Raw genomic sequence first — 115,343 nt, forward strand, 5'->3', positions numbered from 1 at the left:
CAGAAAAATGGCCGATGATACTTTGAACAAAGTCATCAGCTTAGGAAAAATTCCAAAAAAAGACTGTGTTACAGAGAACTTAGCTATTCATGGAGCCATTAAAACTGATGAAAGAGAAAACCACTTATATGTCTATGGAAGTGACCAACCACACCTACAAGAATTGATAAAAGATAACCCTAATCTGGGCGAAAAAATTCATCCAGACTTGAAATATCTAAATGTAGAAGTAGTTTGGGCTGCAAGGCATGAAATGGCCAGAACAGTAGAAGATGTGTTAGCAAGACGGGTAAGGGTTTTGTTTTTGGATGCTAAAAAATCTATTGACATGGCTCCAAAAGTTGCAGAGATAATGGCTAAGGAACTTGGTAAAGATAAAAAGTGGATTGACCAGCAGGTTGATGAATATAAGGCTTTAGCAAAAGGTTACATTGTATAAGTCGAATAATGTGAAATCTCATTAACCTCAATATTAATTTAAAACAGTATATCATGGAAAAATATGTTTTGGCTTTAGATCAAGGTACAACTAGTTGCCGTGCGATTGTCTTCAACAAAAAGGGAGAAATTCATTCGGTAGCTCAAAAAGAGTTTACTCAATACTTTCCCAAACCTGGCTGGGTAGAACACGACCCTTCGGAGATATGGTCCAAACAGGCAGGTGTTGCTGCAGAAGCAACTACCAAAAAAGGACTGAATGGGAAAAATATCGCCGCAATAGGAATCACCAATCAAAGAGAAACCGTGGTGGTGTGGGACAAAAAAACTGGCGAACCTGTTTATAATGCTATTGTCTGGCAGGATAAACGAACTTCAGAATATTGCGACCAGCTTAAAGCTGAGGGTAAAGAAAAAATGATTCAAGAAAAAACAGGTCTTATTATCGATGCTTATTTTTCTGGTACTAAGGTGAAATGGATTTTGGACAATGTAGAAGGTGCCCGAGAAAAAGCAGAAGCTGGTGATTTGATTCTTGGAACCATAGATTCCTGGATCATTTGGAATTTTACTAAAGGAGAATTGCATGTGACCGATGTGACTAATGCTTCCAGAACCATGCTTTTCAACATTAATACTATGGAGTGGGATGATGAATTACTGGAATTATTTAATATTCCAAAAACAATGCTACCAGAGGTAAAAGACTCTAGTGAAGTCTATGGTCATACCAAAACGACTGTATTTGCCTCCAAAATTCCAATTGCTGGAATTGCAGGAGATCAAATGGCTGCGCTGTTTGGACAGATGTGTACCGAGAAAGGAATGGTAAAAAGCACTTATGGGACGGGCTGTTTTATGTTGATGAATATTGGAGATAAGCCAATCATTTCAAAAAATAAATTATTGACTACCGTTGCCTGGAGAATAAATGGAAAAACAGAATACGCACTGGAGGGTAGTATTTTTATAGGTGGGGCTGTTGTGCAGTGGCTGAGAGACGGTCTAGGGATTATAAAAAGATCCAAAGATGTTGAAAACCTGGCCACTTCTGTAGATTCTTCCGATGGCGTATATTTTATACCTGCATTTGCAGGAATTGGTGCACCCTATTGGGATCAGGATGCAAAAGGGAGTATGTTTGGGATTACTCGAGGAACTACAGATGCACATATTGCACGAGCATCCCTGGAAGCTATTGCCTACCAAACTATGGATATCCTAAAAGCGATGCAAGCCGATTCCGAAATCGATATAGAAGAATTAAGAGTGGACGGGGGTGCAACAGTCAATAATATGTTGATGCAATTTCAGTCGGATGTCCTAAATACAACAACTATAAGACCAAAAATAACCGAAACTACTGCACTGGGTGCGGCATATCTTGCCGGACTTGCTGTCGGATTCTGGGAAAATATGGAAGAAATACAATCCATCTGGAGAGAGGATGTAAAATTTCAGCCTACCAAAAATCAAGAGGACATACAAAAAGGTATCAAGGGCTGGTACAGAGCCATCGACTCCTTGCAACATTGGAGTAAATCAAAATCTTCATAATGACTCCTTTCATAGCAGAAATATTAGGAACAGCACTCCTTATACTTTTGGGAGGTGGTGTTGTAGCCAGCAGCGTACTCAAAGATACTAAGAGTACAGGCTCTGGATGGATGGTTATTACTACAGGATGGGCCATGGGAGTTTTTATAGGTGTTTTTGTGTCTGCACCATACAGTGGAGCGCATATTAACCCTGCCGTAACTCTTGCTTTAGCCATAGAAGGAAGTTTCTCGTGGGCTGATGTGCCCATTTACATGCTTGCTCAACTTATTGGAGCTATGATTGGATCGGGAACTGTTTATATGCTTTTTAAAGATCATTTTGACAATACAGATAATCCGGCTGGTAAACGTGCTATATTTTGCACCGACCCTGCTATACCAAACACAATAAGAAATCTTATGAGTGAAATTGTCGGAACATTTGTACTTATTATAGCAGTCTTTTATATTACTGGGGCGGAGCTTCAAGGTGAAGAAGGTGTTCCCGTTGGACTAGGAGCTGTGGGCGCCATCCCTATCGCTTTCGTGGTGTGGAGCATCGGCTTATCATTAGGAGGACTTACAGGATATGCCATCAATCCTGCACGTGATTTAGGCCCAAGAATTATGCATTTTATACTACCTATACAAGGCAAGACAGACAGCAACTGGTCTTACAGTTGGATTCCAATTGTAGGCCCATTCATTGGGGCTGCTCTTGCAACAGGATTACACCTTATGCTTAATTAATTATTATGCTTATGAACTTAAAGATCAAAATTGTAGGTTGGATACTATGTGCTTTGGTTGGTGTCTCAAGCTATGCACAAAGGGATTATCAACCTATTCCAGATTTATTACCTAAAGACAGTCTGGAGAGCAAAGAAGATGCCTATAGGCCGTTCGAATTTAACCTCACAGTAAAAAACATGCACCTTTGGCGAGGATATCGCGTAACCGATGAGGCGATGACAGCCGCCAATGTGTATTATATTTCAAAAAACGGAAAATTTGAAGCTGGTCTTTGGGGTGGTGTTGGCTTTGCAGGAAATTATACAGAGTTTGACTATTACATGTCTTACTCCCATAAGAATTGGACGTTTGCTATTTGGGATATTAATAATTACACTGACTTTCCAGATGCTCAGATTTTTAATTACGACAGACGTGAAACTTCACATTTTATAGATGTTACCGTTACCTACGCGTTTGAGAATTTCCCCTTACAAACATCATGGAGCACCATCGTCCAAGGGCGGGATACTTATGTTACCTCTAGTGGTAATTTACGAAATGCATTTACAAACTATGTTGAGGCTTCTTATGTGGTTGCGAGTGGCAGCGACTGGGATCTCAGTTTATATGTTGGTGCAGCTTTTTCTTTTGAAAGCGAAACTAATTTCTATGGAGATAGACCTGGTTTTAATAATTATGGCGCTACTTACTCTAAAACAGTAAAGCTTTTTGACAGGTATACACTTCCTGTTTCTGCCACGGCTATGTGGAATAACCTTCAGGAATACGGAGCCCTTCAAGTTGCTGTAAAGCTTTTTTAAAAGCAAAAAACCCTTTTAAATAAAAGGGCTTTTTATGTCTATTGTTTTAGGATTATTTCAGTTTAACCACTAAATCATCAGCATAAACCATGATTCCTGGTTTTAATACAACTTCACTTACTTCACCTTCTGCATTAGCAGTAACAGTAGTTTCCATTTTCATAGCTTCAATGATAAATAAAGGTTGATTTTTCTTCACCTTATCGCCTTTTTTGACCAAAATATCTGTAAGAGAACCTTGTAATGGAGCTCCTATTTGCTTATCTTCAGATTTGTCTGCTTTTACATGAGAAACTTTATCCACTTTTACACTTTCATTTCTCACCTGTATATTTCGCGTTTGACCATTTACCTTAAAGAAAACTGTAGCCATACCACTATCATCTGTTCTTCCTACAGACACTAGTGTAATGAGCAATGTCTTTCCTCTATCAAGTTCTACAACAATTTCCTCTCCAGGATCCATTCCGTAGAAAAAATTCTTGGTTGGAATGTTAAAAACACTTCCATATTTAAGGTGATGGTTATAGGCCTCTGTAAATACCTTGGGATAAAGTTTGTAAGACAAGAAATCTGTGAATTCCAATTCTCTATCCATATCATCAGAAAACATTGTTTGAAATTCCTTGAATTCCTTTTCAAAATCAACCGGCTCCAAGTGAGCGTTTGGTCTATCTGTATAAGGTTTTTCTCCTTTTAAAATGATCTTTTGAATCTTCTCTGGAAAACCTCCAACTGGCTGACCCAGATCACCTTTGAAGAAGCTTACAACAGACTGTGGAAAAGATAAGTTTTCTCCATCTTCCAAAACATCTTCTATCGTTAGATTATTACTTACCAGATATTGGGCCATATCGCCAACCACTTTAGAACTTGGCGTTACCTTTATGATATCTCCAAAAAGTTGATTCACTTTGGCATACATGTCTGTGATTTCATGAAATCTATCGGCAAGACCCAAAGACTCCGCCTGTGGTTTCAGATTGGAATACTGTCCGCCAGGTATTTCATGAGTATACACTTCCCCCGTTCCAGATTTCAATCCAGATTCAAATGGGTAATAGTATGTTCTCACCTGCTCCCAATATATAGAGTATTCGTTTAATCTTTCATTATTAAGCTTGTTTTCCCTTGGATGGTATTTTAATACTTCTACCAGGGAATTGAAGTTGGGTTGAGAGGTCAATCCCGATAATCCCCCGAGGGCAACATCTACCACATCTACTCCAGCTTCAATAGAATTTAAGTAAGTCGAAGCCTGCATAGAAGAGGTATCGTGTGTGTGTAAATGAATAGGTAGCTTCACTTCAGATTTCAAGGCTGAAACCAGTTCTGTAGCTGCATTGGGTTTCAAAAGACCTGCCATGTCTTTAATAGCAATGATATGCGCTCCTGCGTTTTCAAGATCTTTGGCTAACTGAAGGTAGTACTTTAAAGTGTATTTGGTGCGATTGGGATCCATGATATCGCCAGTATAGCACATTGAAGCCTCCGCAAGACCTTCCGTATTTTTTCGGACATATTCTATACAAGGAGCAATGGACTCCATCCAGTTCTGGGAATCGAAAATTCTAAAGATATCGATACCATTTTCCCAGGATTCTGTCACAAAACGCTCTATTAAGTTATCTGGATAAGCTGTATATCCAACACCGTTGGAGCCTCTTAAGAGCATTTGCAGCAAAATATTTGGCATTGCTTTTCTCAAAAGTTTTAATCGTTCCCATGGATTCTCTTTCAAAAATCGCATACACACATCGAAAGTAGCTCCACCCCATACTTCCATACTAAAGATTTCAGGATGGCATTTGGCATAATTTTCTGCGACCTTCTGCATGTCGTAAGTTCGCATACGCGTGGCCAGCAAGCTTTGGTGTCCATCACGCATGGTGGTATCTGTAAAATGAATTTTCTTTTCATCGGACAACCACTTAGTAAAACCATCAGGCCCAAGTTCTGTGAGCAAGTCTTTAGTTCCCTTTTGATATGACATCGTAGGGGGACATTTTGGGACTTCAGGCTTGATGAATGTTGGATTTTTTATCGTGTTTTTTACATCAGGATTACCGTTTACTGTAACATCCCCGAGGAAATTGACCATTTTAGTAGCACGGTTTCTAGGCTCTTTGATATTGAAAAGCTCAGGTGTGTTTTTAATGTAATTCACGGTTACTTTGCCTTCTCGGAAAGTAGCGTCTTTCAAGATATTATCCAGAAAAGCCATATTGGTTTTCACGCCACGTACTCTAAATTCTGCCAGAGCTCGTCTCATTTTCTTACACGCATCATCCAGGGTTCTGCTGCTTGCAGATACTTTCACCAACATCGAATCAAAGAATGGTGAAATCTTTACTCCTTGATAAACACTCCCGGCATCAAGCCTGATGCCAAACCCAGAAGCACTTCTGTAGGTCGTGATGGTTCCATAATCTGGCTTGAAGTCGTTTTTTGGATCTTCCGTAGTAATTCTACATTGTACAGCATACCCATTGACTGAGACAGATTCTTGGCTAGATAAGTTGATTTCTTCGTCAGACAATTTAAAATTATCAGCTATATAAAGCTGAGTTTTGATGAGATCTACCCCTGTTACAACTTCAGTAACTGTATGTTCAACCTGCACTCTTGGGTTAACTTCAATAAAGTAAATACTACCATCATCATCCACAAGAAATTCTACTGTACCTATGTTATTATAATTAACAGCCTTACAAATTTTGACAGCATATGTATACAGATTGTTTTTGACCTTTTCGTCCAGGTCTTTGGAAGGCGCAAATTCAATTACTTTTTGGTAACGTCTTTGCACCGAACAATCTCTTTCAAAAAGATGAAGAATATTTCCATGATTATCGGCGACAATCTGAATTTCGATATGTTTTGGGTTTTCTATAAATTTTTCAAGAAAAACCGTTTCATCTCCAAAGGCATTTTTGGCCTCTCTTCTGGATTCGCCATAAGCATTTTCCAATTCATCCATGCTTCGTAACACTCGCATGCCGCGTCCACCTCCACCTGAAGCTGCTTTCAACATTAAAGGAAACCCTATACGTTCTGCTTCATCGGTTGCAATTTCCAGAGACGTTAAGTCTTTTTTGTTGCTTTCAATAATGGGTACATCATTGTCAATGGCTACTTTTTTGGCCGTCACTTTATCCCCCAAAGATTTCAGCACATCTACCTCTGGTCCAACAAAAACAATATTGTTGTCTTTACAGGCTTGTGCAAATTTTGCATTTTCAGAAAGAAAACCATAACCTGGATGAATAGCGTCTACGCCATTCTTTTTGGCTACACGAATAATTTCTTCGATATCCAAATAAGGTTTTAAAGGTTCTTTGTCGTCACCAACTTGGTAGGATTCATCAGCTTTGTATCTATGCAAAGAATAGCGATCTTCGTAAGTATAAATACCAACTGTTCTTATACCTATTTCTGTACAAGCACGAAAAATTCTGATAGCAATCTCTCCTCTATTGGCAACTAAAACTTTTTTGATGTTCATTCTGATTAGGTTTATTTTGGAATTAATAATGGTTGGCTTTAAAGTTATTAAATAAATTAATCAAGTTTGTAGATTTGGAGTTTTTTTAGAAAAAACCAGTACATTAAAGATCAACATATGCAAATTCAGCTTAAATCGTTAGAGGGAAAAGAATTGACGCTAACTCAGCTTTTGTCTAAAGGTAAAGTCAATCTTATCCTGTTTTACAATACTTACTGTTTGGGATGTACTGGAAGGGCGATTCCATTTGCCCACGAATTGACCAAGGATTTTCCAGAACTGAATCTGGTAGTGATTCATACCAATTTTGGAAACCAATCGTTTTCAAAAGCAGAAGTTCTTGATATCTTTAGGTCCAGGATGTCTCCTTTTGATATTTATATAGACCCCGATGCGGAAGCCTACAAACATTTTCAATGTGAAGGAACCCCACATTGGGTGATATTAGACAGGGAACTACAAACCTTTAGAAGTATATTTGGTTCTCAAAATCAATCACAAAACAGGCTTTTTTACGCCTTAGAATCATTAAACTAGTAATTCATGAAGTATTTTATTTTATCTCTATTCATTGCTTTCGCGGTATCTACACAAGCACAAAATCTAGCAGGAGCACAAGTTTCTTTTGACTCAGACAGAGACAATGCTGGTATTGGTTTCAAAGGTGTTTTTGACTTATCTAATTCACTTTCATTTTCTCCAGACATCAATTACTTTTTTGGAAGTGGTAGTTTTGCAACCGTTAACACCGACTTACACCTGGATTTAGCTCAAGGTAATAACCTAAAGTTTTATGGATTGGGAGGTTTGCACTTTGGAACATTCAGAAATATTATCAATAGAAGTGGCTTTTTGGGTTTCAACAGAAATGCAGACATTAACCTGGGAGTAAACCTGGGGCTTGGTACCCAACTGTTTACGAAAGATAATTTTAGACTGTTTGCAGAAGGTAAGTATATTGTTTCTGAACTAGATCGCTTTGTACTTTCTGTTGGTATGCTCTTTAATTTATAATTGAGAATTTCACAACTTATCAAAACCCTGTTTCAAAATTTTAAAACAGGGTTTTTGCTTTAAAAGGTTTTTTCTATTACCCTCTTTTTTGAAGATTCAGTAGTGTTTTGAACCTCAAAATTGACGATACCAATCACCAGTTCTTCTTCGGTAATGACTTCAACCTTCCACTCTCCTTCCATGACGTTTTCTTTATAGGTATACCCACGAAAACCACGATTGCGTCCTCCGGTAACTTCAAAGCCGATATCTTCGGTAACTTGCCAGGTTTCGGTTTTGGGATTGAACCATTGCCAACGGTGAAAAATGGATTTCTTTAAATCAGTTGGTGCAAAAATAGACGTGAACACATAAACAGGCTCCCCCTCCTGCCTGTAAAAATGGAGGTGGTGTGGACGCCAAAAGACATACCAGTCATCCCGCTGGTAAGTCACCTGATATGCATTATCATTTCTCTCGACATGATGAGCTACCAAACCTATTTCCATGGCAAGCGGTACAGGAGGGATGAGGTTAAAATAATAGAAGACATTGAAGCCTGCATAAATAGATAGGATAAGACCGGTCAACTTCTTTAAACTCACCTCCGCTTTGGTGCTTGGACTTGAAGAATAACAGATGAAGACAAGTAAAAGGACACTGGATAAACTCAAAAGACCCGATATAAAAAAGATAAAGGTGTTCATTTCTTTTATAAACATTGGAATCATAAAAGCAAAAAACGTGAAGCTGATAAAGAAATAGACGCCAAAGAGAAGGTATTTGTTAGATATCCGCTTTTTCAACAGCTCGTTGGCAAACAAAAGCAGAACCAGTAGAATAAAGAAGGAGATGGTTTTTGACATAGAAACGCTCCTGAAAAAGTATATGACAAAAGCACTCGATAAGCCTCCAAAGGAAAACTGAATCGCCAGAGGTATGTAGGCCGCATATTTTCCCAGGAATCTGCTCACCCGATTATCATCTTCTGCCATATTAAACAAATAAAGCATAAGAGACAAGGACGTCATGTGCAGACAAAGCACTACTGTATCGTAAGCACGGTCTATGCGCCCAAGCGTTAAAGTATCAAATATAAATCCACCGATAAAGAAAAGCACAGGAGCGTACTTTTGATGCCGAACTACAAATTGACCAAAGGCAGTCTGCCTGTATCTTGCTAAGGTTCTGTTCATGGTTTTTTCTGAAGGGCTAAAGATAGGATTTTGACAGGCTTAAAATAATTTAGTTTTAAAAGTCAAATTTTAGTAGATTAGAAGTCTATAGAATTATATTTCTATTCAATCTATATATTTAAATCAGAGAATTCTTGTTTAGTTCTTTAAAACATCAGCTTATGCTTGCAGTTCCTATAGTATTTATCCTACTTGGTATTTTGATAAAATACGGAAAAATGTATTCCTTAATTGCCGGCTACAATACGATGACCAAGCAAGAAAAAGAAAAGTACGATATAGAAGGCATTGCAACCTTGATGAAGAACGTGATGTTTGGGATGGCTTTTGTCATGATAATGGGTCTTCTGTTATCTCATTGGACAGAAAATTCTGATTACGAATTTTACGCTTTAGGTTTAGCTTTGATTCTAGGCATACCCTATTTGCTGATTAAATCAAATTCTGATCGGTATAAAATTGATTCACATTAAATAAAGGCCTCATAAAATAGCTTTAATTCATTTAAATTTGATTTGATAATGCTTCTAAAACAAAAATTGAATGATCACTACCCAACCCTGAAGACTAACAAAGAGATGTGCTATTCAGCTTTGATAATTTCATTGTTAGTCTATTTTTTCTTAGCAGTATTTCAGCCTTTTGGAACTTATACATTTCATCATAGTTATAAGTATTTGTTACTATTACCTTATACAGTCATCGCCTTTTTATTTTTCTTTAGCGCCGATTTTTTAACCCATAAACTATTCGTTAACTGGAATTTAAAAAAAGAAATTTATAAGAACCTCATAGTACTCTTGGCTTGTTCACTAGCAAATTACTTTTATCTTATTTCAATTGTTGACCCATTTCCATTTAGTACAATAAATTTGTTTTATATGGTTTTGTTTACATTCTTACTGGGAGTTCCCATTTGCACCTTAAATGTTTTTGCAACATATGTATTTATCAAGAGCAGCAATGTTCAAGGAATTGAAGATCAAGAAAAGTTAAAAACAGAAGACCATATTCCTTCTTCCCTTCATATTTATCCGGACTCAGGAGAACAAATAAGCATTCCAAAAAAGGGTTTTTACTATGCAAAATCTGAAGGAAATTATTCGCTTTTATATTATCTTAGAAATGGAAAAGTCCAACAAAAGCTTGTTAGACTTTCTTTAAAGCGTTTAGAAAAACAAATTGGTGATGAGACTATTTTTAGATGTCATCGATCTTACGTTCTAAACTCAACACATATTTTGAGTGGCGAAGGTAATTCACAAGGATATAAGATGTCCTTGGAAAATATTACCGATAAAATTCCAGTATCTAGAAGTTATGTCGAGAGGGTGAAACGGTGTTCTGTTTAGTTACTCATCACAAATCCTTGCCGTTAATCACAATTTGTGGTTGGAATAGATTCTCTTACCGATTTTTGAAACAAATTTGTTTTAAATGATGAATCATTCTTTTTTTGAAGTTCGGCAGCACCAGCCAAGATTTGTTTTAATTTGTCTGCAATTGAGTCTAATTGTATTAACTAATATCCATTGTTTCGCTCAAACCGATTCAGTTGAAAGTATGTTGGAAGGTAAATGGAATTTGAATCTCAATCATCCCGCTGTTGGGGATGTTCAATTTATCATGAATTTTGAAACCAATAAAAACCAATTTAAAGCCTATTCCAAAACAAATGCAGACCGCAACATAGTAGGTTTTTGGAATTCGTTTCTGGCTAGATCATTTACTCAAAATTTCAAGAAAGGCAGTCTAGTAAGAATTGAAAATGGAAATTTTAAGACTTCTAACGATACTCTTTATCTCAAAGGAAAAATGATTTCCACGCTTGGTGAATTTGTTTTGGAAGGATTTATTCTCAATGAGAATCTTCAGTCTACTCTGAAATACAGTAATAGAAAAATTGCCGGAAGTATCTCTGGAAACCGAATAATTCCAGATCTACCCTTAAGAGATTACAAAGCGCTTTTTGAAGATATAGAAGCGTTAACCAAAAATAAAATTTACAATAAAGACGTTCTGCAGAGTAAAGGGTGGAAAACGTTCTCTAATGAAATGACCTCTGCTACAAATAACTTTCAAGATGATTTAGATATCATCTTTGCTTTTTATTACTACTCAAAACGCCTGCCATTTTCACATTATACGCTTACAAGATCTTCAAAAGTTAGCACCAATAATCAGAATGAAAAGCATCTAACTCTAAAGCAAAAAAACACTGAGATTGCATACCTCAGGATTGCATCTTTTAAAGGTAGCTCTCAGGAGGTAGACAGTATATTCAACTTAATATATCAAAACAATTATAAATATTTGATAGTTGATTTACGAAATAACTCTGGGGGGAATGTAGAAGCTGGACTAGCATTTGCCTCTCATGTAATTAATTCTACATCCTATGGAGGCATATTTCTGACTCAAAATTGGTTTAATACGTATTCTCACGTGCCAAAAATTCAGGATTATGAAAACTTTCAGCACTTTACGAAAGCAAATAATGATTTATTACTACGAGGTATTCATCAATATGAAGGCCTTTGTTTAAAAATAATCCCTAAAGAAAAAAATTACAATGGCAAGCTTTTTATTCTAATCAATAAGAATACAGCAAGTACATGTGAACCCATAGTTTATGAATTAAAAAAACAAGAACGAGCAATTATAATTGGAGAAACAACTGCAGGATCAATGTTAAACAGTGAGACTTTTGTTTTAAATGAAAAGTTTGAGATCAAGATACCTACGGCAGATTATTATACTTCTGATGGCTACAGAATAGATCAGAACGGCGTAGAACCAAATATTAAAACCAATAGTAATGATGCATTAAAAACTGCGTTTGAAAAAATTACTACTTTAGAACACCAATAAACCACTCTTATGAAAAACATCACTCTTAAAAAAGTCATCACATTCGCCAAATATCTGGCTATTATTTTGCTATCCACAGACATGATAGCGCTAGCTATACCAAAACTGCTTCAGATGCAATTTAGAATGCCTCACTACAGAGCTTTTATTCCGCTAGCAGAATTACCAAAACCAGAACTTATGATGGCTTTTTTTGGAAGGTCTTATACTTACAATATTTTTATTGGATTGACAGAATTGGCCATAGGCATTCTCATCATATTTAAGAGAACCAGGTTGATTGGTTTGTTGATTTCTTTAGGGGTGTGTTTAAATATTTTTATCATAAATATTGAATTTGATCTCATGTTTGAGGTTGTTCGACACATTACTATGACCTTATCATTGACCCTACTCTTACTCATTGAATACCGCAAAGATTTATATAAGTTCTTTATAGAAATGGGAGGTAAACTAAACGGTAAAGTTATTAAGGCAAAAAGTGGACTTTGGAAAAAACTTCGCATTGCTTATGTGATATTTTTTCCTTTAGCTTATTTCATATTCTCTTACGTAGTGATCTCTATGTTTGATTATAATCTTATTGGAAGCTACGAGATAAAAAAAACAAAAGTCAAAGACAAAGCTGTTGAATTTAATAAAGGAAAAATCGGTTCAACGCCCATGCTCTTTTTTGAGAAAAATGATAAAGTAAAATTATCTGTCAACGATAGTTTACATCACGGAAGCTATAAGATTGAAGGAGAACATCTTCATATGAGTTTTTGGTCAACTACAAATCATCCCCTTAAATATATAGATGCTCAAATCAAAGACTACACTTTCATAACTGGAACTCTAAACGATAGTATTCCTATACAAATGGAAATCGAGAGGTTACCTGTTGAAAAGGATTATCTAAACGGCATGTATATTGATTAAATTTAGAACCTAGAAAAAATTACCCCTTATCAATTTTGGTTTAAAAAAGTAGAATAACGTCTCTAGGCTTTCCGATAAAGAGGTAACCTATTTCACTTTTCGAAAACAAAAAAACACTCCATAAAAAAGTAATTTAAAGTGAAGAATATCGTCCCGAGGCTTCGGGAGAATCAATGGTGCGCGCCTCTCAAAACAAAAAAACCACCTCTTTCGAAGTGGTTTTTGTGGAGAATATCGGATTCGAACCGATGGCCTCCACGCTGCCAGCGTGGCGCTCTAGCCAACTGAGCTAATCCCCCATGGTTACAAAAATAAACAAAATTGAGACGTGTAGAAATCATAGGTCTATTATTTTTGCGTTTAAGTTGTTCTTGAATGAATTCAGAGGCAATTTTTATTTAATTTTATCAACTAATCATAATTATAACGAATGGAAGATTTTTGGCTTTATCTCAAACTGGGTTTCGATCATGTTTTAGACTGGAACGCTTATGATCACGTGCTTTTCCTTACCGTTTTAGTAGCCTCGTATTCCTTTCAGCAGAGTAGGAAAGTCGTCTGGCTAGTGACACTCTTCACCATTGGTCATGTGTTGTCTTTAGCGCTTTCAGCCTATAATATTTTGAGAATAGAGAGTTCAATTATCGAGTTTTTGATTCCTGTGAGTATTATTTTCACAGCAGTTTATAACATATTTACCGCCGGAAAAGCAAAGGGAAACAGTAAAATTAACCTCTTATATTTTGTCACGTTCTTTTTTGGGCTGGTACACGGCTTTGGATTTTCAACCTACTTCAACATGCTCGCCAAAAGTGCTGACAATATTTTTCTTATGCTGGTAGAATTTGCTTTGGGTATTGAACTGGCTCAAATACTAGTAGTTTTTGTAGTGCTGCTTGTTGGTTTTATCGTTCAAAACATTTTTAGATTTTCAAAAAGAGACTGGGTGCTTGTAATTTCTTCCATTGTTTTGGGGATGACGATTCCAATTCTTGCAGAAAACTGGATCTTCTAGACATAATAAGCATCAGTATTTTACAGTTTAAGTAAATTTAAGCAGCTTCTTAACGCTTGTAAAGAGGCATAAGTTTTATATTCGAATTTATTTTCCGAATGACTAAAGAAAAACAGTTTAAATTTGATAAAGCTTACTTGCGTATGGCAAGAGAATGGGGTAAATTATCTCATTGTAAACGCAAGCAGGTCGGGGCGATCATCGTAAAAGACCGTATGATTATATCGGATGGCTTTAATGGCACCCCCAGCGGCTTTGACAACTCCTGTGAAGATAAGGAAGGCCTGACTAAATGGTATGTGTTGCATGCCGAAGCCAATGCTATTTTAAAAGTTGCTGCCTCTACGCAATCTTCCAAAAATGCTACGCTTTACATCACCTTATCCCCTTGCAAAGAGTGTAGTAAATTGATACATCAGGCAGGTATCATACGAGTAGTTTATCAAAATGCGTACAAAGATAATTCTGGTTTGGATTTTTTAAAAAAAGCAGGAGTCGAACTAGAACATATAGAAGATCTTGAAGAATGAATAGGGTAATGAAAATAGTTTTGCCACTGCTTATATCGGTGGTATTTGTAGCAGGGATTCTGCTTGGAGATCTTTTAAATTTCCAGGACAATTCATTTTCAAATTCTTCGAACAAACGCCAGAAACTCAACAGACTTATCAACTTTATCGACAAGGAATATGTAGATGATGTCAATACAGACAGCATTGTTGATATAACTGTAACCTCAATTTTAAAAAATCTAGATCCGCATTCTGCCTACATTTCCAATCAGGATTACGATTTTGTACAAGACAATATGCGAGGTGATTTTGTAGGCATAGGCATCAGCTTTTATACCATTAAAGATACCATTGCTGTCATAAGAACTTTAGAAAAAGGGCCAGGTGAAAAAGCAGGCTTGGAAGCAGGAGATCGGATTTTATATGCAGACGCGGTACCGCTTTTCGGGAATAACATGAGTAATGATTCACTCACCAAAATTCTAAAAGGCCCTGCCAATTCCAAAGTAAATCTCAAAGTAAAACGTCTGGGTGAAAATGATCTTTTAGATTTTGAAATCAACAGAGGGGTTGTGCCTTTAACTAGTGTAGATGCTGGATATATGGTCAATGATACATTAGGCTACATTAAAATAAATCGCTTTGCAGAATCCACCTACACTGAGTTTAAAACCAAAATGAAGCAATTTGCTACTCCAGAGATGAAGAGTGTCATTTTGGACCTTAGAGGTAACGGTGGAGGGTTTTTAAAGCAAGCAACCTTAATTCTCGATGAATTTATCCAAGATGATAGATTATTACTGTTTACAAAAAACAAAAACGGAGACTTGAAGGAAACTTTTTCTAGTGAACGCGGAGACTATGAGGATCAAAACCTTTATGTCTTTATAGACGAGAAGTCGGCTTCTGCCAGCGAAATTGTCGCCGGTGCTATACAGGATAACGACAGAGGAACCATAATTGGTCGTCGATCTTTTGGTAAAGGACTGGTACAAAGAGAAATGAACCTTGGTGATGGAAGTGCCGTACGATTGACTGTTGCCAGATATTACACACCAACCGGGAGGTCCATACAACGTCCCTATGAAAACGGTAATAGTGAGGCCTACTATTCCAAATATATGGAGAGATACTCCAATGGAGAACTTCTGAGTAAAGACAGCATCACTATTGATGATTCTTTAAGATATGAAACTCCAGAGGGCAAAGTAGTATATGGTGGCGGAGGAATCATTCCCGATATTTTTGTACCCAGAGATTCCGATCAGGCTATACAGGACATCAAGTTTATGTACGATGGTGGCGTAATGGATCGATTCATTTTTGACCTGCTTGACGAAAACAGAAAATTCTATAATTCACTTTCCCAGGAAGAGTTCCTTGAGAGAACGCTTATCACAGATAAAGTTTTGGATAGGTATACTCGCTATCTTGGAGATTATAACATGAACTACAACTTTGGAAGTACAAGCTATATTCTAGAAAAATATCTAAAAGCAACTATGGCGAGACAGCTGTTTGGCAGTGACCTCGCTGAAAAGATATCAAACGAAAATGACGTTTACATCAGCAGGCTTCTGAAATTAAATTCCGCAGAAAGCACTACAACAGACTAAAGGTGTATGAAGGATTTTGCTCAATTGGTCAAAACGATAGATAGCACCAACAAAACCAATAGAAAGGTGGAGGCTCTCAGTGAATACTTCCAAAAAGCATCAGATTCTGACAAAGTCTGGACCATCGCCATTTTATCCCACAGGAGACCTCCGCGACCAGTCAATAGCACCTTGATAAGAGGTTATGCTTCAGAATTGGCAGATATTCCGCTATGGCTTTTTGAAGAATCCTACCATATCGTTGGAGACCTTGCAGAAACCATTGCCCTGGTAGTGCCAGAAAAGTCTAAAACGACGGAAAAAAGCTTAAGCCAATATCTCCAAGAAATACTTCAACTGAAACCAAAATCAGAAGAAGAAAAGAAAGCGTATTTGGTCGAGAATTGGAGTCAGCTGAATTACTATGAGCGCTTTGTATTCACCAAATTGATTACTGGTGGTTTCAGAATTGGCGTGAGTCAGAAGTTGATGACGCGAGCACTTTCTCAGGCTACGGGAATCGATGAAGATATTCTGGCTTTTAAGCTGATGGGCAATTGGGATCCCAATAAAATCTCTTATTCTGAATTGATTCTGGAAGAAAATGAAGCTGATTATTTATCTAAACCCTATCCGTTTTATCTGGCTTATGCCATTGAGGATAATGCCTCTGAACTTGGAAACCCAAAGGAGTGGATCGCCGAACACAAATGGGATGGTATCCGCTCACAACTGATTGTGAGAAAAGGACAACTGTTTGTGTGGAGTCGGGGTGAGGAACTAGTCACCGATAAATATCCAGAGTTTGAAGCCTTTACGGAAGAACTTCCCGATGGGACGGTGTTGGACGGGGAGATTTTACCCTATCCCGGTGATAGCATCGGAGATTTTAAAGATTTACAAACAAGAATTGGCCGTAAAAATGTAAGCAAAGCGCTATTAAAGAAGCTGCCCGTTATCTTGAAAGCTTACGACATTTTAGAACATAAAGGAGAAGACATCCGGTCAACTCCTTTTGAAAAGCGACGAGTTATTCTCGATAAGCTTTTCGAAAAGTATTCTTCCAAAATAAAACCTTTCCACTTGTCTGAAACCATGCGCTTTTCTTCCTGGGAAGAGATGGCCGAAGAGCGAGAAAAAGCAAGAGACATCAAGTCTGAAGGCCTGATGATCAAGCGTGCAAGTTCCAGTTACGGTGTGGGCCGTAAAAAGGGAGACTGGTGGAAGTGGAAATCAGACCCCTTCAGTATTGATGCGGTGCTCACCTACGCCATGCGTGGACACGGCAGAAGAAGTAATTTATTTACAGATTACACCTTTGCCCTTTGGAACGATGATAAAACAGAACTCATCACCTTTGCTAAAGCTTATTCTGGCCTCACGGATAAAGAATTCAAAAAAGTAGATGCTTGGATTAAGAAAAATACCATCGAACGTTTTGGTCCTGTGCGTAGTGTGGAACACGAGCATGTATTTGAAATCGCCTTTGAAGGCATCGCCGAATCCAAACGTCACAAAAGTGGCATCGCTACAAGATTTCCCAGAATTTTACGCTGGCGACAGGATAAGAAAATTGAAGATGCCAATACGCTCGAAGACTTGAAGGCGATGATTCCTAAGTAAAATAAGGTCTCGACTGCGCTCGACCTGACATTTAATGCGTTCAACCTAAAAAAACTGTGCACGAGGTGAAATCTTATAGGAAACCTCAATTATCCCTCAATTTCTTTTTATAAATAAACTCGTTAAGGTACCAGGAGAAAGCTCCGTAAATTCCACCTCCTACAACAATTGAAATGGTCAATTGTACAAAAAAGTCTGTGTTGCTTAGCTGTCCCCATTTGTCCCAATAGTTGATCAATAGGTTGACGACAAAAATCAAAATTCCAAAACCAACACCATGTTTAATAATATATTTTGCTTTGCCTTGACTTCTAATTTTCTCCCAGTTATCAACAAATTTTTTATCAGCTTCTTTCATATATTTTATTTGGATAAGTAAATCTTATCAATTTCTAGTTGAAATTCTTCTTTCTTTTTATTTCCAATAAGTATGGCGACTTCCTCAATAGAATCTCCGCCGAAGTTGGGCAAATTTAAACTTCTCCCTCTATACCTCGGATAAAAAGAAGATAATTTTAATTGAATGGTTTGCCACTCAGAGGTTACTTCAAACTCCTGAACATAGGAATGCACTTCTTCAGCTTTGTTTTTCTTAATTCTAAATTGATAGGTTGACGGTTTGCCTTTCACTTTCAAAGTTACATAGGCATAAGATTGAACATCGTTAATCTCTGTAACATGTTTCACCTGCGCAAACCCGCCGTTATTTTCTAAAGAAACCTCACCAGAAAATACAGCATTACCGCTGTTATTCAATTGGATCTTGCTTTGAGATACGCCGCCCATTACTACATCATTTTCAATGACCCATTGTTTAAGGCCTGCATCATTATCAAAATCGAAAATCATTTTATTTTGTGCCATAGTTGTAGTTAAGATTAGACAGAACATTAAAGTTTTCATAGCAAGTCCGTTTTTGAATTTTAAATTTAGTTATTTTAAATCGAAATTTTAATCTATGCCTAAAACACTTTCTAAAGCTTATTTTGAACATCACAATGTTGTGTTATTGGCTAAGGATCTAATAGGAAAAGAACTAAACACCTACATCGAAGGCTTTAGAACCTCAGGTATCATTACGGAAACTGAAGCCTACGCAGGTAAGGGAGACAAAGCATGTCATGCGCATCTTGGAAGATTTACAGAGCGAACCAAAGTCATGTACGAGTCTGGAGGAATTGCTTATGTGTATTTGTGTTATGGCATTCACCATCTGTTCAATATTGTGACAAATACCCAAGGCAATGCCGATGCGATCTTAATAAGAGCCATTGAGCCTACTCAAGGTTTGGACATCATGCAGAAACGCCGGGGCAAATCTAAAATTGATAAAACTTTGACCTCTGGTCCTGGTAATTTGACCAAAGCTTTGGGCATCTCCAAATCTCATAATACCATAAGTCTTACAGGTGACGACATCTGGATAAACGATCTAGGTCATCAGACTTCAGATATTGTGGAAACCAAAAGAGTTGGTATAGATTATGCGGAAGAAGATGCAAGCTTACCCTGGAGGTTTTATGATAAAAATTCAAAGTATATTTCTGTAAAATAATCATCTATGAAGCTCAAACTTGTGTTGCTTTTTATAATTACATTTTCACTTTGTGATAGTTCTTATAGCCAGGACAAATTATTTTATAATCGAATACACTATTTTGAACATCAAGAATGTCAACATCCTATAGGTACGGTGATTTTGGACAAAGTCTACTATAGCTACAATGCAGATAACTCTTCATTTTTAAATTTCAATAATTCTGAGGGTGACATCGCTTTTGTAGACATGACCAACTACGGGAAATTCACAGCTTATAATCAATTTTTAAAAAACAATTTTTTAAGTGCTAGTGCTATAAAAATGGGATTTAAACAAAGTGTTCCTTCTATTTCTGAATCTGTGAAAGAAGCAAGAAGCCAATTTGAATTGGATAAAGTAAAGGATACTGTACTTGATGAGAAAACCCTAAAACATATTCGGATCAAGCCTAAAGATACGTTGGTCCACAGGTTCAAATCTTATAATATATTTATCAATACTGAAGTGGAAACTGAAACGCCACTTTTTACTTCGCCTTCAGTTTACTTCTTACTATTTGGAAGTCTAAAAGACTTAAAAGGGACCGTTGTAGAAACTTTTTTTATCGATTTGGAAGGCTATATGTTTTGCCGTGATGTGCTCGCCGGACTTCAAATTACCAACAAGAGGGTTATACTGAAATAAGTTAGCCCTGGATATACTTCTTGGGTGTGGTTCCAAATTTCTTTTTGAAGGCTGCAATAAAATGACTAGCTGTAGAATAGCCGATGCTTAGACCTACCTCATTCACATTATGTTGTCCTTTTTCCAGTAATTTTCTAGCATAATCCATTTTGTAATCAAAAAGAAAGGAGAATACAGTATCTCCATAGATTTCCTTAAACCCTTCCTTTAGTTTTTTCAAACTCAGTCCAACCTCATCTGCAAGTGCCTGTAGCGTTGGAGGTTCTGTCATACGTTGCAAAATAATGCTTTTTGCCAGTTTTATTTTCTTCACATTATCTTCATCATCTAGAAAAGGGCACTGTTCAATATCTGCCTCTGCAGGCCTGTTGAAATAAAGTCCTATCAACTCATAGGTTTTACCTTTTAAGTAAATTTTCCTAACAGAAGGATGCAGATTGAAATTCAAAATCTGACTCAATATCACAGCCATTGCTGGTGAAACTGACACCTCTTTGTAGAATTTTTTATCGCGATTATCTTCAGTCAAAAAGTCTATGTAGTTGGCTTCAGCAGAAAATAAAGTATGAAGTTTTTTGATAGAAATCAAAATGGAAACCGACCAGGATTCTGAAGAGGCTTCAAGATTGATTGGTAAATCCCGTTCAGGATTATAAAGCAAAAGAGAACGGTCTTCTTTAATATTTAAGGCATAGCGTCCCTCGTTAAAATTGAATTTGATCTCTCCCTTCACACAAAAGTGAAATTGAATAAAATCAGCACTTATATTATGAGTGATGCATTCTTCATGTTCAGAATCATTTTTGATAGATAATATGGATATCCCCTCTTCAATCTCAATAAATTGCTCCGAACCTCTAGCGATATTTTTCTCTGACATCAATGCCATCCTTCTGTGTTTATTATTTAGAACTGTTCTAATTAGACAAGCTCTAATGTGTTACTATGGTTACAAAAATACTTAAACGGGCTGATATTTATCAGATTTTGGGTAAAAATACGTCAAACGACAAAAAAGGAACTTATAGCGTTACTTTTAACTATGCTTATGCTCTAATTTTGTACTCCATTATTTTTGGAACATAAGAATGCAGAAATACAACGTCTCTAAACATAAAAACTTCTACGTCATTGGCATCAGCTATCAAAAAGCAGATGCAGAGACTAGAGGAAAATTCAACTTAAATATTGACCAAAGGAAAGCTTTATTGGATAAAGCAAAATCTATTGGTCTTACTTCTGTTGTGACTTCCTCTACTTGCAACAGGACTGAGGTTTATGCCTTTGCAGATCAGGCTGAAGTGCTTATTGATTTGCTATGTGAGTTTAGTATTGGAGACCAAACTACTTTTACTCAAAGTGGTTACGTTTTAGAAAATGAAGCAGCTATTAATCATATGTTTCGTGTAGGTGGTGGACTAGACAGCCAAATCCTTGGTGACTTTGAGATCATAAGTCAAATCAAATCTGCTTTCACCCTATCCAAGAAAAAGGGAATGATCAATCATTTTATGGAACGACTGGTCAATTCTGTAATTCAAGCCAGCCGTAGAATTAAAAATGAAACCAGAATTTCCTCTGGAGTTACATCGGTTTCATTTGCTTCGGTTCAATACATTTTAGACCATATCAATAATGTATCCGATAAAAAGATTTTATTGTTTGGAACTGGTAAAATTGGTCGCAATACGTGTGAAAATTTAGTCAAGCACACGAGCAATAAGAATATTACTTTAATTAACAGGACCAAAGATAAGGCTGAAGAAATCGCTGGTAAATTCAACTTGATCGTTAAGGATTTTTCAGAATTACAATCCGAAATTCGTTCTACAGATATTTTAATTGTGGCTACCGGAGCTCAGACGCCTACCATCACAAAGGAGTTGATTTATCCTAAAAAAGACCTTCTTATTTTAGACTTGTCTATTCCAAAAAATGTTGCTGAAGATGTGGAAGGTATGGCCAATGTGAAGTTGCTTCACCTGGATTATTTATCTCAACTTACAGATGAAACCTTGTCTAAAAGAAAGGCTTTTATCCCGGATGCTGAAGCGATTATTGAAGAGGTAAAAGTGGAGTTCAACGAATGGCTGGACACTAGAAAATTTGCTCCAACGATCAAAGCCTTAAAGGAAAAGTTCAAAATCTTCCAGGATGAAGAATTAGATTACCAAAGCAAGAAAAACAATCAGTTTGATAAAGAACAGGCTGAAATCATCAGCGATCGCGTGATTCATAAAATCACTCGTAGTTTTGCAAGCCACCTGAGAAGTGCCAATGGTTCCACTGAAGACAGCATTGCTTTGTTGAAAAAGGTATTCGAACTGGAAACTGAATCCGATTAGCCTTAACTTTACTTCCACTAATTTTATTCTCTTATGTCAAAAACTATACGGATAGGAACTCGTGATAGTGAGTTAGCTTTATGGCAGGCTCATAAAGTTAAATCACTTCTGGAACGTGAAGGTTACAACCCCATTCTCAAGCCCGTCAAATCTACGGGAGATCTCAATCTAGAGCAGCCACTCTACGAGATGGGAATCACCGGCATTTTCACTAAAACCCTTGATGTTGCCTTAATAAAAGGTGACATTGACATAGCGGTCCATTCCATGAAAGATGTACCTACAGCTCTTCCAAAGGGAGTTGTAGAAGGAGCGGTTTTACCGAGAGCTAATACTAGCGATATTCTTATTCACAAGGGCTTGAATGATTTTGATTCTGAAAAAACTATTGCTACAGGTAGTTTGAGGCGAAAGGCGCAGTGGCTTAGCAAATATCCTAATCACGAGGTTGTCAATTTACGAGGTAATGTAAATACGCGGTTACAAAAATTGGATGACAGTAATTGGGCTGGAGCCATTTTTGCGGCAGCAGGCCTTGAGCGTATAGACTTAAAACCAGACAATCATATTGAACTTGACTGGATGATTCCTGCCCCTGCACAAGGAGCGATGCTGGTAGTAACCATGGATTCCAATGCAAGATGTAAAACTGCTCTGGAACCTATCAATCATGCTGAAACTGCTTTGGCGGTAAAAGTTGAACGTGAGTTTCTGAAAACATTGGAAGGCGGATGTACTGCACCAATTGGAGCACTGGCAACTGTAGAAGCCAATGAATTGAGGCTCAAAGCTGGATTGTACAGTCTGGATGGAAAAGAAAGCTATACGCTTGAAGAAACAACGCCTTTGGAACAGGTTGAAGGTTTTGGAAAACGTTGCGCTGAACTCGTCTTGAAGCAAGGTGGCGACAGGTTGATGGCAGAGCTTCGAAAAGTTTTATAGTATGCATTCTGTTCTTTCTACAAAACTACTTTCTCAGTCTCAAACAAACTTACTCCTTAACGCTGGTCTTAGTGTAACTGAGTATAATTTTATACAAACCAAAGCATTAAGCTTATCAGGATCTATTTCCGAAGACACCTATCCGAATGCAATTGTAACTAGTCAAACAACAGTAGACTTAATCAAGGACTTTAAAATTGATGCCTGCTTTTGTGTGGGAAGAAAAACTGCCTCAAAGTTGAGATCGTTTGGGTTTCCTGTAGAATGTGTTGCAGAAAGTGGGAAAGCCTTAGCTGAACGTATTCTAGAAAAGTATTCAGAACTTTCTTTCACGTTTTTTGGAAGTGCCCAAAGAAGACCAGAACTGGCAAAAATCCTTGGGAAAGCTTATATTTCTCTCTCTGAAATCTTCGTTTACGAGACCATCAAAACAGCCAAAACCTTCAACAGAGACTTTGATGCAGTGTTGTGTTTTAGCCCGATGGGAGTGGATAGTTTTTTTGAAGCAAACCCTGCTTCAACGTCTAAAGTGATTTGTATAGGAAACACCACAGCTACCCAGGCAAAGCTTTATTCCAAATCTGTTTTTATTTCCAACACAAGCAGTGTGGAAAGTGTGATTGTGAAAGCAGTGAATCTTTTGAAGTAATTAATCTTCTAAATTTATTTCAATCCAAACCATTCTGTGGTCTGAACTTGCTTCCCTGTCTTCCATCAGTTCATACAATGGCTCTCCTTCAGTAGGCCAGAAAACACCATGATCCGTTACGTTTAAGCCAGTAGACGGCAGAACATAATCGGCTCTCAGCTTCCAAAAAGCAGTGTGGTATTTGGCGTGTTCATTATTTGGACTGTGCTTTTCACCTCCTTTGCTAGATGGGGTAAATGTATTGTTGACTCTCGGATGATTTAACAAACCACGAATCCCATCGTTGATCGCATTCCCTTCATCGGGTGATGCATTTAAATCTCCCATAATGACAAAAGGCGCTTTGCCTAAAGGCCCTTTTTTATCTGTATCGTCGTAAATATAGCTTCCTTCATTTTCATCAATATAATCTTTCCAAAACCTAATTTCATCATGATTTCTTTTGCCATTTCTATCTTCTTCACCATCAAAACCTGGAGGCGTAGGGTGACTGGCTAGAACATGTAAGGTCTTATCGCCTATGCTTATAGGCACATCCCAATGCGATTTTGACGACAGCCTAAAGGCTTCCCAGGCTTCGTCGCTATAGAAGTTTTCACCATCAGCAGATTTAGTTTCAAGATGGTTTGGCATGTCCTTCCATTTGAAAAATTGAAAGCTGCGAACATTTTCTTCATCAATCGGGAATTTAGATAGCAACACCATCCCGTAATGGCCTGGATACCTTCCATAACCAAAGGCATCGTTGGCTGTGCCTTCAAATTTCCCATCTCCATTGAGATCAAAAGGAGTTTCTAGACCTGTATTGGACGTTGAATAATAGTAATACGGGTAGTCGATAGCTTCTGTGCCATCTTGAGCATTATTCAAATAAGCTTTTATAAACTTTTCTATGCCCTGCTCAGGATTTTCGATATAATCAAATTCATTGAGCAGAATCACCTCAGGTCTTTTGGTTTGTATGATTTTAGCGATGTTTTTAATGTGCTGACTTTCTCCACTAGCAAGTTGGTCTATTAAAATTTGCGAAGAAACCCCATCCGCATATCTGCCCAAATAATTTTCGGATTCCATACTTACATTGAAAGTCGCGAAGGTTACTTTAGACTGTTGATCTGTTGAGTTTGGAGTCTTGCAATGTACCAAGAGCAAAACTATTGAAGACAGCAGTATATAGTTGTAATTCATGTCATGAGTTTTTGAACCTGCAAGTCTACAATAATAGGTGTATACATACTTTTCTAAATCATTAATTATTTGAGTTCAAGGTCCTAAATGACCTTTTTGAATTAGCAAAACTGAAAATCCAGGTATCCAATTGACGACTTTAAAAATTATATATTGGCAATTACTTAACCCCTTAATCAGCTCCTAATTAAAATTTTAATTTAGAATTCGCATAACAGAATAAACAAAAAATCCCGCTGAATAGCGGGATTTTGGTTTCAAAGAAAATTGAAATTTATTCGAAGTCTGCAGCAGTCACGCCTTCGTTAAATTTAACCTCTTCCATTTTGATGTCGATGGTTTGCGGACCTAAATTTTGACTTAAAGTCATAGGTAGCAACACCCCATTCTTTTCAGTATAGTCTTTGTAAGAAATGGTAATCGTCATTTTTTGACCCATTTGCTCCGCCACTGTTTCAGTTGCAAGTTTTAATCCTGAATCAACACTATAAAATTCTTTAGCATTTTCAGTCAGTTGCACTGTATAAGCATCTTCTCCATCAACAGATTCGATACCTGTTAACTTTGCACCTTCAGAAACTTTCATTTCCGGGAAGGTTCCAGAAGTTACTTTTAAGTCTTTCACTTGTTGCTCATTAAGATCAATTTTTTGACCCTGAGCAGAAGCGTAACCTTTTTCACCATCAAAAACTTGTTTGTTTAAGGTCATACCGTTCATTTCAACAAGCGTTAGCGACTTCCCTTCCTGGGTAGCCTTGCTCGTGAAAGAGATCGACATACCTTGTACAGACGCGCTTCCTTTCATCATCATAGTTTCGACTTTAGAAAGGGTTTCTTTGCCTCCAATAGCCTGCAGATAATCGTTGTAAACCGTTTCGACAGTGACTCCCTCTGGAAGTTCTTTTTTAAATTCAGGTTTGTCTACTTTTTCAGTTTCTTTATTGAAGTAAAGCACTGGGATTTTCTTGCCTTTGAATTCTACCGTCTCAAGATTTTCAATCACTTCGGATCCTTTTCCGGCAACTACGATTTGCATTTGATCTGTTTTCAGATATTTTTTGGCAACTCGCTGGATATCTTCCTGTGTCACCGCGTTGATTTTTTCAAGATACGTTTCGTAAAAATCTTTATCTAGTCCTTCAGTTTCAATATTGAGAGCATAATTAGCTATTGTAGAAGGTTGTTCTAACCTCATTACAAAAGACCCTGCAAATTTCTTTTTAGTATCCTCAAGTTTATCTGCATCAACTTCTTCGTTGCGAATTCTATCAATTTCTTTGATAAATTCAACCACAGCACTATCAGTCACTGCATTTCTTACGCTTGCTGAAGCTCTAAATCTTGAAGCATACCGACTATCACCTACACTTGATCTAGCTCCATAAGTATAGCCCTTATCTTCTCTCAAATTCATATTAAGATAGCTGCCAAAACTCCCTCCCAGGATTTGATTCATTACAATAACTGGAAAATAATCAGCATCCGCCATCTTCAAGTCAACTGTATTTTGCACAATAATTTCACTCTGCACAGCATTGGGCATATCAACAAAATTGATTTGAGTGTATTGAGCTGGCTTAACGGATGGAATCGATGTGTTTGGAGGTGTAGCTTTTTTCCACTTTCCAAATGTATTTTTTACAATTTTCTTGGCATCCTTTTTAGTAATGTCACCAACTAAAACTAAGTAAGAGTTTTCTGGGACAAAGTAGTTTTTGTAAGCATTTTGAACATCTTCCAGGGTAATGTCTTCTACAGTTTTAGTAGAAACGTATTGGCCATATGGATGATTAGATCCGTATGCCTGACTAGAACTTAATCTGTTTGCAATAGTACCAACATCATTTTGTTCAGATTTTAAACTTTCGATTAGTTTTGTTTTTTCACTTTCAAATTCTTCCTGTGTGAACTTTGGTTTTAAGGCACCTTCGGCCATCAATTCCATAACTCTTGGGAAAAATTTTGATAATGAACTCGCGAAAGCACTTTCTGCACCGTAGCTTAATCTTGCTCCTAAGAAATCGATTTCTTCATTAAATTCATCTTTGCTAGTTTCCTGAGTTCCTGTACCCAATAGACTAGATACCATAGTTTTGGTGCCAGGTTTCTTTTCTGTATAAGGTTTGTTGTCAATGATAAGTCGCGCAGAAACTCTTGGGAGTTTGTCATTTTCCACAACAAGGACTTTAAGTCCGTTGCTTAAGGTAAATGTTTCTGGCTCACCGATATTAATAGTCGGCGCTGGGCCTGGTTTAGGCATTTGGGATCTGTCTATCTGAGCAGACATACTAGTACCAACCAAGCATACTAAAAGTATTGCAATTATATTTTTCATTTTGATTTTTTTATTCGTTTGATTCGGGTAAATAATCTAGCTCTAGTCTTTGGTTCTCTTGTAGATATTTATTTGCTACCTCTTTGATCTCCTCTCTGGTAATGCTTCTGTAGATTTCAATTTCTTCGTTGATCAAATTTGTATTACCGTAAAGCATCTGGTAAGTAGCCAAAGATGCAGCAATACCTTGAATGCTAGCATTAGAATTTACAAATTGGTTTTCGAATTTATTTTGAAGTTTTTGATACTCTCTTTCCGAGATCAATTCTGTTTGAAGTTTTTCAATTTCTTCATCCATCACCTCTCTTAATTTTGAAAGTTCTACATCACCTAAAGGTAAAGCTCCAATCAAATACGTTCCATAATCTTCCTGACTTCTAGCAAAGGCTAATACTTGTAGAGCTATTTTTTCATCATCCACCATTCTTTTATACATTCTCGAACTTTTTCCATCCGTTAGAGTTGAGGAAATCATATTGAGAACGTAAGCATCCCTGTCCTTCATAGATGGAGTTCTATAAACTAGAGCCGTTAGGGGTAATTGTATGTTGCTGTCGTAATCTGTAGCTACTATTTTCTCCTGTATAGGGTCTTCTTCTATGTCAACTCTTTCTACTTCTGGTCCAGCAGAAATAGGACCAAAATAATCTTCAATCATTTTTTTGGTTTGAGCTACATCTATATCTCCAGCTACTACCAAAGTAGCATTATTTGGGATATAATACTTATCGAAAAAAGCTTTGAATTCCTCTAATTCTGCTGCATCTAGGTCTTCCATTGTCCCTATAACAGAGTTTTTATAAGGATGCTTATCAAACATGTAAGGATCCACTCCCGTTCCGTAGGCTATTTTACCATAAGGAGCATTATCAATTCTAGAACGTTTTTCTTCTTTTACTACCTCATTTTGTGTGTCCACACCAATTTGGTTGATAACCGGATGGTACATTCTTTCTGATTCCATCCAAAGTCCAAGTTCTAAGGCATTAGACGGGAAAGTTTCGTAATAGTAAGTACGGTCGTGAGTAGTGTTGGCATTGTTACTTCCGCCGTTGGCAGAAACAATATCAAACCATTTACCCCTTTCGATATTCTCTGTTCCCTCGAATAGAAGGTGTTCAAAGAAATGGGCAAAACCGGTTCTTCCAGGAGCTTCGTCTTTTGCACCTACATGGTACATAACGCCAACCGTAACAACAGGAGCCGTGTTATCTTGATGTAAGATCACTTGCAAACCATTGTCTAAGTTGTATTCTGTAAATTCCACTTTCTGAGCTTGAGCCAGAGTCATGAAAAATACAAAAACGGATAACATAATAGTCTTAGTCATTTTTATATTGTTTTGATTTATGATTAATGAGTCTAAAAATATGAAAATTGTTACATAATTTTTTGATTACTTTTTATTATTTTGGAATACTTAAGACTTTATTAATTCACTAATAAAATTCTTATCCAACCCGAAATTTAATATATTAGCAAATAAAACTAACTCATGAGTCGATTTGTACTTTCGGTAAGATTTGGAATAGCGTTAACATCGTCGTTGATAGCTTATTTTCTAGTATTGTCTTTATTTGGTTTACATACTAATCCTTTTTTCAGTTTATTTAATGGAGTCATAACAGGTTTTGCTATTTATGAAGCTATTAGGTATAAAAGAATTGAGTTAAAATCAGGCTATTCGTATACTGCAGGCTTCCAGGCTGGTATCGTTACCGGTTTTTTAGCAACGATAGTGTTTACAGCCTTTATGGCAGTCTATGTAACCGAAGTAGATCCAGATTTCATCAGCAAAATTGCAGAAACCTTTTCTAAGTCTTACAATATAGGTGTTGGAGTATTTAGCTTTACAGTATTATTATCGGGATTGGCTACCACAATTGTACTCACTCTTTCTTTTATGCAGCTCTTCAAGCATAAGTTAAAAGAGTAATTTTTTCAATAGAAGTTTTTTGTTGACAGTTATTTTTAAAATACTATATTTGCAAACTATTTAGTAAAAATTAAATAACTAAACACTATGTATGCAATTGTAGAGATAGCAGGGCAGCAATTCAAAGTTGCGAAAGACCAGAAAGTGTTTGTTCATCGTTTAAAAGAAGACGAAGGTGCTGATGTATCTTTTGATAAAGTTCTTTTACATGCAGACGGTGACAACATTACTCTAGGCGCCCCGGCTATAGATGGTGCTTCTGTTAGCGCAAAAGTCGTTAAGCACTTGAAAGGAGACAAAGTTATTGTCTTCAAAAAGAAAAGAAGAAAAGGATACCGTAAGAAAAATGGCCATCGCCAGTATCTTACTGAAATCCACATTGGAGACATATCAGTTTCTGGTGGTTCTAAAAAATCTACTTCAGCTTCTAAGAAAAAGGAAGAGCCTAAAAAAGAGGAAAAGAAAGTAGAGAGCAAAGAAACTACTACAGACTTAAGCAAGCACACTGTTGCTGAGCTTAAAGAAATGGCTAAAGATAGAGGCCTTGAAGGATATTCTGCTTTGAAAAAAGCTGAATTAATTGAATTATTAAGTAAGTAACATAATTACAAAAACTAAACATCATGGCACATAAGAAAGGTGTTGGAAGTTCAAAAAACGGAAGAGAATCAGAATCGAAACGTTTAGGCGTGAAGATTTTTGGAGGACAGCCTGCTGTTGCTGGTAATATTATTGTGAGACAAAGAGGAACTGCTCACAAACCTGGCGATAACGTGTATGCTGGAAAAGATCATACCTTGCATGCTAAAGTTGACGGTATTGTACATTTTAAAAAGACAAAAGACGATAAGTCGTTTGTTCACATACAACCATTTGAAGCTTAAGCAGAAAGAATTTATTACATATAAAAAGGCCCTTTGAATTAATCAAAGGGCCTTTTTTTGTGGATGTTGATGATAATATTAATAATACAATCATCTGTCTATCTTATTGCTTTAAGATTAAAACCACGCATTCCATGGAATTCTGGATAGCATAAGCAGTAGCGCTAAAGCATAAAAAATGGCTATAGTTCTAAATTTCTTGTTGGAAGCCAGTTTCTTTTTGTGTTTACTATAACCTACCGTAATGAGGACAATAGTAACAATCATTGTGAGTGGGTGTTCAACAAGGTATAGCCTTAATGTGCTATCTCCCATTACACCTTTCATCCCAACTTCAGAAAAAGCATTAAAATAAGGACTCACAAAGTAGAGAACAATTCCAATAAGCAATTGAAGATGTGAAACAATGAGTGTAAACAAAGAAATTCTAAAATCTTGAGGGCCAAATGGTTTTTTGCCAAGTGTTTTTATAATGGCATTAAAAGCAGCCAAGGTAAGGACCAAAACCACTAGATAGGCCCAATAGGAGTGAACAATCTGTATAACTTCGTACATAGTATTTTATTTATCGTTTTCAAATAAAGCTTTTAGCTCTGTTGCGTCTTTTGGTTTCATCTTACCTGCGAGTACCAGGCTTAATTGCTTACGTCTTAACGCCGCATCGTATCTCTCTTTTTCTAGTTTAGTCTGAGGTTCTAGCTTTGGAACAGGCACAGGGTTGCCAGTATCGTCTACAGCAACAAATGTGTATATGGCCTCATTGGCTTTCGACCTTCTTCCACTCTCTCTATCTTCAATCCATACGTCTAAAAAGATCTCCATAGAGGTTTTAAAATTTCTTGAAACTTTTGCCTCTACAGTAACTACACTTCCCAGTGGAACTGCTTTATTGAAGGCAACATGATTCACGGAGGCTGTAACCACAATTCGTCTAGAATGTCTTCGAGCTGCTATACTTGCTGCCCGATCCATTCTCGCCAGAAGCTCTCCTCCAAATAAATTATTAAGGGGATTGGTTTCACTTGGGAGAACTAAATCTGTAAGGACGGTTTTGGATTCTTCAGGATATTTTACTTCCATTTATTTTTTTTGCAAAGATAGGTTTTGTAGTGTTAACCCAAGCTTAAAGTTGCTTTACATACAACCAGGCTTCTGGATTTTCTATGACCTTTATTTTTCTCAGTTGTTGTAAAGCCTCCCCTTTTTGAACATAACTTGCAAAGACCACCTGATGGAGACCGTACGCATTCTTTCCAATCAAAGCAGCATCATAACCCTTTGCTTTTAAAAGTTCAACCTTTTTCTTGGCGTTATTTTCTATACGAAAAGCACCTGCCACAATGTGATATTTTGGCAAAATGGTTTCTGTTTTGGCAGTGTTGAGTGGTAACTCTGATAATGTATAACTGAACTCTGCACTTTGAATCCTTTCTTGTAAGAGGGATTCAGCTTTTTGAGATTCGGTGTCGTTAAACGAGACAACATAATTATTATACTGATATAAACCTGCAAAACTCGCGATACTTAAAGCTATTACACCCACAGCAGCGTATTTTAGATAAGGCCTGCTTTTCTTTTCTTCTGAATGATGGTCTAATGGATAAACCGGTGATATTAACTGATCTTCTGGTTTATTTTCCAGTACTAATGCTTCCTTTTCTTCATCAGTTTGAATTTCCTCTTTACTGCTGATTGTTTTGCTTACTTCATTAAGTTTTAACTCATCTAAACCAAAAGACTCTACAAAGTAATTGATGGTGTTGTATGGCTCAAAAGAGAGATTATCTTCCTTGTCCAGGTAAAACTTTCCTAGTTTAGGAATTTCTAAAACACGATCTACTTGTAAGGCCGTTTGAAAATCATTTACAAAAAGTTGAATCTTATGTTTCGCACTCTCAAAATCCATGGACTCGGCTTTGGCTATGGTTTCTGCCAAAAGTCCATCATGATTCTGGATGGCCTTGTTAAAAGTAATTTTCCTGGAAGGAGGTGTAAATTTATGGGTGTCTGGGTGGTAAACTGTTGTGTTCTTCTGAGTAACAAAAGCACCAAATCCAGGGACTATCACACACTCATATCTATATAGTAATTGCTGTATATATGCTTCAACTCTCATATAAACAAAGTTAATTTTTTTACTTACATAAGCAACAAGCTAACTCTATTTTGAGAGATATATTTCTAAAATTTGAATTTAATCCCTGAATAAATACCGAAAAAATAAGGTTGAAAGTTGGACGTGTTAGCTTCAAATGTATTGATTTGATACATAAACTTAGGTTCCAGATTGAAGGATACAGTTTTAGAAAAATTATAATCCATCCCTACACCTAAATTGGCACTAAAGCTGAAGGAATTGAGATTATCTGCCTCACCTATGCTAGAAGACCGTCCATTGTCTTCAAAGAAGATTTCATTATTATTCAATACATACGTACTTGCTCCACCCAATACATGCAACCCGATTTTTTTATCGAGAATCGCATACTCTATTTCCAAGGGCACCTCAACAAATCCAAGTTCATGATTAATTGCACCAACAGGACTTAAGTCTGATGGTGTGTTCGTAAAAGAGGAGCCACTCGCTTCACTCATGGGCGCATTCCTACTACTTACACCACTATTCACAGCAGAAACCAGCGCAACTTCTCCTATGAGGTTGTTTTTGATACTTAAATTACTAGAACCCTCTGCCCTGAATGATGAAGAGGTTGAAGATAAGATAACATCCTGAGTATTGTATCCCATAGCAACTTGGTTCACACCAGTTCTTATTTTCATCTTTTTATTTATAGCATAAGCTACATTTACACCAAAAGAGACATTTGCATTACTGGATGTTTTTCCTTGAAGACTAGGCTCAACAGGGTTACCACCGTTTAAAGAATTCATAAAAACTGGAGCCACGTTGGGTTTTACTTCCCAGGGTCTGTCAACTGTATTGTCATCTTCTAAAGCTAGGAGGTCATCATCTTCTATAGCATCAAATAAAGATTTCTTTTTGACCGTGTTTTCTTTTAATAATACATTGTCAGATTTAACATCTTCAATAAGAGATGAAACACGTAATGCATTTGTAAAAGAATTTACAGCAGATCTGTTTAAAAGATTAACTGATGGGGATGATCTTTCTGCGAGCTGATTTTTTTCATATATAGAGGAAGCATTGGTGTAGTTTTGTGAGCTGTTGTTAGAAGGACTTGTTGTCTCTGTTTCAGAAACCTGAAAAGCGAAACGCGTTTCCAAAGAATTTTCTATAGTTGATAAGTTTTGGTTGACTGACGAAAAACTATACTGACTAGGAATTACTTCTAAAGAATTTGAAGTCGATTTAATTTTTGAATTCGTCTCCGATGAAAGAGATGAATTCAAACCTAAAGAACTATAATAATACCCGCCTAATGCACTAAATATCATCAAAATCGCTGCTACTGAAGCAGCCTGCCACCAAAAAGGAAGTAGTAGTCGACGCTTCTTTTTTTCTGATAATTTCTCTTCGATTCCATCCCAAACTTTTGGAGAAGGCGAAGCCTGAAAGTCTTTTAGACCTTCTTGAAATAACCGCTCTATAGGTTTAGAAGATTTCATTTAGTTGTGATCTATTTTGTAGGGATACGTTTCCTCTGCATTTGCCTCTGTTATTTTTTTTCGCAATATCTCTTTGGCTCTGGAAAGATTAGACTTAGATGTCCCTTCTGTAATTTGAAGCGTTTCTGCAATTTCTCTATGTGAAAACCCGTCTAAAGTATAGAGGTTAAAAACCATTCTATAACGATCTGGTAGAGTTTGAATACAATTCAAAAGAAACTGTAAGGAGTAGCTTTCGTCTTCTACATAAACATCTTCAGCTTTAAGGGCTTCTTCGTTCACCAATTCAAACACCTTCTGTTTTCTATATCGCTGCAAACAAATATTGATAGTGATTCGTTTTAACCAGCCTTCAAAAGAACCTTTGTGCTGAAACTGATGAATTTTTTCAAAAATGGTAATAAAAGCATCTTGTAAATTGTCTTCAGCTTCAGAATAATTCCTGGAATATTTTAAAGAAATACTAAAAAGCACATCTGCAAACATTTCGTACAACAGCTTTTGTGACGCTATGTCATTTTGTTTACAACGCTTTATTAGGTTCTTTAATTCCATTTATTCTTCTATCACAACGACATCTTTTTCTAGATAAATAGATTCTCCAACACTATCTCGATCTTGAAGGAATTTGAATGTGAAATCAGATTCAAATTCATTTGTAAAATCTATTTCCCTAGGTTCGCCTATTGCTTGCTGATTACAGTTTGATGATTGAGTAAATAATGTAATTGCTCGCACAAAGTACAAACTATCTCCCTGATTTACAGCTTCAAAATTAGAAAATGTGTGACAATCTGAATCTTTTTCGTAAGTAATATCAAAAGTATAGGTTTCACCTACAACCATAGTATCAGGTACTTCGGCATCCAGAATTCTCGAAACTTGAGTAGATTGAAAAAAACCGTCATCATTTACTTCACAACTTACCAAAATAATTGACGCTAAGAAAAAGACAATAAAAAGTTTACTTAGAAATTTCATTAAAGTTTGTTTACTCTTTAGACGCTACAAGATGGATTTGGTTGCGTCTGCTTCAACAAATAAAATAAAAAACCGATGAATAATCATCGGTTTAAAACATTTGAGGAATAAGTAGTAGTCTTAATCTTCAGATTTAGCCAGTTTGATGGCCTCTACAATTTTCACTTCCAGTTCTTCCATCAATTCAGGGTTATCCAGCAATAGCGTTTTTACAGCATCACGGCCTTGTCCAAGTTTAGTGTCTTCGTAGCTAAACCAGGATCCTGCTTTTTTGATGATTTCGTAATCCACTCCAATATCGATAATTTCACCAATTTTTGAAATTCCAGTTCCATACATGATATCAAATTCTGCCATTTTGAACGGTGGTGCCACTTTATTCTTTACGACTTTCACCCGGGTTTTATTACCCATCACATCACTATTCGCATTTTTAATTTGGGTTGACCGTCTGATGTCCAGCCTTACGGATGCGTAGAACTTCAAAGCATTACCACCTGTAGTGGTTTCTGGATTTCCGAACATCACTCCAATTTTTTCTCTCAACTGGTTGATAAAAATTACCGTACAATTGGTTTTACTGATGGTTGAAGTCATTTTTCTCAAAGCCTGAGACATCAATCTAGCGTGAAGACCCATCTTGGAATCTCCCATCTCACCTTCAATCTCGCTTTTTGGCGTTAAGGCAGCTACGGAGTCAATCACAATTATATCAATTGCCCCAGAGCGAATCAAATTTTCAGTAATTTCCAGAGCCTGCTCCCCGTGGTCTGGTTGAGAAATGATAAGGTTATCTATGTCAATATTAAGATTTCTAGCATAGGTTCTGTCGAAAGCGTGTTCAGCATCAATAAAGGCTGCTATTCCACCAGCTTTCTGTGCCTCTGCAATCGCATGAAGCGTAAGCGTAGTTTTACCAGAAGATTCTGGTCCATAGATTTCGATGACTCTTCCTCTAGGATAGCCACCAACTCCCAATGCCAGGTCCAATCCTAAAGAACCAGAAGAAATTGCCTCCACATCTTGCACAGCTTGGTCGCTCATTTTCATGACCGTTCCCTTACCATACGTCTTATCTAGCTTATCCAAAGTCAATTGAAGCGCTTTTAACTTTGCATCTTTCTCGCTATTTTCTTTTGCCATATTTTTTATTGAATTCGTTTTTGTAAAAATAGTATTTCTTTTTAATATTGAACTTCAGTTACGCAACCATTCAACTTAAGCGTATCTTTACTATAAAGAACAGTATTTGAAATTTCTAATAAAAACATCTATAACCAATAAGCACGGCATCTCGGTTTCGTTTATGACCGTATGCAGCTGCAAAATCGACGGGGGCTGACGTTGTTGTATTTTTGATTAATTACAAAAAATTAAAAATGTATAACAACGAATTAGCCAAACCTTGTTGTTTTTTACAACATTTTTGAAAAAGCCCCAATACAAGGGGCTTTTTTCATTTTATAAAAATTAAAAGTTATCTATTAACAAACTTTAACAAAAAAGCTATTTTTGAGCAGCATAATTTTCAAATGCTGAATTATATTTGCATCATCATCTGCCACTTTCTGGTGTATGATTTATAAAGAAGAGGCGAGAGACAGGCTCCGCGACCCTCGGCAACCTCAACAAAATGTTGAAAGGTGCTAATTCCTGCCCAAAAAGGGAAATATAAATTATAAGAAAATGAACTTGTATTTTTTAAACACCGCGGTATCTATTCAATTCAATCTTGAATTAAATTCATCATTATCTTTTTGCACAACAACAATGCGAATGCACACGCCTATGTCGTGCTATTGTTGTATGTGCGCATAGGCTCATTTCCCGAATTTTCTAATTAACTCTAGCCTTCTGTCTTGAAGGCGTTACGAGTCGTTCAATTTTATAAACTCTTATTAATTCATTACATATGTCTACTACACTAAAATTTGAAAGTTTACAACTTCACGCTGGTCAAGAAGCAGACCCAACTACAGGCTCTATTGCAGTTCCAATTCATCAGACCTCTTCATATCAATTTCAAAATTCGAAACAAGCAGCAAGATTATTTGGACTGGAAGAATTTGGAAACATCTATACGAGAATCATGAATCCTACAACAGATGTTTTTGAAAAGAGGGTTGCTGCTCTCGAAGGTGGCGTTTCTGCTGTAGCAACCTCTTCTGGTATTGCTGCACAATTTCTTGCGCTAACTACAATTTTGCAAACCGGAGATAATTTTGTTTCTACTTCTTATGTTTACGGTGGAACCTTCAATCAATTCAATGTTACCTTCAAAAAACTTGGCATCGATGCTCGCTTTGCCAACGGTGACGAACCCAGCTCTTTTGAAGCTTTAATCGATGATAAAACCAAAGCTATCTACCTGGAAACTATAGGTAATCCAGAATTTAATATCCCAGATTTTGAAGCGATTGCTAAAATTGCTCAAAAGCATCACATCCCACTTATTGTAGATAATACATTTGGTGCTGGCGGAGCGATTGCTCAGCCTATAAAACACGGCGCCAATATTGTCACGAGTTCGGCAACCAAGTGGATTGGCGGCCATGGTAACAGCATTGGAGGAATTCTCGTAGATGCAGGAAACTTTAATTGGGGTAATGGCAAATTCCCTGGATTCACTGAGCCTTCTGAAGGTTATCATGGACTTAAATTCTGGGAGGTGTTTGGTGAAGGCAACGAACTAGGGCTGCCTAATGTCGCTTTTGCCATTAAAGCCAGAGTGGAAGGTCTAAGAGATTTTGGCCAAGCTTTGAGCCCATTTAACTCTTTCTTATTGCTTCAAGGTCTGGAAACTTTATCGCTACGAGTCGAACGCCATTCTGAAAACGCCTTAAAACTGGCCAAGTACCTGGAAAAACATCCGAAAGTAGAATATGTCAATTATCCCGGGCTGGAAAGCTCACCATATCATGAAAATGCTAAAAAGTATCTCCAGAGGGGATTTGGAGCAGTATTATCTTTTAAGCTAAAAGCGACTTTAGAAGAAGCAGACCAACTGGTGGATTCACTAAAGTTAATTATACACACGGCCAACGTGGGTGACGCTAAAACTTTGATAATTCATCCTTCTTCAACCACACACCAACAGCTCGATGAAGTCGAACAAAAAGCGGCTGGAGTATTTCCAGGATTGCTCAGAATTTCAGTAGGGATTGAGCATATAGACGACATCATCGCTGACTTGGATCAAGCCTTTTCACAACTTTAAAAACATTTAAAAATGAGTATTTCAAACTTTTCAATAAACGGAACTAGTATCAATTCTACCTTATATAAAGGGACTTCCAGACAATTTAATTTCTTGGTAGATGAGCCCAACGAACTTGGCGGCCAGGACCTGGCGGCTAATCCTGTGGAATATCTATTGGCCGGTTACGCAGGTTGCCTCAATGTGGTCATCAATCTGGTAGCTAAAGAATTGGGTATAAAACTTTACGATTTCAAAATTAACATCAATGGAAATATTGATGCAGCAAAATTTCTGGGTCACAGCGAAGATGGTAGAGCTGGTTTTCAATCTTTGGATGTGGACATTGACTTTGTTACCAATGCCACACAGGAAAGCGTGGATTTTCTTCTGAAAAACGTAAAACAAAGATGCCCTATCAATGATAACTTAAGCAATAAAACCCCCATTAATTATCACATCAACACCTCATCCTTAAAGGAAGAAATACATGCCTAAAATTTTTAAATACCAAGATCAGTTTCAACTTGAAAATGGCGAAAGCCTGCCTGAACTTGAGGTGGCCTACAACACTTTGGGTCACCTCAATGCTGAAGGCTCCAACGTCATCTGGATATGTCATGCCTTGACGGCAAATGCCCATCCCGAAGAATGGTGGCCAGGAATTTTTGATAAAGAAACAGGAATCGATCTGGATGAATACTTTGTCGTCTGTGCAAATATTCTGGGTTCTAGTTACGGAAGTACTAGCCCAAAAAGCATCAACCCAGAAACAAAGACTTCCTACGGATTGGATTTTCCAAAATTCAGCATTAGAGATATTACTAAAAGTCTGGATCTCTTAAGAGAAGATCTTGGAATTTCAAAAATTCAATACCTCATGGGTGGATCTATGGGTGGGATGCAAGCTATGGAGTGGGCTATACAAAAGCCCGATAAAATCAAAAATCTGATTTTGCTGGCCACAAGTGCTAAACATTCGTCTTGGGGTATTGCCTTTAATGAAACACAACGCATGGCCATTGAATCGGATGCTACTTTTTACGAAAACAAAGAAGAAGCAGGAAAGAAAGGACTTGAAGCCGCAAGAGCTATTGCTTTGCTGAGTTACAGAAATTACAATACATATAAAGTAACCCAAATTGACAAAGAAAACACGACAGACGATTTTAGAGCATCTTCCTATCAAAACTACCAGGGACAAAAGCTTTCGAAACGTTTTGATGCGAAATCCTATTGGTATTTATCCAAAGCCATGGACAGTCATGATGTGGGCAGAAACAGAGAAAGTCAGGAAAAGGCTTTAGCACAAGTCAAAGCCAAAACGCTGGTGATTGGGATTCAAAGCGATTTGCTATTTCCAGTAGAAGAACAGAAATTTTTAGCTAAGCACACAAGCAATAGCGCCTTAGAAATCATCGACTCTATTTATGGCCACGATGGCTTTTTGATAGAAGTGGAAAAGATAAAACAATTGATTAAAAAACATTTTAAACTATAACCAATGCCACAACAGCTTACTATTGGATTATTTGGATTTGGGAGCGTAGGTTCTGGGATATACCACCTGCTCAAAAAGAAGAGTATTCCTGAAATAAAACTTAAAACCATTGTCGTAAAAAACCCTGACAAACCCAGGTCTATACCTTCTGAACATTTTAGTTATCAACCTGAAGCTATTCTGGAAGACAGTGCCATCAACGTAGTTTTAGAATTAATCGACGATGCTGATGCAGCTTACTCTATTGTAAAGAAAGCCCTCCATGACAAAAAACATGTGATCACGGCGAACAAAAAAATGCTGGCAGAGCATTTTGAAGAGCTTGTTCATTTAGCACAGCAACAGGGTGTGAGTTTGCTTTACGAAGCTTCCGTTTGTGGTAGCATTCCTGTGATACGAACTTTGGAAGAGTCTTTTGGCTATGATCCTTTAACGTCACTTAAAGCCATAAGCAACGGAACTAGTAATTATGTGCTGACGCGTTTATTCCAAAATCCACAACCTTTTGAGGAGATCATCACCGATGCCCAAAAACATGGCTTCGCAGAATCTGATCCAACGCTGGACATTGATGGTTGGGACTCCAAATTCAAGCTTATCATAAGTAATTACCATGCCTTTGGGGCTTTGAACACGCCAAAAGACATTTTGAAGGTAGGTATTCGTCATGTCAAACCCGAAGACATTGAATTTGCCAAGGAAAAAAACTTCAGCATCAAATTGATTGGCCATTCTAAACTTGTAGACGGCAAACTCGAAGCTTACGTGGCTCCACAATTTATCCCTGCTTCTGAAGCGATTACCAACATAGCTTTTGAAAATAACGCCGTAGAAATCAATGCTGACTTTGCGCATCAGCAGGTGCTTCAGGGAAAAGGGGCCGGAAGCATTCCAACGGCTAGTGCTGTGCTTTCAGATTTGACATCATTGCTAAGAAACTATGCGTATCCGTATTCAAAAGCCAATCAAAAGCACGCCATCAAGTTTGATTCTGAAAGGCTTATCAAAGTTTACATTTCGTCTTACGACAGAGAAGACTTGCAGCCTTTTCAATTCAACACTGAAATCCTTTGTGGCACCCAAAAACACCTTCAGTATAAAATTGGAACCCTTTCCATTAAAAGCTTAAAGGAGCAGGTGAAAGACTTAAGATCTGAGGTGTTTATTGCTGTGTTTGCTGATTGAAACTGATTCTATTGAGCATTGGTAAACAAACTTTGGTAATTTAGAATTTCATATTATATAAGATGATTTTTCTATGTTTTAGCATCGAGCGGAGTCGAGATGAAGTTGGTTCCCGACTAAGCTTATGCTGAAGTATTCAAGTACTCGAACTTAAACGAAAAAGTCATTAAAAGCGCAATCGAGACCTTCTTTGAAGTTTGACTCTCGATTGCGCTCGAGGGGACATTCTTCTCGACTTTAGTTGACGCTAAGCTTGATCATGTACTCGAAATGGTTTGCCAACATCGAAATTTTACATTACAAATGAACACTTAATTGTACATCTCTTTGCCATAGATATGTGTGTTGAAAAAGCTCTGAATGACCAGGGCTTTTTTATCATCCCTTAAATACCCATCTCAATCTTCCCTCTACTTCAACTATGCTCAGTAAAGACTGGAAAGAAAAGCATATTTAAATTAATATGCCGGAAGTATAATTGTAGCTTTTTCTCTCCTTGCATTCGAGGATTCCTATTATTAACGGGAGAGCCTGCCAGCAAAAAACTTGAAGGCAGGCAATGCGCAATACCGATAGACATACGGAGTCTATCTATGTTCCAGACCTCCAAGTCTTCTTTTTACTCGTCACTTAACTCATAAAAACACCTACCTTAATTCTGTTTGAGCAAATATAAAAGGGTTATTTCGACAAAACGTTTGTTGATATAGAACATAATTCTATTTTTAGAGCAAATTTATAACTAACAAAAATCAATCTATTTTAATCAACTTAACTTATAACCTATTGAAATGAAAATTACGATCATCCTTCTATTATTATTTGTGAATACCTGTTTTGGTCAATATCCTTTCCTGGAAATTAATGCGAGTGATATCCAGTCCCGATGGAAAATTCAAGACGCTTATCTTATTGAAGATTCAAAAACCAATTCCTATTATGCCATACTTGAAGAAGATAAAGTAACCCACGGATTTAAATTTGATGGTACAGGAACACTTGTGAATCGAATTACTTCTGAAGGCTTAAAGAGGAAGTACAAAGAAATTATTGGACACATTATTAAGAACAATAAGTTGTTACTCATTCAAAAAAATGATAAAGGAAATAAGTTTGCTTATATACAATACGATTTCATAACAGGAAAAACAAAGGAAGCAGAATACGATATAGAAAAAAGAACAGACAGGTTTGTAGAGAGCTACTGTACTTCAGATCGTTGTATTATCTATACCATTGATATCAGTAATCATAATAGTTTAAAAAAATGGGAATATACTATTGATGGCACGTCTTCAGTAAAAGAAATCTTTTTAACCAAACAATTGAGAATGAATGGAATAAAAGACAATTATTTAAGCTCTTATATTATTGAATCTCAAGGATTCTCTTCGAATATAAATTTGGTAAAAGTAAATAACAAAATACCAAATAATATTGAAATCACAGCCAATCCAAATAAAATGTACGAATATGAAGATGGTTTTGTTTGGACATTAGACGCAGATTTGGAACATACGATACTAATCAATTTTGATTATCCAGAATTTGAGCCAGTTGTTAGACTCATCAAAAAATCTGAACTGGAAAAAAATCGAGGTACCTCCAATTCCTTTTTGTTTGAGGATAAAATCGCTCAGGTGATGTCCAATAATAGAGAATTGATCGTCGACTTTAAGTCAGTTGAAAATCCTGAACTTCTTTATAAAACATTAAGGGTAGATAAAAAAGAAGAGATTGAGTTCAAAAACACCCCTATCCTGCAAGAAGGAGCAACCTACAGTTTTGGGGGAACTAGAAAATTAGAAAAAACCTCCAAACTGCTTCGAAAAATGTCTAGTCAGGATAATGGAATTTCAGTGAATAAGAATGATGATCACTACCATATCACTATTGGCGGTAAAAGAAAACAAAACTCTGGTGGGGGCATGATGATGCCTGGGTTTGGTGCAGTACCTATGGGTGCTTTTGGTGCTATGACAACGAGTTTTAATCCTACATTTTTTGCCTACGGTGTGTATTCCAATACAGGTTCCACCAGAATTGAGTGCCTCTTTGATCAAGACCTGAACCATGTGGAAGGTGAGATTACAAAAAATGTTTTTGATAGGATTGATGACTATAAGGAAGTGAACGAAAGAAATATAAAGGTTGAAAGTATTACATATTTTAACAATAGAGTCATACTTGGCTATTTAAGTCTTCGAGAGGATAGGTATCTATTTAAAAGCTTTGAATTATAAATAAGCACAAGAGTTCTCGACTTCGCCTGACTTTGCTATTATTCAGACTCGAACCTCAACAAGAAATTTTGCCCTACTACAATTTTATAGAGTGTTCTACTCTATTTGAATGTTTGAAAAAAATAACCGAAGGCCAGGTTGAGAGCGATTGGGAAAATCTACCTGATAACAAGACGCTATGACTCCACTTCAAAAAACACCCATCTCAATCTTAACCTGAGGTAAGAAGAGCTGACTAGAGATGATAGTTAAATCCAGATATATAAAAGTTAGATTTTTGATTCTTAGGTCTTAAGTCGTATCTTTATAATTCAAATGTTTGATCAAAATGACAACAATAACCTTGAAAATCAATGAAAATTCTGAAAAAGGAAAAGCACTATTAGCCTTTTTAAAAGCTTTTCATGTCGATAAAGATAAGGATGATGTCCAGCTTGTTGAAGACTCTAAAAACCCCTACAATCCTGAATTTGTAAAAAAAATTGAGCAAGCCAAAAAGGAAGTTGAAGATGGAGAAACCTTCTTAATCGAAACAGACTCCATATGGGAAAGTATAAAATAAAAATTACTAAAACTGCCCAAGAAGATTTAAAGAGACATAAGAAAGCTGGAAATAAATCTGTTTTAAAAAAATAGATATTATTTACAAAGAGCTTAAAATTCATACTTACACAGGTATAGGAAAACCCGAACAACTAAAACATAATCTTTCTGGATACTGGAGTCGAAGAATTAATAAAAAAGACCGTCTGATTTATCAGGTTGTCGAGGATATCGTCACCGTTTATATCATTTCAGCAATAGGGCATTATGATGATAAGTAACTTTTTAATGTCATTTTTGCTAGTTTAAAAATTATCAAGTCATAACCTCTCAGTGTTTTTAATCTTTTACAAAAAAACTACCTTTGCACTTCATAATTTTCTTTTAACCCAAATATTAGTATAGCATGCAACTGTACAATAAACTAAGTTCAAAAGAAAGGGAGCAGCTTATCGAACAAGCTGGTGAGGAGCGCCTTACCCTTTCTTTTTACAAGTACCACCAACTCAAAGATCCCAAGGCCTTTAGAGATGACCTGTTTATCCACTGGAACCAACTCGACGTTCTGGGGCGCATTTATGTAGCCCACGAAGGCATCAACGCCCAACTGTCGGTGCCGGCCAAAAAGTTTGGGGAGTTCAAAACCTATCTGGATAGCATCGATTTCCTTAAGGATGTGAGGCTCAACATCGCCATCGAGCACTACGACAAGGCCTTTTTGAAACTGAAAATCAAAGTCAGACCCAAGATCGTTCACGACGGGCTAAACGATGCTACGTTTGACGTTACCAATAAAGGCGTGCATGTAGATGCCATGAAATTCAACGAACTGATCGAAGATCCCAACACCGTATTGGTGGACATGCGTAATCACTACGAGAGTGAGATCGGCCATTTCAAAAACGCCGTCACTCCAGATGTGGATACCTTTCGCCAGTCGCTGGACATCATCGAAGCCGACCTCAAAGACCATAAAGAAGACAAAAATTTGGTGATGTACTGCACCGGGGGCATTCGCTGCGAAAAAGCCAGTGCCTACTACAAACACAAGGGGTTCAAAAAAGTCTATCAGCTGGAGGGTGGCATCATCGAGTACGCCAGGCAGGTAAAAGACAAGAATCTCGAAAACAAATTCTTCGGCAAAAACTTCGTGTTTGACGATCGCCGTAGCGAGAAAATATCCGACGATGTTATTGCCAAATGCCACCAGTGTGGAAAAGCCTGCGACACCCACGTGAACTGTGCCAACGACGGCTGCCACTTGCTCTTTATCCAATGCGAGGACTGCGCCCAGGAAATGCAAGGCTGCTGCTCAACCGACTGCAAAGACATCATTCAGTTGCCCTACGAAGAGCAAAAACGCTTAAGATCCGGTAGACCCGCTGGCAATAGAAAATTCAAAAAGGGCCGCTCTCCGGTCCTGAAGTTCAAATAAGGACTTTACTCAGTTTACTTATAAGTCCCCTTAAAGCTTTTAAAAGGTTTAGGGGGATTTTGTTTTAAGATACATTGAGGTTTCTACAATACATTTCTTAGTGCATTATAGTTAGCCTTAACCTCCAGTCTGTGAGGAACCTCTACTGAAGGTGAAGTGAGTAATCTAATGACATTCTCTAAAATGAATAAAACCAGTAAAACTTCTTTAATTCGTAACTGTTTTAAATAAAAGTGTATTTTTATAGATATAAAAGGAGTTAGCAACAATTATTATAAGTATGATTCTAAAAAAAGAAGAATTAAATAAAATTAATGAGATAAATAATTTTATAATTAAATATTGTAAACCTCATATAGATCAATATCGAAATAAAATGATCTTTACTGATAAACGTATTCAGGAAATTATAGAAGAAGAGGAAGATATAGAAGGAATTGAATTATACTTTCCACAAGAATACGAACCACTATATATTGAACCGGATGACCTAATAGGTCTTGAAGAGGACATTAAATCAATTGAGATTGTAAATAATGGGTTTATAAAAACTAAAAATAGTAGATACTACATTGTAAATCCTAATAATGAAATTGACCGATTCATATTAGATATTCACTACGATTTAAATTTAGAAACTGAAAATTATTTATTACAACTAATTTCAGAGTCTCCAATTGTTGGAATGGCAGCTACCCATTTAGGAGAGTTTGGTGATGAATGGCGAACTGCAAGTCAATATTTCGCAATTGTAATTCACTATGATGATAATCCAGCAATTTTAAGTGAGGAAGAAGAGAGAAAGATAATTGATTCTTTCATTTTTGAAATTGCTGATACAACTGGGATTGCACTAAATTTTTCTGAAATAAGAAATCCCACAGAAGATTTTTACGATGTTTCAAGAAGTCTTCAGGAAGAATCCGTTCAGAGTTTAAGAGATTTAGAACCATTTAATGATGGAATGTCTTTGTTTGTCTCTGCAATACAAATTAATGATCCAGAACTTAAATTTCTAAACTTTTATAAAGTACTGGAACATTTTTCTCCAATTGCTTTAAATATAGAAGCCAATGAATTGATGAGAAAAAAACTAGATGCTCCTAGAATTAATTTTGAAAATGGAGATTATATAAGATCTATATTTGATTTAGCAAATTCTATGTCTGATAAACTAAATGACATTGATCTCATTATAGCTTCCTTCAATAAATGTTTTGATTTTATAGGGTTATTTAAGAAACTTCCCAATTCTATCCAAAGGCAGGTAAAAGGGCAACTTAAAATTCAAAATTTAAACTATCAGACTGAAAGTGATAAGATTAATTCTGCTATAAATACTATAGCAAAGATTATAGTAAAAACTAGAAATAAGGTGGTACACGCAAAATCAAATTACAAGCCAGAAGGAAACGAAGTTAAATTAAAAGACTTCAAGGAACTAAATGAATTCATGAAAGATGCGAGTTCACAAGCTATAAGGTGGTATGCCAGACAACCCGCACATATGAAATTAGATATTATTCAATAACTGCCGCCAACAAAACTTCATCGCCAATAGCCTGCATCATTAGAAAGGAAATAATTAATTTGATCAATAAACCACAATCGTGAAACAAGCTTTATTACCTAAGTATTAAAAGAAGATCTAGGTTTATTTGCGTTGTCATTCATTGGATTAATTTTAAATCTATTATACAGCGATGTGATCTCAATAGATTCTCAATCTCTCGAATGGATTTTTAAAGACATCCTTCTTATCGCCTTGCTCTACATAGCCTTTGCTTGAGAGAAAGAAGAATCTGAACAGTTGAATACAGTTCGATTCGAGAAACTAAAAGATTCTGTTGTAGTGGGTGGCGTTGTTATTCTTCTGGAATCCACCTAATACTCCGTATAAAAATGAATCCATTTCTCGTCGAAGTTTTTTTATCAACTTTAGTTTTGATGCTTATCACTTTTGTCATATCGGTAATTGATATAACTAAGACTAAGCTCAACAGAAAAGAAAAGTTATTTTGGATCATTATTGTTTTAGCATTCAATATTTTTGGGATAGCCTACTATTTTTTAACTGGTAAAAAAAAGAGTTGAAAACCATCTAAATGATATGCCGAAAATCTCACCAGTCAACAAGCTACTTTGGGTATTAATCCTTGGAGTGGTTTGCTTTTCTATTTTTCCCAACCTCTTTTCTGGGTATTGGCTTTTGGATGTCTTCTCCAATTTTAAATTACAGTATGTTATTATCTCCATCATCTTGTTAATTAGCTCCTATTTTATTCTTGAAAGGAAAAGGATGGCCTTAGTCATTTTGAGCATTAGTTTACTCTGGAATGCCTATTATATCCTGCCGTATTACGTGTCAAACATTGCTAATATCGACACCAAAAAAGAGCTTAAGCTCTCAAGTGTAAATTTATGGTCTGGTAATACTAAAATTGATTTTGTAAAGAAGTACATCCAAGAAGAAGATCCAGATGTGTTAGTCCTGATGGAACTTACTCCGGCCTGGGAAAGTCAGCTCAAAACCAGCATAACTGCTTATGAGCATAAGGAATTAGTCGCCCGGACTGATAATTTTGGTATCGCTGTGCTTAGTAAATTTCCGATGAATTTTACAGTAAAATACTTTAGACAGTCCACTATGCCCTCTATTGTAGCAGATTTTGAAGTTGGAAACGCCACCTTGACTCTGGTAGCGACACACCCGGTTCCACCTCTTGGCCAAGCTGCTTTTGAGAGCAGAAACCAACAGCTCTTAGATATTGTGGAAAACAGACCCAGGTTCTCAGAATATCTGATCATTGCTGGCGATTTTAATACCTCTTCATTTTCTAGTCATTTCAGAAAACTGACAACTGGTGACCTTAGAGATAGCAGAATTGGGTTTGGCTTGTTACCCACATGGCCTGCAGACTATCCCATTCTGCAATCGACTCTGGACCATATCCTTGTTTCAGATCCTATAAAAGTAATTGAGCGATCCACAGGACCTTCAATTGGATCTGACCACTTACCCATTTCAATCAAAATAGGGATACGTTAATCAATTTTAAACTTCAGATTTATAAATGCAGTAGAGGTTTATAAATCCCTTAAGCCTTCTCCAAAGCTTTAGCCTGTTTCTCCTTCTTCTTCCGGTTAGAAATATAAACACCAAGTAGAATCACTCCACCGGCAGCGAGTTGAAGAAGATTGAACTGCTCGCCATCCAAAAACCCCCAAAACAGGGCGACGATAGGGATCAGGTAGGTGACTGAGGTCGAAAATACAGGGTTGGATAACTGAATCAATCGGTTAAAAATGATCTTGGCCAGAGCCGTTCCCAAAAGCGCTAAGACTGCGATATATCCCAGAGAGGTTTGGACGACCTCCTGCGCCAGAAATTCAGCATTAAAAAAGCCCGTAAATAGCAAAATTCCCAAGGCAAAGGGAATTAAAATCAAAAACGAACCCGTCGCGATCCCTAAGGCAGAAATGTTTTCAAGATAAGATTTCAAAATATTGGCATTGAAGGCATACATAAGTGAGGCCAGGACTGGCAGGGCAGCAAACCAGTAATTCTGGTTGGGATTGAGCGAAGCGCCAGCCAAAATCAAAAGGACAGAGCCGACCAAACCTACCACAACGCCTATAAATTGTTTTTTGAAAAAAGCTCTGCTAAAAAATAAAACGCCAGTAATCAACGCCAAAAGCGGTACCGTTGAGTTCAATATCGAGGCGATAGCGCTGTCGATTTCCGTTTCAGCAATAGAGAACAGCAGAGTGGGCAGCATGGTCCCAATAAAGCCTGAAATGGCGATCCACTTCCATTGCCACTTTTGGATTTGCTTTATTTTCCTAAAGCCTATGATGCCAAGAAAAACCCCGGTGATCAACACCCGTAAAGCTGTGAGCTGAAGCGGAGAAAAACCGTCCAGTCCTTTTTTAATCAGGATAAACGAGCTTCCCCAAAGGAAAGCCAGTGAAAAAAGAAATACCCACTTTAATTGATTTGCACTCAAACCCACATTTTTGTGCAAAAGTCAGTTATATTCTTTAACACGATTAATAAATTCGGGTTAAAACTTTTTAACCTGAGTTCCATTAATACTTCATTGTTTTCAACTCTCAATCCATTGAGAAAATGTTATCCACGAATATCCCATTGAACTTTTGGAAATTTTAGAATTTCATTTAATATAAAGTGACGTTTTTATTTGTTTTAGCATCGAGTACTTCGACCAAGCTCAGTATAAACTCAGTCGAGATGTGGATGGTTCTCGACTGAGCCTGTCTTGAGCTAAGACGAAAGGCTCGAACTTGAAACAGGAAATTGATAATTAATGATTCATATAAAAAACGTCATTAGTAGAGGATTATAGGGGTGTTTTCTATAAGACTTGAAACAAGAAATTAAATTCCGTTTTGATCTTAGTTGATTTACTCAGCTGTTGGGTACCAATTCAAAAGCTCGACCTGGATGTCTTTCTTCCCCTCATCCACCAAATTTTTGAACTTCTCAACATCGGCAAGACCACCTTGTCCACGATAATGGTATGGATACACTTCTTTAGGCTGGAACGCCAGCACGCCTTCTGCAGCAGCGTCTACGCTCATGGTGTAAGGCAGGTTCATACAGACAAATGCTTTGTCGATGTTTTTTAAAGCTCTCATCTCTGGCACAGCTTCAGTATCGCCAGAGAAGTAAATTCTCATGCCTCCTTTTTCGATAACATACCCATTGCCTCGACCTTTCACATGTCTTACCTCGTCCTGATCGCCTTGGTTGTACATCGCCACCCCTTCAATCTTGAAGCCGTCAATGGTTTTTGACTCTTCATTTTTGAGAATCACCAACTGACTGGTTAGCTCCCCTTCCATTTGATCGGCCACGGCTTGTGGAACAATGATTTTGGTTTCGGAAGTAGACACCGCCTCCAGCGTTTCCAGGTTGAAATGATCCCCGTGAATATCGGTGACCAAAATTAAATCTGGTGAGGGCTGACCATCAAAAGCTTCAGCGCCACCAACGGGATCGGTATAAAACACTTTGGAATCCAGTTTAAACATCGAGGTAGCATGAGAAATTGGGGTGATTTCAAATTCGGTAGTTACCTCTTCTGAAGTTTGAGCGATGTCTTCGGTTTTAGAATCGTCTTGATTGGTTTTGGCCTCTTTGCAGCCTAACAACGCTAATGTGATCAGGGATAAATAAAGTAGTGATGTTTTCATAGGTGTGAATTTTTGTTTTAAATCTAGGATTATCTTGAATAACAGTACAGACTTTATAAATAGTTTATAAATAAACTGCTGTTTTGACAATCAAATTTCCACCAGACGTTTAATCTTATAAAGAAATAGATGTATAATATCTAGACAAGCAATGTAATGGTCTTGTTATTTTGACTTTATAAACTTAGTAAGAGCGGTTACCAGTTCCTCAGAGATCGAAAAATCTGGTGTACCATAGGACTTTAAATTATCCTCATCCTTTTCAATATTTTTTAAAACATGATTCATGTTATCGATAAGAACTAGCTCAGATTGTGGATTTGCCTGGTGTAAAGCTTCGGCTTCTTCGGCCATAACCTGCAAATCTTTTCTACCATTAACAATTAAAGTAGGTTGGCGAACTTTCTGGATTTCTTCTAAGGGGCTATATTTCATCCAGGATTCAAAAAACGGTAAATTTGGAGGACTAAATAACTGAGCAAATATGGGATCGACTTGCTCTATGCTGCCCGTGGTTCTGAGTTCATCAAACTGAGAAGTCATCAGACCTGCAATTGAATCTCCAAGTTGTTTTCGATACTGTTCTGTCAAAGTTTCATCGACACTTGAAGCCGGACCCGCAAGTGACACATATCTATCAACCTCCTCCGACATCGCTAACATGCCAATCAAACTGCCCTGACTATGACCAATAAGGCTTATATCAGAAAACCGTATGTCGTCTTTAAAATGCTCAATTGCTACTTTTAAATCCTCGACAAATTCTAAAAATGAAATGCCCTGAGTATAAAACTGCATGTTTTCTTTGGTAGCGGTTCGCTTGTCGTATCTATAAAAAGCAATACCGTTTTCATTTAAGGCTTCAGATAATTGTTTAATATAATTAGCTTTGACACTACCGGCTTGGTTTCCATTTCTATCGACTTTACCGGAGCCGTGCACATAAATAACCAGAGGTTGCTTGTCTAAGTGTTTTTGATACGTCAAGGTTCCTGGCAATAAAATACTGTTGTTTTTGAGATTGAGTTCTTCAGCTGTGATTTCAGATTGCGCCGTTAGCAATACAGGGATAAGGAATGCTAAGACAAGGATGGGTTTTAAAGTTGCTTTCATAATGTATCATTATGTTATAAATTTAGAACAAAACCAGTTAAAACATGTTTAGTTTTTAATGATTTTGACAAAGTAAGAATAGTCGGACTCAAGTTTTCATCTTTCTATCCTTTTTTCTTTAGGCACATTTACAATCCCTGAACCCTCTACAAGCCATTTTTTATTGCTATGTTTCAGCTTTAGTGTTAGTCGAAATTCAGGCCAGTTGATCCCTTTTACAATCATATATTCAGAATCAATTTGGTCAATTTCGAATTGATTTGGATGGTCCTGAGCATCTAAAATAGGATCAAAACCAATTCCAAGTTCCGGGTCTTTTACTTCAGCTTCAGTGATTAATCTTGTGAATTCTGTCTTGAAATGTCTTGTTAAGTCTTGATGTTGATTTACCCACTCCAGACTGCTTATTTCTTTAGTGGAGTCATTAAGAAAATCAACATAATCGTTGATAAACTCAAGGGCTAAATTATAATCAGGTTGAATTGTTTTAAGTCTTTCTGTCTTTAACCTTGTTGAATTAAAGCCTAAAATTGAAAATCCAAAAAATATGATGAGTGTGCGCACTGCCATCTTTTTAACTTTTGCTTATTATCAAATATAAGCTACTTTTTTAAACTTGGATTCAAGCTTAAAATAAAGAAATAGAAGACTTACCTCCACTCCAGACTTTCCATCAAGTGTCTCATGTCTTTCTTAAGATAACTGGCGGCAGGTAAAATGGAATCGTAATTGGGTTTGGCTTCAAAGTAAATCGAACCTGTCAAAAAGTGAGAGGTGCTGTCGGTGATATAGAATTGAGCTTGCGAAGCGGCATCACCTTCCACTTCATAGAAATTACCGTAGGTTTGCTTGTCGTCATTTTTATAAATGCTGGCTTCAATCAAATCGGCCTTAATGGTATGCTTTTCTGGAAGTTTTTGACCGTCAAGAAGCAGCTCTCTCAAGTTATCTTCTACTGGTGAATAGGTCAAATAGATTTTAGCCTTCATTCTCGGATAATTTAAGTTGATCCAACATGGCTTATTTGGATTACTCTTTTCCAAATTTGAAACTGTGTTTTTTTCAAAAACAAAGGGACAATCTAGGTCAACTTTATTATACTGGGCTTCATCGTAGGTTAAAGCCAGAAAACCTGAAGGTTTTGGCTGAGTATTTTCATTACATGAAACCGAAAAGATCAACATCAAAACAAAGAAAGGTTTATACATTTTCTCTGATTTTTTCTTTATTGATTTTCACTTTAAGCTGCACTATACGTTTACTGTCCAGAGCCTCCACAGTAAAGTCAAAATTGCTAAAAGCGATCACCTGTCCTTTCTTGGGAAAACCTTTGGAGGATTCTAAAACAAAGCCCGCCAGGGTTTCGGCCTCGCCTTTATTGGACTCTAATTCTTCTATTTTATCATCGGTTAATTTCAGAATTTTATAAAAATCCTTTAGTGGGGTCTTTCCTTCAAACACGTAGGTAGAATCATTGATTTTAGAATAAATTACATCTTCATCATCAAATTCATCGCTGATGTCTCCTACGATTTCTTCAATAATATCTTCCAAAGAAATCAGACCACTAGTACCGCCATATTCATCCACGACGATGGCAAGGTGGTTTTTTTGCTCCTGGAAATCTGCCAGGAGATCGTCCAGCTTTTTGTTTTCTGGAACAAAATAGGGTTCTCTGACCAAGGCCTGCCAGTTAAAATCTTTCTTCTGAAGATGAGGCAGTAAATCTTTAATGTATAGAATTCCTGTAATATTATCGACGTTATCTTCATAAACCGGAATTCTGGAATAGCCATTTTCCATGATTTCTTCCACTACTTCATGAAACGGCTGCTCCACATTGAGCGCAAATATATCCAGCCTTGGGCGCATGACCTGCTTGGTATCTGTGTTTCCAAAGGAAACAATCCCCTGAAGTATTTTCTTTTCATCTTTGGAAGTGTCGTCTTCGCTGGTAAGTTCCAGTGCCTGGGACAACTGGTCTACACTTAAGTTGGTTTTCTGTTTACCAAATCGGGTTTGAATCAAATTGGTGACCGAACGCATGGGTAAACTCAAAGGTGTAAGCAATCTGTCCAGAACACTCAATGGAACCGCCATAAAGTGAGCAAATACCACATTGTTTCTATTAGCATAAACCTTTGGCAAAATCTCACCAAACATCAAAATCAAAAACGTTACCAATCCAACGTCTATGATGAATTTAAGACTTATTCCAAAAAACAAGGTGGTGCTGTCCCCATAAAATACTTCACTAATGGAGGCGTAGAGCAAGACAATAGCGATGTTGATAAAATTATTGGCGATGAGAATGGTGGCCAGTAATTTTTTAGGCTTATCGAGTAAGTTGATAATGATTTGCTCCTGCTTGGACACATTGCCTTCTTTTACATCAAAATCGGAAGGTTTTAAAGAAAATAGGGCCACTTCCGAACCAGAAATAAGCGCAGAGGAAATAAGCAGAATAAAGAAAAATATAATCTTGAAGATTTCAGTAAATTCTATGACTGAAAATAAGATGTAACTCGAGGGGCCGGGTTCCAAAATTTAAATAAGTTTAGTTTTAAAAAGGTAAATCATCTTCTTCCTCTTCCGTAGCCTGAGGCATCGGTGTAGGTTTAGATTTGGATTGAGAAGCTGGAGCATTGCTCGCATTATCTGGAGTATTCCCATCTTTAGGAGTCAAAAAGGTGAATTCCAGACACTGTATCTCTGTAGAATACCTATCCATTCCTTTGTCATCTTGCCACTTGCGTGTTTTGATGCGTCCTTCAATATATACTTTGTCCCCTTTTTTGAGGTATTTTTCGCAAATTTCAGCAGCCTTATTCCTTACTACAATGTTGTGCCATTCGGTATTGCTTACTTTTTCGTTCGTCGCCTTATTGATGTACTCTTCGTTGGTGGCCAAAGGAAAGCGCCCAATGCAATTTCCGCCTTCAAAATAATGCATCTTTACCTCATCGCCTGTATGTCCAATAAGCATAACTTTGTTGAGTGTTCCTGCCATAATAATAAATTTATGTAAATGTAAGAAAAAGAATTATGCTATAGGAAATTCAGATTCTATAAAATTTTGAATCAGTACAGGCACGGCAAGTTGGCGTAAGTCTTTTATCTGGATAAGTTCCTTTTCGCCTAAAAGTTCACCTTCAGAAAGTAGGCCTCTCACTTGTATGTCAATAAAAGTCGCCATGATTTTTCGATGGGAAAGCAGGTGAACAACCGGTTTTTCATTATGGATGTTGATACTTTGAATGAGTTCTGCTGGGATATTGGTCGCTTCGCTTACCTCTTCTGAAGTTGGAATTTCCCGGGCTTGTTCAGACTCGATAAGTGGAAATTCATAGAGCCCTTTCCAAATGCCTGCTCCACTTCTTTTTTGAACCAGGGTTTTTTCTTCTGAATCTGTAAGTACCAGATAGTTGAAATATCGTTTTTTGACTTTCGTCTTTTTCAATTTAATAGGTAATTCTTCCTGAATACCTTTTTGAAAAGCGACACAATCCTTCTGAAAAGTGCAAAACATACATTTTGGCGATTTGGGTCTGCAATGCAGAGCGCCAAACTCCATAATGGCCTGATTATAAAGTGCAGGATTTGACTCATCCAGTAGTTCCTGAGCTTTTAATTTGAATTCCTTGACACCTTCCGTAGAGTTTATGGGGGTGTGAATTCCAAGAAATCGAGAAAGTACGCGTTGTACATTACCATCGACCACCGCGACAGGCTCATCATAAGCAAAAGAGGCGATGGCAGCGGCGGTATAATCACCAACGCCTTTTAAAGTTTTTAAATCTTTATAATTATCAGGGAAAACGCCATTTAAGGTTTTGCTAACATACTGAGCCGTAAAGTGAAGATTTCTGGCACGGGAATAGTAGCCTAAACCCTGCCATAATTTTAAAACTTCATCTTCACTTGCATTGGCTAAATCATGAACGCTAGGAAATCTGGAAACAAACTTTTGAAAATAGGGCAAGCCTTGCTTGACTTGGGTTTGCTGCAATATAATTTCACTCAGCCAGATGATATAAGGGTCTTTGGTATGTCGCCAAGGCAAATCTCTATGTTCTATCATGTACCAATCTAGCAGACGTTTAGAGAAATTCATTCTTTGTTTTTTGCAAGTATAATTCATATCCGCCTACTATTTAGAGCATTGTGTTTAATTATTGCGGATTAATTACTTATATTTGCAAACTCAAAAAAAATCTAAGATTAATCCTGAATAAATATTTTTGAATTATGACGAAAGCAGATATCGTGGCTAACATTTCAGACAAACTCGGTTTAGAGAAAAATGAAGTCCAAGCTACTGTAGAAACCTTTATGGATGAGGTAAAGAATTCTTTAGAAGGTGGAGATAATGTGTATCTAAGAGGTTTTGGAAGCTTCATCGTAAAGACTAGAGCGGAAAAGACAGGTAGAAACATTTCAAAAAACACTACAATTAAAATCCCAGCGCACAATATTCCAGCATTTAAGCCTGCAAAAATATTTGTAGAGGGAGTAAAACAAAACGTTGAAGTAAAATAAATTTTTTAATAATCAATAAAATACAAGCCTATGCCAAGCGGTAAGAAAAGAAAGAGACATAAGGTAGCTACTCACAAGAGAAAAAAGAGAAGTAGAGCTAACCGTCACAAGAAAAAGTAGTGATTCACTACTTTTTCTTATTAAAATAAGTTCTTTGACATTGAAATTCTCATGTGTTGAATTTCTAAATAATTTAAACTGTAATCCATTTCAAATCAATTGTTTGAGGATTACTTATGTATAATTTTAGTCTGTAGTTTTACACAGACTTTTTAAATCTAATAAGCGTGAATAAGGAATTAATAGTACGTTCTAGTTCCGACGCTGTAGATTTTGCCTTATTAAAAGATGGAAGACTCATAGAGCTCCATAAAGAAACAGAAGGATTCGATTTTTCTGTTGGTGATATATTTCTAGCCAAAATTAGAAAAGCTTTGCCAGGTCTCAATGCTGCATTCGTAAATGTAGGTTATGAAAAAGATGGTTTTTTACACTACCATGACCTTGGACCAAACGTCAAAACTATGTTGAAGTTTGTAAAAAAAGCCACCTCCAATCAATTGAAGAATTTCTCTTTGAGAGATTTTACTTTTGAGGAAGAAATCGACAAAAATGGATCCATAGCAGATACGCTACATTCCAACCAATCTGTTCTTGTACAAGTCGTAAAAGAACCTATCTCTACCAAAGGCCCAAGATTGAGCAGTGAGCTTTCTCTTGCAGGTCGCTATATTGTTTTAGTCCCTTTTTCAGATCGGGTTTCAGTTTCTCAGAAAATTGAAAGTAAAGAAGAAAAAAACAGACTAAAGCGGTTAGTAAAAAGTATTAAACCCAAAGGTTTTAGTGTCATTATCAGAACTGTTGCAGAAGGCAAAAAGGTAGCTGAAATTGACCAAGACCTTCAAAATTTGATGAAACGGTGGGAAAACATGTGCAAAAAGCTTAGCAAAGCACATCAACCCTCTAAAGTTTTGGGTGAGCTAAATAAAGCTTCATCAATATTAAGAGACATGTTCAATGACTCCTTTACATCTATAAGCGTAGATGAAGAAGTCACATTTACACAAATAAAAGATTATGTCGGGAAAATTTCCCCAGACAGAGAATCTATTGTTTCCCATTATAATAATTCTAATGTTCCCATATTCGAAAAGTATGGTATAGAAAGACAAATCAAAACGTCTTTTGGAAAAACCGTAACTATGAAAAAAGGAGCTTATCTAGTCATTGAGCATACAGAAGCTATGCACGTGATAGATGTCAATAGTGGAAACAGAAGTAATAAGGCCAAAAATCAAGAAGATACAGCACTCGAAGTCAACATGATAAGCGCAACAGAAATAGCGCGTCAGTTGAGATTAAGAGACATGGGCGGAATCATTGTTGTAGATTTTATCGACATGAACAACCCAGACAACCGAAGAAAACTTTACGAGCATCTTAAAGATGAGATGAGCGATGATAGAGCAAAACACAAAATCTTGCCCCCAAGTAAATTTGGATTGATCCAGATCACCAGGCAACGTGTTCGTCCAGAGATGAACATCAAAACCCGTGAAAAGGATCCCAATAGCGACGGAGAGATTGAAGCTCCTATTGTAATTGTAAACAAAATCAATGCAGATCTGCAAAAGATCTTGAAGAAAGGAAATAAAAAGATAACGCTTACTGCGCATCCTTTTATTGCAGCCTATCTGATGAAAGGCTTTCCTTCTCCCAGAAGCAAGTGGTTTTTTGATTTCAAAAAATGGGTGAAAATCCAACCACGAGATGCCTACAATTACTTAGAATATCATTTTTACGACCAGGATGGTTCGCTTATCAAAGTTTAAGCTCTTGATATTATTTTTTATAAACCCCATATTCCAATGAGAATATGGGGTTTTTTGTTTTTGTATTTTTGCAAATATACTTTTTAGAAAATGCCACAAGACAAGTTCAAAGCCAAGAAATCCTTAACTGTAGATGAAGCCTTGCTGAAGTTGATGAACTATTGCGTTTACCAGGACCGCTGCCATCAAGAGGTAGAGAAAAAGCTAAACGATCTGAAAATGTATGAGGACGCCAAAGCCTACATCATCACCAAACTCATTGAAGAAGATTTTTTGAATGAAGAACGCTTTGCCAGAAGCTATGCCCGTGGTAAATTCAGAATAAAAAAATACGGCAGACTACGTATCCTTCGAGATTTAAAAGCTAAAGACATTTCGGTCTACAATAGAAAAGCGGCTTTATCTGAAATTGATGAAGAAGATTACCTGAAGACACTTAGGGAACTCTCTGAACAAAAACTGAAGACTTTAAAAGAGCCGGATGACTATAAAAAAAAGCAAAAACTGTATCAACATCTGGCTTACAAAGGCTACGAGACCGATCTAATCTACGACGTCATCAATGACTTACTTCCTATGTGATTTCCTTATGTAATCGCTTATTTTGGCGGCGGTAGGCTAATTTATTTTTATACTCTATCCAGTCATCCCCTTTCCATTTTCGCATCGTATTTTCTACAAACCTCATCACGGTCAAGTTATAAATGGCTTTGCTTAAATTCTTTGCACTTCTTGGCAAGGTTCTTAAGCTCATAGAAAATCCAGGCGTGAGATAAGTCATATTGTGCCAGTAACCCTCTGGCATATATAGAGCTTCGCCGTGTTCTAGATAAGCTTCATAGCCTTGTGCCAGTTTCAAGGCTGGGAACTTTTCCAAATCTGGATTGTTGAAGTTAATTTCATTCAGACTTATAAGCGCGTTAGGCACTTTATAAAGGTATTTGGTTTCTGAAGGCGGATAGATGATACAACGCTTTTTACCTTCAAAATGCACGTGCAGGATATTGGCAAAATCGATGTCATAATGCATGAACACTGAAGAGTTTTCTGCTCCAAAAAAGAGAAAAGGCAGTTTTTTTAAAAACTTCACGCCAAGATGAGGCATTTTGTAGTGGCCCTGAAGCTCAGGCACTTCATTCATCAAGTTGAAAAGAAAAATCCGATAATCGGTTGGACCTTTTTTCAATAAATCCACATAATCTTTCAGCTTCATTTTGGCGTGAGGCTCGTTGAATTTATCTTTTGCAGAGACGGGTCTATTATCGTATAAAGGCACCTCCACCTCTCCAGCAATCTCTTTAAGGTAAGAAAGTGACCACTTTTCATAAGCAGGCCAATCCTTGGTTAGTTGTTCTATCACAACGGGCTTTTGAGGCTTGACATACTTCTCGAGAAAATCTTTCGGAGAAATAGTTTTTACTCGTTCGACCGCCTGCAGATTGAGTTTTTGATTGGTGTTCATAACATACAAAAATAAGCTTCATTTCGGGATATACCAAAATGAAGCTTATTCTCAATTTTAAATAAGGTTATCGTCGACTAGACCTTAGACTTAGCCTTCTCTTTTGCCTCGACATTTCGTTCTATCGTATGTCCAGGTCGCGACCATTTTGGCTTTTCACCAAGTGGTTTGTATTGAGATTCCTCTGCAGAAACGGATTGTGGCTGAGATTTTTTCTCAAATGGTTTTTGTGGTTCCAGTCCAAGTAATTTGAACATTTCCATGTCTTCGTTCACGTCAGGGTTGGGCGTGGTTAACAGTTTATCTCCAGCAAAGATAGAATTGGCTCCAGCGAAAAAGCACATCGCCTGTCCTTCTCTACTCATATCTGTCCTTCCCGCAGACAATCTAACTTGCGTTTCTGGCATTACGATCCTAGTCGTCGCCACCATACGCAGCATTTCCCAAATGGATACTTTTTGCTGTTCTTCCAATGGTGTTCCTTCTACAGGAACCAAAGCGTTGATAGGAGTAGATTCTGGCTGAGGATTCAAGGTAGCCAGTGCTACCAGCATACCTGCTCTATCCTCTAAAGATTCTCCCATACCTATAATTCCACCACTACACACCGTCACGTTACTTTTTCTCACGTTACCAATCGTATCCAGTCTGTCCTGATAGCCTCTGGTGGAAATCACTTCTTTATAGTATTCTTCTGAAGAATCTAAATTGTGATTGTAAGCATAAAGTCCTGCTTCTGCCAAACGTTGCGCCTGGTTTTCTGTAACCATTCCTAGCGTACAGCAAACCTCCATATCCAGTTTATTGATGGTTCTTACCATTTCCAACACGTTGTCAAACTCCTCTCCATCCTTCACATTTCTCCAGGCAGCTCCCATGCACACTCTGGAACTGCCAGAAGCTTTTGCTCTCAAGGCTTGTGCTTTTACCTGAGACACACTCATCAAATCATTGCCTTCAATATCGGTGTGGTATCTTGCCGCTTGAGGACAGTAACCACAATCTTCTGGACATCCTCCAGTCTTAATAGACAATAGCGTAGACACTTGTACTTTATTAGGGTCATGGTGGATTCTATGCACCGTTGCTGCTTCATAAAGCAATTCCATCAAAGGTTTATTATAAATGTCTAAAATCTCTTCCTTAGTCCAGTCGTTTCTTGTCATGGTATTTTATTTAATGATTCAAAAATAGAAAAAAGTAGGTGTAATATCTATTCTGAAAAAAATTTGAGTCAAATTAATTCTTAAAGTTTGGGTTTTTCTAGCAAAATACTCACCGCATTTCCCCCAAATCCTACGGCATTCACCATAACCGATTCTATAGCTTTATCAGGAATTTGTTGCTTATAAAACGGATTTTCAAAAAACTCGCCTGTTGTCAACATCAGCAAAGCCATTTCTATACTCAACATGCCTGAAGCCCCAAAGGTGTGGCCTAGTTTCCACTTGTTGGTCGTGAGTAACGGAAGATTTTCAAAAGTACTTTGAATCGCATTGACTTCTGCCTGATCTCCTTTTTTGGTCCCTGGTGCGTGTAGAACAATAGCATCTACTTCGGTTTTTCCTGCTTCTTTCAAAGCCATGGTCATGGATTTTTGAAAGCATTGCGCATCCGAAGAAATGGAAATATTATGCGTGATCTGTTCGGTTGCAAAACCAAAGCCTGTAATTTGTGCCAAAGCATTTTCTGGAGATTTGGACATCACTGCCGTGGCAGCAGCTTCGCCAAGAACCAAAGAATTCTGAAGTTTATCCAGTTTTAAACTTTCGCAGGGAAAATCAGAATCTAATTTGGAATAGAGTTTCAAAGCCTGCATTTGGGCAACGGTAAACTCTGTAAGAGGCGCTTCAGAACCACCCACCAAAAACAAATCGCACATCTCGGCTTCCAGCCAGGCTTTGGCATTGAGCATAGCGTGAAGTGCTGTGGAACAGGTGATGGAATGGCTGATGTTAGGGCCATCCACTCCCAGGTCCTGCGCCACCCAGGAAGAAATATTCCCTAAAGTGGTGGTGGGAGAAGTGAGTGGTGATAATTTTTTGCCTTCCAGAAAATCTTTGTGGTGATTTTCAAATAAGGTTGTGGCTCCACGAGAAGAACCGATGTTGATTCCTGTGGATTCGGGTTGAAACTTTAGTTTTGACATCGCTTGTCTGGCCGTCAGCATAGCCATCAAGACAGATCTGTCCAGATCTTTGTACCTTGAGTTTTCTTGAGAAAGTTTTTCAATTGCTTCTGAAGATGGCGTTGCAAGACTGGCACCTAAAACTGAAGTTGAATTCCATTTCAGTTGTGAAAAATGGGTAGAATTGATTCGGTAATTTTTCAGAATGGTTTTCTGATCATGACCTAATGCGGAAATGGATCCAAAGCCATTGATGTATATGGGGTGTTTCAAGTGAACTAATTTTTGAAGCAAAGATCGAAAAAACTAAAGCTATACGCTATCAAATTCAGAAGAAGTCGGCAAAAAGCGATGGAATGTCTCTAGTAATTATTTGGTATCTTTGACATTTGGAATAAGAAAGATTAATCTTCAGCGTTTTAAGTAAGAAGCGCTTCAATATATATAATTTATGGGATGTAGCAGTTGCTCAACCGGAAAAGATGGCCAGCCTAAAGGCTGTAAAAATAACGGCACTTGTGGGACAGATGGATGTAATAAGCTTACAGTTTTCGACTGGTTATCTGACGTAGAACTTCCAGGAGGTCAGGAAGCATTTGACTGTGTGGAAGTAAGATTTAAAAACAGTAGAAAAGAATTTTTTAGAAATACAGAGAATCTTACATTATCCATAGGAGACATTGTGGCTACAGAGGCTTCACCTGGACATGATATTGGTATCGTTACGCTTACCGGAGAACTGGTGAGAGTACAGATGAAAAAGAAAAAAACAGATCCTAAGTCCAAAGAGGTTTTAAAAGTCTACAGAAAAGCCTCTCAAAAAGACATTGACGTATGGCAAGCTGCCAGAGAGCGTGAAGATGCGATGAAGGTAAAAGCCAGACAAATTGCTATTCGTTTGAACTTGAAAATGAAAATCAGCGATATCGAATTTCAAGGTGATGGTTCCAAAGCTGTGTTTTACTACACCGCAGAAGAACGTGTGGACTTTAGGCAACTGATAAAAGAATTTGCTTACGAGTTTAAGACTCGTATTGAGATGCGGCAAATAGGCTTTAGACAAGAAGCAGCCAGGCTCGGTGGCATTGGATCTTGTGGTCGTGAGCTATGCTGTTCTACCTGGTTAACCGATTTTAGAACCGTAAAAACGTCTGCAGCCAGATATCAGCAATTATCATTGAATCCATTAAAACTTGCGGGGCAATGTGGAAAACTGAAGTGCTGCCTCAATTATGAACTGGACACCTATCTTGAGGCCTTAAAAGACTTCCCGAGACAAGATCAAAAATTGACAACTAAAAAAGGAGACGCCGTTTGCCAGAAAATTGATATTTTCAAAGGGAAATTATGGTATGCCTACGAAAAAGAATACAACAACTGGATTGAGCTGGATACCGATGCAGTAAAAGTGATCCTAAAGGCTCAGCGTGAAAAAAATCCTGTAGCCAGCTTGGAAGAGTTTACCTCTGAAATTACTATAGAAAAAACTGAATTTTCTAACGATTTTGGGCAAGATAGTTTAACGCGTTTTGATAAACCAAAGCGAAAGAAGCCTAGAAACAAAAGGAAGTCTAGTAAACATAAGAAGTCAAAAAAGAATAATGCGAAGTCTTAAGCTTTCCCTTTTCCTTGGCTTTATTATAAGTCTGGTAGGTTGCCAGGATAAAATAGTATTTTCAAAGTATAAAAGTTTTTCAAAAGGTTGGTCGACAACAGACACCTTGCGTTACAACTTCGAAGCACCAGACACTATTAAGCCTTACCATTTGTTTTTCAATACAAGGCTTAATCAAGATTATGAATTTGATAACTTGTATCTTATTGCTAAAATTTCTTTTCCCAATGGAAAACAAATAGGAGACACTTTGGAATATGAAATGGCTTATCCTAACGGGGAGCTCATGGGAACTGGTTTTGGCAGTATAAAAGAAAGCAAACTGTGGTATAAATCCAACGTGACTTTTACAGAGAAAGGTGACTACAATATAGAAGTAAAACATGCCATGCGTAAATTTGGTAAAATAGAAGCTTTAGACACGCTTCAAGGAATTATGGATTTTGGCATACATTTGGAAGCAGTAGAATAGACTGTAAATTAATGCCCTTTTTTAAACACTATGAGTAAAACATCAACACCCAAAAAAGGATTCAAGAAATACATACTTGGATTTTGGTTATTGTTCTTAGCAGGCATTTTAGGTGTCATCTTTATTTTTCTTTTAGCTAGCTGGGGAGCCTTGGGAACTATGCCCACCTTTGAAGAATTAGAAAACCCAGAAACCAACCTCGCCACCGAAGTTATTTCAGTAGACGGCCAGACTCTTGGGAAATATTTCAAAGAAAATAGAACTCCTGTGAGTTATGATGATCTTCCAGATCATCTTATCAACGCCTTAATCTCTACTGAAGACGAACGCTTTTATAGCCATTCTGGAATAGATGCTAGAGGTACGCTTAGAGCAGCTATTTTTTTAGGGAAAAAAGGTGGTGCAAGTACCATAACTCAACAACTTTCCAAACTTTTGTTTACAGACCCTAACAAGAGAGGAACCTTTAATAGAATCATTCAAAAAGTAAAAGAATGGGTCATTGCTGTGAGGCTTGAGGAGCAGTATGCAAAAAATGAAATTATCACGATGTATCTCAACAAATTTGATTTTTTACATCAAGCTGTAGGGATACGTTCTGCATCAAGAATTTATTTTTCAAAAGAACCAAAAGAACTTACTATTGAGGAATCTGCCACTTTGGTAGCCATGCTTAAAAACCCTATCCTCTACAATCCTCAAAAAGAACAATTTAAAGACAATTCTCTTCAGAGAAGAAATCAGGTTTTAAAACAAATGGAGAAGAATGGTTTCCTGACTGAAAATGTAAAAGATTCTCTCCAAAAAACTGAGCTGATAACCTTTTTTTCCCCAGAAGAACATGACGATGGAATTGCGACTTACTTTAGGGCTTATGTCCAAGAGTTTATGAAAGACTGGATTGATAATAATCCAAAACCTGATGGAAGTTCCTACAGTATGTATAGAGATGGTTTAAAAATCTACACCACTGTGGATTCCAAAATGCAGGCTTATGCAGAAACTGCTGTAGAAAAACATCTTAAAAACCTTCAGAAAGAATTTGATGCTCAAAATATAAATAACAAAACGGCTCCATTCAGAAGTATAAATGCTTCAGAAGTTGAAAAAATTATCCAAAAAGGAATCAAAAATTCCGATCGCTACAAGACTATGAAGCGTAAAGGTATAGACGAAGATTCTATCATAGCAACCTTCAATAGAAAACGAGACATGCGCTTATTTTCATGGGATGGACCTATAGATACTCTTATGACTCCGAGAGATTCTATCCGCTATTATAAATCCTTTTTGAATACTGGCATGATGTCAATGACTCCGCAAACCGGAGAAATAAAAGCCTGGGTAGGAGGTGTGAATTATAAATTTTTTAAATACGAACACGTAAAACAAGCTAAGCGACAAGTAGGTTCTACCTTTAAACCGTTTGTATATGCAACGGCAGTAGATCAATTGCATTTATCGCCTTGTTATGAGCTGCCAAATACTCCTTACACCATTCCAAAAGGCAGACATGGGGTTACAGAAGACTGGACACCTTCTAATAGTAGTGACGATTATGGTGGCAATAAAACTTTGAAGCAGGCACTCGCTGAATCAATCAACACCATTACAGCAAGAGTCATTGATAAAACAGGCCCGGAGAATGTGATTAGTTTGATTGATAAACTAGGAATAAATACTTCCAAAATAGACCCCGTGGCTGCCATAGCTCTTGGTACAGCAGATATAAGTGTCTACGAAATGGTTTCTGCTTACAGCACTTTTGCTAATAAAGGCGTTTATGTCAAGCCTTATGCTGTACAACGAATTGAAGATAAAAACGGAACTATTTTATACCAGCACCAGCCACAAAGTCGTGATGTATTGAGCGAAGAGTCTGCGTTTGTAACCATAAAGTTATTAGAAGGTGTGACTAGATTTGGTTCTGGAGCACGCTTAAGAACTAATCTTGACTATTTGAAAAATAGAGATGATTACAAAAAAGCAGTCACTGGCTATCCTTATGCTTTTGAAAATGACATTGCTGGTAAAACAGGAACAACCCAAAACCAAAGTGATGGTTGGTTTATAGGCATGGTGCCCAATCTTTCAACTGGTGTTTGGGTAGGAGGCGAAGATAGAAGTGTGCGTTTCCCTTCTATAACCTATGGGCAAGGTGCCACTTTGGCTTTACCTATCTGGGGAATGTATATGAAAGATGTTTTCGCTGATAAAACGCTTGAAATTTCAAAAGACGAATTTGAGAAACCTGATAACCTCAGCATTCAGATAGACTGTGATGATTTTTCAGATGAGGAATCTGAAGAAGAGGAAGAATCAGGTTCTGAATTTGAAATTGATTTCTAAAGGTTATCGCTAGCGTACCATTCGGCAAAAGCTGTTCCCGTCTCCCTTAGTTTTAAGGAGTACAATTGTAAGCTTTTGTCGAGTTTGCTGGAAATTTTCTTAGCAAAATCGATCACCATATTTTCACTTGTAGGCTGATAATCAACCAAAACAACATCATGTCCGGAGGATTGGAGATGTTCTGCAAGTTCAATATGAGGCGTTTCCTTGTTTAATAGTATGGCATGATCCATCACATCGACCACCTCAGACTTTACAATTTTCTTGAGGTCTCCAAAATCTATAACCATCCCGCATTTCACGTTGTTCATGTTCGAAATAGGCTCACCAATTACCGTCACATCTAGTTTATAACTGTGTCCATGCACATTTTTACACTTTCCATCGTAGCCGTAAAGGGCGTGTGCTGTTTCGAAAGTAAATTGCTTTGTAATTCTGATTTTTGCCATGATCCTTAATATTGCTGCAAAGATACTGGAATTAAAAAAATTATTTGCCTGTCTATTTGTATACATTTAGACTACTTGACTTGGTGAATATTTGGATAAGCTTACAGGAATGGGTTAGGTTGATTGTCCTGATGAACAGGGTGGCTTTTAATAAAAGAGAAAAGAATATTTATTGGAATGGATACATTAGTCAACTTCTCTTTAAAATCAATTCAAAAAAATTATAATTTTCTATCGATTTATCTCCTAAATTTGAGGGCCTAAAGTACATACTTGACTAATGACTACATCACTACTTACCGATGCCATATCCTTCGAGGAAAACTCACTATATGAAGCTATAATATCTGATATTCTGGAGCAGGGATATTCGATTTGTGATACTTTTTTTGAAGAATCTTTAGTCGATCTTTTAAGAAATGATCTGCAGGCACTTTACCATCAAAGTGAACTTAAAAAAGCAGCAATTGGTAACAGGATAAATGAATCTATTGAAAAAGACATTCGCGGTGATTACATCCAATGGATAGATGAAGTGAAAGCAAATTCAGTAGAAAAAAAGTTTTTTGAGCGTATTAAGGATTTTAAAAATTACTTAAATAAAACTTGTTTTATGGGTCTTCTGCATCAGGAGTTTCATTACGCTGTTTATCCACAGGGTACATTTTACAAAAGACACATCGATACCTTCCAAAATGATGACAGACGAAAACTATCAATGGTTTGCTATCTCAATGACAGGTCTTGGAAAACCACCAATGGTGGTGAACTGGTATTATATCCTGAAGGTTTAGAAGAAATCACTGTGCATCCTTTACCAGGTCGTGTGGTGATTTTTGAAAGCCAGCAACTGGAACACGAGGTCAAAAAAGTGCTGAATGAAGAACGGCTAAGTATTACCGGTTGGTTAAAAACACGATAATTAGCCTGATTTATAAATAAAAGCAAGCTAAATTTGAGTTTTTAACTAATTATGGCCAAAAAAAAGAAAGATCTATATGAGTTCTTCAAGACCTATTTTAAAGATGGTTCCTGGGAAAATATTTCGAACCAGGTAGATCTACTTTCTAGTCTTATAGATCTTTTGAGACCAAAGGAAATAGATGAAGAAAATCCAGTTACTTTAAACCCGCTTATTTATCTTCTGAAAGATAACAATGCTTACAGAGATCATTTTGCGACTTACATCAATTCTTTACTGAAAGGCAAAACCTTTCATTCGCTCATAAGTGATGCTGGTATCCCCGAAGAATCCGATTTTTTCTTTGAAATCAAAGAAAAACTCTTTGCTAAATTTCTTCCAGAACAGCCTGATGAGGACAATCTAGAGTACATCTTAAATCAAGTGTTCTATAAATCTGATGATATCGAATGGATAGAACAAATTGATCCGAGTGAATTCAGAATTCTGTTTACCCTTCTGGAATTTAAGCCAATTCAGACCTCTGTTGAAGTCGAATCCCCATTATCTGAAGTATTGTTTGCTTTTGAAATTATGACTCTAAGGATTTGTGGTGATGCTTTAGAAACCAAAGTAATGAGAATGGTTCCTGAATATAACAATCTGGATAGTCCATTTGTCGCTTTTCAAAATGACCTGAGCCTTATTGAAAAGCGCATATTGAATAATGAATCTCATTATATAGATCCTGAGGATGAAGATTTCAAACACCTTTTTGTCTTACTCGATCAGTGTAAAGATTATGTCAATCAAGCCTTTAAAAACAGCAAAAAATACGGAATCTCTCTTAGAGTAAACCAAGATTTGATGCGTATCAAAAGGCAATTGCTGAGGATGGAAGTGACCCTGCCATTCTTGGCTGGAACAGTCGAGAATGACTTAAGAGAAAACACCATTAATCTTGGTAAAAGACTAATCAAACATAATTGCTACAAAAACAATCTTGGAAAATTCTTTGATGAAGGTACTAGACTTTTATTCTATGAAATTACTGAGCAAACTGCCAAAACCGGAGAACATTATATCACAGAGGATAGAAGCGGCTACTTCAAAATGCTACTAACTTCCATAGGTGGCGGTCTTGTAGTAGGGCTTATGTGTGTTTCTAAAGTATTATTATCCAAGCTTGATGTGAGTAGTTTTGGCGAAGCATTCCTCTACAGTATGAATTACTCTATAGGTTTTGTGATCCTTTATTTGCTTGGATTTACATTGGCAACCAAGCAGCCTGCAATGACCGCTTCTACACTAATTTCTGCACTGGAAAACGGCATGAAGAAAGGAGGATCCAAACGCACTAAACACCAGGTCTTTGCCAAACTCTTTTCAGAGGTATTTAGATCTCAGTTTGTTGCTTTTATAGGTAACATCATCATGGCTTTTCCAGTAGCTATGCTAGTGGTCTATTTAGTCGATACCGGCATGGATTACAATATACCTGAAGCCAAATGGGATAAGCTTATCCATAAACTCAATCCAGTAAAATCACTTGCTGTATTTCATGCTGGAATAGCAGGTGTGTTTTTGTTTCTATCGGGCATTATTGCAGGTGGAATTGCAAACAGGAATAAGTTTAACAATGTCTACAGTAGAATTGGAAAACACCCATACCTAAAAAGAAAATTCGGTAAAAAATTTGCTTTGAGATTGGCTACGTTTATTGAGAACAAGTGGGCAGGGGTGATGTCCAACTTTTGGTTTGGCGTGTTTATGGGAAGTACGGCTTCTATAGGGGTGTTTTTTGGCCTCAATCTCGATATTCGTCACATCGCCTTTTCAAGTGGTAACTTTGCCTTAGGCATATACGGCTCTGGGTTTTCATTAACTCCAGACATGATTATCTGGTCTTTAGTAGGTATTTTCCTTATCGGTTTGATGAACTTTTGGGTGAGCTTTGGACTTTCTATGGTTGTTGCTTTTAGGTCAAGACGGATTCCATTCTCAGAATTCAAAGCCGTGATCATATCGGTTTTAACCTACCTGTTTCACAGTCCACTTGTGTTTGTTTGGCCTCCAAAAAGACAACCCACCGAAGATGTGGAAACCAGTGAAGATACGAAAACGAAAAAAACTTAATACAGTATTCTTACACTTATAGTATGGTCTATCTTTTTAAGTTCTTTTAGAGTGTCTAGTGAGTCGTTTTTAGAAATATCCAATACCACATAACCCACATCAAAATTGGTGCTGAGGTACTGCCCTAAAATATTTACATCCAACTTAGAAATCTTGGAGTTAATTTCAGACAGTACTCCTGAAACGTTTTTATGGATATGTAAAATTCTATGGGTGTCTTCCATTTTGGGTAAAGACAATTCTGGTATAGAGTGACTGCCCAGACTCGCCCCGCTTTCAATGTATTTGATCAGTTTGTTAGAAACATCCAGACCTATATTCCATTGTGCTTCTTCGGTGGAGCCACCTATATGAGGAGTTAATATCACATTAGACACCTTTTGAAGAGGAGAAGTGAATTTCTCTGCTTTGTTTTTAGGCTCTTCTGGAAACACATCTACAGCAGCACCACTGATGCGACCATCTTCCAGAGCCTTTTTAAGTTCCTCAATATCCACCACGTTTCCACGACTCATATTGATAAGCAATTGGCCATTACTAAACCAGCTCAACACCTCCGCATTGAATAAATTTTTTGTGCCATTGGTACCAGGCACATGCAACGTAATGATATCACAATCTTCAATCAAAGATTTTAAATCAGTTACCTCTTCTGCGTTTCCAAGGGGCAATTTATTTTCTACATCGTAATAAAATACTTTCAGTCCCATAGCTTCCGCCAGAATAGACACTTGAGATCCTATATGGCCGTAACCTACAACACCTAATTTTTTGCCGCGAATTTCGTGTGCATTGGCAGAGCTTTTGTCCCATTCTCCAGCGTGAGCCGCTTTATCTTTATCGGGGATTCTGCGTATCAGCATAATAGCAGAAGCAATCACCAGTTCTGCCACAGAGCGGGTATTGCTAAAGGGTGCATTAAACACACAAACCCCAGCTTTATTAGCCGCCTCTAAATCCACTTGATTGGTTCCAATACAAAAACACCCAATCGCTACCAGCTTTTTGGCTTTTTGTATGACCTCCTCGGTGAGTTGAGTTTTGGACCTCACGCACACCACTTTGGCATCTTTCAAAACCTCATCCAGTTCCTTACCCGACAAAGCGCCAGGATGTTGTTCAATTTGAGTATAACCTGCTTTTTTAAAGGATTCTACAGCTGACTGACTGATACTTTCTAATAAAACTATTTTCATTTTATCCTTTGGAAAAGAGGTTTTGAGTGGTGACATAATTATATTTATTAAAAAATTGAAGCCTCTAAAGTATTAAATTTCAAGCAAGCAACTCCACACAGATTTTGTTTTTTTCTGCTGAATTTAAAACTGCTTTTTTAGAACCTAGAATTCCAACTAAAGGCTTTTACTGGCTTAACATTTTCAGTTAAGTTCCATTTGCAACTGAATCAATTTATGATACAATCCATTTTCCTTTTCCAATAAATCTGAATGCGTTCCTTTTTCTATGATTTTTCCATCTTCCAGCACTAAAATCTGATCTGCATTTTTAATCGTGGATAAGCGGTGAGCAATTACAAAGGAAGTTCTGCCCTGCATCAACTTGTCCAAAGCTTCCTGCACCAGTTGCTCCGATTCTGAATCCAACGAACTTGTGGCCTCATCCAAAATTAAAATCACAGGGTTTTTCAACACCGCTCTGGCAATCGCCACACGTTGACGCTGGCCTCCAGACAACTGAACGCCTCGTTCGCCAACAATGGTTTCGTATTGTTCTGGAAAGGACATTATAAACTCATGCGCATTGGCTTTTTTGGCCGCTTCCAGAATTTCTTCGTTGGAGGCATCAGGTTTTCCGTAAGCGATATTTTCTTTGATGGTGCCTCCAAAAAGCAAAATATCCTGAGGCACTATCGCCATCTGGCTTCTCAGATCGTGCAAAGTAAATTCTGAAGCTGGTTTATCGTCCAGCAGCATTTGTCCTTGCTGGGGTTCGTAAAATCGTAAAATCAAAGAGGCAATCGTTGACTTTCCTGCGCCACTAGGCCCAACAATGGCAACTGTCTCTCCTTCTTTGGCTTCAAAACTAATGTCCTTCAACACCCTAAGTTCAGGTCGGGTAGGATAGGCAAATTTCAAGTCTTTAAAACTCAATTTACCATGAATAGGTTGGGGTTTGGAATCTTCTACAATCACTTCCGGTTCTTCGTCAATCAAATCAAACACCCGTTCTGTGGCGCCAATGGCTTTTTGAATTTGAGCATATTGAATCGGCAAACCACCGATGGAGGCGCCCACAAAAATCGTATAAAGAATGAAGGTGATCAACTCAGATTGGGTGAGTTCACCTACATTTTGAAGCTTCACCGCATACCATACCAAAAGCACAATAGCTCCAAAAATACAAAAGATGATAAAGGATGAAAACGCACCTCGGGCAAGTCCGCCTTTGATGGCAATTTTCTTAATATCGTTGACGGCAAATTTATACCTCAGCATTTCAAAAGCTTCATTGGTAAAAGCTTTTACATTGGCGATCCCTTGAAGACTTTCGCCTACAATGGTGTTGGAATCGGCGACTTTATCCTGAGCTTCTTTGGATAATTTCTTAATAAATTTACCAAAAAACACAGCGACAATGGCAAAAATCGGAATCGTCGCCAGCATCAATAAAGAGAGTTTTACGGAGGTGAAAAACAAGGCGGTGATTCCGCCGATGACAATAATCATTTGTCTTAGAAATTCAGCAATACCAGTGGTAAACGTATCCTGGATTTGTGAAATATCTGCAGCCACGCGGCTATTCAGTTCGCTCACACGGCGTGAGGAAAAAAACTGCATCGGCATTTTGACCAAGGTGTTGTAGGTGTCTTGACGGATAGCCGACAGCATATTTTCTGTGACATTCACAAACAAAATGACCCGGAAGAAAGAGAAAATAGCCTGAGCGGTAAACAGCGCCAAAAGAATAAGTCCCATTCTGTTGATATCGTCTGATGTAAAATCGGCAGTCTCGATAAGATCGCCCATCAATTTTGGAAACAGAAGTGCTGTAAGCCCGGTAAACCCAAGAAAAATCATCCCGATGATGAGTTTCCATTTGTGCGGACCTATATAAGAAAAAAGGCGTAGAGATTTCTTGAGATTCTGCTTGTTCAGTTTTACTTTGGGGAGGTCAGATTCCTTTTTTCTTTTAGCCATTCTTAAATTTTCTTCTTGTCTTAACTTGCAAAGTTAACTTCAAGCTCATTACGAAGCCATTAACTTAACTTAAATGTCTTAAAAATTATTTCAAAACTTAAAGCTTGGACGTGATACCTTCAGAATAAATAAAAATCCTACCTAACCCGTTCAGAATTTTAAGAAAGAGTCTCCTCTGCCTAAACTTTCTTACCTTTATTTTTTTAGAAAAGATAATTTATGAGACAACTATTACTACTGTTAGGTATTGTATTAATTCAAATATCAGCCTGGGCACAAATCGAAAGCGCCCCGGAACGCGCTGAAGGTGAAGGCCCCTGGTCGCAACTCATTATTCGTGGTGTTACCTTAATCAATGGGAATGGGGCGCCACCCACTGGACCTGTGGATATCGTTGTAGAAGAAAATAAAATAACTCAAATCAAAACAGTAGGCTATCCAGGTGTCGACATTGATGAAAGCAACAGACCTCAACTCAAGTCTGGTGGAAAGGAACTGGATGCTTCAGGCATGTACCTGATGCCAGGATTTATAGATATGCACGGACACATTGGTGGAGAAGCACAAGGCACTCCTGCCGAGTATGTCTTTAAATTATGGATGGCACATGGCATTACTACCATACGGGATCCGTCGGCAGGAAACGGACTGGGATGGGTGCTGGAGCACAAGAAAAAATCTGCTAACAACGACATTACAGCTCCAAGGATTATGGCCTATACTGCCTTTGGACAAGGCAGTGAAAAAGACATAAGTTCCCCTAAAATGGCTGAAAAATGGGTTCAGGACAATGCTAAAAAAGGAGCGGATGGCATCAAGTTTTTTGGGGCGAGGCCAGAAATTATGCAGGCAGCCTTGGAAGAAAACAAACGCCTAGGATTGCGGTCTGCCATGCACCATGCCCAATTGGATGTGGCCCGATGGAATGTGGTCAACTCTGCTAAAGCTGGACTCACCAGTATGGAGCATTGGTACGGACTACCCGAAGCTTTGTTTACAGATAGAACCGTTCAACATTACAAACTGGATTATAATTATAATAACGAGCAGGATCGTTTTGCAGGAGCAGGAGAATTGTGGGAACAGGCTGCTGAACCCAATTCAGATCGATGGAACGAAGTCATGAACGAATTGATTGAATTGGATTTTACCATAGATCCCACCTTCAATATTTATGAGGCCAACCGCGATTTGATGCGTACCAGACGAGCCGAATGGCATGAGGAGTATACCTTGCCATCGCTTTGGGAATTTTACCAGCCCAGCAAAATATCTCATGGCTCGCACTGGCATTACTGGGGGACGGAAGAAGAAACGACCTGGAGGAAAAACTACGATTTATGGATGACCTTTGTCAACGAGTATAAAAATCGAGGCGGCCGCGTTACGGCAGGATCGGATTCTGGGTTTATTTTTCAACTCTACGGATTTGCCTATATCCGCGAACTTGAACTGCTGAGAGAAGCTGGATTTCATCCTTTAGAAATTATGATGTCTGCCACCCTTAACGGTGCTGAAGCTTTGGGCATGGAAGATAAAATCGGAACGGTTGAAGTTGGAAAACTCGCCGATTTTGTGATCGTTGAAGAAAACCCTCTTGAAAACCTGAAAGTGCTTTATGGAACTGGTGCTATAAAATTGACAGAAGAGAATGAGGTTACTCGAGTTGGTGGAGTGAAATACACCATCAAAGATGGAATCATTTACGATGCCAAGCAATTACTGGAAGATGTGAAGCAAATGGTGAAAGACGATAAAGCCAAATCTGGCTATGAAATCAAACAACCGGGAATGAAGTAAGATAAATTTTACCTCTTAAAGGCCTTGCTCATGCTACATCTACGACGGAAAAATTCCTGTTTTTTATCGTATAAATATGATATAATATTATTTTTTAACCTTTAAAATTACCATATCATTATTTTAATGCTTAATTTAATGTCAAATTAAAAGTTATGGGCATTAAAAGTTTTCAAGGTAATCAAGTAGGAGAAGCCAATGTAGAAGCAGAGAAAATAACGGTGAAAGACTGCATGTCACAGAGCATGATCCTGTTTAAAAAGGACCAGAGCATTATTGAAGTCGTGGAAACACTCATCAAATTTAGAGTTTCTGGAGGTCCTGTGGTTGATGACCACAAGCACGTGATTGGGATTATTTCTGAAGGAGATTGCGTTAAACAGATTTCTGAAAGCCGGTATTACAACATGCCGATGGAAGATACAAGTGTAGAAAAGTACATGTCTAGAGAAGTTGAGACCGTTTCTCCAGATGTGAACCTCTTTGACGTTGCCAATTTATTCCTGAAATCCAAAAGACGCCGATTTCCAGTCGTAGAAGACGGAAAAATCATTGGCATTGTGAGTCAAAAGGATATTTTAAGAACAGCCCTGATGCTGAAGGGGTTTAGTTGGAAACACAAATAATTTCAAATTTGGTAAAAACTCATCGACTCATTGACTAAAAAACTCACTAACTCACTAACTCACTAACTACTACCTAACCACTGTTAAAAATACATCTGCTGTGCTGTGCGATAGGTGTTAGCATGAGCATCGATGATGGTTTTGATGTCTTTGGAATAGCCGCCACCCATACTGACTTCGACCGGGATGTCGTGCTTTAGGCATTGCTCAAACACAAATTCATCTCTGCGTTTACAGCCTTCCACACTACAGCCTAATTTGCCTAATTTATCGGTGCTCAAAATATCCACCCCTGACAGAAAAAAAATAAAGTCTGGTTGAACACGATCAATAAGCTGAGGTAAGGTGGATCTAAGTGCGTTTAGAAATTCCTCATCGCCGCAATCATTGTCCATGGGTAAGTCCAGGTCAGATTTTTCTTTTTTGAAGGGATAGTTGCTTTTGCCATGCATGGAAAAGGTAAACACTCTGTCATCATTTTGAAAAATCTCAGCCGTGCCGTTACCCTGATGTACATCAAGATCTACAACTAAAATCTGTTTAGCTAATTTATTCTGAAGTAAATACTGCGCGCCAATCGCCTGGTCATTAAGCATACAAAAGGCTTCGCCGTGATCGGAATAAGCGTGGTGGGTTCCGCCAGCTATGTTCATCGCCACTCCGTGTTCTAAAGCAAAGTTACAGGCCTGAATCGTTCCGTTGGTAATGATGCGTTCGCGTTCTACCAAGATAGACGATAATGGAAACCCAATCTTTCTGGCTTTACGTGGTTCAATCGTTATGCTGTATAATTCCTTCAGATATTGAGGCGTATGCACCGACTGAATGTACTTTTCATTGTCTTCTACAATTTCTGGCTGAAAGAAATTCTCAGGTTCGCAGGTCCCTTCGTGCAGCAATTGCTTGGGCAGAAGGTCGTATTTTTCCATCGGGAAGCGGTGCCCTTCTGGTAAAGGATGTTTGTAGATGTGATGGAAAGCGATTTTAAGCATAGCAAATTTCAAAGTTGTTCAAAATAAATGCTTTTGAACCTCATCTTTACTCAAATGGCTTTTAAATGTTTGGTAAAATTGAACTACTTAAATGAATGTATTTATTCAAAAATTAAACCGCTAAGGTGCAGAGGACGCAGAATTTTTATTTTAAACGATAAGCTGAAACCTCTATCGCAGGAAAGTGTAAACCCTTACAAAGCCTAAAGAAATGTATCGAAACCCGTTAAGCCAACGAGGAGTAATTCAGAATAAGATCTTTAAAAACCTAGATGTTAAGAGTACTTGTGGTGGGTTGAATTACCACTGAGGCACAGAGGACACATAGATTTAAACCTTAGGCTGTAATCCCTATCGCTGAAAAGTCTAAACCAGTTCAAAGCCTAAAGACATGTATCCAACAGCCTTGAAGTCAACTCAGACAAATTCAGAATAAAAAAGACCCTGAAACAAGTTCAGGGTGACAATAGTATAATTTTAATCTACAAAGCTTTCGATATGTCCCGCTAAACATAGACTTATTAAAATGCCAGACTCTGAAACAAGTTCAGGGTGACAATCATTTTCTTACAACTGCTTCACAAATTCTGAAAACACTTGTTTATGCTGGTCCAAGTCCAAGTCTGGTGAAACCGACACCCGTGCGATGTAGTCCTTGTCTTCTTCCTTGGTGGTGCCTTGGGTAGACGTGGCAGGTATCGTCCAGTAGCAGCCCTTCAGTTGGCCGTAACTCACGCAATGCTTGCTTTCTGGAATCTGAGTAATCATCATCGTAATGAGCTTATGGTTTAAAGCTCTTTTATAGGTTTCGCGTTCTTCATCGGTAGCGCCTTTGGTAGGGAGATCCAGTGAAAACACCGATGGCGTAAAGCCCTGCTCAACGACCTCATCGGGTACAAAATTGATTTTGGCTTCTGGGAGTTCTTCCTTGATGAAGTCCACAAACTCACGGGTGTTTTTATACGCGTCTTTGATTCTTTGGTTCATGGACGGCAACTGCTCGGCCAAAATTTCCACCTGAAGGTCTGTCGCTTCGTTGTCGCAAAGCTGAAAATGCTTTTGAATGCTTGGCATCAAGTCATCTGCCTTTTCATTGGCTACACAATAGCCAGCTGTACAGCGACCACCACTTGGGAACTTGGATCCGCTTACATAAGAAATGGTTCTAATGTCGGCAAACAGACCGTCTTTGCTCAAAAAGTGAACGTTTGGACAAAAGGTTTGATCCAAAATAAAGACAGGTGAAATAGCAGCCTTACCATCTGGGGTATGTCTTTGATTTCTCAAAGCAGCCGTGAGTGCTTCCAAATCTGGGACTTCTACTCTGGGATTGGTAGGAATTTCTGCAATGATGTAAGGTACGGCATCGTCTTTGGCCGTCTGGTCCAGCACCTGAGCGGTACTTTGTACCATGTCATTATCCTGGTCTACGGGGAGATCCATAATATCGACGCCATCTACTGCAGCAACCACACGTCTGGCCTGGTCGTTGGTTCCACCATAACAGTTGGGTGGAACAATAATTTTGATGCGCTTACCAGGGTGTTTGGTTTTGGCATCATCGATAAGTCCCATCATAATGGCATATTGAACGGAGAGTCCGCAGGAGCCAAGCAACACATCGGAAGACGCAAGAGTTATGTCCTGAACCGATTTGATGACACTGGCTAAATTGGTCGCTCGGTCTTCATTTCTTTTCACAGAAGGAGAAACCTCAACAAATCGCTGTAAAGCTTCAAACGCATCTGACGGCGTCATGGCAATGGTTTCTCGTCGTCGCACATGCTGGATGTCTGAAATGTAAGCTGCATTCTCTTCACCATTCACTATCAAAATGCTCCCCAGTTTCGGATAGAGATTCACGTGAAAATCGATAGCTGCATTCAATTCAGCTTTGCCAACCTCATGATCCTGAGAAACAAAAATGGTACTGCCTTCAAACTCTGGAATCTCAGTACTGCTGTTAACTTTTTTCAACTCTAAAGTATAGCCATAAACCCGTTTAAGGGTTTCAGCATCGAAGAAGTCGGGCAGATCTTCGGTATAAACAAGTTGAGTAGCCTTGTTCTGAAGTTTGTTGGAACGCAAAACAGCAAAAATTGACATCGTCTGTGATGAAAAACTGATAACTTGTTCAGCTTTGATGCCGTATTTATGGGCAATTCCCCATTCTAAAACCGATGACAGCGGATGTCCAAGGCGAATGTAATCGTAAGCTGTGGGGAGTTTCGCTAACTTGGAAGTGTCTGCGGTGTGGTTTTGATACAAGACTTCCAGTTGCTCCAAAAACTCGGTTTTGGCCTGGCTTTCGTTATAGATATCCAGCCTGTGGGTGGTAAGCTTTAGCCAGTCTGTAGGTACTTGGTCTAAAACCTCTTTTATATAAGTCTGCACGTTGTGAGTTTGCATAATTTTATTTTTAGATGTGCAAAATTAAAGATTTCCAAGGGGTCGACTGGTGGTCTTAACAAGATGTTTTATTAGGGCCTTTTGAAGAGAATCAAAATCACAAGTAAGCATTACTAAACCCTTTTCTTTTAATTTAATGAAAATTCTATTGAGTAAATTAGCGCCTTTTAAAAGTAATTAGGCTCGTAAAGTTAGGATATGAAATCAAAAGAACTAAATCCAGGAGCTGTAAAACAAGCCTGGCCTACAAAAAAGGCTATGGCTCAGATTTACGAGAAACAACTCTGGGGCGGCAATCCTTCTGATTTTTACTCAGGAGAAGGTTCCCATCGTCCTGAACTTGTAGATCCTTACATTGAGGTTGTCACTTCATTTCTTTCTTCTTTTGAAACGCCACCCGTCGTTTGTGACCTTGGGTGCGGTGACTTTAATGTGGGTTCTAAATTGATAGCTTACACCAGTAAATACATAGCCGTCGATATCGTAGAGGATTTGATTACCTATAACAAGCGTAAATTTAAAGACGAGTGCGTCGAGTTCCTTCAACTGGATATCGCCACAGACGAGCTACCAGACGGAGATTGTGCTGTAGTGAGGCAAGTGCTCCAGCACCTTTCTAACAAGGAGATTGGTGCGATTGCCTATAAGTTAAAAGCTTTTAAATACGTTATTGTTACCGAACACATCCCAAATGCTGACTTTATACCCAATAAAGACATCATTTCTGGACAGGGAACCCGCTTAAAAAAGGCTAGTGGTGTAGATTTATTAAGTTCTCCGTTTTATCTTCAAGTGAAAAGCACAAAGAGGTTATTGACAATACCGTCTGAAGACGAAAAAAGCCAGATCCTAACTATGGTTTTTGAAATGTATTAGTTGAATTGTATCAATTCTAGATTTTAGTGCTTCCGACTCTTTAGAGGTTTAACTTTCATTGAATACAAATCAAAGCCTTGGGCATAAAAATCTATTTAAGCTACATCTAGAGAGTTATTTCTATTTTGATTCTGTTGAAGATCCTTGAATTTAGCTTTTACCTGTTTTAAAGCTTCGTCTTCCATTGTATTCAAATCCAGTGTATAGTTTTTATCCTTAAGTTGAAGCTGAATTTCGAAAAGCTTGACCTGAATAGTTTGTATGTCTTCAAAATGGATGACTTCAAGTTGTTTGGTTTGAGGAAGGAAAAACCTCAACTGTTGTTCATCCCATTCTATATAGTATTTTTCATTTCTAAGGTTATAAGTGCCTAGCACTATAAAAAATAATCCTTGAAATCCCTGCAGGAATCCGGTCCAATCTACTGAAGAGGATTCAGTACCGGACTTACCTATAAATAATTTTACTATTGCAAAAATTCCAACCAATAAGAACAAAACTCCAAAACCTATCATTAGTTTGGAGAATACCTTTTGAGTTTTAAAGGCCTTGACTCGAGTCATTTTCAATTTCACTTAAGGGATATCGCTGTAAATTTAATTAATGAATTTTTAATAAAAATAGAAACTTAATTAAAATTCATTAAACATAATTTTGCAACTCATGATTAATTATATAAAAGTTACTAAGACAAACTATCAAGATCAAAGCCTAAAGCTTAGAGATCTCTATCTCGATACGTTTACCAAAGGACTCTCGGCTCAGCATATCGAATCTGAAGATGCCGAGGTCTATCTCCAACAGCTTTTTGAAAGGGGGTATGCCATCCTTGGCTTTTCAGAAAAACAGCTAGTTGCAGCTTTAATTGCTACTCCCCCAAGCTTTGACCAGGAACGCCCTGATCACCTCAAAGACAATTATTCTGATGCTGAAACTTTATACATCGCCGAAGTCCTGGTCGATAAAGAGTTTCGCGGCAGGGGGCTTGGTAAAGGCTTATTTGAAGAATTTGAAGCTACATTGAACCCTGATATAACCCATGTTTTGCTCAGGGTATGGAGCAAAAATGAAATTGCTGTTCAACTTTATAAAAATTCAGGTTTTAATGAATGCGGAAGTATTTTTCAAGAAAAATTAAAGCCCATTTCTAAAGAACCTTTTGAAATGGAAAAAATCTACATGCTTAAGTCCTATTAAGGAAAACTATGAAAGAATTTAATATAAAAACACCGGTTTTAACTGAAGGCAGTGTTGAAGATAAGCGCCAAGAAATCCTCGATTATTTCAACAGAACCTTTGAGCTGGATACTCAGCTTTACAACACTTTAAAAGACGAAGAGGCCTTCTATATGAGAGCCGATCCACTTCGTCATCCTATCATATTTTATTACGGGCACACCAGTGTGTTTTTTGTCAATAAATTGGTCCTTGCCGGACTACTGCCTGAACATATCAATCCGCATTTTGAGTCGATTTTTGCTATTGGCGTGGATGAAATGTCCTGGGACGACCTCAACGAAGAAAATTACGACTGGCCTACAGTTGCCGAGGTTCGAGAGTACCGCAAAACCGTTAAAGCTGAGATTACCAAACTCATTAAAGAATTGCCTCTGGAGTTGCCTATCAACTGGGAAAATGCTTTCTGGCCTATCCTCATGGGGATTGAGCATCAAAACATTCATATCGAAACCTCATCTGTACTCATCCGTCAACTCCCGATTGAGAAATTGCAAACCGGTATCTTTACCAACGTATGTCATGAAGATCATTCTGTAGTTGCCAACGAATTAATAGCCATCAAAGGCTCCGAAATTCAATTAGGTAAAGTTCCAAATCACCCACTTTACGGCTGGGACTTAGAGTACGGTAGTTTTGAAGAACAGGTAGAAGATTTTAAAGCTTCCAAATATTTAGTCTCTAATGCTGAGTTTTTAGAGTTCATCGAAGACGGAGGCTATCAGGACAAAAAGTGGTGGACCGAAGAGGGCTGGTCCTGGTGTACTTATAAAGAAGCTGAGCATCCTCAATTCTGGATTAAGGAAAACGACAGTTACAAGTTACGATTAATGACCCAAATTGTTCCTATGAAATGGAGCTTCCCGGCAGAAATCAACTACCTGGAAGCCAAGGCCTTTTGCAACTGGAAGTCTGCCAAAACCGGCAAAACACTCCGCTTACCCACAGAGGCAGAGTGGTATAAGTTAATCGAAGTGAGCCAGGTAAAAGACGCCATCGAATGGGATGTCGCTCCAGGTAACATCAATCTCGAGCATTACAGCTCTTCCTGTCCCGTGGACAGCTTTGCTTTTGGTGATTTTTACGATCTCATGGGAAACGTCTGGCAATGGACAGAAACGCCCATTACAGGTTATCCAGGATTCAAAGTGCATCCGTTGTACGATGATTTCTCGACGCCTACTTTCGATGGTAAGCATAACCTCATCAAAGGGGGTTCCTGGATCTCTACGGGGAATGAAGCGACTTTGAATGCTCGTTATGCCTTTAGACGGCATTTCTATCAGCATGCTGGCTTTCGTTATGTCGAATCTGAGTTTGAACCTGAAATTCGAGTGGATAGTTATGAAACCGATGAAGAAGTCACCATCTCCTGCGAACATAACTATGGAGACGACTATTTGGGCATGACCAAACTGCCTCTACAGGTGCTGGAAGTTTTGAAAAACCATATTGAAAATCCAGCTGATAAAAAACTACTGGACCTCAACTGCGATACAGGTCGTTTGGCTTTTGAAGCTATTCGTCATTTTAAAGAGGTGACCGCCATTGATGCCTCAGCTCGTTTTATCCGTCCGGCTATTGAATTGCAAAAGAACGGCTTGCTGAGGTATGTCATCAAAGATGAAGGTGAATTATCTGTATTTAAGGATGTCGTGCTCAAAGATTTGAAACTGGACAACACATTGGATCACCTTCAATTTATGCAGGATGACGTCATGAAGCTTAAGGAACGCTACACCGGTTATGATGTGATCGTCGCTATGAATCTGCTGGAAGACATTCGCCAGCCCAAGGCAGTTTTGAGCAGGATTCACGAGCGATTAAACGCTGGTGGGACATTGATTTTAGGGTCTACCTACGCCTGGGAATCAAGCACCAGCGAGGTGGAACACTGGCCCGGAGGATTTAAGAAAGACGGAGAACCTGTGAGGTCTATCGATGGCATCACCGACATTTTATCCAAACACTTTAACCTGGTTACAGAACCTTTGCAACTGACCTATCCGATCCGACAATCGAGCAGAAGCTTTGAAGTGCAAAGGTCTGAGGTGAGTATCTGGCGAAAGAAGTCTTAATTAAGAAACCAGTAAAGAGCGATGAAAACCAGAAGAGTAAAGACTAAGCTTATACCATAAAATATTCGAAGCTTTTTGCGATGTTTAGCTGCTGCTTTTTGAATTTGAAGTTTGGCTGCCTTGACTTTTTCTTCTGGGATTTGTTTTAATGTTGACTTTATGGGTTTAGAAGATTTAGAATGAATCCCTTCCCGATTGTTATCTTTAAATTTTTTTCGCTGAGATGGACGCTGAGCTCGGTTTTGCTTTAACCGATTGTTCATGTCCTGAATATGTCCTGCGCCAAAACTCATTGCTGTTTCTTTTTAAAAAGAATTCCGGCACAAACAATAATACCAAAACCTATTGCAGTCAACGCTCCAGCTATAAATTCAGATTTAAAAAAGTTTAGGTTTTGAATAACAATACCAGTTATCAAAAGGAGAGTGCCTAAAATTCTGTTTTGCAGTGTGGTCATGAATCTAATTTATCTTTATATGAATTTCACCTCTTTTCAAGCAATTCCAAAGTAAATTTCATCTGCGTATCTTCATTAGTAAGAAAATCTTCCAGAGATTGAGACACTTTATGATCGGGAATAATACCTCTGCCGTAGATCTGATTGGATTTTTCAGGAACATCTTGCTCCAGATTTACTATTGAAAAACTGGTAGCGAGTTTAGATTTTGGTAAAACATAATCAAAAGGAGTATGCCCATTGTGTCCGTAATAACCCCCAATGGTTTCCTCTCCTAACGTAATTGTATTTTCATTTCCGGCAACCATGGCGGCAAACAAACTGCCAGCAGAAGCGACTGCCGGACTCGTAAGTAAATAAATTTGTCCTGTAAACGCGTTTTCATTAGGCTGACGCACTTGATGATCCTTACTAGTTTCATCTTGATAATATTTTCCATCTTTTTCCAACGGAAAGATTTCTTGAAGTTGCCTATTATGTCCACCTACAACTAATGGCCTAATAAGTTTAGGAATCCAAATATCATAATATCTGATAAGTGGAATTTTTCTGAAACTGATCCAGGCTTCTTTGTTTTCTTGAAAATTTCGTTGCGATAAATATGAATAAGTCAAGAGATCATTAGGATCATCGCCACCGCCATTCTGGCGGACATCTACGATTAAGTTTTTTAACTTATCCTTTTTAACCTTTGTAAAGATACTATCCAAAAAAGCAGCATAGGTTTTATGCTCATCTGAGTTTTCGTTACCCATACTAAAGGAATGGATAGTCAAAACTCCTGTGAAGGAATCCACTTGTTTAAAACCGTATTTTTGATGTTCGTTTAAATTGGTGTAATAAACCTGATCGAGGGGCTTGGAGTATAGTGCTCTGAAATTTTTATAATATTCAGAATTACTTACACTTTCCAGTGTTTTGGTTATTTCTGAATTTGAATTAAGTCTTTTGAACGTTACTCTGAAGTCTTTTTTCTGCCCATAATGCAATCTGTAGTATTCGGAAAAGTATGCTCTTAAATCAATTCTTTTTCCAGTGAGATTATCCCCATCTGTGTTGGAATATTTGTAAAGATTTTCAATTACATCTAAGATAGGCTCTCCATTAATTTCTAAAAGCTCAGCACCCAGAGGAAGCTCTCCACCTTCAAAATTAATTCGCCATTTCCCTTCTATCCATTTAATAGGATAAGGGAAGTAACCAGAGGATTCGGCTTTTAAGTTATCAAAGTACTTATCTGGAAGACTAGTGTCATTATGCAGACTGCCCTCAAAATCGGTGAGTTGACAAATGATGTTATAAAAATCCAGATACGTAGAAGACTGCTCAATTTCAGTTTCTGCCCATTGGTAAATGCTATCGATTTGGGCTTCTGTTCGGTATTTATAGAGTCCCGAGTTGGCTTTAATTCGAGTCTGTTTAAACACCTCCAGGTCTTTTTTCATCTTTTTGGAGGACATCGGTTCATCGATGTGTTGTGCAAAAGTGAAAAGGCTGATAAAGAGGAGAAGAGTGGTGCTTAGGGTTTTCATAATTTTTCAAACATCGAGGTCACTTTATTTGCTTAAAGCTTTTATGATTCTGTCCTCATTTATCACTACATCTCTAAATAAAACATGAGGAAACACTTTATATTTTGAGTTCTTAAATGCTTCAAATATTTCAGACAAAGCGGATGCTGTAATTAATGAAAGATTTAATTCGGTATTCATTTCACAGTCTGTAATAAAGTCATCACTAAACTCTGGGGCGATCAGTAAAATCTTTGACACACGAATATCGTTTTTCTCAGTAAGGCTTTTATAAGATTTAAGCTGTCTTGATACTGTACTGAATTTATTGTAACCCTTTTCTTTTCTGGTTTTACATTCTACAATAATCACATCTCCATTGTCTAAATGTAAAAGGATGTCAATAAGATCTTTCTTGGTGTTTAATTGTTTTCTTAGTTCTTCATCAACATTGAAACCTAATTCAATAAAAATCTTTCTTGTTAATTCTTCAAACTTAATTCCCAATTCACTCTCTTTTACAGAAATACCATTTTCTTTCAAGGTATTTAAATCTCTGTAAGCTACTTTTTCGTAGTTTTCTAGGTAAAGATTCTCGGCATCTTTATAGTGTTCCAGCGTATTAAGAATATTATCACCACGTTGCTTAATATCATGATCTAAAATGAATTTTTTGAAATCGTCTTTAGCAACTAAATCTAAAATATCTCTGGGCTTAAAATTATAGTCTAAAAGTAAATCTGCTTTTAATACATATTCATCTTGAATTTCAAATTTTGACCGTATTTCTTTATTTAAGTTTGGTAGAGACTCATTTAGTTCGGTGAGCAATTTCTCAAAACCATCAAGAGAAATATTGATGTTCTCATCTTTATCTACATTTTCAAAATAAATTATCAAACTTTCAATCTTCTCCTCTAAAGTACTTCCTCGAAGGTTTTCGATATTTAATTTCTTCTCACAGAGCTCATTTAAAGTTCTTTTCTTCTCAGTAAGGTTTGATTCGTTTTTATAAATATCATTCATGAGAAGTCCTCTAAAAGATACTCCTTCGATAATGATTTCTTCAATCTTATCTAAGTAACTTAAATTCCTATCTATATTATGCTTCCTTGCTATTTGATTTATGATAGGCTCTCTAAGTAGTCTTAAGGTTCTTCTTAGAAATTTATCAGCCACTTCTTTTTTCCTTAGTTTTCGAAGCAAGCGAACCATCTCATCAGCGACAAAAATTGTATTCTCTTTTTTTGAATAAAAGATGACCCCAATATTTTTAAGGTTGTTGATAACCTCCATAACATCCAACTTTTTTATAGGAAGAATGGAGTAATTAATCAATTTAATTTCTTCCTGAGAAAGATCCAATTCTTTTGATAAAGTCAATAGAATTGATAGTTCGTCTGATGTAATTTTTGCTTCTCTATTATTTTCTAAATCGTTTCTATAAGCAGTTGTAAGACAGGCTTTATAAATTTTATAATCTCTTCTTCTTTCATCCGAAATCTCTGACTTTTCATTTTTGAACTCCTCGTTGGTTTTTTTAATATTTGCTTTAATATGCTTTAATTCTGCCTCATAAAGCCTAGAAAACCAGTCTTGTTGCATGATGCAATTTCCATCACGAATCAAAATGTCAATTAAAATGTCCAGTTGATTAGACGTGTCTTGAAACTCGCCTTTCAAATACTCAAAAAACTCATCTTCTATTAAAGAAAAAACCTTAGAAACGTTTTGGTTGTCGACCGATTTTAAACCTTTATCCGCTGAACTCAGGATTTTATCTATTGCTTTGGCATTTTTCGGATTTTGGGAGATAATACTATCAATCACCTTGATAAAATTATTTTTATCAATAGAATTCAGTCGATCTAAAATTTTCTCTAATTTCATAATAGTTAGTAGTTATGGTATTGGATTTTCGTTTAGTTAAAGGATGAATTGATAAGAATAAGTTTAAATCTACAATATTTCTCGCACAATGAAAGAAGTAATTTCAAGTGAACAATTTAAGAAGTTCACAAGCTTCTTCTAACTTGAATAAAACAGTGATGAAGGCTAAACAAATTTGAGAACCCCTAAAAAATTTTACTAGGATAAAACAGATTTAGAATTTAACCAAAGCACCACCAAACCCAACACAGGACCTAATGCTAAAACCAAATATATATTCGTGGACAGTGTGTTTAAATTTAACCCGTTCAATAACTGAATACTCACAATCGTGATGGCAAAACCAATACAATTCACGATGGTTAAGGCTGTGCCTTTGATAGCGGCAGGAGCTTGTTGAGCGACCAGAGAAGACAGCAAGGGGGAATCGGCAATCACCGCCAAGCCCCACACCAGCAGAAAACAGATAAATAAGACCTCATTCTCTAGTCCAAACATCCAGGGCGATAGCAGACAACAGCTTCCGGAGATTGCCAGAGCCAAAGAAGCGATGCGTTGAGCACCAAAACGCTGAGAGAGGTAACCGGCGCATACGCAGGACAAACTTCCTACACCAATGATCAGAAAGGACAGCAGAGCGATATTAAAGGTGGTATCGGGATGAAACTGCTCATAAAGACTTAACATCACCGGGACAAAAGCCCAAAAGGCATAGAGCTCCCACATATGTCCAAAATAGCCTAAGGCTGCAATCCGAAAATCACGAACTTTAAAAACGGACCAGAACGCAGAGAGTTGAAGTTGTTGACTCTGTTGGCGGTATGGCCCATCAGGAACAAAACAAAAGATCAACACCCCTCCAAAAACGGCTATAACTGAAGTTAAAATCAGTACGCTTTCCCAAACCATACCTGTCGTTAGATCGCTTAATAAATGTGGAAAAGCGGTCCCAATCACTAAAGCTCCTACCAGAAATCCCAAAGACTTACCTAAACCTTTTTGGTAATAATCGGCAGCGATTTTCATTCCCACCGGATAAATACCAGCCAGGAAAACGCCTGTCATCACTCTACAGCTTATTAAAGACATAAAGCTATGGCCCTCCCAAATTACGGCCAGGTTAAAACCTGCGCCCAGTAAAGCCGATACAAAAAACACTCGGGAAGGGGAAAACCTGTCGGCAAAACTCAATACAGCAAACAAAAGAGTCCCTGCAATAAAACCTATCTGAACTGCTGAGGTGAGATGTCCTAAAGCCCCGGGAAAAAGGTCAAATTGAACAAGTAGCTGAGGCATAACGGCATTCCCAGCAAACCAGAGTGATGTACAGCAGAATTGCGCAATAACAATAAGCGGTAAAATGGATTTTGAAATCTTCACGAGCCAAAGGTATTAAACTTAAGGAAGCTTATCTTTATCGAAATTTAAATCTGAAACCCACCCATGAGCCTAAAACACGACTTATATCAGCAATGCCTTCAACTGGTAGATCAACGTTACCAAAGCATTCAGCGGCAAATTGCAGATTTGCAGAACAGCCTGCTGTCGGAAACCAAAAGCAGCGCTGGGGATAAGCATGAAACGGGTAGGGCAATGGTCCAACTAGAGCGTGAAAAAGCGGGACATCAACTGGCTGAAATCAATAAATTGCGAACAGTATTGTCTCAGCTAACTACCGATAATACGTCCTCGCATGTGAGTTTGGGCAGTGTGGTGTTTACCTCCAAGGCCCATTATTTTATCAGTGTGAGTTTGGGAGCTTTAGAGGTGGATGGCCAGACCTTTTATGCCATTTCGCCTAGTACGCCTATCGGTCAATTGCTGATGGGTAAAACCCCTGGGGATGTCGTGAATTTTAACGGCAATTCCTTTGTGATTCAAGAGGTGGTTTAAAGCAACTTCTGATACAGATTGTAAGTGGATATGCTTAACGTTTTAGCCCCCACCTGTTCAAACCCTTGCTTTTCATAATACCGGCAGAGGTTGGGGTTTTTGGAATCGGCGTCCAGTCTTAGGTACTTGCAATCTTGTTTTTTAGCCTCTTCCGCAACCTTTTCAATAATCTTAACTCCCAGGCCTTTGCCGTTGAATTTTTCTTGGACCACCAGCGAATGGATGTATTTGGCTTTTTCCTCCTGTTCGCCCCAGTACATCAGGTCTTTGTCCAAAATTCTAAGCATTCCCAGAGTGTCGCCAGCTTCATTTTTCACCAAAAAATACTCTCCGTTGGCAAGACCTTCCTTGACCCATTCTATTTTTTCTGAAGGCGGATTCTTCCAGTATTGCCAGTGATCGATGTTCATCCTGCTGATTTTATCGGCAGCTGCCTGAAACATGTGGATCACTTGATCTAATTCTTTGGGCTGGATGGGTGTGAAGGTGATTTGCATTGTTTATGTTTTTATTAACCACGGTTGAAACCATGAGCTATACGCCATTTGTATTGTTGGAATGGTTTTAACCATTTTCCCACTATGATTGATTTTTATCAGAGTCAAACCCATAGAGTTTTAAAAACGCTTCATATTCCTGTAGAAAATTTTTCTTTTGATGGTGTTTCTTTTGATTTTTAATGTAGTTATAAGTTGTATTCAAAACAGATTCTGAAACCGAATAAGCTGCATAACCTGTTTGCCAAGCAAATTTTTCTGAAATTAACTCATTTTTATTGATCCAATGTGAGCTACTCCCCTTAATTTGTTTAATAATTTCTGAAATTGATTTTTAGGAATTCAATAAAAATAAGGCATGAATGTGGTCTGGCATCCCATTGGTGATTCTAACCGGGCAGCCATTTTCTCGAAGTTGATTTGAAATAAATTGATGTACTTGCTTTTCAATAGAATAAGATATTAATGGTATTCTCATTTTTGTGGCCCAAATGGCGTGAATCCATATTTTATTAAAGGAATGTGGCATTGGGATAGGTTTATATTATTCCACTAATTTAAGCAAACCATTAAAATGGTTTCTAATATGCACTGTTTTTATGGACCACGGTTGAAACCGTAGGTTATGTGTTTTAAAATTCATAATATCATTTTCATAGCCCACGATTTAAATCGTGGGCTATGAAAATGAATTAAAAAATTGAAATGGTTTTAAGCATTTTATATATCCTTGCTTTTTGAAAGGTCAAATCCATAGAGGTTTAAAAACTCTTGATATTCTTGATTGAAATTTTTCTTTTGGACTAGCTTGGTTTTTTTCTCTTAAGCTGAATCAACCATTGCTTTATTGGCCAGATGCTTTTTCAACTGTAATGCCTTTAAATTTTTCTTTAAGTTCTCCAGTTTAAACCCATAAACAATTGATACTGTTATTGTCATAATTACAAATCCAAAGATAACCGCTTCATGGTATTCCATTCGATCAATTAAAGGTACTCGGCCTCTTCTTCCTGGAAGGAAAGGGAAAAGAAAAGGAAGTATTAATGCCACTCCAATGTAGTAAGGAATTCTCTTTTTTAGCTTGGAGATGTCTGCTAAACACTGGTCGTATTCGATAACCGCCCGTTGATGTCGTTTCTTAGGTGTCAAATGTGTGTTCTTAGTTGATTCTATAATTTTAGAATTTAAAGTTGTATTCAAATACAAAAGTCGCTTTCTTTTAATGTTTTAGGTTTTTAAATGAAAAGAGCCCTATAGTTAAGCCTTTAAAGGCTGTTATGCTTAGTTAGTATTAAATTCTAATTTATTATCTCCTATTTAATCAGCATTTCTTTTAGCCTGATCGTTTAAAGATAAATAATGAATAGAAAGTATGAGTTGAATGTTCGGATCGTCAAGATCGAACGATTTTTTATCATTTAGCACTTCCGAAAACTGAATGTCTATAGCGTAAAAATCTCCTGATGCCCGAATCCTTTCTGCATATTTAGCAATTCTTGGGTTGGATTTACCCAGATCATTCAAATATTGTTGGTATCTACCCATTGCAACGGAACATATTTCATCTCCTTTTAATTCGCTTGGATAGTATGTAGTTTCACAAAATCTCCATATCGCATCAAAAGTTGAATTGGAAATTTTCCCATATAATTTCTTTTGTTCCTCAAAATCAATGTTTTTCCAGAATGCATTTCCAGTTGCCATCAAGTAATCGTGTGGTGTCCATTCATAACATGTTTTAAAATCTGAATCCATATGAAGACACATTTCATCTTTAAAGAATCTAACTATCAATTTGAGATCTTCTATTTCCTTTTTTGTGAAATTGTTCTTTAATTCAACAGCCGAATACTGTGATTTACAAGAATAAAAACCCTGAAACAATAGAATAACTAGAATGAGAGAAAATGTTTTTTTCATATAAATCAATAAATACAATTTTACAGTTAAGCGTTTGAGTTTAGTTTAAGTTTTTTCAGTTTTACCACCTGTTCAAAGATTTGAAAGTGATGCTGCTCTGTTCTTAAGTCAATTCGGAAATCACCGTTTAGGTTTTCTATGTTATAGATCTCACCGGATAGAAAAAGAGGATTTAATAGGCTCATCAACTCCTCTAAACCATCAATTTTACTCATGTCATGATCTATCACATATCTATCCGAAACGTTCAGTATTGTACGTGAATTAGAAAAGTTGAGAAGAAAGAAATCCAATTTGTTTCGTTTCCTAATTTTAAAATTAGACTTGAATAGATTTCTGGTTTGCCATACAGCTGAGGTCAATACATTTTGGTATTTGGACGAAAGAAACAAATTACCAGAGGTAAAGGTGGCTTTTTTATAGCTTAGCGTCCAAACACTCGGTTTTGATATTTTGCCGATTATTGCATACGACCAAGCATTATAACTTCCTTTGACCTTCCCCTTTCTTTTGAGTACAAACTCTTCAAGTTGATCACAAAATTCTTTATTCCGGACGAAATAAGGGGAATTCTTTTCATTTGGTGATGCATTGTGATCAATCATTAGTTATTACAAAAGGTTTGAAATTATAGGTCTAAGCTAGCTTAATTCGGTAAAACAGGAAGCTAGAATTTATAGTTTAGTAGATTAGCCTCAGCTTTTATTCTTGAGTCCTTTATAAAATCAGATGAAAGCAACGCATAAACCTAACTATCCAAAAACGCTCCATTATAAATTAGTTATCCCGAAAATAAGCTTCTTTCTGAAACCCCATCTTTTTTAAAATTGCGCGAGAATTTTGATTTTCAGGATTGATGGTGGTTTTGGTGCCTTTCCTGATCCCCATACAGCATCACCCGTTCATCAGAACGCATCACCTAGACCTCTTAAGCGTCAGTCAAGCTTAACTGCCCTAGAACTAATCTCTGACTTTCTAATTCTGGGAATTCCTCAACCTATAGGTCATTGAGCATAGGTGTTGTGGCTTGTTAAATTAAGATGCAACATATATAAGGGTTTAAATCGCTATTTGTGGGTGTTAGGGACGCCTACCTGCCAACTTATCAATTTTTTCTTTTCTGGCTTCTATGATTAAAGTTCTTCGGGTAAACTTGTTATTAACGAATAACCGATGTTAACCACAGGTATCTACTATCTCTTTCAAAAATAATTTGACTCTAGGATTTTCATTGCTGGGTCCTGTTAAATCTTTTTTATCTATCAATTCGCAAATTGTTTTAGATAAAAACAATTTCATATTTAAGGAATTAAAATTTATTTCTGGTTTGTCTTCATTGTTTTGGCGGCACAATTCTGTTGCTAAATCTAAAATTGGCTTTTTATTATATGCTGGTAAAGTTCGCTTTCTTCTATCTCCTTTTTTAATTTGAGAATACTTCTTCTTACGTAGGAACTTGTTGACAGCATCGAAGAAAAGATTTGGATATATAAAATCTTCTAACTCTATATCATTGAATTGCTCACCATCAAATCTATCAATGTATTTACAATTTAACTCTATGAATTCATAAATCTTATTATTTAGTTGATTAAATTTTGCTCTCCCAGCTCCGTCACGATCAAAAACAGCAATGATTTTTGGTTTATATTCGAGTTCTGTACAAAAATCATTAAGGAATTGAAGAAATCCTGGATATTTATCTACACCGCCACCTACTAGGATATTAGGTATTGATAATTTAAACTTTTTCATTAATGAAATAAATAAATCCTTGTCTTCTTGTCCTTCAACCAAAATATTGAAAGGCATAACTTCCCAGCTATCATTTTTACCTATCCCAAAGTTTTTTTTGATTCTTTGAGCTTGCTCAAAATTTGATCCTTTAAAAATTAGAGTATTCAATTTGTAAAATAGAAATCCCTTTTTTCTTGTATACTCTTTCAATTCTTTTGTGCCCTCGAACAAGAAGGTATTCTCTAGATCATTAACATCAATAAAGAAATGTGAATGTGTAGTTATTATTATCTGACTTGATTCTGATTCTGATATTAATTTTGAATACAGACTTTTCTGTAAACCAGCCTGAAGAAAGGCTTCTGGTTCATCTATTGCCCAAATAATATCTTTTTTCGTTCTTGAATTTACGTATTGAATTAACGATAAAAGTATAGTTCGTTGAATACCACTTCCTTTAGTTTCAAGTTTTCTTTCATTAGTATCAAAAAGGGTAAATTCTATTATTTTAGAGATTGCTTCTCTTAAAAACAGATATTCTGGAAATCTAATTTGCAGTTTCCAATCATTAGAATCAATTGACTCAACATCTTTTAGTAAACTTTGAAAAATTTTAGTTAACTCTCTTTCAATTTTACCTACAGACTTTTTCGATAATTCAATGAATTCGTCAAGTTTAGCTAGAGATTCTTTTTGGTTTTTGCCTCTTCTTTTATCTAGGCCTAATGGTAAAATTTCATCATTTACAATTTCTGAAACTAGTTTTGGGATGTTTACATTACTTGCTTCTACAAAGAAGAACTTAAAGCTTCTCTTTAGAAAATCCCGAATTTCTTTTTCACTTAGAGATTCTTTATTTCTTGTTCCTTTAAATCTAACTTCTTTAATCCCTTTTTGTTCAGTGAAATTTTCTGTGATTGTATAAGTATTATCAGTACCTATTTCGTCGAATTTTGCTTTTAATGTAATAACATATCCTTGACCACGAGAACCTTCTACAATATGATGAGGAATATCTTCATCAGGATCAAAATTTTCAATATCAGGATTAAAAAATAGGTTTAAGGCTCTAAGAAAGTTAGTTTTTCCAACGTTATTCGAACCACAAATAGTTATCAAATTACTTTCATTACATGTCAATTTTATATTTGATATTGAACGATAGTTTTTAATTGAAAATTCCGATAATTTATGTTTCATAGATAATCATGGCTAAAGTGTTTTTATATAGTTTGTTGCGTGTTTCAGTAATAAAATAAGTAAATACAAATCGAATAGAAAATCCTCAAGGAATCTTGTAACTAGGAGTATACTAAAAATACATTTTACAAGTTTTTGTAGGTAATTCTATAGATCTATTTCTCTGTATACGGCTAATGGATTTACAGTAATTCTTGGAAAACTAGAATATCTAACAAATTGCTCGAAACCTTCAAATCCACGAAAAACTCCTCTAAAAGCTCGTTCAAAAACTATAGATTCTTCTTCTTTTTCCAAGTCTTTTTTTAAAGGGTCAAATAATTCTTCTTGCTTTTCTGGGAATGATGTTATCATTCCAAAAATTGTCATTTTTAGATTTGGTCTAGAACCATAACTAAAAGTAATGTTTTCAATATCAGTTTCTACAAAATGTTCTCTTTTTAAGTTCGATAATATTTCAAAACTTGGTAGGTTTTCATATGGATAAAATCTAAAATTTATTCTGTCTGGTAAAAAAGTGTCTATGAACAATTGAATTCCATTTACTAAATATTCAGGAATTTTCCCTGTATCGTTATATTCATCTAATAATTTTTCTAAATCATCCTCTAACTTATTAAGTCTGATTTTTTCTTTTGTTTTTATATTTCTATCGTTTTGACTATTTATAAGTTTTCGTTGCTTTTTTAAATCTTGAATAAGAATATCGTATTGTTCCTTTTCATCTGAATCTGCAATACTACATTCTTGTATGAATTGTGATATCGAATTAAATCTTTTAGCGATTTTTTTAAGTCTATCGTAATCTTCTATATTCACCCATCCTGTTGCTTTTATAAATGATTTAGATTTTAATATTTCGTGTAGTTTGTCAGAATCTAATTCTATTTCATCTATTTTGTCAAGGTCTATATAGGATTTTGAATTATAAATATTTTCTTGCAACTTATCTAATAAGTTATGATGAGGAATTCTTGTTATAGATTTACTTTCTTTATCATTTGCACTAGCACCAATTTTAGCTTGAAGTATTTTGACATCAATACCTAAACTTGAATTAATTTCTCCACCTTCTTCAATGTTATCAGTTGATTGAGTTATTATTCCTTCGTCCATTTGACTGTAAAGTGAAATGGACTTTTGTGTATCAAAATATAATAAATCTTTAATGGTTTTCTTCATTTTCTTAAATTACCTATTACTCGTTATACCAGCCTAAAAATACATGTTTATTTAAAAGAGTTAGGGTAAAACCCATGTTTTTATCTTATAAATTCAGTGCATACGCTCATCATCAAGCCAGTACTTCCCCTTCAGACCTCATCCTTACCCAGCTGGAGCTTGAGGTTAGTAGTGAACATTAAGCAATGTATCGAAAAGCTTTGAAGCAAACTAGGGTAAAATCTGAATAAATAGATCCTGAAATAAACCTGCCTGCGTTCCTTGGAAGGCAGGTTCAGGGTGACAAAACCAGCTTTTATTCTTTACAAAACCAAAAAAAGGCGATTTAATGAAGCTCTAAACTCATTAAATCGCCTTTTTGTCATTGCGGATCGTTTAAAATCCTATTTAATTGATTTATTCTTTTTCAATCGCGACTTCTTCTACCGAGCCCAGCAGTTCAAAATCGATGGTGCGTTTCACTAAATCGGCTTTTTTAACGCGTACATAGACTTCATCACCAAGCTGGTACATCTTCTTGGTTCGGCGGCCAATGATGGCGTAGTGCTCTTCGTTGAAGTCGTAATGATCGTCGGAGATGTCTTTGAGACGGGTCATGCCTTCGCATTTGTTCTCGATGATTTCGATAAAAATACCAAAATCGGTCACTCCAGAAATCACGCCTTTAAATTCGGTTTCTGCTTGGTCCTGAATGTATTTGACCTGCATGTACTTGATGGAATCCCGCTCGGCGTTGGTCGCCAGTTTTTCCATTTCGCTGGAATGCTTGCATTTGTCTTCATATTCGGTTTCACTGGCGCTTTGTTCGTTGTCCAGATAGCGTTGCAACAAGCGATGGGCCATCACATCGGGATAACGTCGTATCGGCGAGGTAAAGTGCGAATAATAGTCGAAGGCCAAACCGTAATGGCCAATATTTTGGGTGGAATAATAGGCCTTGCTCATGGTACGAATGGTCAAGGTATCCACCAGATTTTGTTCTTTTTTGCCTTTGACGTCTTCCAAAAGACTGTTTAAGGCGCTGGCGATGTTCTTTTTGTTTTGGATGTTGATGCTGTAACCAAATTTGGAAATCACCGTATTCAACGCTTCCAGGCGATCGTCCTTAGGCTCGTCGTGGCAACGGTAGACAAAGGTCTTGGGCGGCTTGCGTTTGCCGATAAATTCTGACACTTTTCTATTGGCCAGCAGCATGAATTCTTCAATCAGCTTGTTCGCATCCTGACTGGTTTTCACGTAAACCCCCTGTGGATTGTTATCGGCATCCAGGTGAAATTTCACCTCCACTTTATCAAAAGATATCGCACCTTGCTGCATGCGTTTTTGGCGCATGGTTTTGGCAAGCCTATTCAAAGTAACGAGAGCGTCTACAATGTCTGGCTGGACCTCATAGTCCTTTTTGGTTAAGGAAACGTCTGCGGGGATATGCTTGTCTTCAGAATCGATGATGTACTGTGCTTCTTCGTAGGCAAAACGCGCATCGGAATACGTGACCGTACGTCCAAACCATTCGCTTTTCACTTCTCCTTTTGGAGTCAGTTCAAACAAAGCTGAAAAGGTATATTTTTCTTCATTGGGTCTTAACGAGCAAGCGCCGTTGGAAAGTACTTCTGGCAACATAGGCACCACACGATCTACCAGATAAATGGAAGTTGCTCTATTGTAGGCTTCATCATCTAGAATGGTTCCAGGCTGAAGGTAATGCGCTACATCGGCAATGTGAATCCCAATTTCAAAATTGCCATTGTCCATTTTTTTGAAGCTCAAGGCATCGTCAAAATCTTTAGCATCGGCTGGATCTATCGTAAAGGTCAAGGTATCTCGGAGATCCCGTCGTTTTTTGATTTCTGCGGGATGGATTTTAGTATCGATGCCGTTGGCAAATTCTTCTACTTCTGGAGGAAATTGCTCTGGCAAGCCGTAGCCCGCTAAAATAGCGTGCATTTCGGTATTGTGTTCTCCAGGAACACCCAGAACTTCGGTGATTTCTCCTTTAGGTGAATCGTCTTTGTCTTTCCATTGCAGAATGCGAACTTTCACTAAAAGCCCATCTTCGGCATCGTGCATTTTGTCGTTAGGCACAAAAATATCGGTGTACATTTTGGAATTGGCCACCACGACAAAGCCAAACTTTTCCTGTTTGTGCAAAACACCTACAAAATCGGTTTTAGCTCTGGTCAAAATGGAAACCACTTCGCCTTCAGATTTCGATTTCTCGCGTTTTTTGAACACGTAGACTTTTACTTCGTCGCCATCCAGGGCGTGATTCAGGTTTTTGTTGGAGATATAAATATCCTGTTCCATATCTTCTACAACCACATAGGCATCGCCTCTAGAGGTCATGTCGATGATGCCTGTATGGAAATCTTCCAGGCCGTCAAACTGAAATTTCTTGTCTTCTACATTCTTCAGCTGGCCTTTAGCCGTTAACTGTCCTAAGAGACGAATGACTTTATTTCTGGTTTTGGTATCTTCAATTTTAAGTTTTTCTAGAATAATTTTAAAGTCAAAACTCTTTTCGGGCTGACTTTTAAAGATATCCAGAATTTTTTTTGATAATCCTCCATCCCGGTCGGGTGAAGCTTGGAAAGGCTTTTTGCCTTTTTTCTTTTTACTCATAAGTAGTTTAAATAATCTTTGCTAAAAGTAAGATAATATAATTGGATGACGAAGTTGCTACACTAAATCTTTGTTAAGTCCTTGATTTGATGTAGTTAACAATTACATGATGTTAAACTTTCAATTATTTAGCATTAAAAACCAAATTTTTGTTAATTATTTTATAAATTTGCTTAACAACCATTTATTATGTCAAAAACTACCAAAATATATATTGTCTTTATACTCATCTTTTTGGTAGGATTCTTGGCGATTTACCTTTACATCCGTTTTTTCCTCAATCAGCAACTCACTACTGTTGAATCCGAAGTAGAAAAGCCTTTAAGCGCTTTATTAGCTTTGCTTTAATAAAATCTAAATCTGCTTTAAATTTGCCTTGTTAGTGATTATATTTCTTTATTTTTAGGATAAAAAATGAACGACTTCATCAAGCTAGCTGTATTCACGTATCCTCATGAATATACCGTGCTAAAATTGCTTCTCGAAAAAGAAAATATTCGGTTTTTCTTTCAAAATGAAACGGTTATAGGTGTTATTCCTTTTTACTCCAATGCGCTAGGTGGGATTTTTTTAAAAGTACATCCGGAGGATCTTCAAGAAGCAAAAGCTATTCTGGAAGATTACAATTTCGAAAATCATCTCCATATTGTTTAAAGACAGTCTTTTTATTTTTTTCTACCCGTTGTGCATTTTAAAAAATTCTGTCAATTCGAGTGAATTTCACGATTGAAATGAGTGGAATTTGTATCGAGAATATGAATTTTTTGATTGGGTTCTAGATACAATTTTTTTATCAAAAAATCACACGAACAGACATAATGCTATCTATTTCAATCCAAAATGCACAACTGGTTTTTTCTAATTCTTTTTGATAGATATTTTAGATCTGAAATTAGTTTCCTTTTCCACTTATCCACAATCTATAATACTATTATTCTTTTTTTATAAATTTTAAAATTAACTATGATGATTACTATTGCTCGTGTATAACTGGAAAACTTTTCTCTATTTAATTTTGATTTTTTAAAATTTGAGTTTATCCACAATTTATACCTATCCTTTTTTGGGTTTAAAACTTTGATTTACATAGATATCTAAAATAGTTATCCACAATTTCAATATCACTTTTCACAGTCAATTTTGAATAACTTTTTTCCACTTTCATGTGGATAACTTTTGAAAGTGAACGCAAAAGTTTTTCGAAAATTGGTTTCTTAAAATTTTGCTAAATCAGATTTTTATCTATCTCTATTTTTAGTTTGATAAACCAAATTTTTTGTTCAGATTTTTTACTGAAGTTATCCACAGTTTATCAAAATTTGAAGCCTGCAAAGCGACTCCAAATTTGAAGTTTTCCACAATTGTTTATTCTTTAATTTCTGTATGTTCTAAAGACTTATAAATCAGTCATCAAGCTATTAGGTGCTTCATCTTGCATTTCATTAATGAATTAAATCTTAACTTTGTTTCACTCAATATTTAAATCTACACCCATGACAATTTCAATCGGAAATGATCACGCAGGACCTTCTTATAAATCCGCAATCAATGATTACTTAAAATCAAAATCTATAGAGGTCATCAACCACGGAACAGACACAGAAGATAGTGTAGATTATCCTGATTTTGTGCATCCTGTTGCAGAAGATGTGGAGAATGGAACTTCAGATTTAGGCATCATTATCTGTGGTAGTGGAAATGGAGCTAATATGACCGCCAATAAACATCAGGGCGTCAGATCTGCTTTATGCTGGAATACAGAGTTGGTAGCTTTAGCCAAACAGCATAACAATGCTAATGTATTGAGCATTCCTGCCAGATTTGTATCTGTAGAAGAAGCTCTGGATTTTGTAAAAGTATTTATAGAAACGCCTTTTGAAGGTGGTCGTCATCAGAGAAGAGTGGATAAAATTGCTTGTCAATAATCTATTTTGAGCCACACTCATTCACATCAGCGTTCCCAAAAGAACTTACTCTTTTCTATTGTCCTTAATATAGGTATCACCGTTTCTCAGGTTATAGGGGGTTTCTTAAGTGGAAGTTTGGCTTTACTCTCGGATGCTCTTCATAATTTTACAGATGTAGTTTCTCTTATCATCAGTTACGTAGCTTCCAAATTTTCTGCTAAAAGTGCTACTTCCAACAGAACATTTGGTTACAAAAGGGCTGAAATTTTGGCCGCCTTCGTTAATTCTGCGAGTCTTATCATTATAGCTATTATTCTTATAAAAGAATCTTTTGTTCATTTTTTCAACCCAAAAATTATCAATTCAGATTTAGTCATCTGGCTTTCAGCCCTGGCTATAGTTGGGAATGGACTAAGTGTTTTACTTCTTTTGAAGGATAGAAAAACCAATATGAATTTAACCTCTGCTTATTTTCATTTACTCACAGATATGCTTGCCTCTGTAGCGGTTTTGATAGGTGGATTACTGATGAAATTTTATGGGATTTTCTGGGTAGATAGCGTACTAACCTTTTTGATTGCTGTTTATCTTATTTACGTTGGTGTCAAATTATTCAAAGGCTCTTTTAAAGTCCTTATGCTTTACACCCCTGCCCAAATTGATATCGAAGAAATTGTCACCAAAGTAAATGCTTTTCCTCTTGTTAAAAATATGCATCATGTGCATATTTGGCAACTCAATGAAGATGAATTGCATCTGGAAGCTGAAATTGATTTTGAAGAAGATATTACACTCTCTACTTTTGATAACCTACTTGTTGAAATCGAAACTATCTTATTGCAAGAGTATGGGATCAACCACATTACAATTCAGCCAGAATTCAATAAATCAGACAATAAAAACATTATAGTTCAAGACTAATGACGCCAAAGATTTTACTTTTTTCTGAATTAACCACCAGACAAATTTATGATATTCTTCAGCTTCGTTCTGAAGTGTTTGTTGTTGAACAAGACTGTGTGTATCAAGACATTGATGGACATGATGACAAAGCTTACCATGTTTTGTTTTACGATGAACAGATTCTGGTCGCCTATTCCAGGATCTTACCTCCGGGGGCTTATTTTGATGAGTTGAGCATTGGCAGAGTCATTGTAAAAGAAACACATCGAAGTCAAAAGTTAGGACATGAGTTGATGAAAACCAGCATTGATTTTTCTTTAAAAACTTTTCCAAAATCAATGATTAAAATCTCGGCACAGCAGTATTTGATCAAGTTTTATGAGAGCCACGGATTTGTGATTTCTGGTGAAGGTTATCTGGAAGATGGTATTCCTCATATCAGTATGAAGCTTGAAAGTCACTAACTTCCTTTATTCATAGCCAAGAACTTCTCTATACCTATTTGAATTTTTCAATACTGAACTCGCTTCTTTGATGACTTCGCCTTCTTCGGTATAATAAGTGTAGACAGCTTCATCGTAGCCTAATTTTCTCAAAACACCTTCTGTAATCAACTTCTGAAGGGTTTCCTCTTCTTTCTGAAAGGCTTTCTCTTTTTCTTTATTCAATTGCTTCTGAAGTTCAGTTAAGGACGATTCAATGGACTTTAAATAATCTTCAGAAGTCGCCGTCGCTTTTAATTCTTCAATTTTCTTATCCGTATCAGACTCAAATTTAAATCCTTTTACATCTATAAACTTTTGAAATTCATCACTAAAATTTTTATTCGATTTGAAATCATCAAGAGTTAAGCCTTTATTTTGATTGACGTAATTCACACTGAAATCAAAAATGAGGTTGTCTTGCTTTAGTGCTTTTATCAGTTTGCTTTCCTTTTCGATAGCGACTTCAATATCGGGTTTTATGCCACCGCCGTCAAACACACTTCTCCCGTTTTTGGTTTTAAATTCAGTGTATTCACTTTCGTCTTTTCTGATGCTTTTCCCGTCCAGATAATCCAATGCCTGTATACATCTTCCACTTGGGGTGTAGTATCTGGAAATGGTAATTTTAGCCTGAGTACCATAGTTCAGTTTTTTTGGTCTCTGGACAAGTCCTTTGCCGTAACTTCTACTGCCAATCACAACCCCTCTATCCAAATCCTGAAGACTCCCCGATACAATTTCACTGGCTGAAGCAGAATTTTCATTGATCAGAACAGCAACTGGAATTTCAGTATCGATGGCTTTGTTTTGAGTGGTATAAGACTGATTATACTTCTCAATTGCCGATTTTGTAAAGGTGATGGTAGTGCCTTTTTCAATGAACACATTGCTCACATTCACTGCTTCAGAAAGTAAACCTCCAGGATTATTTCTTAAGTCCAAAATGACCTGAGTTGCTCCTTCTTTTTTCAATTCCTGAAAGGCTTCAATAACTTCAGAAGAGGCTGAACGGGTAAACTGGGACAGCACAATATAAGCTGTCTTATCTTCCAGTAATTTAAAGTAAGGCACTGCTTTTTCTTTTACAATACCTCTTTTTAAAGTCACAGTTTCGATACTAGAATTTCGATTTAATTTTAAAACAACTTCACTATCTGGAGCCCCTTTTAGCAGTTCACCGGCGTCTTCATTGTAATTTTTGACTTCAATATCCCCAATTCTGGTGATTTCATCCCCAATCTTCAGTCCGGCTTTGTCGGCTGGAGAATCTTTGATTAAATTCTGAATAACTATCGATTGCGGCGTGGTGATAATCTCTGCACCAATTCCTGTATAACTACCAGAATTGCGGATTCTGGCATTCTGGATTTGTTGCTCATCCCAATAGACCGTATAAGGATCGAGATCTTCCAGCATAGCTTCAATCGCGGTGTTCATCAATTCTGCTGGATTGACTTCGTCTACGTAATTCATATTCACTTCTTTATACAAATTAGTAAAGATTTCAATCTGCTTGGCGATCTCAAAAAAATCATTCTTGTAGGAGGTAAATCCGTAAGTTGTTATAGCAACTATAGAGGTAAGTAGTAAAAGCTTTAGTCTTTTCATTGGATCTCTTTTAAAAGCGTTCTGACGGTTTCATGAAGTGGTATTGAAGGTAATTTTACTTTACCAATAAAGATAATCATTATGGCGTACTTCCCCTTAGTCTGCGTTAAGGTTTCTTTGTTCAGGCGATAGGCTTCCCGCAGCTGCCGTTTTATCCTGATGCGGTCCACAGCTTTTTTGAAATTTCGCTTAGATACACTTACACCAATGTTATGCGTTTCGTTTTCAAATTCAACATAGCGAATAAGTATTGGATACTTTTTAATCGTTTTTCCTTCCTCAAAAACTTTTTTAATCAGTTTTCTGGATTTTAGTTTTTCCTTTTCAGGGTATGTAAATGATTTTAGATTCATTGGTTTAAACTAAAAAGCAATACCTATCTAAAAGTATTGCTTTTGAAATTATAAAAAGAGGTTTTTTAGTTTAAAGCATCAATACCAGGAAGGCTTTTTCCCTCCAGCATTTCCAGCATGGCACCACCTCCTGTAGATACGTAACTTACTTTGGTATCAAAGCCAAACTTCTTGGCTGCCGAGACACTGTCTCCACCTCCTACTAATGAAAAGGCTCCTTTTTTGGTCGCCTCCGCAATAGCTTCTGCCAAAGCGATGGTTCCTCTAGAAAACGTATCCATTTCAAAAACACCTAGTGGTCCATTCCAAAGTATGATTTTAGATTCAGCGATAACTTTTGAAAAATTCTCTCTGGATTTTGGTCCAGCATCCAGTCCCATCCAGCCTTCAGAAATCGCATGGATATCTTCTATCCTGGTTTCAGCATCATTATCAAATTCCTGTGTGACCACAGAATCCACGGGTAAATGGATTTTGACGTTTTGTTCTTCTGCTTTCTTGATGATATCTAAAGCCATATCTTGCAAATCGTCCTCTACCAGCGATTCACCAATTTTTCCACCCTGAGCTTTTATGAAGGTAAAGGCCATACCCCCACCGATGATCAGATGGTCAACTTTGGGTAATATATTCTCAATGACAGTCAGTTTTGAAGATACTTTTGCTCCTCCAAGTACTGCGGTCACTGGTTTTTCTGTAGAATTTAATACTTTATCCAGACTTTCGATTTCCTTCTGAAGTAAATAGCCCATGGCTTTATCTGCAAAGAATTTGGCTATAATGGTAGTTGATGCATGTGCTCTGTGTGCGGTACCAAAGGCATCATTGACGTAGACATCTCCAAGTTTGGATAGTTTCTCAGCAAAAGCTTCCTCTCCTTTTTTCTCTTCAGCATAGTACCTTAAGTTTTCTAAAAGAAGAATCTCTCCTGGTTTTAAGTCAGCAGCGGCTTCCTCAGCTTTTTTGCCCACACAGTCTTCAACAAATTTTACTTTTACACCAAGGACATCAGATACGGCAGCCTTAACGTGATTTAAAGAATATTTTTCTTCTTTTCCTTCGGGTCTTCCTAAATGGGACATAAGTATAGCGCTACCGCCATCTTCCATTATTTTTATGATGGTTGGTTTTGCACCTTCTATTCTACTCTTATCGGCTACTTGAAAGTTTTTGTCCAAAGGAACATTGAAGTCGACCCTTACTAATGCTTTTCTATTTTTAAAGTTGAAATCATTAATTGTTTTCATCTATCCTGATTTTCTGAATTAACTTCAAATTTACTTAATTAATTTTTCAAAAGGCTTATAGCTTTGTTATTTTAGCCACATGACATTCAAAAGCATTTTAGGATTAGATCATCTCAAAAGCCATTTGAGAAATAGTATTTTAAATAATAGGGTTCCTCATGCCCAATTATTCACAGGGGCGACAGGATCCGGCACTTTACCTATGGCCATTGCTTTTGCCAGAGCGTTAATGATTCATTATTCATCCGATGCTCGTTCTTTATCTATCTCAAGTATGATGAACCAGCTCACCCATCCAGATTTACATTTTGTATATCCCATTAATACAACTAGTACCTCACCAAAAAAACCAGTATCCGAAGATTTTATCAAAGACTGGAGAAGTTTTATTTTAGACAATCCCTACCAATCCTTGTATGATTGGTATATGAAAATCGGTATTGAAAAGAAACAGGGATCTATCAATGTTGAAGAAGCTGCTCATGTGGTTAAAGCTTTGTCTTTAAAATCCTTTGAAGGCGGACCCAAGGTGATGATTGTTTGGTGTGCTGATAAGATGAATACAGCCGCCGCCAACAAGTTGTTGAAATTAATTGAAGAACCACCCACGAATACCTACTTTATTTTAATAACAGATTCTCCTGAAGACATCTTACAAACCATTAGGTCCAGGTGTCAGCGTCTGGAGTTTCCCCCTCTTGGCGAAACTGATATCGTAAATGGTTTATTAGCCGATTTCGATATTTCTGAAAACGATGCTATCAAGATTGCACAACAATCTGATGGTAGTTTCTCCAAAGCAATACATTTGGCAGAACATGACTCTGATGATGAACAATTTGAACAATGGTTCATTATCTGGGTAAGAAGTGCCTTTCAGGCTAAAGGTAATAAGCACGTAGTTATCGATCTTTTGGATTGGTCTGACACCTTAGCTTCTGAAACCCGAGAAACCCAAAAGCGATTTCTTAATTACTGTATTCAATTTTTTCGTCAGGCTTTATTAAATAATTATAAGGCGAAGTCTTTGGTCTTCTTGACCCCCTACAATGACAAATTCAAATTCGATAAGTTTTCCGAATTCATCTCGGGAGCAAATATTATTGACATTTTTCAGGTTCTTGAAGAAGCTATTTTTCACATAGAGCGTAACGGAAATGCCAAAATGATATTTTCAGATTTGTCTTTTCAACTGACTAGATTTTTGCACAAAAAATAAAGCCATCCTGAAAAGAATGGCTTTGAATTGATATTAAAATGTAATCGCTGATTATTCTTCAGTGTCCTGTTTTTTCTTTTCTTTACTCGATCCTTCCTCAGCATTTAGTTTTTCTAGCACTTCTTCAGTAATATCCAAACCTTCTTTCGCATACATGATGTTTGCAGATTCATTGGATCCAAAAATATAAGAATAGCCTCTTTCTTTTCCGTATTCTGCAACGTAGTCTTTTACTTCTTCAATTAAAGAATCAATCGCCTGATCGCTTTCTTGTCTCAACATTTGACTTTGTTGCTGTTGACGTTGTTGCAGCATTTGCTGTTTCTGCATTAATTCATTCTGTTTTTCTTCACGTTGTTTATTAGACATTCTATCCATTCCTTCCTGAAATTCCTGAACTTCTTTTTGAAACTCTCCAGCAACAGAATCTAACTCATCAGATAATGCCTGGCTCTTTTTTTCAAATCTAGCTTCTGTAGATTTCATTTTATAATAGTCCTGGATTAAAACAGTGTTGTCTACATAAGCAGTTTTATCTGGAGTACAAGATAAAATGGATCCAACAACGGCTAAGCTTAAAATTATTTTTTTCATGATATATTTAGTTTTGACAAATGTAAAAAAAGATGCCTAAGCACAAAGTTTTTATTAAGATTATAAAAACCGATTGATATTATAGTTTTAATAAGCTTTTGTTATAATTTTATAGATGCTTATTTTGATTTTAAGAGCGGATTTCAATTCTTAAAGCATAATCTATAGCAAGTGATCAGAAGATTGATTTTAAAGCCTCTTTTGCATTAAAAACAGATTAGAGGAATATTCTTTAGTTCGTAAGGCCTTTACATTTGAAAGTAGTCCCTGCCAAAGTCCAAATAGTCTAGAATTATCTCTATAAGACTCTGAAACCATTGAGATATAAATAGCATCAAATGGCATTGGGCTTATTTTGATTAATTCTAAATTATGTTGTTTTGCAAGGTCCTTTATGTCGTCTTTACTAAAATGCCAAAGATGTCTTGGCACATCCCAGGCAGCCCATTTCTCTTTATAATACAAAGCGTCATGAGATTTATAATTTGGAACAGCAATGAGTAACACTCCTTTTGAATTTAATCTGGAAACTAATTCCCCTAATGTTTCATTATAATTATCTACATGTTCTAAGACGTGAAAAAGAGAAATGGCATCATAAGTCTTTTCTACTTCTGAAATTTCTTTATAGACCTTTATTCCATTCTCTTTTGCTTTTTGAAAAGCAAGTCTTGTAGGTTCTACTCCTTCAGCATTTATATTTTTTTTCTTTATATAATTTAAAAAATCACCTGTGCCACAGCCAAAATCCAATACAGAGTTTAACTCATCTGAATGACTTTTAATCAAATTGAATTTAGCCTTAAACATGTATTGCTTTACTACAGTATAAAGTTTATGTATAAGCGTTTTTTTATTTGACTGATGTGAAATATAGCCTCCAAAATTATAATATTTCGAAAGGTTATTTGGTCTAGGCCTTGTTTCTAATATTCCATTCTCATCTCTTTCTAAACGAAATTCCTCTTTAGTAAAAGCCTCATCTTTTATAATCAATTTTGAATAATCCATACGCATTGTTCCACGTGGAACATTATCTTCCCATATGTACTAAAAGTACGGATACATCACTAGGATTCACCCCACTCACTCTTGAAGCCTGGGATACTGTTCTTGGCTTTATTTTGGTAAGTTTTTCACGGGCTTCAAACGACATTGATTTTAAAAGTGAATAATCAAAATGCTCAGGAATTTTGACGTTCTCTAGTCGATTCAATTTATCTGCATTTAGTTTTTCTTTTTCTATATAGCCAGCATATTTTACCTGCACTTCTACCTGTTCTAAAACTTCATTATCAAGTTCGTGTTTTTTAATAAAAGATTCAACGCTTTCCAATTTTCGCATGTCCTCCATGGTGATATTCGGTCTTGCAAATATTTTAAATAGCTTTCCCTGTTGATCGACTTTAGCTGAATTGTTTTCTTCCAGAATTGGATTGATTTCATCTGTCGTGACACTTTTATTTTTGAAAAATTCTACAAATGCGTCCGATTTCTTTTTCTTGTCTTCCATCAATTTCATGCGATCAGCACTTGCCAATCCAATATCAAACGCTTTAGCCGTCAATCTAAAATCTGCATTATCTTGTCTCAATAAAGTCCTATATTCTGCTCTGGAGGTAAACATTCTGTAAGGTTCCTCCGTTCCTTTTGTGATAAGGTCATCAATTAAAACGCCGATATACGCTTCACTTCTTGAAAGTGTAAATTCATCTTTTTCTTGAACTTTCAAAGCTGCATTAATTCCAGCCATTAAGCCTTGAGAAGCGGCTTCTTCGTATCCTGTAGTTCCGTTGATTTGTCCGGCAAAATATAGACCATCTACCAGTTTAGTTTCAAGTGTATGTCTTAATTGTGTTGGTGGAAAATAATCATATTCAATGGCATACCCAGGTCTAAAGAATTTCACGTTTTCAAATCCAGCACACTGTTTTAAAGCTTTGTATTGAATATCCTCTGGTAAAGATGTTGAAAATCCGTTCACGTAATATTCCACCGTGTTCCAGCCTTCAGGTTCTACAAACATTTGGTGTCTGTCTTTATCTGCAAACCGATGTATTTTATCCTCAATACTTGGACAGTATCTCGGCCCTGTACTCTTTATGGCTCCATTAAACATAGGAGATCGATCAAAACCTTCTTTCAGTAATTCATGAACTTCTGGAGATGTATAACTCATCCAGCAACTTCTTTGTTTTTCCAAAGGTTTGGTTTCTCTAGAATAGGAAAACTTCCATGGCTCTTCATCTCCTGGCTGTTCTATCATTTTAGAAAAATCCAGTGATCTTCCGTCTACTCTTGGAGGTGTTCCTGTTTTCATTCGCCCTGCTTCAAAACCTATATCTTCAAGTTCTTTCGTAATTCCAAAAGAAGCGCGTTCTCCTGCTCTTCCACCGCCGAAGTTCTTATCTCCAATATGAATTAAGCCATTTAGAAATGTTCCGTTGGTGAGGATTACGGTCTTTGCTTTTATCTCTAAACCTAAAGAAGTTTTAACGCCTTTGATTTTATTATTTTCAACGATAAGACCCGACACCATTTCCTGGTAAAAATCAAGGTTTTTAGTTTGCTCAAGTCGTTCTCTCCAATGTTGTGAAAACAGCATTCTGTCGCTTTGCACACGTGGACTCCACATTGCAGGTCCTTTTGATTTGTTCAGCATCTTAAACTGAATAGCGCTTGTATCAGATACCAGTCCGCTATATCCTCCAAGAGCATCGATTTCTCTTAAAATTTGTCCTTTTGCAATACCGCCCATAGCTGGATTACAAGACATTTGCGCGATGTTTTGCAAATTCATGGTCACAAGCAGAGTGCTGCTTCCCATATTTGCTGCTGCTGCTGCTGCCTCGCTTCCTGCGTGACCAGCTCCTACTACAATAACATCATATCTATCTTTAAACATAACTTCTATTTTTGTTCCACGTGGAACAATTCCATTTTTTTAGTTTCTAAAGCTCTCATTTCAGCTTTTAATTTTTCTGTAGAATCTCCGTAGCCACAGCAATGTAAAACGCCATGAACTAAAACTCTTCTCAATTCATCTTTAAATTTTACTTTAAAGTCTTTAGCGTTTTCCTTCACACGATCTATGCTGATATAAATTTCAGCTGAAATTAAATCCTCTTCAGAATAATCAAAAGTGATAATATCTGTAAAGGTATCGTGATCCAGATACCTTTGATTCATGAATAACAAATCCTCATCGCTGCAAAAAATATAGTTCACTTCTCCAGCTTCCATACCTTCGCTTTTAATAACGGATTCCAACCATTTTGAATGCTTCTTCTTATGAGCTAATTCAAAATCAGTTTTACTATAAAAATTAATTGGATTTTCCATCGAAGTAAATATTAATCAGCTTTTTATATTCCGGCTGCAAAGGTAATTGTTGTCGGTTTAAAATCTCAGTTGTGTTAAAATATTCTTTAGCCTTTTCCTCCCACTTAGAAGATGGAGCATTGACTTCCTTTTTACGCGTTTCTGCCTCGCGTTCTTCATCCTGGCCTTGTTGATTGGCCGCTTTATCGAGTTTAAGCAATTGGTGGTTCACATCTTCCATCTGTTTTAATAAATCACTACTAAAACCTTTCATCAACAATTCCTGTTCGAGCTTATCCAAACTTTTATTGAGTTCGTTGGCATTATCTTCCAAGCCGAGCTCTCTAATTCTATCCTCCAATTGGTTTCTCAACTTCTGCTGTTGTTTATAGATTTGATAAATCTCGCCACTCATTTGTTCTTGCTGTCCCCTGCTTCCTTCTTGTTTCCCCCCTTCTTTTTCTCCATCACTTCCATTGCTACCATCTTCTCCTTGCTTGCCTTGTTCTCCTTCTTTACCTTCTCCCTGTTCACCAGATTCTCCTTGTTCAGGTTGTTTACCATCTTCACCGTCTCCTTTCTGCATTTGTTCCTTTAGCTCTTCATGAGATTTGATGATATCCGATAATTGTTCTCCAGGCTTTCCACTACCAGGTTTGGGTTTTCCTGACCCTGAACCATTCATTTGTTCCTGCATTTGGTCTAATGCATCGTCCAGCATGTTGGACAATTCGTTGGCATACATCATGGTGTATTGTTGACTGCTTGTCCCTTTTCGGGTATCATTTTCTGCGAGTCTTTCCAAAGACTTCTCAATATTGAAATTGATATCCGAAATTGTATTATTTACCGTTTCCTGTATCATTGGTGTTCGCATGGCGAGTGCATATAGACTATCATCTACATGCTTAAAGTTCTCTCTCAATTCCGATTGCATCCTTAGCTTTCGAGCGTAAGAAGGATTGGAGTTGGAAATGTCTTTGAATTCATCCATGAGTCCTTCTTGTTCTTTGGAGAAGATGACCAGATTATCCAAAATCTGCCTTAGCATTTCGGCATCTTCAGAAGCCTGCTCCATGCTGGAGGATGACATAGAATCTTTCATTTTTTTAGAAAGCGATTTCATCTTTTCGGAAGCGTCTTTTTGCTTTTGCTTCCCGTCACTTTTGCTGGATTCTTTCTCCTCAGCATCTCCATCTTCAGATTCTGAAGATTCAAGTTTATCTTTAGCCTCCTCCTGGTCCTGATCGATTTCTTCGCTCAATTCTTCATCGCTGCCAAGTTCCATTGGTGCCTTTAAGCCTTCATTTTTATCATTGAGCTTCTCTAATTCTTCTTTGATGTTATCAAATTTTTCATTGATGTCTTCCTGAGCTTCAGAAGAATTTTCATCAGATTCTGATAAATCTTCCTGTTCTTTGGCCAGATTTTCTATTTCCTCGGCAAGCTTTTCAGCCTTTTTTTCCACATAAAAACGCTTGGTCAATTCCAAAAGCTGCTCCAGATTTTTCTCCTGCTTTTCAGATTCTCGATCGTATGCATCTAATTTATCATTCAATTCTTCCTGGCTGATTTCGTCTTTCAACTTCTCCAGTTCCTCGAGCATTTTTTGATTCTTCTCTATTTGCTCCTGGTTTTTTTCCAGTCGGTTTTCCAGGTTTTCTTTTTCCTGATTCTGCTCTTCCGCATCCAATTTTTTGAAATCTTCCTTCAGCCGTTCGCTATAATTTTTCATCATTTCCATCTGCTGCTTTTGGCGCTGAATGAAATTATCGAGTTTTTGCTTTTCGGTATAATCCAGGTTTCTTTCTTTCTTTTGCTTGTTTTGAAGATCTTTTATCTCTTTAGAGTTTTCTTTGCGCTGCTGTAATTCTTCAGAAAGTTTTTCAACGGAGGTGTTTTGTCTTTTCAAATTTTCAGAAGATTCTTCCAAATCTGTTTTTTTACGGTAAGTAAACACATCAGATTTGGTGGACTTTCTACCGTTCACTGCATCATTATCAAAGACTTCAAAGTAGTATTGATACTCAGTTCCAGGCTTTAGTTCCAGGTCCTCATTAGGGAAAGCATAAGAAAATTCAGAGTAATTTCCTTTTGATAACCCAAGTGATTTTATGGTTTTATCTTCTTGATTATCAGTAGTATAGTAGACTAATTGTAACTTGGTTAATCCGTAATCATCGGTCAATTTTCCGAAGAAATAAGACTGTTCTGTAAGCAAACTATCTTTCTTTTGTTCCAGTTTCAGCTTCGGAAATTCATCTTTCACGACTTCTATGGAATAGCTAAGAACATCGTAGTTGTTGAAGTTAGAATTGGAGGTAGAAATCGAGTAGTTTTTGGTTTTCTTCTGAATTTGTTTCAAGGTAAATTCAGAGTCTTCGACAGCAAACTTTAAAGTATCGACATCACTTAAAAATTCGACTTGGTCTGTCGTTTCCGTAGAGATAATCCATTCAATTTGTGTTCCTTCAGGGACTGAAACGTTACCTGTTCCCGAAATTGATTTGTCGCTTTGGTTGATATAGTTGGGATAATTCAAATTCATCTGCATGTCCTTCATCACAGGAATATCCAAAGCATTGAGTTCATAGGTTGGAGAAGTCACTTTGTTGGCTTTCAACCGAAACTTTTTGGCTTCAGACACATTTTTGAAAGTATAGCTGTAAATACCGTTGGACTCCTGAAGCCTAATCTTTTCCCCATCTACAGAAATAAAAACATCTTCAGGCTTTACCTCGCCCAGTGTTTGCACGTTCAGCTGAAAAGATTGTCCTTTTTTGGCATCGAGATTTTTATTCAGAATAGAAAATTGAAAAGGCGCCGGTGCCTCATAAGCTGTATTGTAATTTAGAACACGTTGGTAGCTGTAAGAAAAGGAGTCTCCAAAACCTGACACCCAAATGGCCAGCAGGACCAAAACGGGAATCACTAAAAAGCGCAGATACTTGACATTTTGTTTAAAATCAATTGCCAACTGAAACGGTACACTTTTAAGCGCTTTGGATTTTTGCTCTATGCTTGCAAGGACCAGTTCGTCGTCCGCTCCCTGAGCTTTGAGTTGCAGGATATTTTTAAGTTTATCGCTGACTTCAGGAAAGTGACTGCCGATTTGGGAAGAAGCTTCATTATAATCAATCCCTTTTGAGAGCTTGAACAACTGACTGGCTGGCACCAAAATCAACTTGAAAAACAATAAAGCTTCCGCCGCTATTATCGTCCAGAACAAAAGCGTCCTCACCCCAGAATCGAACCAGAGGAAGTATTCCAGAGCAGCCCCAAAAATAAAAAGCAACAGGCTGAACCCAAAAAACAACAAGGCTCCTTTGATCAAAAGGTTGGTGTAGAACTTTTGGATAAAACGCTCTAATTTGTCTTCTATGATTTTATAATGCTGCATACTCTTTTCAACTGACTTTAATATAACACGCTAAGGTATTAATTAACCTGCTTATTTATAAAGACTTGTGAATTTTTAACGGTCTGCAAAGCTTTGTGTGAGAGGATTGGAACGGGTATTTTTGGTAGTCTACAAGTTAGACCTCACAGGTCTCAAAGACCTGTGAGGTCTGTACGGACTAAAGTAGTCGACTTTTAGACATTTTTATTTTTCAGTCGTTTGCCTCTTCAGTGATTTTGATGTCTCCATTGAGTTCCAGAAGCTTTTTTATAAAAGCATCGTTGGTGCTGGGGCTTATGTAAATTTCATCGTAGCGGTTATATTTTATGATGAGCCCTTTCCTGGAAGTAGCTGGTCGATAACCAACCCAAAGCGTTTTTCCTTTTATAACTTCAGTAATGCTATTTATGTTTACCCTTCCCATAAGCGGTCCACATCTGTATACCAGTCCCCTTGCTTGGGTTAGTTCGTAACTAGTTCCGTAGTAAATCCAGAACAGAATACCAACAAGACCTAAAACAAAGACCAATAACACATATTCACCAGAGCTCACATCTCCGCCAAGTAAACGAAAAATGACTATTCCCAGAAGAAGCGCATTACTTCCTAAAATTATATTCCCCACCAGAAGGTCTTTTTTACTTTTGAATTTTATGGTATTCCAGATATGTGAATAAATATGGTATTTAAATTTCGACTCAACTTTTTAATGATTGTCACTGATTTTTGAGCAATATAATTTGTAGAAGTTTAGGATTTTTAAAAGCTTGTATTGACTTAACAATCAACTTTCTCAAGTGCTATTAATTGTGTTTTATTTAAAAAATTTTTCAGCATCCTCCAAAATTTGATGTTTACTATGTTCACCTAAAAAATAATAAAACTTACCATCAGGTTTAATAAATAGATAATTTCCATATCTAACTTCGAAAGGAAAAAAAAGATGTTTTATTAAATTCTCTTTATCTGCTATCCAATTTATTCTTTTTTGTTGGTTGTATTCAAGGTTATCAGATTCAGGTGAGTGTATCCAAAATTGACAAATATTTTCAATCTTGTGTAGTTTTTTTAAGTAACCTTTTTGTAAAAGATTCCACCTTGATTTTGAGTTTGTACTTTCATCCTTTTTCGGATATGCAGTTAGGTAGTTAATTACAATGTTTTGGGTAGAGTCAATTTCTCTATTCGTTAATTCATATAAGTAGGATTTCAAATTCTCAAAAGTATTTTTTTCAAGTTGCCCGAATTTTTTTCGAGTTACTAAAACACCTATTTGAGTTGTATCGTTTTCAAAATACAAGTCTAAATTTTTAGAATAATCTTTTGTTTCAATAAAATTTTGTTCATTTATTTTTTGTCCACTTTCATTATAGAAAACTATTGGTTTTTCTTGCCCGAAGGTCAAGCAAGTAAAAAGGATAAACAGGACTTTCAATTTCATGATTTTATATTCAATTAAGTTGTTTGCTATTTAATCTCAAGTATTTTAAAGCAAGATTTAAGGCACTTACTTATATATTTACCTTAACTTTATTAAGTTACATTATCTTCATTTTTAAGCAGTAGGTCCGCATTGGCTAATATAGATGTAGGCAAAGTTTTTCAAAAGGTATTTTCTGTCCAACCCAATATATTGAAATGAAGGTTTTTATTTAGCTCATCAAATAATCTGTTGAAATAAATTAAAAGTGCGATAAACTCTTTTCTTCCTTGTTTGAAGGCGATGATAATGTCGTAAATGTTAGCTTCAACTGTTATTGGTTTGTTTTTAGCTTGTACAAATCTCTTTTCAATGTGCTTGTTGAAATTTCGTTCAATTTTTCCCCAAGGAAAGTCTTGATCATCTAAGAATTCGACAATCGAGGGAATGAATAGTCTTAAATTTTCTTTTACTAAGTTCATTTTAGCATGTTGCACAACGTTTCTCTAATATGACCAGTAACGTGCAAAAAAACATTAAATTTTTCTTTCAATTACAAACTTAGAAAATAAAATTCGAACCTTTTTATTCAGCCTAAACTCGAGCTATTGCTTATAGCTATTGTTGGCTTTAGTTTTAATATTCAGTTATTTTGTTTCCAGTCAAATTTGCAAGTTTGGAAATCTTTTTAAAATTATCTTCTTTAATTAGTGCTGTGACATAACTATCGCTATCAATATAGAGATTGACCAACGTAAATCCATTTACCTTCAGAAATTTGTTATAGAAAGTCAATTTGCCACCAGCATCCAAATTTTTTCTGTCTTGTGCAGAAGCAATATTTGGAAGTTCATAACCTTTTTTCTCAGCTAAAACCTCAATGACACCAAGTATTTCTTTCTCTGGCTGTTTCCAATCAATTTCCCAAATGTAGTGTCCGAAGTGTAGGTTATCAATTAATAGAAACCAATAAATATTATTTTTTAAACCATCGGTCGTTCCTCTGGATTTCTGGTATTTTTGATTTTTGGTGTCGTAATAATACCATCCATCTGAAAACACCGTGCTAGGATCTTTTTTATATGTTTTAAATTTTGATTTTAGTGAATTTATTTGTTCTTCATCATTATTCTCAATGATGGATTTTGCTAAGTTGATATATATCTTCTTAGAATCAGATTGTTTTGACGTTAAAATCATAATTATTAAAAATGTATAACTGATGAATTTCATATTTCTAAATTAAAGCCAACGGTTTAGCTATGAGCAGTAGCGTCCCGCAGGGCGCTATTGCTTATAGGTTTTGTTGGCAAACGTTTTTTTACTTTTTTATAATATTTTTTTTATTTCTTGAGCAATTGCAAAAGCAAGTTTTGGTGGTACAGCATTACCCACCTGAGTAAATTGTCGTGCAGTTGATCCAGTGAAAATATAATCATCTGGAAAAGTTTGAATTTTAGCAGATTCTCTTACTGATAATGTCCTTGGTGAAAATGGATGAAGATGAGACCGTCCACCACCTTTTGTTCCTCCAGCTATAACCGTTTTTGAAGGTAAAAAAGGATTTAATCTATCAACTCGTCCAAGTTTATCCCTTCCCCCATAATCAAGTTCCATATATCGCAAAACAGAACTCGCTGTGTGTTTTCGCGTT

Annotated in this window: 109 protein-coding genes, 1 tRNA gene, 1 pseudogene and 1 riboswitch (2 of these 112 running past the window's edge); of the genes and pseudogenes, 53 read left to right on the forward strand and 58 right to left on the reverse strand. The window is 37.0% G+C overall.

The window, feature by feature from the left end; all coding sequences use genetic code 11:
- The 4 genes in view from LB454_RS12040 to LB454_RS12055 are tightly spaced (at most 53 nt apart) and all read left to right on the forward strand, a layout consistent with a single transcriptional unit that may run on beyond the window.
- A protein-coding gene (locus tag LB454_RS12040; RefSeq protein WP_224464924.1) for a glycerol-3-phosphate dehydrogenase/oxidase crosses the window boundary here: on the forward strand, positions 1 to 439 show its end. Its footprint begins 1,139 nt before the window's first position; the window shows 439 of its 1,578 coding nt (coding positions 1,140-1,578); its start codon lies off the left edge, out of view; the stop codon is at positions 437 to 439.
- A gap of 53 nt (positions 440 to 492) precedes the next feature.
- Positions 493 to 1,995, forward strand: coding sequence for a glycerol kinase GlpK (gene glpK / locus LB454_RS12045; protein WP_224464925.1), 1,503 nt, complete (start codon positions 493 to 495; stop codon positions 1,993 to 1,995).
- On the forward strand, positions 1,995 to 2,726 hold the full coding sequence (locus LB454_RS12050; protein WP_224464926.1) for an MIP/aquaporin family protein: 732 nt from the start codon (positions 1,995 to 1,997) through the stop codon (positions 2,724 to 2,726). Before glpK ends, LB454_RS12050 begins: the two co-directional genes overlap by 1 nt.
- Positions 2,727 to 2,737: 11 nt before the next feature.
- Complete coding sequence (locus tag LB454_RS12055) at positions 2,738 to 3,532, forward strand: hypothetical protein (protein ID WP_224464927.1); 795 nt, start codon at positions 2,738 to 2,740, stop codon at positions 3,530 to 3,532.
- Positions 3,533 to 3,584: 52 nt separating this feature from the next.
- On the opposite strand, the gene LB454_RS12060 is transcribed toward LB454_RS12055, so the two are convergent.
- A complete protein-coding gene (locus LB454_RS12060) occupies positions 3,585 to 7,037 on the reverse strand; it encodes a pyruvate carboxylase (protein ID WP_224464928.1) in 3,453 nt (1,150 codons plus the stop codon).
- A gap of 117 nt (positions 7,038 to 7,154) precedes the next feature.
- Here LB454_RS12060 and LB454_RS12065 point away from each other — a divergent pair, with 117 nt between their 5' ends.
- Both LB454_RS12065 and LB454_RS12070 read left to right on the forward strand, forming a co-directional pair.
- Positions 7,155 to 7,574, forward strand: a complete 420-nt coding sequence (locus LB454_RS12065) for a TlpA family protein disulfide reductase (RefSeq protein ID WP_224464929.1) — start codon at positions 7,155 to 7,157, stop codon at positions 7,572 to 7,574.
- A gap of 6 nt (positions 7,575 to 7,580) precedes the next feature.
- Positions 7,581 to 8,051: a hypothetical protein gene (locus LB454_RS12070; RefSeq protein ID WP_224464930.1), complete on the forward strand. Its 471-nt coding sequence runs from the start codon at positions 7,581 to 7,583 to the stop codon at positions 8,049 to 8,051.
- Between the two features lie 59 nt (positions 8,052 to 8,110).
- On the opposite strand, the gene LB454_RS12075 is transcribed toward LB454_RS12070, so the two are convergent.
- Positions 8,111 to 9,226 (reverse strand): DUF2914 domain-containing protein, encoded by a 1,116-nt coding sequence (locus tag LB454_RS12075; protein ID WP_224464931.1) that lies wholly within the window; start codon positions 9,224 to 9,226, stop codon positions 8,111 to 8,113.
- 161 nt (positions 9,227 to 9,387) lie between these two features.
- Between LB454_RS12075 and LB454_RS12080 the strand changes: the two genes are divergently transcribed.
- The 4 genes from LB454_RS12080 to LB454_RS12095 all read left to right on the forward strand — a co-directional run bounded on the left by LB454_RS12080 (position 9,388) and on the right by LB454_RS12095 (position 13,018).
- Positions 9,388 to 9,699, forward strand: coding sequence for a DUF3784 domain-containing protein (locus LB454_RS12080; protein ID WP_224464932.1), 312 nt, complete (start codon positions 9,388 to 9,390; stop codon positions 9,697 to 9,699).
- A gap of 48 nt (positions 9,700 to 9,747) precedes the next feature.
- Complete coding sequence (locus LB454_RS12085) at positions 9,748 to 10,578, forward strand: LytTR family DNA-binding domain-containing protein (protein ID WP_224464933.1); 831 nt, start codon at positions 9,748 to 9,750, stop codon at positions 10,576 to 10,578.
- An 85-nt stretch (positions 10,579 to 10,663) separates the two neighbouring features.
- Positions 10,664 to 12,097, forward strand: coding sequence for a S41 family peptidase (locus LB454_RS12090; protein ID WP_224464934.1), 1,434 nt, complete (start codon positions 10,664 to 10,666; stop codon positions 12,095 to 12,097).
- Positions 12,098 to 12,106: 9 nt separating this feature from the next.
- A complete protein-coding gene (locus tag LB454_RS12095; protein WP_224464935.1) occupies positions 12,107 to 13,018 on the forward strand; it encodes a hypothetical protein in 912 nt (303 codons plus the stop codon).
- A 225-nt stretch (positions 13,019 to 13,243) separates the two neighbouring features.
- Here the strand turns inward: LB454_RS12095 and LB454_RS12100 are convergent.
- Positions 13,244 to 13,317: transfer RNA gene (locus tag LB454_RS12100), tRNA-Ala, on the reverse strand.
- 131 nt (positions 13,318 to 13,448) lie between these two features.
- On the opposite strand from LB454_RS12100, the gene LB454_RS12105 reads away from it, so the two are divergent.
- The 4 genes from LB454_RS12105 to LB454_RS12120 all read left to right on the forward strand — a co-directional run bounded on the left by LB454_RS12105 (position 13,449) and on the right by LB454_RS12120 (position 17,763).
- A complete protein-coding gene (locus LB454_RS12105) occupies positions 13,449 to 14,033 on the forward strand; it encodes a HupE/UreJ family protein (RefSeq protein WP_224464936.1) in 585 nt (194 codons plus the stop codon).
- Positions 14,034 to 14,131: 98 nt separating this feature from the next.
- Entirely contained in the window at positions 14,132 to 14,563 is a 432-nt protein-coding gene (locus tag LB454_RS12110; RefSeq protein ID WP_224464937.1) for a deoxycytidylate deaminase, read from the forward strand.
- Positions 14,560 to 16,161 carry a S41 family peptidase gene (locus tag LB454_RS12115; protein ID WP_224464938.1) on the forward strand — a complete coding sequence of 534 codons (1,602 nt, stop codon included), beginning with the start codon at positions 14,560 to 14,562 and terminating at the stop codon, positions 16,159 to 16,161. The genes LB454_RS12110 and LB454_RS12115 overlap by 4 nt, the downstream gene beginning before the upstream one ends.
- Before the next feature lie 6 nt (positions 16,162 to 16,167).
- A complete protein-coding gene (locus tag LB454_RS12120) occupies positions 16,168 to 17,763 on the forward strand; it encodes an ATP-dependent DNA ligase (RefSeq protein ID WP_224464939.1) in 1,596 nt (531 codons plus the stop codon).
- Positions 17,764 to 17,848: 85 nt separating this feature from the next.
- Here LB454_RS12120 and LB454_RS12125 read toward each other — a convergent pair whose 3' ends face one another.
- Both LB454_RS12125 and LB454_RS12130 read right to left on the reverse strand, forming a co-directional pair.
- On the reverse strand, positions 17,849 to 18,121 hold the full coding sequence (locus LB454_RS12125) for a hypothetical protein (RefSeq protein WP_224464940.1): 273 nt from the start codon (positions 18,119 to 18,121) through the stop codon (positions 17,849 to 17,851).
- 5 nt (positions 18,122 to 18,126) lie between these two features.
- Positions 18,127 to 18,627 (reverse strand): CIA30 family protein, encoded by a 501-nt coding sequence (locus LB454_RS12130; protein ID WP_224464941.1) that lies wholly within the window; start codon positions 18,625 to 18,627, stop codon positions 18,127 to 18,129.
- Between the two features lie 94 nt (positions 18,628 to 18,721).
- Between LB454_RS12130 and LB454_RS12135 the strand changes: the two genes are divergently transcribed.
- Positions 18,722 to 19,318 carry a DNA-3-methyladenine glycosylase gene (locus LB454_RS12135; RefSeq protein ID WP_224464942.1) on the forward strand — a complete coding sequence of 199 codons (597 nt, stop codon included), beginning with the start codon at positions 18,722 to 18,724 and terminating at the stop codon, positions 19,316 to 19,318.
- Between the two features lie 6 nt (positions 19,319 to 19,324).
- Positions 19,325 to 19,987, forward strand: a complete 663-nt coding sequence (locus LB454_RS12140; RefSeq protein ID WP_224464943.1) for a hypothetical protein — start codon at positions 19,325 to 19,327, stop codon at positions 19,985 to 19,987.
- Position 19,988: 1 nt separating this feature from the next.
- On the opposite strand, the gene LB454_RS12145 is transcribed toward LB454_RS12140, so the two are convergent.
- Positions 19,989 to 20,876, reverse strand: coding sequence for an AraC family transcriptional regulator (locus LB454_RS12145; protein ID WP_224464944.1), 888 nt, complete (start codon positions 20,874 to 20,876; stop codon positions 19,989 to 19,991).
- 199 nt (positions 20,877 to 21,075) lie between these two features.
- Here LB454_RS12145 and hemA point away from each other — a divergent pair, with 199 nt between their 5' ends.
- From hemA to LB454_RS12160, 3 genes are read left to right on the forward strand one after another with little or no spacing between them, the layout of a single operon-like run.
- Positions 21,076 to 22,332, forward strand: coding sequence for a glutamyl-tRNA reductase (gene hemA / locus LB454_RS12150; protein ID WP_224464945.1), 1,257 nt, complete (start codon positions 21,076 to 21,078; stop codon positions 22,330 to 22,332).
- A gap of 33 nt (positions 22,333 to 22,365) precedes the next feature.
- Positions 22,366 to 23,274, forward strand: a complete 909-nt coding sequence (gene hemC / locus LB454_RS12155; protein ID WP_224464946.1) for a hydroxymethylbilane synthase — start codon at positions 22,366 to 22,368, stop codon at positions 23,272 to 23,274.
- 1 nt (position 23,275) lies between these two features.
- Positions 23,276 to 23,923 (forward strand): uroporphyrinogen-III synthase, encoded by a 648-nt coding sequence (locus LB454_RS12160; RefSeq protein WP_224464947.1) that lies wholly within the window; start codon positions 23,276 to 23,278, stop codon positions 23,921 to 23,923.
- Here LB454_RS12160 and LB454_RS12165 read toward each other — a convergent pair whose 3' ends face one another.
- The 3 genes from LB454_RS12165 to LB454_RS12175 all read right to left on the reverse strand — a co-directional run bounded on the left by LB454_RS12165 (position 23,924) and on the right by LB454_RS12175 (position 28,776).
- Positions 23,924 to 25,111, reverse strand: coding sequence for an endonuclease/exonuclease/phosphatase family protein (locus LB454_RS12165; protein ID WP_224464948.1), 1,188 nt, complete (start codon positions 25,109 to 25,111; stop codon positions 23,924 to 23,926). It abuts the gene before it with no gap.
- A 274-nt stretch (positions 25,112 to 25,385) separates the two neighbouring features.
- The gene (locus LB454_RS12170) at positions 25,386 to 27,446 is read right to left on the reverse strand and encodes a M16 family metallopeptidase (RefSeq protein WP_224464949.1); all 2,061 of its coding nucleotides are present in this window, start codon (positions 27,444 to 27,446) and stop codon (positions 25,386 to 25,388) included.
- Between the two features lie 10 nt (positions 27,447 to 27,456).
- Positions 27,457 to 28,776: a M16 family metallopeptidase gene (locus LB454_RS12175; RefSeq protein ID WP_224464950.1), complete on the reverse strand. Its 1,320-nt coding sequence runs from the start codon at positions 28,774 to 28,776 to the stop codon at positions 27,457 to 27,459.
- A gap of 165 nt (positions 28,777 to 28,941) precedes the next feature.
- On the opposite strand from LB454_RS12175, the gene LB454_RS12180 reads away from it, so the two are divergent.
- The 3 genes from LB454_RS12180 to rpmA all read left to right on the forward strand — a co-directional run bounded on the left by LB454_RS12180 (position 28,942) and on the right by rpmA (position 30,266).
- Positions 28,942 to 29,382 carry a DUF4199 domain-containing protein gene (locus LB454_RS12180; protein WP_224464951.1) on the forward strand — a complete coding sequence of 147 codons (441 nt, stop codon included), beginning with the start codon at positions 28,942 to 28,944 and terminating at the stop codon, positions 29,380 to 29,382.
- Between the two features lie 87 nt (positions 29,383 to 29,469).
- Positions 29,470 to 29,982: a 50S ribosomal protein L21 gene (gene rplU, locus LB454_RS12185; RefSeq protein WP_224464952.1), complete on the forward strand. Its 513-nt coding sequence runs from the start codon at positions 29,470 to 29,472 to the stop codon at positions 29,980 to 29,982.
- Between the two features lie 23 nt (positions 29,983 to 30,005).
- Positions 30,006 to 30,266, forward strand: a complete 261-nt coding sequence (gene rpmA / locus LB454_RS12190) for a 50S ribosomal protein L27 (RefSeq protein ID WP_224464953.1) — start codon at positions 30,006 to 30,008, stop codon at positions 30,264 to 30,266.
- 117 nt (positions 30,267 to 30,383) lie between these two features.
- Here the strand turns inward: rpmA and LB454_RS12195 are convergent, their stop codons facing one another.
- From LB454_RS12195 to recA, 7 genes are all read right to left on the reverse strand, one after another.
- Positions 30,384 to 30,821: a hypothetical protein gene (locus tag LB454_RS12195; protein ID WP_224464954.1), complete on the reverse strand. Its 438-nt coding sequence runs from the start codon at positions 30,819 to 30,821 to the stop codon at positions 30,384 to 30,386.
- A gap of 6 nt (positions 30,822 to 30,827) precedes the next feature.
- Complete coding sequence (locus tag LB454_RS12200; protein ID WP_224464955.1) at positions 30,828 to 31,346, reverse strand: acyl-CoA thioesterase; 519 nt, start codon at positions 31,344 to 31,346, stop codon at positions 30,828 to 30,830.
- 43 nt (positions 31,347 to 31,389) lie between these two features.
- The gene (locus LB454_RS12205; protein ID WP_224464956.1) at positions 31,390 to 32,382 is read right to left on the reverse strand and encodes an HU domain-containing protein; all 993 of its coding nucleotides are present in this window, start codon (positions 32,380 to 32,382) and stop codon (positions 31,390 to 31,392) included.
- A 65-nt stretch (positions 32,383 to 32,447) separates the two neighbouring features.
- Entirely contained in the window at positions 32,448 to 33,854 is a 1,407-nt protein-coding gene (locus tag LB454_RS12210; protein ID WP_224464957.1) for an outer membrane beta-barrel protein, read from the reverse strand.
- Positions 33,855 to 34,409: an RNA polymerase sigma factor gene (locus LB454_RS12215; RefSeq protein WP_224464958.1), complete on the reverse strand. Its 555-nt coding sequence runs from the start codon at positions 34,407 to 34,409 to the stop codon at positions 33,855 to 33,857. It abuts the gene before it with no gap.
- Entirely contained in the window at positions 34,410 to 34,835 is a 426-nt protein-coding gene (locus tag LB454_RS12220) for a hypothetical protein (RefSeq protein WP_224464959.1), read from the reverse strand.
- Positions 34,836 to 34,955: 120 nt separating this feature from the next.
- Positions 34,956 to 35,978, reverse strand: a complete 1,023-nt coding sequence (gene recA / locus LB454_RS12225) for a recombinase RecA (protein WP_224464960.1) — start codon at positions 35,976 to 35,978, stop codon at positions 34,956 to 34,958.
- Positions 35,979 to 36,412: 434 nt separating this feature from the next.
- A riboswitch (SAM riboswitch) is annotated at positions 36,413 to 36,513 on the forward strand.
- Positions 36,514 to 36,747: 234 nt separating this feature from the next.
- Between recA and LB454_RS12230 the strand changes: the two genes are divergently transcribed.
- From LB454_RS12230 to LB454_RS12280, 11 genes are all read left to right on the forward strand, one after another.
- Complete coding sequence (locus LB454_RS12230) at positions 36,748 to 38,052, forward strand: O-acetylhomoserine aminocarboxypropyltransferase/cysteine synthase family protein (RefSeq protein ID WP_224464961.1); 1,305 nt, start codon at positions 36,748 to 36,750, stop codon at positions 38,050 to 38,052.
- A gap of 12 nt (positions 38,053 to 38,064) precedes the next feature.
- Positions 38,065 to 38,529, forward strand: coding sequence for an OsmC family protein (locus LB454_RS12235; RefSeq protein ID WP_224464962.1), 465 nt, complete (start codon positions 38,065 to 38,067; stop codon positions 38,527 to 38,529).
- Positions 38,522 to 39,532 (forward strand): homoserine O-acetyltransferase family protein, encoded by a 1,011-nt coding sequence (locus LB454_RS12240; protein WP_224464963.1) that lies wholly within the window; start codon positions 38,522 to 38,524, stop codon positions 39,530 to 39,532. The genes LB454_RS12235 and LB454_RS12240 overlap by 8 nt, the downstream gene beginning before the upstream one ends.
- Before the next feature lie 3 nt (positions 39,533 to 39,535).
- Complete coding sequence (locus LB454_RS12245; protein ID WP_224464964.1) at positions 39,536 to 40,717, forward strand: homoserine dehydrogenase; 1,182 nt, start codon at positions 39,536 to 39,538, stop codon at positions 40,715 to 40,717.
- Positions 40,718 to 41,508: 791 nt separating this feature from the next.
- Positions 41,509 to 42,960 carry a hypothetical protein gene (locus LB454_RS12250; RefSeq protein WP_224464965.1) on the forward strand — a complete coding sequence of 484 codons (1,452 nt, stop codon included), beginning with the start codon at positions 41,509 to 41,511 and terminating at the stop codon, positions 42,958 to 42,960.
- 328 nt (positions 42,961 to 43,288) lie between these two features.
- Positions 43,289 to 43,522 carry a DUF2683 family protein gene (locus tag LB454_RS12255; RefSeq protein WP_224464966.1) on the forward strand — a complete coding sequence of 78 codons (234 nt, stop codon included), beginning with the start codon at positions 43,289 to 43,291 and terminating at the stop codon, positions 43,520 to 43,522.
- A gap of 115 nt (positions 43,523 to 43,637) precedes the next feature.
- Positions 43,638 to 43,784, forward strand: coding sequence for a Txe/YoeB family addiction module toxin (locus LB454_RS14180; protein WP_323670358.1), 147 nt, complete (start codon positions 43,638 to 43,640; stop codon positions 43,782 to 43,784).
- A gap of 125 nt (positions 43,785 to 43,909) precedes the next feature.
- On the forward strand, positions 43,910 to 44,938 hold the full coding sequence (gene trhO, locus LB454_RS12265; RefSeq protein ID WP_224464967.1) for an oxygen-dependent tRNA uridine(34) hydroxylase TrhO: 1,029 nt from the start codon (positions 43,910 to 43,912) through the stop codon (positions 44,936 to 44,938).
- Between the two features lie 280 nt (positions 44,939 to 45,218).
- On the forward strand, positions 45,219 to 46,469 hold the full coding sequence (locus LB454_RS12270; protein WP_224464968.1) for a hypothetical protein: 1,251 nt from the start codon (positions 45,219 to 45,221) through the stop codon (positions 46,467 to 46,469).
- A gap of 416 nt (positions 46,470 to 46,885) precedes the next feature.
- Entirely contained in the window at positions 46,886 to 47,032 is a 147-nt protein-coding gene (locus LB454_RS14225; RefSeq protein WP_224465071.1) for a PLDc N-terminal domain-containing protein, read from the forward strand.
- Positions 47,033 to 47,048: 16 nt separating this feature from the next.
- Positions 47,049 to 47,987, forward strand: coding sequence for an endonuclease/exonuclease/phosphatase family protein (locus LB454_RS12280; RefSeq protein WP_224464969.1), 939 nt, complete (start codon positions 47,049 to 47,051; stop codon positions 47,985 to 47,987).
- A 49-nt stretch (positions 47,988 to 48,036) separates the two neighbouring features.
- Here the strand turns inward: LB454_RS12280 and LB454_RS12285 are convergent, their stop codons facing one another.
- The 8 genes from LB454_RS12285 to mutY form a co-directional block, all read right to left on the reverse strand.
- Positions 48,037 to 48,945, reverse strand: coding sequence for a DMT family transporter (locus tag LB454_RS12285; RefSeq protein ID WP_224464970.1), 909 nt, complete (start codon positions 48,943 to 48,945; stop codon positions 48,037 to 48,039).
- 418 nt (positions 48,946 to 49,363) lie between these two features.
- Positions 49,364 to 50,155, reverse strand: a complete 792-nt coding sequence (locus LB454_RS12290) for an MBL fold metallo-hydrolase (RefSeq protein ID WP_224464971.1) — start codon at positions 50,153 to 50,155, stop codon at positions 49,364 to 49,366.
- Positions 50,156 to 50,320: 165 nt separating this feature from the next.
- Positions 50,321 to 51,268, reverse strand: a complete 948-nt coding sequence (locus LB454_RS12295) for an alpha/beta hydrolase family protein (protein WP_224464972.1) — start codon at positions 51,266 to 51,268, stop codon at positions 50,321 to 50,323.
- Positions 51,269 to 51,364: 96 nt separating this feature from the next.
- Positions 51,365 to 51,838 carry a hypothetical protein gene (locus LB454_RS12300; RefSeq protein WP_224464973.1) on the reverse strand — a complete coding sequence of 158 codons (474 nt, stop codon included), beginning with the start codon at positions 51,836 to 51,838 and terminating at the stop codon, positions 51,365 to 51,367.
- Positions 51,839 to 51,918: 80 nt separating this feature from the next.
- A complete protein-coding gene (gene gldD / locus LB454_RS12305) occupies positions 51,919 to 52,476 on the reverse strand; it encodes a gliding motility lipoprotein GldD (protein WP_224464974.1) in 558 nt (185 codons plus the stop codon).
- The gene (locus tag LB454_RS12310) at positions 52,469 to 53,812 is read right to left on the reverse strand and encodes a gliding motility-associated protein GldE (protein ID WP_224464975.1); all 1,344 of its coding nucleotides are present in this window, start codon (positions 53,810 to 53,812) and stop codon (positions 52,469 to 52,471) included. The genes gldD and LB454_RS12310 overlap by 8 nt, the downstream gene beginning before the upstream one ends.
- A gap of 19 nt (positions 53,813 to 53,831) precedes the next feature.
- Positions 53,832 to 54,278, reverse strand: a complete 447-nt coding sequence (locus LB454_RS12315) for a single-stranded DNA-binding protein (RefSeq protein WP_224464976.1) — start codon at positions 54,276 to 54,278, stop codon at positions 53,832 to 53,834.
- Between the two features lie 33 nt (positions 54,279 to 54,311).
- Positions 54,312 to 55,382, reverse strand: a complete 1,071-nt coding sequence (mutY, locus tag LB454_RS12320; protein ID WP_224464977.1) for an A/G-specific adenine glycosylase — start codon at positions 55,380 to 55,382, stop codon at positions 54,312 to 54,314.
- 134 nt (positions 55,383 to 55,516) lie between these two features.
- On the opposite strand from mutY, the gene LB454_RS12325 reads away from it, so the two are divergent.
- From LB454_RS12325 to LB454_RS12335, 3 genes are all read left to right on the forward strand, one after another.
- Entirely contained in the window at positions 55,517 to 55,807 is a 291-nt protein-coding gene (locus tag LB454_RS12325) for an HU family DNA-binding protein (protein ID WP_164003638.1), read from the forward strand.
- Between the two features lie 287 nt (positions 55,808 to 56,094).
- Positions 56,095 to 57,639, forward strand: a complete 1,545-nt coding sequence (locus LB454_RS12330) for an Rne/Rng family ribonuclease (RefSeq protein WP_224464978.1) — start codon at positions 56,095 to 56,097, stop codon at positions 57,637 to 57,639.
- A gap of 90 nt (positions 57,640 to 57,729) precedes the next feature.
- Entirely contained in the window at positions 57,730 to 58,221 is a 492-nt protein-coding gene (locus tag LB454_RS12335) for a regulatory protein RecX (protein ID WP_224464979.1), read from the forward strand.
- Here LB454_RS12335 and LB454_RS12340 read toward each other — a convergent pair.
- The 3 genes from LB454_RS12340 to LB454_RS12350 form a co-directional block, all read right to left on the reverse strand.
- Positions 58,214 to 59,101: a cupin-like domain-containing protein gene (locus LB454_RS12340; RefSeq protein ID WP_224464980.1), complete on the reverse strand. Its 888-nt coding sequence runs from the start codon at positions 59,099 to 59,101 to the stop codon at positions 58,214 to 58,216. The two genes, LB454_RS12335 and LB454_RS12340, sit on opposite strands and share 8 nt — an antisense overlap.
- A 77-nt stretch (positions 59,102 to 59,178) precedes the next feature.
- Positions 59,179 to 60,267, reverse strand: coding sequence for a biotin synthase BioB (gene bioB / locus LB454_RS12345; protein ID WP_224464981.1), 1,089 nt, complete (start codon positions 60,265 to 60,267; stop codon positions 59,179 to 59,181).
- A gap of 80 nt (positions 60,268 to 60,347) precedes the next feature.
- Entirely contained in the window at positions 60,348 to 61,502 is a 1,155-nt protein-coding gene (locus tag LB454_RS12350) for a beta-ketoacyl synthase N-terminal-like domain-containing protein (protein ID WP_224464982.1), read from the reverse strand.
- Between the two features lie 178 nt (positions 61,503 to 61,680).
- Between LB454_RS12350 and LB454_RS12355 the strand changes: the two genes are divergently transcribed.
- Genes LB454_RS12355 through LB454_RS12365 form a run of 3 tightly spaced genes read left to right on the forward strand, consistent with a single transcriptional unit; the run spans position 61,681 to position 65,665 of the window.
- Complete coding sequence (locus LB454_RS12355) at positions 61,681 to 62,844, forward strand: PSP1 domain-containing protein (protein WP_224464983.1); 1,164 nt, start codon at positions 61,681 to 61,683, stop codon at positions 62,842 to 62,844.
- Complete coding sequence (locus tag LB454_RS12360; RefSeq protein ID WP_224464984.1) at positions 62,831 to 63,316, forward strand: gliding motility lipoprotein GldH; 486 nt, start codon at positions 62,831 to 62,833, stop codon at positions 63,314 to 63,316. Before LB454_RS12355 ends, LB454_RS12360 begins: the two co-directional genes overlap by 14 nt.
- Positions 63,317 to 63,346: 30 nt before the next feature.
- On the forward strand, positions 63,347 to 65,665 hold the full coding sequence (locus LB454_RS12365) for a penicillin-binding protein 1A (RefSeq protein ID WP_224464985.1): 2,319 nt from the start codon (positions 63,347 to 63,349) through the stop codon (positions 65,663 to 65,665).
- Here the strand turns inward: LB454_RS12365 and LB454_RS12370 are convergent.
- Complete coding sequence (locus tag LB454_RS12370) at positions 65,662 to 66,114, reverse strand: 6-pyruvoyl trahydropterin synthase family protein (RefSeq protein ID WP_224464986.1); 453 nt, start codon at positions 66,112 to 66,114, stop codon at positions 65,662 to 65,664. The genes LB454_RS12365 and LB454_RS12370 overlap by 4 nt on opposite strands.
- Before the next feature lie 280 nt (positions 66,115 to 66,394).
- Here LB454_RS12370 and LB454_RS12375 point away from each other — a divergent pair, with 280 nt between their 5' ends.
- Both LB454_RS12375 and LB454_RS12380 read left to right on the forward strand, forming a co-directional pair.
- Positions 66,395 to 67,036, forward strand: coding sequence for a 2OG-Fe(II) oxygenase (locus tag LB454_RS12375; protein WP_224464987.1), 642 nt, complete (start codon positions 66,395 to 66,397; stop codon positions 67,034 to 67,036).
- 51 nt (positions 67,037 to 67,087) lie between these two features.
- Positions 67,088 to 69,151 (forward strand): site-specific recombinase, encoded by a 2,064-nt coding sequence (locus tag LB454_RS12380; RefSeq protein ID WP_224464988.1) that lies wholly within the window; start codon positions 67,088 to 67,090, stop codon positions 69,149 to 69,151.
- Here LB454_RS12380 and serA read toward each other — a convergent pair.
- Positions 69,148 to 70,383, reverse strand: coding sequence for a phosphoglycerate dehydrogenase (serA, locus tag LB454_RS12385; protein WP_224464989.1), 1,236 nt, complete (start codon positions 70,381 to 70,383; stop codon positions 69,148 to 69,150). The two genes, LB454_RS12380 and serA, sit on opposite strands and share 4 nt — an antisense overlap.
- A gap of 147 nt (positions 70,384 to 70,530) precedes the next feature.
- The gene (locus tag LB454_RS12390; RefSeq protein WP_224464990.1) at positions 70,531 to 72,309 is read right to left on the reverse strand and encodes an ABC transporter ATP-binding protein; all 1,779 of its coding nucleotides are present in this window, start codon (positions 72,307 to 72,309) and stop codon (positions 70,531 to 70,533) included.
- 219 nt (positions 72,310 to 72,528) lie between these two features.
- Between LB454_RS12390 and LB454_RS12395 the strand changes: the two genes are divergently transcribed.
- Positions 72,529 to 74,109 (forward strand): amidohydrolase family protein, encoded by a 1,581-nt coding sequence (locus LB454_RS12395; RefSeq protein ID WP_224464991.1) that lies wholly within the window; start codon positions 72,529 to 72,531, stop codon positions 74,107 to 74,109.
- Between the two features lie 155 nt (positions 74,110 to 74,264).
- A complete protein-coding gene (locus tag LB454_RS12400) occupies positions 74,265 to 74,735 on the forward strand; it encodes a CBS domain-containing protein (protein WP_224464992.1) in 471 nt (156 codons plus the stop codon).
- A gap of 83 nt (positions 74,736 to 74,818) precedes the next feature.
- Here LB454_RS12400 and LB454_RS12405 read toward each other — a convergent pair whose 3' ends face one another.
- A complete protein-coding gene (locus LB454_RS12405) occupies positions 74,819 to 75,727 on the reverse strand; it encodes a histone deacetylase family protein (RefSeq protein WP_224464993.1) in 909 nt (302 codons plus the stop codon).
- A 567-nt stretch (positions 75,728 to 76,294) separates the two neighbouring features.
- Positions 76,295 to 78,136, reverse strand: coding sequence for a PLP-dependent aminotransferase family protein (locus LB454_RS12410; protein WP_224464994.1), 1,842 nt, complete (start codon positions 78,134 to 78,136; stop codon positions 76,295 to 76,297).
- Between the two features lie 198 nt (positions 78,137 to 78,334).
- On the opposite strand from LB454_RS12410, the gene LB454_RS12415 reads away from it, so the two are divergent.
- Complete coding sequence (locus tag LB454_RS12415; RefSeq protein ID WP_224464995.1) at positions 78,335 to 79,012, forward strand: class I SAM-dependent methyltransferase; 678 nt, start codon at positions 78,335 to 78,337, stop codon at positions 79,010 to 79,012.
- Positions 79,013 to 79,107: 95 nt separating this feature from the next.
- On the opposite strand, the gene LB454_RS12420 is transcribed toward LB454_RS12415, so the two are convergent.
- Positions 79,108 to 79,575 (reverse strand): hypothetical protein, encoded by a 468-nt coding sequence (locus tag LB454_RS12420; RefSeq protein WP_224464996.1) that lies wholly within the window; start codon positions 79,573 to 79,575, stop codon positions 79,108 to 79,110.
- A gap of 100 nt (positions 79,576 to 79,675) precedes the next feature.
- Here LB454_RS12420 and LB454_RS12425 point away from each other — a divergent pair, with 100 nt between their 5' ends.
- Both LB454_RS12425 and ovoA read left to right on the forward strand, forming a co-directional pair.
- Positions 79,676 to 80,209: a GNAT family N-acetyltransferase gene (locus LB454_RS12425; RefSeq protein ID WP_224464997.1), complete on the forward strand. Its 534-nt coding sequence runs from the start codon at positions 79,676 to 79,678 to the stop codon at positions 80,207 to 80,209.
- 8 nt (positions 80,210 to 80,217) lie between these two features.
- Positions 80,218 to 82,326 carry a 5-histidylcysteine sulfoxide synthase gene (gene ovoA / locus LB454_RS12430; RefSeq protein WP_224464998.1) on the forward strand — a complete coding sequence of 703 codons (2,109 nt, stop codon included), beginning with the start codon at positions 80,218 to 80,220 and terminating at the stop codon, positions 82,324 to 82,326.
- Here the strand turns inward: ovoA and LB454_RS12435 are convergent.
- The 4 genes from LB454_RS12435 to LB454_RS12450 form a co-directional block, all read right to left on the reverse strand.
- Positions 82,323 to 82,619, reverse strand: coding sequence for a hypothetical protein (locus LB454_RS12435; RefSeq protein WP_224464999.1), 297 nt, complete (start codon positions 82,617 to 82,619; stop codon positions 82,323 to 82,325). The two genes, ovoA and LB454_RS12435, sit on opposite strands and share 4 nt — an antisense overlap.
- 190 nt (positions 82,620 to 82,809) lie before the next feature.
- Positions 82,810 to 84,315: a S41 family peptidase gene (locus tag LB454_RS12440; protein WP_224465000.1), complete on the reverse strand. Its 1,506-nt coding sequence runs from the start codon at positions 84,313 to 84,315 to the stop codon at positions 82,810 to 82,812.
- Positions 84,316 to 84,339: 24 nt separating this feature from the next.
- Positions 84,340 to 86,184, reverse strand: coding sequence for a hypothetical protein (locus tag LB454_RS12445; RefSeq protein ID WP_224465001.1), 1,845 nt, complete (start codon positions 86,182 to 86,184; stop codon positions 84,340 to 84,342).
- A 198-nt stretch (positions 86,185 to 86,382) separates the two neighbouring features.
- Positions 86,383 to 87,564, reverse strand: coding sequence for an MFS transporter (locus LB454_RS12450; RefSeq protein ID WP_224465002.1), 1,182 nt, complete (start codon positions 87,562 to 87,564; stop codon positions 86,383 to 86,385).
- Between the two features lie 63 nt (positions 87,565 to 87,627).
- On the opposite strand from LB454_RS12450, the gene LB454_RS12455 reads away from it, so the two are divergent.
- A complete protein-coding gene (locus LB454_RS12455; RefSeq protein WP_224465003.1) occupies positions 87,628 to 88,077 on the forward strand; it encodes a GreA/GreB family elongation factor in 450 nt (149 codons plus the stop codon).
- Here LB454_RS12455 and LB454_RS12460 read toward each other — a convergent pair.
- The 8 genes and pseudogenes from LB454_RS12460 to rnr form a co-directional block, all read right to left on the reverse strand.
- Positions 88,074 to 88,574, reverse strand: coding sequence for a GNAT family N-acetyltransferase (locus tag LB454_RS12460; RefSeq protein WP_224465004.1), 501 nt, complete (start codon positions 88,572 to 88,574; stop codon positions 88,074 to 88,076). The genes LB454_RS12455 and LB454_RS12460 overlap by 4 nt on opposite strands.
- An 82-nt stretch (positions 88,575 to 88,656) precedes the next feature.
- Positions 88,657 to 89,103, reverse strand: a pseudogene (gene tnpA, locus LB454_RS12465) (IS200/IS605 family transposase).
- A gap of 293 nt (positions 89,104 to 89,396) precedes the next feature.
- Positions 89,397 to 89,723, reverse strand: coding sequence for a hypothetical protein (locus LB454_RS12470; RefSeq protein ID WP_224465005.1), 327 nt, complete (start codon positions 89,721 to 89,723; stop codon positions 89,397 to 89,399).
- Between the two features lie 168 nt (positions 89,724 to 89,891).
- Positions 89,892 to 90,329, reverse strand: coding sequence for a hypothetical protein (locus LB454_RS12475; RefSeq protein WP_224465006.1), 438 nt, complete (start codon positions 90,327 to 90,329; stop codon positions 89,892 to 89,894).
- Between the two features lie 191 nt (positions 90,330 to 90,520).
- Positions 90,521 to 91,099 (reverse strand): hypothetical protein, encoded by a 579-nt coding sequence (locus tag LB454_RS12480; RefSeq protein WP_224465007.1) that lies wholly within the window; start codon positions 91,097 to 91,099, stop codon positions 90,521 to 90,523.
- A gap of 571 nt (positions 91,100 to 91,670) precedes the next feature.
- Positions 91,671 to 93,431 (reverse strand): ATP-dependent nuclease, encoded by a 1,761-nt coding sequence (locus LB454_RS12485; protein ID WP_224465008.1) that lies wholly within the window; start codon positions 93,429 to 93,431, stop codon positions 91,671 to 91,673.
- Between the two features lie 147 nt (positions 93,432 to 93,578).
- Positions 93,579 to 94,613, reverse strand: a complete 1,035-nt coding sequence (locus tag LB454_RS12490) for a DUF6414 family protein (RefSeq protein ID WP_224465009.1) — start codon at positions 94,611 to 94,613, stop codon at positions 93,579 to 93,581.
- Between the two features lie 396 nt (positions 94,614 to 95,009).
- Positions 95,010 to 97,232, reverse strand: coding sequence for a ribonuclease R (rnr, locus tag LB454_RS12495; RefSeq protein ID WP_224465010.1), 2,223 nt, complete (start codon positions 97,230 to 97,232; stop codon positions 95,010 to 95,012).
- A gap of 189 nt (positions 97,233 to 97,421) precedes the next feature.
- Here rnr and LB454_RS12500 point away from each other — a divergent pair, with 189 nt between their 5' ends.
- The 5 genes from LB454_RS12500 to LB454_RS12520 all read left to right on the forward strand — a co-directional run bounded on the left by LB454_RS12500 (position 97,422) and on the right by LB454_RS12520 (position 100,506).
- Positions 97,422 to 97,580: a hypothetical protein gene (locus LB454_RS12500; RefSeq protein ID WP_224465011.1), complete on the forward strand. Its 159-nt coding sequence runs from the start codon at positions 97,422 to 97,424 to the stop codon at positions 97,578 to 97,580.
- 66 nt (positions 97,581 to 97,646) lie between these two features.
- The gene (locus LB454_RS12505) at positions 97,647 to 97,886 is read left to right on the forward strand and encodes a DUF2007 domain-containing protein (protein ID WP_224465012.1); all 240 of its coding nucleotides are present in this window, start codon (positions 97,647 to 97,649) and stop codon (positions 97,884 to 97,886) included.
- An 839-nt stretch (positions 97,887 to 98,725) separates the two neighbouring features.
- Positions 98,726 to 99,157 (forward strand): ribose 5-phosphate isomerase B, encoded by a 432-nt coding sequence (gene rpiB / locus LB454_RS12510; RefSeq protein WP_224465013.1) that lies wholly within the window; start codon positions 98,726 to 98,728, stop codon positions 99,155 to 99,157.
- A 6-nt stretch (positions 99,158 to 99,163) separates the two neighbouring features.
- The gene (locus LB454_RS12515) at positions 99,164 to 100,060 is read left to right on the forward strand and encodes a cation diffusion facilitator family transporter (RefSeq protein WP_224465014.1); all 897 of its coding nucleotides are present in this window, start codon (positions 99,164 to 99,166) and stop codon (positions 100,058 to 100,060) included.
- Positions 100,060 to 100,506, forward strand: coding sequence for a GNAT family N-acetyltransferase (locus LB454_RS12520; RefSeq protein ID WP_224465015.1), 447 nt, complete (start codon positions 100,060 to 100,062; stop codon positions 100,504 to 100,506). Before LB454_RS12515 ends, LB454_RS12520 begins: the two co-directional genes overlap by 1 nt.
- Before the next feature lie 6 nt (positions 100,507 to 100,512).
- On the opposite strand, the gene LB454_RS12525 is transcribed toward LB454_RS12520, so the two are convergent.
- The 3 genes from LB454_RS12525 to LB454_RS12535 form a co-directional block, all read right to left on the reverse strand.
- Entirely contained in the window at positions 100,513 to 102,135 is a 1,623-nt protein-coding gene (locus LB454_RS12525; RefSeq protein ID WP_224465016.1) for a S41 family peptidase, read from the reverse strand.
- Positions 102,132 to 102,488, reverse strand: a complete 357-nt coding sequence (gene rnpA / locus LB454_RS12530; protein ID WP_224465017.1) for a ribonuclease P protein component — start codon at positions 102,486 to 102,488, stop codon at positions 102,132 to 102,134. Before rnpA ends, LB454_RS12525 begins: the two co-directional genes overlap by 4 nt.
- A gap of 65 nt (positions 102,489 to 102,553) precedes the next feature.
- Entirely contained in the window at positions 102,554 to 103,735 is a 1,182-nt protein-coding gene (locus LB454_RS12535; protein WP_224465018.1) for a phosphoglycerate kinase, read from the reverse strand.
- A gap of 79 nt (positions 103,736 to 103,814) precedes the next feature.
- Here LB454_RS12535 and LB454_RS12540 point away from each other — a divergent pair, with 79 nt between their 5' ends.
- Positions 103,815 to 104,954 carry a DNA polymerase III subunit gene (locus LB454_RS12540; protein ID WP_224465019.1) on the forward strand — a complete coding sequence of 380 codons (1,140 nt, stop codon included), beginning with the start codon at positions 103,815 to 103,817 and terminating at the stop codon, positions 104,952 to 104,954.
- 51 nt (positions 104,955 to 105,005) lie between these two features.
- Here LB454_RS12540 and LB454_RS12545 read toward each other — a convergent pair whose 3' ends face one another.
- The 10 genes from LB454_RS12545 to LB454_RS12590 form a co-directional block, all read right to left on the reverse strand.
- Positions 105,006 to 105,548, reverse strand: coding sequence for an OmpH family outer membrane protein (locus tag LB454_RS12545; RefSeq protein ID WP_224465020.1), 543 nt, complete (start codon positions 105,546 to 105,548; stop codon positions 105,006 to 105,008).
- A 189-nt stretch (positions 105,549 to 105,737) separates the two neighbouring features.
- Complete coding sequence (locus LB454_RS12550) at positions 105,738 to 106,544, reverse strand: class I SAM-dependent methyltransferase (protein ID WP_224465021.1); 807 nt, start codon at positions 106,542 to 106,544, stop codon at positions 105,738 to 105,740.
- A 37-nt stretch (positions 106,545 to 106,581) separates the two neighbouring features.
- Entirely contained in the window at positions 106,582 to 108,453 is a 1,872-nt protein-coding gene (mnmG, locus tag LB454_RS12555; RefSeq protein WP_224465022.1) for a tRNA uridine-5-carboxymethylaminomethyl(34) synthesis enzyme MnmG, read from the reverse strand.
- 5 nt (positions 108,454 to 108,458) lie between these two features.
- Positions 108,459 to 108,890, reverse strand: a complete 432-nt coding sequence (gene ybeY, locus LB454_RS12560) for an rRNA maturation RNase YbeY (protein ID WP_224465023.1) — start codon at positions 108,888 to 108,890, stop codon at positions 108,459 to 108,461.
- Complete coding sequence (locus LB454_RS12565) at positions 108,874 to 112,269, reverse strand: hypothetical protein (RefSeq protein ID WP_224465024.1); 3,396 nt, start codon at positions 112,267 to 112,269, stop codon at positions 108,874 to 108,876. Before LB454_RS12565 ends, ybeY begins: the two co-directional genes overlap by 17 nt.
- A 211-nt stretch (positions 112,270 to 112,480) precedes the next feature.
- The gene (locus LB454_RS12570; protein WP_224465025.1) at positions 112,481 to 112,894 is read right to left on the reverse strand and encodes a PH domain-containing protein; all 414 of its coding nucleotides are present in this window, start codon (positions 112,892 to 112,894) and stop codon (positions 112,481 to 112,483) included.
- Positions 112,895 to 113,083: 189 nt separating this feature from the next.
- The gene (locus LB454_RS12575) at positions 113,084 to 113,710 is read right to left on the reverse strand and encodes a hypothetical protein (RefSeq protein ID WP_224465026.1); all 627 of its coding nucleotides are present in this window, start codon (positions 113,708 to 113,710) and stop codon (positions 113,084 to 113,086) included.
- 161 nt (positions 113,711 to 113,871) lie between these two features.
- Positions 113,872 to 114,171: a hypothetical protein gene (locus tag LB454_RS12580; protein WP_224465027.1), complete on the reverse strand. Its 300-nt coding sequence runs from the start codon at positions 114,169 to 114,171 to the stop codon at positions 113,872 to 113,874.
- A gap of 154 nt (positions 114,172 to 114,325) precedes the next feature.
- Positions 114,326 to 114,922 carry a DUF6630 family protein gene (locus LB454_RS12585; protein ID WP_224465028.1) on the reverse strand — a complete coding sequence of 199 codons (597 nt, stop codon included), beginning with the start codon at positions 114,920 to 114,922 and terminating at the stop codon, positions 114,326 to 114,328.
- A gap of 96 nt (positions 114,923 to 115,018) precedes the next feature.
- Positions 115,019 to 115,343 carry the 3' portion of a DNA cytosine methyltransferase gene (locus LB454_RS12590; protein WP_224465029.1) on the reverse strand. Its footprint extends 872 nt past the window's final position, so only the last 325 of its 1,197 coding nucleotides appear in the window; its start codon lies beyond the right edge, outside the window; its stop codon occupies positions 115,019 to 115,021.

The sequence above is a fragment of the Psychroflexus montanilacus genome (genome assembly GCF_020164535.1).
Classification (GTDB): domain Bacteria; phylum Bacteroidota; class Bacteroidia; order Flavobacteriales; family Flavobacteriaceae; genus Psychroflexus; species Psychroflexus montanilacus.

Coding starts and splice junctions, on each gene's coding strand:
- LB454_RS12135 (WP_224464942.1), top strand. CDS start 18,722: ATGCCTAAAACACTTTCTAAAGCTTATTTTGAACATCACAATGTTGTG.
- LB454_RS12220 (WP_224464959.1), bottom strand. CDS start 34,835: ATGAAATTTCTAAGTAAACTTTTTATTGTCTTTTTCTTAGCGTCAATT.
- rnpA (WP_224465017.1), bottom strand. CDS start 102,488: ATGAATCTAAAATCATTTACATACCCTGAAAAGGAAAAACTAAAATCC.
- LB454_RS12435 (WP_224464999.1), bottom strand. CDS start 82,619: ATGAGTTTTGGCGCAGGACATATTCAGGACATGAACAATCGGTTAAAG.
- LB454_RS12170 (WP_224464949.1), bottom strand. CDS start 27,446: ATGAAAAATATAATTGCAATACTTTTAGTATGCTTGGTTGGTACTAGT.
- LB454_RS12365 (WP_224464985.1), top strand. CDS start 63,347: ATGAGTAAAACATCAACACCCAAAAAAGGATTCAAGAAATACATACTT.
- LB454_RS12405 (WP_224464993.1), bottom strand. CDS start 75,727: ATGCTTAAAATCGCTTTCCATCACATCTACAAACATCCTTTACCAGAA.
- hemC (WP_224464946.1), top strand. CDS start 22,366: ATGTCAAAAACTATACGGATAGGAACTCGTGATAGTGAGTTAGCTTTA.
- LB454_RS12215 (WP_224464958.1), bottom strand. CDS start 34,409: ATGGAATTAAAGAACCTAATAAAGCGTTGTAAACAAAATGACATAGCG.
- LB454_RS12325 (WP_164003638.1), top strand. CDS start 55,517: ATGACGAAAGCAGATATCGTGGCTAACATTTCAGACAAACTCGGTTTA.
- LB454_RS12270 (WP_224464968.1), top strand. CDS start 45,219: ATGATTCTAAAAAAAGAAGAATTAAATAAAATTAATGAGATAAATAAT.
- glpK (WP_224464925.1), top strand. CDS start 493: ATGGAAAAATATGTTTTGGCTTTAGATCAAGGTACAACTAGTTGCCGT.
- LB454_RS12210 (WP_224464957.1), bottom strand. CDS start 33,854: ATGAAATCTTCTAAACCTATAGAGCGGTTATTTCAAGAAGGTCTAAAA.
- LB454_RS12425 (WP_224464997.1), top strand. CDS start 79,676: ATGATTAATTATATAAAAGTTACTAAGACAAACTATCAAGATCAAAGC.
- rpmA (WP_224464953.1), top strand. CDS start 30,006: ATGGCACATAAGAAAGGTGTTGGAAGTTCAAAAAACGGAAGAGAATCA.
- LB454_RS12195 (WP_224464954.1), bottom strand. CDS start 30,821: ATGTACGAAGTTATACAGATTGTTCACTCCTATTGGGCCTATCTAGTG.
- LB454_RS12335 (WP_224464979.1), top strand. CDS start 57,730: ATGCCACAAGACAAGTTCAAAGCCAAGAAATCCTTAACTGTAGATGAA.
- LB454_RS12250 (WP_224464965.1), top strand. CDS start 41,509: ATGAAAATTACGATCATCCTTCTATTATTATTTGTGAATACCTGTTTT.
- LB454_RS12355 (WP_224464983.1), top strand. CDS start 61,681: ATGGGATGTAGCAGTTGCTCAACCGGAAAAGATGGCCAGCCTAAAGGC.
- LB454_RS12080 (WP_224464932.1), top strand. CDS start 9,388: ATGCTTGCAGTTCCTATAGTATTTATCCTACTTGGTATTTTGATAAAA.
- LB454_RS12565 (WP_224465024.1), bottom strand. CDS start 112,269: ATGCAGCATTATAAAATCATAGAAGACAAATTAGAGCGTTTTATCCAA.
- LB454_RS12490 (WP_224465009.1), bottom strand. CDS start 94,613: ATGAAGAAAACCATTAAAGATTTATTATATTTTGATACACAAAAGTCC.
- LB454_RS12525 (WP_224465016.1), bottom strand. CDS start 102,135: ATGAAAAGACTAAAGCTTTTACTACTTACCTCTATAGTTGCTATAACA.
- LB454_RS12585 (WP_224465028.1), bottom strand. CDS start 114,922: ATGAAATTCATCAGTTATACATTTTTAATAATTATGATTTTAACGTCA.
- LB454_RS12370 (WP_224464986.1), bottom strand. CDS start 66,114: ATGGCAAAAATCAGAATTACAAAGCAATTTACTTTCGAAACAGCACAC.
- bioB (WP_224464981.1), bottom strand. CDS start 60,267: ATGACAAGAAACGACTGGACTAAGGAAGAGATTTTAGACATTTATAAT.
- LB454_RS12375 (WP_224464987.1), top strand. CDS start 66,395: ATGACTACATCACTACTTACCGATGCCATATCCTTCGAGGAAAACTCA.
- LB454_RS12545 (WP_224465020.1), bottom strand. CDS start 105,548: ATGAAAAAAATAATTTTAAGCTTAGCCGTTGTTGGATCCATTTTATCT.
- LB454_RS12295 (WP_224464972.1), bottom strand. CDS start 51,268: ATGAAAGCAACTTTAAAACCCATCCTTGTCTTAGCATTCCTTATCCCT.
- LB454_RS12120 (WP_224464939.1), top strand. CDS start 16,168: ATGAAGGATTTTGCTCAATTGGTCAAAACGATAGATAGCACCAACAAA.
- LB454_RS12200 (WP_224464955.1), bottom strand. CDS start 31,346: ATGGAAGTAAAATATCCTGAAGAATCCAAAACCGTCCTTACAGATTTA.
- LB454_RS12145 (WP_224464944.1), bottom strand. CDS start 20,876: ATGGCATTGATGTCAGAGAAAAATATCGCTAGAGGTTCGGAGCAATTT.
- LB454_RS12580 (WP_224465027.1), bottom strand. CDS start 114,171: ATGAACTTAGTAAAAGAAAATTTAAGACTATTCATTCCCTCGATTGTC.
- LB454_RS12520 (WP_224465015.1), top strand. CDS start 100,060: ATGACGCCAAAGATTTTACTTTTTTCTGAATTAACCACCAGACAAATT.
- LB454_RS12230 (WP_224464961.1), top strand. CDS start 36,748: ATGTCTACTACACTAAAATTTGAAAGTTTACAACTTCACGCTGGTCAA.
- LB454_RS12205 (WP_224464956.1), bottom strand. CDS start 32,382: ATGAGAGTTGAAGCATATATACAGCAATTACTATATAGATATGAGTGT.
- rpiB (WP_224465013.1), top strand. CDS start 98,726: ATGACAATTTCAATCGGAAATGATCACGCAGGACCTTCTTATAAATCC.
- LB454_RS12480 (WP_224465007.1), bottom strand. CDS start 91,099: ATGATTGATCACAATGCATCACCAAATGAAAAGAATTCCCCTTATTTC.
- LB454_RS12340 (WP_224464980.1), bottom strand. CDS start 59,101: ATGAACACCAATCAAAAACTCAATCTGCAGGCGGTCGAACGAGTAAAA.
- LB454_RS12175 (WP_224464950.1), bottom strand. CDS start 28,776: ATGACTAAGACTATTATGTTATCCGTTTTTGTATTTTTCATGACTCTG.
- LB454_RS12075 (WP_224464931.1), bottom strand. CDS start 9,226: ATGAACAGAACCTTAGCAAGATACAGGCAGACTGCCTTTGGTCAATTT.
- LB454_RS12165 (WP_224464948.1), bottom strand. CDS start 25,111: ATGAATTACAACTATATACTGCTGTCTTCAATAGTTTTGCTCTTGGTA.
- rnr (WP_224465010.1), bottom strand. CDS start 97,232: ATGAGTAAAAAGAAAAAAGGCAAAAAGCCTTTCCAAGCTTCACCCGAC.
- LB454_RS12255 (WP_224464966.1), top strand. CDS start 43,289: ATGACAACAATAACCTTGAAAATCAATGAAAATTCTGAAAAAGGAAAA.
- LB454_RS12485 (WP_224465008.1), bottom strand. CDS start 93,431: ATGAAACATAAATTATCGGAATTTTCAATTAAAAACTATCGTTCAATA.
- LB454_RS12415 (WP_224464995.1), top strand. CDS start 78,335: ATGAAATCAAAAGAACTAAATCCAGGAGCTGTAAAACAAGCCTGGCCT.
- LB454_RS12475 (WP_224465006.1), bottom strand. CDS start 90,329: ATGGATTCAGATTTTAAAACATGTTATGAATGGACACCACACGATTAC.
- LB454_RS12460 (WP_224465004.1), bottom strand. CDS start 88,574: ATGCAAATCACCTTCACACCCATCCAGCCCAAAGAATTAGATCAAGTG.
- LB454_RS12410 (WP_224464994.1), bottom strand. CDS start 78,136: ATGCAAACTCACAACGTGCAGACTTATATAAAAGAGGTTTTAGACCAA.
- ybeY (WP_224465023.1), bottom strand. CDS start 108,890: ATGGAAAATCCAATTAATTTTTATAGTAAAACTGATTTTGAATTAGCT.
- LB454_RS12105 (WP_224464936.1), top strand. CDS start 13,449: ATGGAAGATTTTTGGCTTTATCTCAAACTGGGTTTCGATCATGTTTTA.
- LB454_RS12180 (WP_224464951.1), top strand. CDS start 28,942: ATGAGTCGATTTGTACTTTCGGTAAGATTTGGAATAGCGTTAACATCG.
- LB454_RS12050 (WP_224464926.1), top strand. CDS start 1,995: ATGACTCCTTTCATAGCAGAAATATTAGGAACAGCACTCCTTATACTT.
- LB454_RS12140 (WP_224464943.1), top strand. CDS start 19,325: ATGAAGCTCAAACTTGTGTTGCTTTTTATAATTACATTTTCACTTTGT.
- LB454_RS12160 (WP_224464947.1), top strand. CDS start 23,276: ATGCATTCTGTTCTTTCTACAAAACTACTTTCTCAGTCTCAAACAAAC.
- ovoA (WP_224464998.1), top strand. CDS start 80,218: ATGAAAGAATTTAATATAAAAACACCGGTTTTAACTGAAGGCAGTGTT.
- LB454_RS12060 (WP_224464928.1), bottom strand. CDS start 7,037: ATGAACATCAAAAAAGTTTTAGTTGCCAATAGAGGAGAGATTGCTATC.
- hemA (WP_224464945.1), top strand. CDS start 21,076: ATGCAGAAATACAACGTCTCTAAACATAAAAACTTCTACGTCATTGGC.
- LB454_RS12065 (WP_224464929.1), top strand. CDS start 7,155: ATGCAAATTCAGCTTAAATCGTTAGAGGGAAAAGAATTGACGCTAACT.
- LB454_RS12085 (WP_224464933.1), top strand. CDS start 9,748: ATGCTTCTAAAACAAAAATTGAATGATCACTACCCAACCCTGAAGACT.
- LB454_RS12575 (WP_224465026.1), bottom strand. CDS start 113,710: ATGAAATTGAAAGTCCTGTTTATCCTTTTTACTTGCTTGACCTTCGGG.
- LB454_RS12125 (WP_224464940.1), bottom strand. CDS start 18,121: ATGAAAGAAGCTGATAAAAAATTTGTTGATAACTGGGAGAAAATTAGA.
- LB454_RS12130 (WP_224464941.1), bottom strand. CDS start 18,627: ATGGCACAAAATAAAATGATTTTCGATTTTGATAATGATGCAGGCCTT.
- LB454_RS12090 (WP_224464934.1), top strand. CDS start 10,664: ATGATGAATCATTCTTTTTTTGAAGTTCGGCAGCACCAGCCAAGATTT.
- LB454_RS12245 (WP_224464964.1), top strand. CDS start 39,536: ATGCCACAACAGCTTACTATTGGATTATTTGGATTTGGGAGCGTAGGT.
- LB454_RS12235 (WP_224464962.1), top strand. CDS start 38,065: ATGAGTATTTCAAACTTTTCAATAAACGGAACTAGTATCAATTCTACC.
- LB454_RS12115 (WP_224464938.1), top strand. CDS start 14,560: ATGAATAGGGTAATGAAAATAGTTTTGCCACTGCTTATATCGGTGGTA.
- LB454_RS12440 (WP_224465000.1), bottom strand. CDS start 84,315: ATGAAAACCCTAAGCACCACTCTTCTCCTCTTTATCAGCCTTTTCACT.
- LB454_RS14225 (WP_224465071.1), top strand. CDS start 46,886: ATGCTTATCACTTTTGTCATATCGGTAATTGATATAACTAAGACTAAG.
- LB454_RS12240 (WP_224464963.1), top strand. CDS start 38,522: ATGCCTAAAATTTTTAAATACCAAGATCAGTTTCAACTTGAAAATGGC.
- LB454_RS12395 (WP_224464991.1), top strand. CDS start 72,529: ATGAGACAACTATTACTACTGTTAGGTATTGTATTAATTCAAATATCA.
- trhO (WP_224464967.1), top strand. CDS start 43,910: ATGCAACTGTACAATAAACTAAGTTCAAAAGAAAGGGAGCAGCTTATC.
- LB454_RS12420 (WP_224464996.1), bottom strand. CDS start 79,575: ATGACTCGAGTCAAGGCCTTTAAAACTCAAAAGGTATTCTCCAAACTA.
- mutY (WP_224464977.1), bottom strand. CDS start 55,382: ATGAATTTCTCTAAACGTCTGCTAGATTGGTACATGATAGAACATAGA.
- LB454_RS12290 (WP_224464971.1), bottom strand. CDS start 50,155: ATGAAAACATCACTACTTTATTTATCCCTGATCACATTAGCGTTGTTA.
- LB454_RS12390 (WP_224464990.1), bottom strand. CDS start 72,309: ATGGCTAAAAGAAAAAAGGAATCTGACCTCCCCAAAGTAAAACTGAAC.
- LB454_RS12540 (WP_224465019.1), top strand. CDS start 103,815: ATGACATTCAAAAGCATTTTAGGATTAGATCATCTCAAAAGCCATTTG.
- LB454_RS12455 (WP_224465003.1), top strand. CDS start 87,628: ATGAGCCTAAAACACGACTTATATCAGCAATGCCTTCAACTGGTAGAT.
- LB454_RS12445 (WP_224465001.1), bottom strand. CDS start 86,184: ATGAAATTAGAGAAAATTTTAGATCGACTGAATTCTATTGATAAAAAT.
- LB454_RS12500 (WP_224465011.1), top strand. CDS start 97,422: ATGTCAAAAACTACCAAAATATATATTGTCTTTATACTCATCTTTTTG.
- mnmG (WP_224465022.1), bottom strand. CDS start 108,453: ATGTTTAAAGATAGATATGATGTTATTGTAGTAGGAGCTGGTCACGCA.
- LB454_RS12380 (WP_224464988.1), top strand. CDS start 67,088: ATGGCCAAAAAAAAGAAAGATCTATATGAGTTCTTCAAGACCTATTTT.
- LB454_RS12055 (WP_224464927.1), top strand. CDS start 2,738: ATGAACTTAAAGATCAAAATTGTAGGTTGGATACTATGTGCTTTGGTT.
- recA (WP_224464960.1), bottom strand. CDS start 35,978: ATGGCAAAAGAAAATAGCGAGAAAGATGCAAAGTTAAAAGCGCTTCAA.
- LB454_RS12110 (WP_224464937.1), top strand. CDS start 14,132: ATGACTAAAGAAAAACAGTTTAAATTTGATAAAGCTTACTTGCGTATG.
- LB454_RS12280 (WP_224464969.1), top strand. CDS start 47,049: ATGCCGAAAATCTCACCAGTCAACAAGCTACTTTGGGTATTAATCCTT.
- LB454_RS12070 (WP_224464930.1), top strand. CDS start 7,581: ATGAAGTATTTTATTTTATCTCTATTCATTGCTTTCGCGGTATCTACA.
- rplU (WP_224464952.1), top strand. CDS start 29,470: ATGTATGCAATTGTAGAGATAGCAGGGCAGCAATTCAAAGTTGCGAAA.
- serA (WP_224464989.1), bottom strand. CDS start 70,383: ATGTCACCACTCAAAACCTCTTTTCCAAAGGATAAAATGAAAATAGTT.
- gldD (WP_224464974.1), bottom strand. CDS start 52,476: ATGTATAAACCTTTCTTTGTTTTGATGTTGATCTTTTCGGTTTCATGT.
- LB454_RS12300 (WP_224464973.1), bottom strand. CDS start 51,838: ATGGCAGTGCGCACACTCATCATATTTTTTGGATTTTCAATTTTAGGC.
- LB454_RS12535 (WP_224465018.1), bottom strand. CDS start 103,735: ATGAAAACAATTAATGATTTCAACTTTAAAAATAGAAAAGCATTAGTA.
- LB454_RS12315 (WP_224464976.1), bottom strand. CDS start 54,278: ATGGCAGGAACACTCAACAAAGTTATGCTTATTGGACATACAGGCGAT.
- LB454_RS12505 (WP_224465012.1), top strand. CDS start 97,647: ATGAACGACTTCATCAAGCTAGCTGTATTCACGTATCCTCATGAATAT.
- LB454_RS12400 (WP_224464992.1), top strand. CDS start 74,265: ATGGGCATTAAAAGTTTTCAAGGTAATCAAGTAGGAGAAGCCAATGTA.
- LB454_RS12360 (WP_224464984.1), top strand. CDS start 62,831: ATGCGAAGTCTTAAGCTTTCCCTTTTCCTTGGCTTTATTATAAGTCTG.
- LB454_RS12095 (WP_224464935.1), top strand. CDS start 12,107: ATGAAAAACATCACTCTTAAAAAAGTCATCACATTCGCCAAATATCTG.